Origin of the sequence: Hydrogenophaga flava NBRC 102514, from assembly GCF_001571145.1 — a bacterium.
In the GTDB taxonomy this organism is placed as follows: Bacteria; Pseudomonadota; Gammaproteobacteria; order Burkholderiales; family Burkholderiaceae_C; genus Hydrogenophaga; species Hydrogenophaga flava.
Genome location: NZ_BCTF01000018.1, coordinates 1 through 111,763 on the forward strand (window position 1 = coordinate 1; position 111,763 = coordinate 111,763).

Consider the following 111,763-nt stretch of genomic DNA (forward strand, 5'->3'; position numbering starts at 1 on the left):
TGTGGCCCGGCGAAGCCGGTTCCACCGCATCCTCGAACCGGACACGCGCTTCGGAGAAGCCGCCTGTGTGTTGAGGGGGAGCTGGTTCCAGGGCACCGCGGAACCAGCTTCGCCGGGCCGCCAGTGCCGCCCCCTGGGGGGGTGACGCCGCAGGCGGCGCGGGGGGGCTCTACCTCTTCGAGCTGACCAGAATCCCGCCCACGATCAGCACGAAGCCGGCCAGGTGGTAGAGGTGCGGCGGCTCGCCCAGCAGGGTCGCGGACATCAGCGCCGCGAACAGCGGGGTGAGGTTGCTGAAGAAACCGGCCACGGTCGGACCGACCCGGGACACACCCGCGCCCCAGGCCCGGTAGGCCAGCAGCGAGGGGCCGATGGCCACGTACAGCAGCGACAGCACCAGCGGCCAGCCCCAGCGCAGATGGTGTTCGCCCTCGGGCAGGGACGGCAGCATCAGCCATTCCCCGGTGGTCATGGCGGCTGACCAGGTGAGTCCGAAGGCCACCTGGGCGAGCAGGAAGGCGGCCCAGTCGCGCCGCACCTCGGGCGGCTCGCTGCCGGGCGCCGGGCGGGCGAGCATCCAGCTGTACCAGGCCCAGGTGATGGAGGCTGCGAGCATCCAGGCGTCGCCCGGCACCAGTTGCAGGGTACCCAGCTGGCGCCAGTCGCCGCGCACCAGCACCACGGCCACCCCGGCGAGCGACAGCGCAGCACCCAGGGCAGCGCGCCGCGTCACCGGCACGCCGTAGAACAGTCGGCCCAGCAGGATCATCCACACCGGCATGCTGGCGGCGACCAGCGTGACGTTGATCGGCGTCGAGGTCTTGAGCGCCATGTACTGCAGCGCGTTGTAGAGCGCCACGCTGGTGAGGCCCAGCACGGCGAAGCGCCGGCCGTGTGCCCACACCGGGCTGCGCGGCGCCAGCACCCAGGCGGCCAGCGGCAGCAGCATCACGAAGGCCAGCACCCAGCGCAGGAAGTTGAAGGTGATGGGCGGGATGCTGCCCTGCATCAGCCGGCCGACCACGGCGTTGCCGGCCCACAGCAGCGGCGGTATCAGGAGCAGGGCCGCGGTGGCCGGGGTCAGGCGCTGGGAGGGGTTGGACATGCTTGGACTGTAGCGACCGGGGGCATCCCCTGGCTGGCCTGGGGCTGACGGACTGACACCCTCGGGACGGTCGCGAATCGTGGCAGCATGTGCGGCATTGCCAACCTGAGGAGACCTGCATGACCCAGACCAGCCGCGCCGTGCGCATCCACGCCCATGGTGGCCCCGAACAGCTTGTTGTCGACACCGTCGAGGTCGGCGATCCCGGCCCTGGCGAGATCCGCATCCGCCACCACGCCATCGGCCTGAACTTCATCGACGTCTACCAGCGCACCGGCCTCTACCCCAACCCCATGCCTCTGGCACTGGGCATGGAAGGCGCGGGCGTGATCGAGGCGGTGGGTGAGGGCGTGACCCATCTCAAGGTCGGCGACCGCGCGGCCTACGCGGCGGGCAAGCCGGGCAGCTACTGCGATGTGCGCGTGATGCCGGCGATGAATGTCTGCCAGCTGCCCGACGCCATCTCGTTCGAGACCGGTGCGGCCATGATGCTCAAGGGCCTGACCGCGCAGTACCTGCTCAAGCGCTGCAAGCCGGTGGAAGGTCTGGAGAAGGGCGACTTCGTGCTGTTCCACGCGGCGGCCGGTGGCGTCGGACTGATCGCCTGCCAGTGGGCCAGGGCCCTGGGCCTGCGCCTGATCGGCACGGCCGGCAGCGATGAAAAGTGTGCGCTGGCGCGCGAGCACGGCGCCGAGTTCAGCATCAACTACCGCACCGAAGACTTCGCCGCGCGCGTGAAGGAGATCACCGGCGGCCAGGGCGTGAAGGTGGTCTACGACTCGGTGGGCAAGGACACCTTCGAGAAGTCGCTGGACTGTCTGCGACCCTTCGGCCTGATGGTCAGCTTCGGCAACGCCAGCGGCCCGGTGGCGCCGTTCGCGCCGGGCATTCTGGGTCCCAAGGGCTCGATCTACGTCACGCGCCAGACCCTGTTCACCCACATCAGCAGCCGCGAGCGCACACAGGCCATGGCCGATGACCTGTTCGACGTGGTGGGCAGCGGCGCGGTGAAGATCCGCATCGACCAGCGCTTCGCGCTGACCGATGTGAAGAAGGCGCACGAAAGCCTCGAAGCGCGCCAGACCACCGGTTGCACCGTGCTCCTGCCCTGAGCGGGGGACAACAAATAAGCCCCGGGGTCTTACGGTCCCGGGGCTTTTTCAATGCTCAACAGTCGGAGGTCAGAACTTGAAGCCGACGCCGAAGGTGACGCCGTCGACCTTGGTGCCGCGGCGGTCCAGGTAGTTCATGTAGTCGGCGTTCAGCGACAGCTGCGGCGTGAGGCTGAAGCTCGCGCCACCACCGTAGGCGAAGCTGGTGGTGCGGTTGGAGTCGCCGACGCCGAACGCCGAGGTGCTCACCTTGGTGCTGGCCACGCCGGCCCGGCCGTACAGCTCGACGGTGTCGCCCAGCATGACCTTGGGTTTGACGAAGGCCCCCAGCATGTTGTCGACCTCACCCGTGGCCGAGGCCGGCCCGATGCGCACCGAGTCGTCCTTCAGGCCGGTGGCCGCGTGTCCCTCGATGGCCAGGTGCGGCGCGAGTTCCACGCCCACGATGGCGCGCGCGGCGGTCGGCTTGACCTTGGCGTCGAAGCCCCGGCTGTCCTGCTTGAGGTTGAACTGGCTGTAGCCCACCTCGCCATACACCCCCTGCGCATGCGCGCCGAGGGCGAGCAGCGAAGCGGAGCCGATGAGCACTGTTTGCAGACGTCGTTTCATGAAACCTCCTGGTTGTGAAGATCGCTGGCCCGGACAGGCCAACGCCCAGTAGGAGGAACGCGCAGGACGGGCGGTTCCGGCGATTGGGACAACGCTGCGCAAACGAGGTAATGAAATGTAGGCCGTGGGCAGGGCGTCTGCATCCGCTGGAGATGCCCGTGCGTGCTGGTTGGAAGTCCGTCGGCACCAATGAAAAAGGGCACTTGCGTGCCCTTTTGCTGTGAGTGGGGAAATCCTCAGAACGAGAACTTCAGGCCCACCGCGACGCCGCCTTCGAGGTCGCCGAAGTCCATGTAGTCCACGTTGATGGACATCTTGGGCGTCAGGTAGTAGCTCGCGCCAACGCCGTACGACACGTCGCTGTCGGAGTCGGACACCTTGGCGGAGAAACCACCCATCGAACCGGTTGCGGAAACCTTGTAGTTCACATAGCCCAGACGGCCATACAGCTCGAAGGCGTCGTTGACCTTGAAGCTGGACTTGGCATAGATGCCTGCCAGACGGTCCAGCTTGACCTTGGCGGTGACGCCCATGGAGGAGTCCTTGCCATCGCGAACGCTCGTGCCGAACATGCCTTCGACCGCCAGGTTCGGGTTGAACTGGTATCCGACGATGCCGCGAACCGCCGCCGGGTCGGTGGCGAGATCGGTGTCGAACATCTGGTAGGCCACATCGCCGTACACGGATTGAGCCTGGGCCGACACAGCGGCGAGGCCGAGCATGGAGACGAGGATGAGTTTTTTCATGGGGTTCCCTTGATGAATGTGCGTTGTGAAGAGTGATTCTGGTTGGACACCAGAATCGAAACGGAGTGTAACGACCTTCAGAAAGACATGCCGGCACCCAGCGTGAAACCGGTAAGTTTCACGCCGCTGCCGCTGTAGTAGGTCATGTAGTCGGCGGCCACGCTGACCGGGCGGTTGCCGAAGGACTTCCAGGGCGTCACGGTCTTGAATCCCAGCCCGTAGGACAGGCCGGCGCCGCCGTCGGTGCCGGTGTAGCCGCCGACGCTGGTGCCGGCGTTGGCAATGCCCAGGCGGGCGAAGAACTCGGTCTCACCACCGATGCGCAGCCGTGGCTTGGCGTAGGCGCCCAGCAGGGTGCCGGCGCTCACGCTGTAGGCAGTGCCCCAGGGTCCCACGGCATCGGCTCCACGCAGGCCCAGGCCCAGCATGGCTTCTGCGGCCAGGTTGGGGTGGTAGTCGTAGCCGGCGACGGCGCGCAGCATGATGGGCTTGGCCGAGATGCCGGCGCGGGAGATCTTGTAGTTCAGGAAGCTCAGTCCGAGCTCCCCGTACACCTGTCCGTCCAGGCCTTGCGAGGCCAGACCCTTTTCCACATAGGCCTCGCCTTTGGCGGCGCCGGCACTGGCTTTCTTCTGAACGGTTTGCGCCGAGGTGGCGCAGGTCATCACAGCCATCGCGCCAAGCGCGACGAGCTTCGTCGTGGTTTGCATGGAAACTCCCTGAAAAACAATAATGCTGAATCGCTTTCCTCCGCTTGACGGGCGGCACACAAGAAAAAAGGAGCCCGTTGTCGGGCTCCTTTTCCGGTCGGAAAGCGGCGGGATTATATCTTTGGACTTACTGTCTTCAGCGCATCCTGCAGGTGGGAGAGGGTGCCCGCCACGTCGTGCCATTTGTCCAGGCCGAACAGGCCGATGCGGAAGGTCTTGAAGTCGGCGCCTTCGTCACACTGCAGCGGCACGCCGGCGGCCGTCTGCAGGCCGGCGGCGAGAAATTTCTTGCTGTTCTGGATGTCGGGGTCGCTGGTGTAGCTGACCACCACGCCAGGCGCCTGGAAGCCGGGCGCAGCCACGCTGGCAAAACCATTCGACTCCAGCAACTCACGCACGCCGCGGCCCAGCGCGATCTGCTCCTCGCGCACCTTGGCAAAGCCGTAGGCCTCGGTCTCTTTCATGGTGTCGCGCAGGCGTTGCAGTGCATCGGTCGGCAAGGTGGTGTGGTACGCGTGACCGCCGCCCTCGTAGGTTTCCATGATCTGCAGCCACTTCTTCAGATCCATAGCGAAGGTGGTGCTCTGTGTCGCGTCGATGGCCTGTCGTGCGCGTTCGCTGAGCATCACCATGGCGCAGCAGGGCGAACTGCTCCAGCCCTTCTGCGGTGCGGAGATCAGGATGTCGACACCGGTGGCCTTCATGTCGACCCACATGGCGCCGGAGGCGATGCAGTCCAGCACGAACAGGCCGCCGACGGCGTGTACGGCCTCGGCCATCGCCTGCAGGTAGTCGTCGGGCAGCATCATGCCGGCGGCCGTCTCGACGTGCGGTGCGAACACCAGTGCCGGCTTCTCTTGGGCGATCGCTGCGGTCACCTCGTCGATCGGGCAGGGCGTCCACGGCGACTGCGCGCCGTCAGCGGTCTTGCGCGCCTTGAGCACAGTATGGCTGGCGGGAATCGAGCCCATGTCGAAGATCTGCGTCCAGCGGTAGCTGAACCAGCCGTTGCGGATCACCATGACGTGTTTTCCGTGCGCGAACTGGCGCGCGACGGACTCCATGCCGAAGGTGCCACTGCCGGGCACCAGCACCGCCGAGTGCGCGCCATAGACCTGCTTGAGCATGGCCGAGATGTCGGTCATCACGCCCTGGAAGCGCCGGGACATGTGGTTGAGCGCGCGGTCGGTGTAGACCACCGAAAATTCCAGCAGTCCGTCGGGATCGATGTGGGGCAGCAGTCCGGGCATGAGGGTGTCTCCGTCAACAGGTGTGCTGGCCAGATTAGCACAGCGCCCAGCACTTTCATCGCAGGGCCGCCCCAAGATGAAAGCAGCCCCTTGGGGGCAGCGACCCGCGCAGCGGCGGAGCGTGGGGCGGATGTTCAGTGGCGGCCGGGCGGGGTCTCCAGGCTCTGCAGCCGGCTTTCGCGCAGGCGGCTGGGCGCCAGCGCGCCGGCCGAGTCGAGGATGGGGTAGGCGATCGAACAGATGTGCGAGTTGATGCGCTTGAGGTCGCTGATCAGGTCGATGTGCAGCGAGCTGCTTTCCATGCTGGGCGCGGTGCGATCGGCCAGGCGTTCGAGGTGGCTGCTCGCGTATTCGCGCTCCATCTCGCGGAAGCGCACCTTCTCTTCCAGCAGGCGCTGTGCATCGCGCACGTTGCCATCCAGGAACACGCTCATGCCCAGGCGCAGGTTGTCCAGCAGGCGCGCGTGCATAGCGCTGATCTCGGTCATGCCAGCCTCGGAGAATGCACGGCCCTTGCGGATCTTCTTGTCCTCGATGTCCAGCAGCACGCGTTCGACGGTGTCGCCGATCTGCTCCATGTTGATGGTGAAGCTGATGATGTCGGTCCAGCGCCGGCTCTCCTTCTCGTTGAGCTGTTCGCGCGAGATCTTGGTCAGGTAGTACTTGATGGCCGAGTACAGGTCGTCCACCGTGTCGTCCATCTTGCGCAGGTCCTGCGACAGCTGCAGGTCGTTGGTGCGGATGACCGTCATCACGCCGCGCAGCATGGTCTCCACCACGTCGGCCTGGTGCAGGGCCTCGCGCGCCGCACACGAGATGGCCAGCGATGGCGTGGCCAGGGCGGAGGGGTCGAGGTGGTTGGGTCGTTCGAGTGCGCTTCCGGCGTTCTGCAGCGGCAGCAGCTTCTCCACCCAGCGGGCCACGGTGCCGGTCAGGCCAATGAAGGCCAGGCCGACCATCAGGTTGAAACACAGGTGGAACAGCACGGTCTGTGCCGCCGGGTCCGGCACCCAGGGTGGCACCCAGCGCAGCCAGAACGGAATGAGGGCTGGCGCAATGGCCACCCCCATCAGCTTGAACAGCAGGTTGCCCAGAGGCACCTGGCGCGTGGCGCGGTTGGCCTTGGCCGTGGTCAGCACCGCCAGCAGGCCGCTGCCCAGGTTGGCGCCCAGCACCAGGCCCAGCGCCACATCGATGCCCACCACATTGATGGCCAGCGTCGCGGTGAGCAGCACCACGGCCAAACTTGAATACGACAGCACCGCCAGCGTGGCGCCCACCAGGATCTCCAGCATGCGGTCGCTGGTGAGCGACTCCAGCATCAGCTGCACCGCGGGGTTGCCGGTCAGCACGTGCGTGGCCTGGCTCACCAGCTGCAGGGCCAGCAGCATCAGGCCCAGGCCAATCAGCACACGACCCACATCACCGACCTGGGTGCCCTGGCGCAGGATGAACAGCGTCACGCCGACGAAGATGAACAGCGGCGAGAGCCAGGACAGGTCGAAGGAGAACACCACCGCCATCACGCTGGTGCCGATGTCGGCACCCAGCATCACGGCGAGGGCCGCAGGCAGGGTGATCAGGCCACGCCCGACGAAGGATGCGGTGATGAGGGCGGTGGCGGTGCTGGACTGAACCAGGGCGGTGACGCCCAGTCCGGACAGCGCCGCGGTGAGGCGGTTGCCCATGCTGGCCGCCAGCACCTGGCGCAGCTTGCTGCCCAGCACGCGCAGCACGCCGGTGCGCACCAGGTGGGTCCCCCAGACCAGCAGCGCGATGGCGGCCAGCAGATTCAGCAGGTGTTTCATGTCCGGGAAAACTATACCCGGAGTGCCATCGGTTTAACGGCTCTTCTTCACCCGCAGGATCTCGTCAAGGATCAGGGCGATGGCGCCGACGGTGATGCCCGCGTCGGCCAGGTTGAACGCCGGGAAATGACCGCCCGGGAACAGGCCCGACAGGAAGGACCAGTGGAAGTCCAGCATGTCGACCACGTAGCCGTGCAGCACGCGATCCACCACGTTGCCGATGGCGCCGCCCAGGATGCAGGACAGCGCAAAGGCGAACAGCTTCTGTCCGGGGTGCGAGCGCAGCATCCAGACGATGAATACCGCCGCCGCGATGCCGATGCCGGTGAACAGCCAGCGCTGCCAGCCGCCGGCGGACGCCAGGAACGAGAAGGCGGCGCCGGTGTTGTGCACCCGCACGATGTTGAAGAAGCTGGTGACGTAGGTGCTGTCACCCAGCTGGTAGTAGCCCAGGATCAGGGTCTTGGTGAACTGGTCCAGCAGGAAGACAACAGCGGCCAGACCGAGCCATGGCCAGAGGCTTGCCTTGGTCTTGGCCATCAGGCGATGCTCCTCGTTTCGCCAGCGCCTGTGCCGGCGGCTTCGGCCAGATTGCTCACACAGCGGCCGCACAGCGTCGGATGTTCGGCGTGCGCGCCCACGTCGTCGGCGTAGTGCCAGCAGCGTTCGCACTTGGTGGCGGTGCTCGGCGTCACGGTCACAGCCAGTTCCGCGCCGTCCACCACGGTCACGGCCGAGGTGATGGTCACGAACTTCAGGTCCGCGCCCAGCGCGCGCAGCAGGGCCGCGTCATCCGCGCCGGCGGTGATGGTCAGGTTGGCCTGCAGCGAGGCGCCAACCTTGCCTTCGGTGCGCAGGTCTTCGATGGCCTTGTTGGCGACGTCTCGGATCTCGCGGATGCGCGACCACTTGGCCAGCAGCGCCTCGTTGGCCGACGGCAGGGCACTGAAGGTCTCGAAGAAGATCGAGCCCTTCGTCTGGTCCTTGGCGAACACGGCCCAGGCCTCCTCGGCGGTGAAGCTGAGGATGGGCGCCATCCAGCGCAGCATGGCGTGGGTGATCTGGTGCAGCGCGGTCTGGGCCGAGCGGCGCGCCAGGCTCTTGGGCGCGGTGGTGTAGAGCCGGTCCTTGAGCACGTCCAGGTAGAACGCGCCCAGGTCTTCCGAGCAATACACCTGCAGCTTGGCCACCACGGGGTGGAACTCGTAGACGTCGAAGTGCTTCAGGATCTCGGCCTGCAACTCGCTGGCGCGGGCCAGGGCGTAGCGGTCTATCTCCAGCATCTGCTCCAGCGGCACCGCGTCCTTGGCCGGGTCGAAGTCGACCGTGTTGGCCATCAGGAAACGCAGCGTGTTGCGGATGCGGCGGTAGGCGTCGACCACGCGGGCCAGGATCTTGTCGTCGATGTTCAGATCGCCCGAGTAGTCGGTCGCACCCACCCACAGGCGCACGATCTCGGCGCCGAGCTTGGTGGTGACCGATTGCGGCTCGACCGTGTTGCCCAGCGACTTGCTCATCTTGCGGCCCTGGCCGTCGGTGGCAAAGCCGTGGGTCAGCAGGCCTTTGTACGGCGCGCGGTCGTAGATCGCGCAGCCCAGCAGCAGCGAGCTGTGGAACCAGCCGCGGTGCTGGTCATGGCCTTCGAGGTACAGATCGGCCTCGGGGCCTTGGGCGTGCGAAGCACCGTTGGGATAGGCCTTGGCGTGGCTCCCGCGCAGCACGTGCCAGAAAGTCGAACCCGAGTCGAACCAGACTTCGAGGATGTCGGTGCTCTTGGTGTACTGCGGCGCGTCGGCGCCCAGGATGTCTTCGGCCGTTACACGGCTCCAGGCCTCGATGCCGCCCTTTTCGACGATGTCAGCCGCCTGGTCGAGGATGGCCATGGTGTTGGGATGAAGCTCGCCCGAGTCTTTGTGCAGGAAGAAGGGCACCGGCACGCCCCAGGACCGCTGGCGCGAGATGCACCAGTCGGGCCGGTTGGCGATCATGTCGCGCAGACGGGCCTTGCCGTTTTCGGGGTAGAAGCTGGTGTGGTCGATGGCGTCCAGCGCCAGCTGGCGCAGGGTCTTGGGCGCCTTGTCCTGGGTGAAGACGCCTTCGCCCTCGTCCATGCGCACGAACCACTGCGCGGCGGCGCGGTAGATCACCGGCGTCTTGTGGCGCCAGCAGTGCGGGTAGCTGTGGGTGATGGCCTGCGTGGCCATCAGGCGGCCGTGTTCGCGCAGCGTGTCGATGATGACCGGGCAGGCCTTCCAGATGTGCTGGCCGCCGAACAGCGGCAGTTCTTCGGCGTAGACGCCGTTGCCCAGCACCGGGTTGAGGATCTGGTCGTAGCGCAGGCCGTGGGCCACGCAGCTGTTGAAGTCGTCCACACCGTAGGCGGGCGCGGAGTGCACGATGCCGGTGCCGTCGCCGTCGCTCACGTAGTCGGCCAGGTACAGCGGCGAGAGGCGTTTGTAGCTGTATTCCCCGGAGCCGCTGTCGAGGTCGTACAGCGGGTGGCGGAACACCTGGCCACGCAGGGCTTCACCCTTGGCGGTGGCCAGCACATTGCCGGTCAGGCCGAAGCGCTCCAGGCACTTCTCGACCAGGCTGGCGCCCAGCAGCAGCACGCCCTTGGGCGTGTCGACGAGGGCGTACTCCAGCTCGGGGTGGGCGTTGAGCGCCTGGTTGGCTGGGATGGTCCAGGCCGTGGTGGTCCAGATGACGGCGAAGGCTTGCTTGCCAGCCGGCAGGGCCGCCAGGCCGAAGGCTTGGGCCAGACCGGTGGCGTCGTTGGACTCGAAGGCCACGTCCAACGTGTCGCTCTTCTTGTCGGCGTATTCGATCTCGAATTCGGCCAGCGACGATCCGCAGTCGAAGCACCAGTAGACGGGCTTCAAGCCGCGGTACACGAAGCCGCGTTCGATCACGCGCTTGAAGGCGCGGATCTGGCCCGCTTCGTTGGCCGGGTCCATGGTGCGGTAGGGGCGCTCCCAGTCGCCCAGCACGCCCAGGCGCTTGAAGTCCTCACGCTGCTGGTCGATCTGTTCGGTGGCGTAGGCGCGGCTCTTGGCCTGCATGTCGTCGCGGCTGAGGTTGCGGCCGTGCAGCTTCTCGATCGCGTTCTCGATCGGCAGCCCGTGGCAGTCCCAGCCGGGGATGTATTGCGCGTCGAAGCCGGCCAGCTGGCGGCTCTTGACGATCATGTCCTTGAGCACCTTGTTCAGCGCATGGCCGATGTGCAGCTTGCCGTTGGCGTAGGGCGGGCCGTCGTGCAGCACGAACAGGGGCGCGCCCTGGCGGGCGTCGCGCAGGCGTTTGTACAGGCCGCCGCTGTTCCAGTCGGCCACCCAGCCCGGCTCGCGCTTGGGCAGGTCGCCGCGCATCGGGAAGGGCGTGTCGGGCATGTTCAGCGTGGCGCGGTAGGCGCCGCCGCTGGCGTTCTCGTTCTTTTCAGCCATGGTGTTCGGCTTTCGGTGGGTGGGGCTTGCAGGCTCGGTGGGCGGCGCGGTGGCCGCAGGGGGTGGGGCAGGGCGCCCCGAGCCTGTGCAGGGGCGGCGACCGGGGGCGGTCAGCCTTGAATTCGGTCGCGCGTGGTCTGGCGGCGCGTCTGGGCGTGCAGCGAAGCAAAAAACGCGCGAGCGTCGTCGCAGTCCTTGGCGATCCCTTGGGTCAGGGCGTCCAGGCCGTCGTATTTCAGCTCGTCGTGCAGTTTGTGCAGCAGTTCCACCCGGATGATTTTACCGTAGGCCTCTCCGCCGGGCAGGGTGGCCGAGAGCCCGGCGGGCCAGTCCAGGCAATGGGTTTCCAGCAGCACGCGGCCGCCATTGACGTCGTTGGGGTCCAGCGAGGGGCGCACGCCCAGGTTGGCCACGCCGGCGAGGGGCTCTCCAGGCCGGGTGAGGCCGTGCACATGGACTGCGAAGATGCCACTGGCAGCGGGTTTCCAATGCGAGAAGCGAAGGTTCAGCGTGCGAAAGCCGTCCCCGCGCCCCGGGCTCGACTCGGCCAGCTGGCGGCCCAACTTGCGTCCATGGACCACGTGGCCACTGATGGCATAGGGCCGGCCCAGCAGGGCGGCAGTGCGCTCCATGTCGCCGGCCGCCAGCGCCTCGCGCACCGCCGAACTGCTGACACGGGTGCCGTGCACCTCGTAGCTCTGCATGCGCGCCACATCGAAGCCCATGGCCGAACCTGCGGTGTCGAGGAGGCGATAGTCACCGGCCCGCTGGGCGCCGAAGCGGAAGTCGTCGCCCACCAGCACGTACTTGACGCCCAGTGCCCGCACCAGGATGTCCTCGATGAAGGCCTGGGGTGGCAGCGAAGCCAGCCGCTGGTTGAACGGCAGCACCACGCACTGGTCCACGCCACAGCGTTCCAGTTCTTCCAGCTTGTCGCGCAGCGTGGCGATGCGGGCGGGCGCCAGCTCGGGTTTGCGGTGCACCGCAGCGAAGAAGTCGCGCGGGTGGGGCTCGAAGGTCATCGCGCAGGTGGGCACGCCTCGGTGGCGGGCCTCGTTCTGCAGCAGCGCCAGCATGGCCTGGTGGCCACGGTGCACACCGTCGAAGTTGCCGATGGTGAGTGCGCAGCCCTGGGTCGCGGGCAGGGGGCGGTTCCAGAGGCCGCGGAGGATTTTCATGAGGGATTGCGCGGGGTTCGCGAGGGCGTCACAAAAGCACGCTATATTGACACAGCCCCGCGGGCACTGGCCTGTGGGCGCACCAGCCGCAGGTGACGATGCGGCTGGCCTCTTCAGTTTTAGTTGAAGGAGCCAGGTCTTGAAGGTCTTGAAGCTGTCTGCCCAGGGGCTGCCGCAATCGTGGATCAGCCTGGAAGAAGCCGTGCTGCACTACGCCGCGGACGAGGTGCGCTGGGAAATGGGCGCCGAGGTGGCGGTGTTCCATGGCGGGCACAACGCGGTCACCGGGCGCCAGTCGATCATCACCGTCAACTCGATCATCGGCACCAAGGGCGTTCCCAACATCAACCCCTTCGAGCTGCGGCCGACGCTGACCAACGCCAAGCTGTTCGCGCGTGACCGCTGCCTTTGCGGTTACTGCGGCCACCGCTTCCACGAGGACGAACTGACGCGCGAGCACATCCTGCCCATGGCCCAGAACGGCCGCGACATCTGGATGAACGTGGTCACGGCCTGCAAGTCCTGCAACCACCGCAAAGGCAACCGCACCCCCGAGCAGGCGAACATGCCGCTGCTGTACGCCCCCTACGTGCCCAGCCTCTGGGAGGACTTCATCCTGCGCAACCGCCGCATCCTGGCGGACCAGATGGAGTTCCTGATGTCGCACCTGCCCAAGACCTCCCGGTTGCACGCCTGAATGAAAAAGCCCCGCTTGGCGGGGCTTTCGGTGAGACGTCCTTGGCGATCAGGCGAACACGCCCGCCGAATCCTCCATCCGCGCCGACACCTCGCCCAGGTGGTGCAGGGTGTCGCCGTAGGTCATTTCCAGCTGCGTGAGTTTCTTGAAGTAGTGGCTGACGATGTATTCATCGGTCACGCCGATACCACCATGCAGCTGCACCGCCTGCTGGCCCACATAGCGCATCGATTGCCCCAGCTGCACCTTGGCGCGCGAGAGCGCTCGGCGGCGCTCGTCCGCCGGGGCATTGAGCTTGAGGCTGGCGTAGTAGCTCATCGACCGCGCCAACTCCAGCTGCATCTTCATATCGGCCATGCGGTGGCGCAGGGCCTGGAAGCTGCCGATGGCGACGCCGAACTGCTTGCGTGTGTTCAGGTACTCGGCCGTCACGGCCACCGTCTTGTCCATCACACCCACCGCCTCGGCGCAGACGCAGGCGATGCCGATGTCCACCGCGTGTTCCAGCGCGGTCAGGCCATTCGTTGTGACCAGCGTGGCCGCGGCGTTCTGCAAGCTCACCTCGGCCGCACGGCCGCCGTCCTGGGTACCGTACCCCTGGGTGGACACGCCGTCGGCGTTGCGCTCGACCAGGAAGAGGGCGATCTGGCCGTTGGCCATGGCCGGCACAAGGAAGGCGTCGGCCTGGTCGCCCGCGGGCACCACGCTCTTGGTGCCGCTGAGGGTCCAGCCGCTGCCCGCCTGCGTGGCGGTGGTCTTGCAGATGTCGAGCTGGTAGCGCGCGCCGCGCTCTTGCTGCGCCAGCACCACCAGCGCTTCGCCTGCCGCGATCTTCGGCAGCCAGGCCGCTTTCACCTCGGCGCCGCCATAGGCGCCGATCACGCCGCTGGTCACGAGGGTTTGAGCCATCGGCTCCAGCACGATGCCGCGGCCCAGCTCCTCCATCACCACCATGCCTTCGACCGGACCCATGCCCAGACCGCCGTCGGCTTCGCTGATGTACAGGCCGGCGAGGCCGAGTTCGGCCAGCTCGTTGTAGGCCGCGCGGTCAAAGCCACCAGCTTTCACGATGGCACGTCGGCGCTCGAAGTCATAGCCCTTGTCGACCCACTTGTGCACCGCATCGCGCAGCTGTTCCTGGTCGTCGCTGAAATCGAAATCCATGTCTGTCTCCTTAGCCGAGGACCGTCTGGGCGACGATGTTGCGCTGCACTTCGTTGGAGCCACCGTAGATGGTGGTCTTGCGCATGTTGAAGTAGGTCGAGGCCAGCGGTGCGTTGGCCACCACAGCGCCCGGGAAGTTGCCTTGCCAGCCGGCTTCCATAGCTTCCTCGATAAAAGGCGTGGCGAACGGGCCGGCGGCCAGCATCATCAGTTCGGCGTAGCGCTGCTGGATTTCGCTGCCCTTGATCTTGAGCAGGCCGGCAATGTCGAGCGACTGCTTGCCCGATTTCTCGGCCGACAGCACGCGCAGCACCAGCATCTCCAGCGCCACGATGTCGACTTCCAGCAGCGCGATCTGGTCACGGAAACGCACGTCGTCCCACACGCCTTCGGCCTTTGCGATGCGCTTGAGGCGTTCCAGTTCGCGCTTGGCGCGGTTGACGTCGGCGATGTTGGTGCGTTCGTGCGAGAGCAGGTGCTTGGCGTAGGTCCAGCCCTTGTTCTCTTCGCCGATCAGGTTCTCCACCGGCACCTTGACGTTGTCGAAGAAGACCTCGTTGACCTCGCACTCGCCGTCCAGCAGCTTGATGGGTCGTACCGTCACGCCGGGGGACTTCATGTCGACCAGCAGGAAGCTGATGCCTGTCTGCGGTTTGCCTTCGGTGCTGGTGCGCACGAGGCAGAAGATCCACTCGCCGTACTGGCCCAGCGTGGTCCAGGTCTTCTGGCCATTGACGACGTAGTGGTCGCCCTGGCGCTCGGCGCGGGTCTTGACCGAGGCCAGGTCCGAGCCCGAGCCCGGCTCGCTGTAGCCCTGGCTCCACCAGACCTCGCCGCTGGCGATGCCCGGCAGGAAGCGCTCCTGCTGCTCCTTGTTGCCAAATGCCATGATCACCGGCGCCACCATCACCGGCCCGAAGGGCACGATGCGCGGCGCGCCAGCCAGGGCGCATTCTTCTTCAAACAGGTGCTTCTGCACGGCCGTCCAGCCCGGACCGCCGAACTCCTTGGGCCAGCCGTAGCCCAGCCAGCCCTTCTTGCCGAGGATCCTGGCCCAGCGCTGCATGTCGTCCCGTGAGAGGCGCAGCGCGTTGTGGACCTTGTGGGCGATGTCGGCGGGCAGGTTGTCCTTGACCCAGCCGCGAATCTCGTCGCGGAACGCCAGCTCTTGCGGCGTGAATGCCAAATCCATGCTTGTCTCCGTGGTCGGGGGATCGGTGGTCGCCGAGGGTGGCGGCCCGATCCACGAAGTTTCGCACGACCGTTCGTTTTATGGCTGTCCGGGCTGTGACAAACCCAGCTGTTCCCGAAGGTCGGCCAGCTGGGCCTGGAGGGTCGCCACCGTGGCTTCGAGCGAGGCGACCCGTGCGGCCAGTGCGCCGTCCCCACCGGTCGGCTCGACCGAGAGTGGTGCCGACAGATCGACCGGCCCGCACAGCAGGTGCGCCCAGCGCTGCTCGCGGGCACCGGGCGCGCGCGGCAGCTTGACGACCAGCGAGCCACCCTTCTCGTCGCTGCGGTCCTGCATTTCTTCCAGGAAGCCCTCCACCGAGGCGATGTCCAGGAACTTGTACCAGCGGTCGGCGTTGATGCGCAGCTCTCCCGCCGTCTGCGGGCCGCGCAGCATCAGCAGGCCCAGCAAGGTGGCCGACTGGTCCGGCACGCCGGCCGCGCGCGGGAGGTTGTGTTCATAGCGCGGCACGCGCGAGCCGCTGGACTCGATGACCATGCTGTAGTCGCGCAGCACATCAATGGCGTCGCCGATCTGGGCCTCGCTGAGGCTCATCACCGGTTCCCGGGCGGTCTTCTGGTTGCAGCCGCCGTGCAGGCTGTTGAGCGAGAGCGGGTAGCTGTCGGGCACGGTGCGGGCCTTTTCCATCAGTGTGGCCAACACGCGGGCTTCGACAGGTGAAAGGGGGCGGGTGCGGAAATCGTGGTTCATTACACTTGGCGGCCCCAGCGGGCGCTGAATCGGTCGGTACATCGGGTCGTGAACAAGAACATCGTCATTCTCATCTCAGGCGGCGGCTCCAACATGGCCACCATCGTCCAGGCGGCAGAAAAAGGCCGCTGGCGCGAGCGCTTTGGTGCCCAGGTGGCGGCCGTCATCAGCAACAAGGCCGACGCCGGGGGGCTGGCCTGGGCGCGCGAACACCATATTCCGACCGCCGCCTTCGACCACAAGGCCTATGCCTCGCGCGAAGCTTTCGACGCCGCGCTGATGGCCGAAATCGACCGCCACCAGCCGGCGCTGGTGGTGCTGGCGGGCTTCATGCGCATCCTCACGCCGGGTTTTGTGCAGCACTACGAAGGACGCCTGGTCAACATCCATCCCAGCTTGTTGCCTGCTTTCCCGGGCCTGCACACCCACCAGCGCGCCATCGACGCCGGCTGCCGGTTCGGCGGCTGCACCGTGCACCGCGTGACCGCCGAACTGGACCACGGTGAGTACCTGGACCAGGCGGTGGTGCCCATCCTGCCGGGCGACACCGCCCAGAGCCTTGCCGCCCGCGTGCTCACGCAGGAGCATCTGATCTATCCGCGGGTCGTTGAACGGCTGTTGGCCGCCATGGCCTGACTGGCCCGGTTCAGCGGGTGCTCCAGGCCAGCTTGCCCGCCATCACGGCGAAGGCGAGTGCGAATCCTCGGCGCAGGGCATCCCGGACGCGCGCCGAGCCGGCCACCCGCTCTCGGAAGGCATGCGCCGCGCAGCCGTAGAGCACGAACACGCCGAAGGTCATGGCCATGAACACCCCGCTCAACAGGGTGAACTGCCGCATCGGTGACGGGTCCACAGGGTCCATGAACTGGGGCATGAAAGCCATGAAGAACAGGGTGAGCTTGGGGTTGAGCAGGTTCAGCAGCACGGCTTTGCCCACCAGCCGTGCCGGGTGACTGGGCCTTGTTGTGGCGTCGGTCTCGAACGCCGAGCAGTCCCGCCAGGTCATCACCGCCAGGTACAGCAGATACAGCACCCCGGCGACCCGCAGCAGCTGAAACGCGAGAGCGCCCGCATGCATCACCGCCGCCAGTCCCAGGGCCGTGGCCGCCATGTGGGGCACGATACCCAGGGTGCAACCAAGCGCCGCCCAGGCACTGGCCCGCCGGCCACGCGACAGGCCGGTGGAGACGGTGAACAGCACACCAGCTCCCGGGGTGATCACCACCACGGCGGAAGTAAGCAGGAATTCAAGCGAGATCATGGTCAGACTCCAGGGCAAGGCTATGCGGCCGATGTGCCCACTGTGTCTCGCCGGGGTGTGTGCGTCTTGAACGTTATTGCAGCGGGCCGGTCATGGCCAGTCGCCATTGTCCAGGCGTGAAGCCGAAGTGGCGCACGAACTGCCGGTTCAGATGGCTCTGGTCGGCAAAGCCGCAGGCAAATGCCGCTTCGGCCAGCGGCGTGCCGGCGGCGATCAGCCGCCGCGCCTGGCGCAATCGCTGCTGCTGCAGCCAGGCGAACGGGGGCAAGCCTTGCCAGTGCGCGAACTGGCGCACCAGCTGGAAGCGCGAGAGTCCCGCCAGTTGGGCCAGTTGATCCAGGTCGGGCGGCGCGACGACCTGATCGAGCAGGCAGTCGTGCACCCGCTGCAGGTTGGCCGGGGCCACAACCTCGGTCTGGCGGGTGCTGTGTCCATGTGCCAGCAGACCACAGACCTGGGTGAGTGCTTCTTCGCAGGCTGCGACAGTCAGTGGGGCGTCGTGGTCCATGTCATCCCAGCGGTGAAACAGCCGGGCGATGGCAGTGCGCACGACCGGGTCGTCGAACACGGGCTGGGTGAACTCGCGCGCCTGGCCGTCCACCAGCCGGGCCATGGCCGACGAGGTGACGTGGACCATGCGCCAGCGCCGGGCAGTGCGGCCCAGCGGGTGGCCGTCGTGCACCTCACCGGGGTTGGATGTGACGATGTGACCAGGCAGGGCCTCGACCGGGCCCCGTCCGCTGGCCGACCGGTGACCACCCGCTTCCATCACGCCAAAGCCGTGGCCGTCGTGCCAGTGGCGGCCGAAACTGCGATCACTGTGCAGCTCCTCGGTGTGCACCCCGTCGACGGGGCCGCGCCGGAGGCGGACGTGGTGGAGGGGGGAGGAGCTCACATCGACTTGTGGAACACCAGTCCCGCGTGCTCGCGCATCGCGTGGAACTTGATCTTCGGCCAGTTGGCCTCGACCGCGCGCAGCGTGGCCATGTGATCCAGCAGCACGGTGGGTGCGTCCACAGCGTCCAGCGCCACGCGGTGGGCGTTGGCGTCCATGAAGCGCTTGAGCTCCTGCTCGCCGCCGTCCTCGGGCGCGCAGGTCACCCAGCGCGCCACGTTGTAGTTGCTGCCCATGATGCGGGCGCGCACGCCGTACTCATGCTCCAGCCGGTGGGCCACCACCTCGAACTGCAGCTGGCCGACGGCGCCCAGCAGCAGCACCGTGCCGGCGATCGGGCGGAACACCTGGATCGCACCTTCTTCGCCCAGCTGGGTCAGGCCGGCGCGCAGCTGCTTGGTCTTGAGCGGGTCGGCCACTTCCACGCTGCGGATGATTTCCGGTGCGAAGAAGGGCAAGCCGGTGAACTGCAGGGCCTCGCCTTCGGTCAGTGTGTCGCCCAGCTGCAGCACGCCGTGGTTGGGGATGCCGATGATGTCGCCGGCAAAGGCCTCGTCCAGCAGCTCGCGGCGCTGGCTCAGGAAGCTCACTACGGTGTTGGGCCGCAGTTCCTTGCCGCTGCGCACCACCTTCAGGCGCATGCCACGCTCGAAATGGCCGCTCGCCACGCGCACGAAGGCAATGCGGTCGCGGTGCGCCGGGTCCATGTTGGCCTGGATTTTGAAAACCACGCCACTGAACTTGGGTTCGACGGGCTCGACCACGCGCTGGATCGCAGCCTTGGCGCCCGGCTGCGGCGCCAGGTCGACCAGGGCGTCCAGCACCTCGCGCACGCCGAAGTTGTTGACGGCCGAGCCGAACAGCATGGGCGTCTGGTGGCCTTCCAGAAAGGCCTGCTTGTCAAACGCGGGCGAAGCGCCCTCGACCAGTTCCAGCTCGTCCTTGGCCGCGGTCCATTCCATGCCAAAGCGTTGCGCGCTTTCGGCGTTGTCCAGGCCGGCCAACACCTCTTCGTCGCCGCCGCGGCGGTCTTCACCGGCGGCGAACACGCGCATCTGGTCTTCACGGCGGTCGTACACGCCGCGGAACATCTTGCCCATGCCCACGGGCCAGGTGAAGGGCACGACGGTCATGCCCAGTTCGCGCTCGATCTCGTCCATCAGGTCCAGCGGGGCTTTCACCTCGCGGTCCATCTTGTTGACGAAGGTGAGGATGGGCGTGTTGCGCGCGCGGCAGACCTGCAGCAGGCGCCGGGTCTGCGGCTCCACGCCGTTGCCGGCGTCGATCACCATCAGCGCAGCGTCCACAGCGGTCAGCACGCGGTAGGTGTCTTCCGAGAAGTCCTGGTGGCCTGGGGTGTCGAGCAGGTTGATGACGCAGTCGCGGTACTCCATCTGCATCACCGAGGAGGCAACGGAAATGCCGCGCTGCTTTTCGATTTCCATCCAGTCGGAGGTGGCGTGGCGCGCGGCCTTGCGCGCCTTGACCGAGCCAGCGATGTTGATGGCGCCCGAGAACAGCAGCAGTTTCTCGGTCAGGGTGGTCTTACCCGCGTCGGGGTGCGAAATGATGGCGAAGGTGCGGCGGCGCTGCACCTGTTGGGCGATGTCGGACATAACCCTTGATTATCCCCGGTGGGACAATACCAGCCATGCACCCCAAAGCCCTTCTGGACGAAAGCGCCAGCCTGATCGAAAAAGTCTTCAAGTTCGACCACCCGGCCGACGCCATCGTCGCGCGCCATTTTCGCGAGAACAAGTCGCTCGGCCCGCGCGAGAGGGCGACGCTGTCGGACACCGTGTTCGCCGTGCTGCGCGAACGTCTGAAGTTCGAGTGGCTGGCCCGTTCCGGCAGCGGGTCCAAATGGCGGCGACTGGCCATTCTGGGGTTTCCCGGAGAGCGCGACTATCTCAAGAGTGCGCTGACAGATGCGGAGAAGGACTGGTGGGACGCTTGCGGGAAGGTGGGCGACGCGCAGTTGCTGGCGCCGCACCGGCACAACCTGCCCGAGTGGCTGGCCCAAGCGCTGCGCGGGCAGGTGGGCGACGAGTTCGATGCACTGGCCGCCAGCCTGCTGCGCCCGGCACCGCTGGACCTGCGGGTCAACGCCCTCAAACAGAAGCGCGACGCCGCATTGGCCGCCGTGCGCAGCGCCGGATGGCCTGCCGAGCCGACACCGTACTCACCCTTGGGTATTCGGCTGGAGGGCAAGCCCAATCTGGCCCGGTTGCCCATGTTCACCACGGGTGAGGTCGAGGTGCAGGACGAAGGCTCGCAGCTTCTGGCCCTCTTGCTCGGGGCCAAGCGTGGAGAGATGGTGGCCGATTTCTGCGCTGGCGCGGGAGGCAAGACGCTGGCGATCGGTGCGTCCATGAAAAACACGGGCCGCCTCTATGCCTTCGATGCCTCGGCCCACCGTCTCGATGCCATCAAACCTCGGCTGGCGCGCAGCGGGCTGTCGAATGTGCACCCGGTGGCGATTGCCCACGAACGCGATGAGCGCATCAAGCGGCTGGCCGGGAAGATGGACCGTGTGCTGGTCGACGCGCCGTGTTCCGGACTGGGCACACTGCGCCGCAGCCCGGACCTGAAATGGCGCCAGACGCCCGAGACCGTCGCGGCGCAGGCTGAGCTGCAGCAGCGCATTCTGGCCAGCGCGGCCCGTCTGCTCAAACCCGGTGGGCGGCTGGTCTACGCGACCTGCAGCCTGCTGCCCCAGGAGAACGAGGCCGTGGCGAAAGCTTTCGGGGGAGGGCACCCCGAATTCGAGCCTCTTCAAATGACCGATCTGCTTGCCGCGGCGCAGGTCGGAGAGGCTGCCTCCCTGTGCGGTCCGGACGGGCAACACATGAGGCTGTGGCCTCACCGACACGGCACGGACGGCTTCTTTGCCGCGGCATGGCAGAAAAAAGGCTGACACGATTCGGATTGATTTCACATTGTGGTGCGCAACTTGGGGAATTTCACCCCCGCCGGTAAAATTGCAGGCTTTCCCGCCAGGCGCCCGCAGCGGGAACTTCATGTTGTTACGCCGGGCGCGCACATAGGAAATCAATGTTTTCTTCCGATTACGGCCTCCTGTCCTATCTCTGGGACGGGCTGATCCAGTTTCTGGCCGATGGCCTCACCCAGGCCACCTGGTGGCAAGCCATCATCGCGGCGCTGGTGATGACGCACATCACCATCGCCAGCGTCACGATCTACCTGCACCGCCACTCGGCGCACCGTTCGCTGGACCTGCACCCGATCGCCTCCCACTTCTTCCGCTTCTGGCTGTGGATGACGACCGGCATGGTCACCAAGGAGTGGACCGCCATCCACCGCAAGCACCACGCGAAGTGTGAGCACGAGGGCGATCCGCACAGCCCCGTCGTGTTCGGCATCAAGAAGGTGTTTTTCGAAGGCAGCGAGCTGTACCGCGCCGAGGCCAAGAACCAGGAGACCCTGGCCCGATACGGCCACAACACCCCTGACGACTGGATCGAGCGAAATGTCTACACAGGTCGTTCGCGGCTGGGCGTGAGCCTCATGCTGATCATCAACGTGGCACTGTTCGGTGCCCTGGGGCTGACGGTCTGGGCGATCCAGATGGCGTGGATCCCCATCACCGCCGCCGGCATCATCAACGGTATCGGTCACTGGTGGGGCTACCGCAACTTCGAGGCAGCGGATGCCAGCACCAACGTGTCGCCCTGGGGCATCATTATTGGCGGCGAAGAGCTGCACAACAACCACCACACCTACCCGACGTCTGCGAAGCTTTCGGTCAAGCCCTACGAGTTCGATATCGGCTGGATGTACATCACCATCCTGAAGACCTTCGGGTTGGCCTCGGTGAAGAAGCTGCCACCCAAGATGGCCTTCGGTGCTGTCAAGCCGGTGGCAGATGAAAAGACCCTGGAAGCGATCATCGCCAACCGCTACGAGGTCATGGCCGGCTATGCCCGTGAACTGCGTGTGGCCTGCCAGCGTGAGGTCGAGGCGCTCAAGGGCCGCAGCGGTGATGTTTCCGCGCTGGAGGCGGCCCGCCGCTGGCTGCACCGGGATGAAGACAAGGTGCCGGCGGCAGTGAAGCCCCAACTGGCGCAGGCCCGTGCTGAGCACCCGGTGCTGGACAAGATGGTCACCATGCGGGAGGAGCTGCGTTCGCTCTGGACCGGTACGAACGCCACGCGTGAACAACTCGCGGCCGACCTGCAGGCCTGGTGCCGCCGCGCCGAAGAGAGCGGTATTGCCGCCTTGCGCGATTTTTCGATCCAGCTGCGCTCCGCGCGCGCCTGACGGAATCGAGCACTCCCCGCGCCACGACGGTGGTGCGGGCAACAAAAAAAGCCGCTGTGAAAACAGCGGCTTTTTTGTTGGGTCGAACCCGGAATCAGGACTGAATCACTTCAGCTTGATTTCCTTGTAGTCGACGTGCTTGCGAGCCTTGGGATCAAATTTCTTGATCAGCATCTTCTCGGGCGTGGTTTTCTTGTTCTTGGTGGTGGTGTAGAAGTGGCCGGTTCCAGCGGTGGATTCCAGCTTGATCTTCTCGCGTGCGCCTTTGGTTGCCATGTCGTGACTCCTTAAGCCTGACCACGTGCGCGCAGGTCAGCGAGCACAGCGTCGATACCGTTCTTGTCGATCAGGCGCAGGGCAGCGCCCGACACGCGCAGACGAACCCAGCGGTTCTCGCTCTCGACCCAGAAACGGCGGTATTGCAGGTTCGGCAGGAACCGGCGCTTGGTTTTGTTGTTGGCGTGGGAAACGTTGTTCCCGACCATGGGCTTCTTGCCCGTGACGTCGCAGACGCGTGCCATGAGGACACTCCGATACTTATAAACAGCTGCCGCAGCGGGCCGACCGATCTGATGGTGTCAGAAACAGACGACTGGCGGTTGAGCCTCACCTCGCCAGGAAAGGGTGGCGGTAACCCGGGGAATTGCCTCAAACCAAGTCAAACAGGCTCGGTCCACTCAGCAAAGCCGCGCATTATAGCCCGGCCGCTGCATCGCAGTCGACCGCCAGTCGGGTTGCGGGTGGCTGCAGCCTGGTGCTTCAGGCCGGGTTCTGTTCCAGGAATCGCTGTGCGTCCAGGGCCGCCATGCACCCGGTGCCTGCACTGGTGATGGCCTGCCGGTAGACATGGTCCTGTACGTCACCCGCGGCGAACACCCCGGGGACGCTGGTCATTGTGGCCATGCCGTTGTTGCCCGACTGGGTGATGAGGTAGCCATCCTTCATGGCCAACTGGTCTTTGAAGATCCCGGTGTTCGGGCTGTGCCCGATGGCAATGAAGCACCCCTTGACGGTCACATCCTCGGTGGTTCCGTCCTGCACGTTTTTCAGACGCACCCCGGTCACTCCGCTGGCGTCGCCAAGCACCTCGTCGAGCACGCTGTGCAGCTTGAGCTCGATCTTGCCTTCCTTCACCTTGTCCATCAGCTTGTCGATCATGATGGCCTCGGCCCGGAAGCTGTCGCGCCGGTGCACCAGAGTGACCTTGCTGGCGATGTTGGACAGGTACAGCGCTTCTTCGACAGCGGTGTTGCCGCCGCCGACCACGGCCACCTCCTGGTCACGGTAGAAGAACCCGTCGCAGGTGGCGCAGGCACTCACCCCTTTGCCCATGAAGGTCTCTTCGGAGGGCAGGCCCAGGTAACGGGCCGATGCGCCGGTGGCGATGATCAGTGTGTCGCAGCTGTATTGGCCACTGTCACCCGTGAGGACGAACGGACGCTTGGACAGGTCCACGGCGTTGATGTGATCGAACACGATTTCGGTCTTGAAGCGCTCGGCATGCTCCAGAAAACGCTGCATCAGATCCGGTCCCTGCACCCCGTGCACGTCCGCGGGCCAGTTGTCGACCTCGGTGGTGGTCATGAGCTGACCACCTTGCGCGATGCCGGTGATCAGAACGGGGGCCAGGTTGGCGCGGGCAGCGTAGACCGCCGCGGTATATCCGGCGGGGCCAGATCCCAGAATAAGAACTTTCGTATGCTTCATTTTGGAGGCCCCATCGATCTTCGGGGCAAGTGGTTTAGAGTCGGCGGGTGTGCTCAAGGACGTGATGTCCGGTGGTCACAACGCAGCGCTGAGGATTGATCGGCATTGTATGAAACGCGCTTTGGGCGCATTCAACACAAAGGTTTTAGACATGGCCATCCTGTCCAATCTGGATCTGATCCGTCGGGTTCCTCTGTTCTCGACGCTCACGCAGGCCCAGGCCGAATCCGTCGCCGAAGCCGTGGTCAAGCGGCGCTACAAGCGCGGAGAGGTGATCGTCGAACAGGGCAAGAAGTCGAATTTCCTTGCCATCGTGCTCACGGGGCGCGCTCGGGTGGTCACCACCGATTCGAGGGGCCGGGAAGTGATCCTGGCGACCATGAACCCCGGGGACTATGTGGGCGAGATGAGCCTGATCGACAACCAGCCTCATTCGGCCACGGTGCGCGCCGAGGTGCAGACCGATGTGCTGATCCTGGGGCGGGTGGAGTTCGCACGCTGCCTGCCTGAGAACACGTCGATGGCCTATGCGGTCATGAAGGGCTTGGTGCTCAGGCTTCGGCACGCCGACCGCAAGATCGAATCCCTGGCTCTGATGGATGTGTACGGGCGCGTGGCCCGGGCGCTGCTCGAGTTTGCGGCACCGGACAAGGATGGTCGTCTGGTGATCCGCGAGCGGGTCTCGCGCCAGGATGTGGCCAAGATGATCGGTGCATCGCGTGAAATGGTCAGCCGGGTGATGAAGGATCTGGAGGACCGGGGCTTCATCGAGGTGGGTGAGGATGGCAGCACCATCATCAAGGACCGCCTGACTTCCCTGGGCTGATCCTTCACCCCCATTCGTTTCGTCGACTCACGACTGGTCACATTGCCGGTCTGCGGCTATGCAGACCAGGCAACCCTGTGCGGTAAGCTCGTTGCCGCAATCTGTCGAGGTTTATGACGTATTCCATCAACACGCTCAATGCCGACCGGGCGAATCCGCCTGCAAGTGGTGTCTCCCGGTTCGCCCATGAGCTGGCCCTGGTGCTGGGGGCCGCGCTGCTCGGGTTCTGGCTAATCGCCCTGATCAGCCACAGCCTGAGCGATCCTGCCTGGAGCACCACGGGCAAAGAGGGCGACGTCCACAACTGGGGCGGACAGCTGGGTGCCTGGCTGTCCGATGCCAGCTACTACCTGTTCGGCTTCTCTGTCTGGTGGCTGTTGCTCGCGGGATGGCGGGTCTGGCTGTCGGCTCTGGCCAGACGCTTGCGGGGGGTGGATGCGGAGCGGGCCGAATCGGTCGACACAGACGAGCCCACTTTCTGGCGCAACCCCGCCGTTCAGCGCACGCTCTATGGACTCGCGCTGGTGGCGCTGATGGTCGGCAGTGCATTGCTGGAATGGAGCCGTCTGTACCGGTTCGAAACCCTGCTCCCAGGGCACGGCGGTGGGGTGCTGGGCCACCTGCTGGGCCCCTGGGGCGTGCGCTGGCTGGGGTTCACCGGCTCGGCGCTGGCCGCGCTGGCCCTGATCGTCGTGAGTGCGCCCAGGGTGTTCCGGTTTTCGTGGGGCCACTGGGCCGAGCGCCTGGGTGCCCAGTTCGACGAGTGGTTCCAGTCCCGGCGGGAAAAGCGCGAAGCCGTGGAGGATCAGCGCATCGGCGAGCAGGCGGCGCGCGAACGCGAGGTGGTGGTCCAGGTGGAGCGCGACGTGATCGAGGAGCAGCATCCAACCCCGGTGGTGATCGAGCCGGCGCGGGTCGAAGTGCCAAAGAGCGAGCGCGTGGCCAAGGAGCGCCAGAAGCCTCTGTTCACCGAGATGCCCGACAGCAAGCTGCCGCAGGTGGACCTGCTGGACAGCGCGCCGTCCCATCAGCAGGGGGTGGATGCCCAGACGCTGGAGATGACCAGCCGCCTGATTGAAAAGAAGCTCAAGGACTTTGGCGTCGAAGTGCGGGTGGTGGCCGCGGCGCCGGGCCCAGTGATCACGCGCTACGAGATCGAGCCGGCCACGGGCGTCAAGGGCTCGCAGATCGTCAACCTCAGCCGCGACCTGGCTCGGTCCCTCTCGCTGGTCTCGATCCGTGTGATCGAGACGATCCCCGGCAAGAACCTGATGGCGCTGGAGCTGCCCAACGCCAAGCGCCAGACCATCAAGCTCAGCGAGATTCTGGGTTCGCAGGTCTACAACGACGCCAGGAGCCTGTTGACCATGGGCCTGGGCAAGGACATCGCGGGCCTGCCGGTGGTGGCCGATCTGGCCAAGATGCCGCACTGCCTGGTGGCCGGCACCACCGGTTCGGGCAAGTCGGTGGGCATCAACGCCATGATCCTGTCGCTGCTCTACAAGGCCGACGCCAAGGACGTGCGCCTGCTGCTGATCGACCCCAAGATGCTGGAGCTGAGCGTCTACGAGGGCATTCCTCACCTGTTGTGTCCGGTCGTGACCGACATGAAGCAGGCGGCCAATGGCCTGAACTGGTGCGTGGCCGAGATGGAGAAGCGCTACAAGCTCATGAGCAAGATGGGGGTGCGCAACCTGGCGGGCTTCAATGCCAAGATCGACGAGGCCAAGGCGCGTGGCGAACACATCGGCAACCCCTTCAGCCTCACGCCCGAGCAGCCCGAACCGCTGGAGCGTCTGCCGCACATCGTGGTGGTGATCGACGAACTGGCCGACCTGATGATGGTGGTGGGCAAGAAGATCGAGGAACTGATCGCCCGCCTGGCCCAGAAGGCGCGCGCCGCTGGCATCCACCTGATCCTGGCGACGCAGCGCCCCAGCGTGGACGTGATCACCGGTCTGATCAAGGCCAACATCCCGACCCGCATTTCCTTCCAGGTGAGCAGCAAGATCGACAGCCGCACCATCCTTGACCAGATGGGGGCCGAGAGCCTGCTGGGCATGGGTGACATGCTCTACATGCCCTCGGGCACCGGTTTCCCGATCCGGGTGCACGGCGCCTTCGTCAGCGACGACGAGGTGCACCGCGTGGCCTCGTACCTCAAGGAGCAGTACGGCGAACCCAACTACATCGACGGCGTGCTGGAGTCTGCGGCGGGTGATGGCGAGGGCGGCGACATGTTTGGGGAAGGTGGCGGCGACGGCGGCGAGAAGGACCCGCTGTACGACCAGGCGGTGGCCATCGTGCTGCAGGACCGAAAAGCCAGCATTTCCTACGTGCAGCGCAAGCTCAAGATCGGCTACAACCGCGCGGCCCGTCTGCTTGAAGACATGGAGAACGCCGGGCTGGTGAGTGCGCTCACTTCCAGCGGCCAGCGCGACATTTTGGTGGCGCCGCGCGGCGACTGATGCTCGCTCGGAAACCTTTGCGGGGCCTGCGGCTCCCATACGCTCATGAACCACAGAACCTTTTTTGCCATCGCACTGTCCCTGGCGGCTTCGTTGGCCCATGCCGACGGACTGCAGGATCTCGAAACCTTTCTGCGCGAGGTCAAGAGTGCGCAGGCCAACTTCACCCAGGTCGTGACCTCGCCCAAACGCGAGGGCGAAGCCACGGCACGCAGCAAGACGTCCAGCGGCCGGTTCGAATTCCAGCGCCCGGGGCGCTTCCGCTTCGAGTACACCAAACCGTTCGAGCAGACCATCGTGGCCGATGGCCAGACACTGTGGCTGTACGACGTTGACCTCAACCAGGTCACGGCGCGCAAGCAGCAGGATGTGCTGGGCAGCACGCCCGCCGCGCTGATCGCCTCGGGCACCGACCTCAAGGGCCTGTCCGAGGCGTTCGATCTCAAGGCCGGAGCGGCCCGAGATGGCATGGAATGGGTCGACGCCCAGCCCAAGGCGAAGGACGGGCAGCTGCAGAGTGTGAAGGTCGGATTCCGGCAGGGGCAGCTGGCGGTGCTGGAGATCGTCGACGGGCTCGGCCAGCGTTCTGTGCTGAGCTTTGCGCAATGGCAAGGCAATGTGGCGGTCAAACCCGAGCGCTTCCGCTTCCAGCCTCCGGCCGGCGCCGACGTCATCCGCCCCTGAGCTGAATCGCGTGGTCACTGCTGCCGCCCACCAACCGCTGGCCGAGCGCCTGCGCCCACGCACGTTGGGCGAGGTGATTGGCCAGCAGCACCTGCTGGGTGAGGGCATGGCGCTGCGCCTGGCCTTCGAGTCCGGTCAGCCGCACAGCTGCATCCTCTGGGGGCCGCCAGGGGTTGGCAAGACCACCATCGCGCGGCTCATGGCCGATGCCTTCGACGCCCAGTTCATCACCATCAGCGCGGTGCTGGGCGGCGTGAAGGACATCCGAGAGGCGGTGGAGCGTGCCGAGGCGGTCCGCGACGGCCTGCATGCCCAGCGCACTATCGTCTTCGTCGACGAGGTGCACCGTTTCAACAAGAGCCAGCAGGATGCCTTCCTGCCGCATGTCGAGAGTGGCCTGTTCACCTTCATCGGTGCCACCACCGAGAACCCTTCGTTCGAGGTCAATTCGGCCTTGCTCTCTCGTGCTGCGGTCTACGTGCTGCAACCGCTGGGTGAGGACGACCTGCGCCAACTGGTGGCACGTGCGCAGGGCATCGGTGTCATGCCGGCCATCGAGAAGGCGGCTGAAGACCGTCTCATCTCCTACGCCGACGGCGATGCGCGGCGCCTTCTCAACACGCTGGAAACCCTTGCGGTCGCCGCCCAGCGTGAAAAGCTGGAGCAGGTGACGGACGTGTGGCTGCTGCGCGTGCTGGGCGAGCGCATGCGCCGCTACGACAAGGGTGGTGAGCAGTTCTACGACACGATCAGCGCGCTGCACAAAAGCGTGCGCGGCTCTGATCCTGACGCGGCGCTGTACTGGTTCGTGCGCATGCTCGATGGTGGTGCAGACCCGCGCTACATGGCGCGACGATTGATCCGCATGGCGGCCGAGGACATCGGTCTGGCCGACCCGCGCGCCCTGCGCCTGGCGCTGGACGCGGCCGAGGTTTACGAGCGCCTGGGATCGCCAGAGGGCGAACTGGCGCTGGCCGAATGCGTGGTCTATCTGGCGGTGGCGCCCAAGTCCAACGCGGTCTACAAGGCCTTCAACGAGGCCAAGGCCTTTGTCAAGAAAGACGGCAGCCGCCCCGTGCCCATGCACCTGCGCAATGCGCCCACGAAGCTGATGAAGGAGCTCGACTACGGCAAGGGTTACCGCTATGCGCATGACGAGGTGGGTGGTTTTGCGGCCGGCGAGACCTATCTGCCCGACGGTATGGCGGGCATGCAGTTCTACCGGCCGGTCGACCGGGGGCTGGAAATCCGCATCGGCGATAAGTTGCGGGAGCTCAAGCGGCTCAACGATCAAAAAGACTAATGACGGGCCTGATGCGCTGATGCAGCGCATTCCAAACGCCAAAACCGAGGGAAAACCCGCGCGGAATCAGGGCTCGCCCGCATCGGGGCTGTGGTGACCCTTGGCTACAATCCGCCTCCAACCCGCCGTCTGCCCTGTTTCAAGGTCTGGCCTGGCGGGTTTTTTGCTAAGTTGAAGCGGGTCTGAACACGGGACCCCGCGCTGCACAACGGCGCGGGATCGGATTTCCCGGTCTGGTGTCCCGGCCTGTCAAAAACACGGAGAAAACTTCATGGACGTCTTGCTGCAGCAGATCATCAACGGTCTGGTCCTGGGCAGTATGTATGCGCTGGTGGCGCTGGGGTACACGATGGTGTACGGCATCATCGGCCTGATCAACTTCGCACACGGTGATGTGCTCATGGTCGGCGCCCTGACCAGCTGGACCATCATCGGCTGGATGAGCAATGCTTCGCCCGATCTGCCCGGCTGGCTGGTGCTGTTGCTGGCCACGCTGATCGCCATGGTGGTCTGCGGTGCGCTGAACTACACGATCGAAAAGCTGGCCTACCGGCCGCTGCGCAACTCGCCACGGCTGGCGCCGCTGATCACCGCGATCGGCATGTCGCTGCTGTTGCAGACCTTCGCGATGATCATCTGGGAACCCAACCCCAAGTCCTACCCGTCGATGCTCTCGCGCGAGCCGATCGAATTTGCGGGTGCCGTGATCTCGGTGACCCAGATCACCATCCTGGCGGTGACGGCCATCACCCTCGCTTTCCTGATGTGGCTGGTGAACAAGACCAACCTGGGCCGGGCCATGCGCGCCACCGCCGAAAACCCGCGGGTCGCCGCGCTGATGGGCATCAAGCCCGACGTGGTGATCTCCGCCACCTTCATCATCGGCGCCATGCTCGCTGCCATCGCCGGCATCATGTGGGCTTCCAACTACGGCACGGTGCAGCACGCGATGGGCTTCATGCCTGGCCTGAAGGCATTCGTGGCCGCGGTCATGGGCGGCATCGGGAACCTCGCTGGTGCTGTGGTCGGCGGTGTGGCGCTCGGCCTGATCGAGTCGCTGGGCGCCGGTTACCTGGGTCAGCTCACCGGCGGTGTGCTGGGCAGCCAGTACGTCGACATCTTCGCCTTCATCGTGCTGGCCCTTGTGCTCACGCTGCGCCCCTCGGGTCTGCTGGGTGAACGTGTGGCCGACCGCGCCTGACACCGGGAGAACCATCATGACGAAGACCAATCCTGGCAAACTCGCGGTCTGGGTCCTGGCCGCCATTGCGCTGATGGCGCTGCCGTTGCTGCTGCAGGCCACGGGCAGCAACTCCTGGGTCCGCATCGTGGACTTGGCCCTGCTGTACGTGCTGCTGGCTCTGGGCCTGAACATCGTGGTCGGTTACGCCGGCCTGCTGGATCTGGGCTACATCGCGTTCTTCGCGGTCGGAGCCTATCTGTACGGTCTGCTTGCCTCGCCGCACCTGATTGACACCTTTCCTGCTCTCAAGGCCATGTACCCCAACGGGTTGCACCTGAACGTCTGGCTGGTGATGCTGTTGGCGGCTGCGGTGGCGGGGGTGGTCGGCATGCTGCTGGGTGCGCCGACCCTCAAGCTGCGTGGCGACTACCTGGCGATCATCACGCTGGGCTTCGGCGAGATCATCCGGATCTTCATGCTCAACCTGGACCGCCCGGTGAACATCACCAATGGTCCCAAGGGCCTGGCGCAGATCGACGCGCTCACGGTATTTGGCATCAACATGGGGCAGCGGCAGACCATCACGCTGGGCGACTGGAGTTACACCTTCCAGCCGGTGACGATGTACTACTACCTGTTCCTGTTCTTCGTGATCCTGTCGGTCATCCTGTCCTACCGCCTGCAGGACTCCCGCGTCGGCCGCGCCTGGATGGCCATCCGCGAAGACGAGATCGCCGCCAAGGCCATGGGCCTGAACACCCGCAACCTCAAGCTGCTGGCCTTCGGCATGGGCGCCACCTTTGGCGGCATGTCGGGTGTGCTGTTCTCGTCCTTCCAGCGCTTCGTGTCGCCCGAATCCTTCTCGCTGATGGAGTCGGTGATGGTGGTGGCGATGGTGGTGGTGGGCGGTATCGGCCACATCCCGGGCGTGATCCTGGGGGCGCTGCTGCTGGCCGGTCTGCCCGAGGTGCTGCGCCACGTGGCCGGCCCGCTGACCGAACTGACCGGTGGCCGCCTCGGCCCTGAAATCCTGCGCCAGTTGCTGATCGCTCTGGCGATGGTGGTGGTGATGCTGTTGCGTCCGAAGGGACTCTGGCCCGCGCCCGAACACGGCAAGTCGTTGGCCAAGTGAGCGAGAGGACACGAACATGAGCGAAACCATTCTCAAAGTCGCCAACGTCTCCAAGCGCTTTGGCGGTCTGCAGGCCCTCAGCGATGTGGGCATCACCATCCAGCGTGGTCAGGTCTATGGCCTGATCGGCCCCAACGGCGCCGGCAAGACCACCTTCTTCAACGTGCTGACCGGCCTCTACACGCCCGACAGCGGCACCTTCGAGCTGGCCGGCAAGCCCTACACGCCGACGGCCGTTCACGAAGTGGCCAAGGCCGGCATTGCCCGCACCTTCCAGAACATCCGCCTGTTCGCCGAAATGACGGCGCTGGAGAACGTGATGGTCGGGCGCCACGTGCGCACCCACTCGGGCATCCTGGGTGCCGTGCTGCGCACCCCGGGCTTCAAGAAGGAAGAGGCGGAAATCACTGCCCGTGCGAAGGAACTGCTCGACTACGTGGGCATCGGCAAGCTGGCCGACTACAAGTCGCGCACCCTGAGCTACGGCGATCAGCGCCGGCTGGAGATTGCGCGCGCGCTGGCGACCGATCCGCAGCTGATCGCGCTGGACGAACCGGCCGCCGGCATGAACGCCACCGAAAAGGTGCAACTGCGTGAGCTGATCGACCGCATCCGCAACGACAACCGCACCATCCTGCTCATCGAGCACGACGTGAAGCTGGTGATGGGCCTGTGCGACCGCGTGACCGTGCTCGACTACGGCAAGCAGCTCTCGTCCGGCACGCCGGCCGAGGTGCAGAACGATCCCAAGGTGATCGAGGCCTATCTGGGCACTGGCGGCCACTGAAAGAGAGCGGGAACAACATGGCAAACACACTCCTCAAAGTCAGCGGCCTGAAGGTGGCGTACGGCGGCATCAAGGCCGTCAAGGGCGTCGACCTGGAAGTGCGCGAAGGCGAACTGATTTCCCTGATCGGCTCCAACGGCGCCGGCAAGACCACCACCATGAAGGCCATCACCGGCTCTCTGGGTTTCGAAGGTGGCAGCATCGAGTACCTGGGCCAGAGCATCAAGGGCCGTGGGGCCTGGGACCTGGTCAAGCAGGGCCTGGCGATGGTGCCGGAAGGCCGCGGCGTCTTCACCCGCATGACCATCACCGAAAACCTGCTGATGGGTGCCTACATCCGCACCGACAAGCCGGGTATCGCCAACGACATCGAGCGCATGTTCGGCATCTTCCCGCGCCTGAAAGAGCGCAAGGACCAGCTGGCCGGGACCATGTCGGGTGGCGAGCAGCAGATGCTGGCGATGGCGCGTGCGCTGATGAGTCAGCCCAAGGTGCTGCTGCTGGACGAGCCCTCGATGGGCCTGTCGCCGATCATGGTGGACAAGATCTTCGAGGTCGTGCGCGATGTCTCGGCCCAGGGCGTGACCATCGTGCTGGTGGAGCAGAACGCCCAGCGTGCGCTGCAGATCGCCGACCGCGGCTACGTGATGGACTCCGGCCTGATCACCATGACGGGGGCCGGCAAGGACCTGCTGGTGGACCCGAAAGTGCGCGAGGCCTACCTCGGTCACTGACCGTTTCGCGGAAAACTACAATGACGGGTTGCGCTTTTGTGGCGCAACCCGTTTTTATTTGTCCAACACCATGACCACCGAACACGCCCACGCCATCCCCGCCGCCGACGACAACCAGCTGATTGCGGAGCGGCGCGAGAAACTCAAAGGCCTGCGCGAGGCGCAGCAGCGCGGCGAGGGCGTGGCGTTTCCCAACGATTTCAAGCCACGCGACACGGCCGAGGCGCTGTTCGCCGTTCATGGCGAATCGAGCAAGGAAGCGCTGGAGGCGAACCCGGTGCGCGCCAGCGTGTCGGGCCGCATGATGCTCAAGCGCGTGATGGGCAAGGCCTGTTTCGCGACCATCCAGGATTCGTCCTTCGGCCCCAGCGGCGGCCGCATCCAGCTCTACCTGAACACCGACAGTGTGGGTGAAGAGAAGCTCGCCGCCTTCAAGCACTGGGACCTGGGCGACATCATCGCGGCCGAAGGTGTGCTGATGCGCACCCGCACCGGCGAGCTGTCCATCCACGCCGACCAGATCCGCCTGATCACCAAGAGCTTGCGCCCGCTGCCCGACAAGTTCCACGGCGTGGCCGACCAGGAAATCAAGTATCGCCAGCGCTATGTGGACCTGATGACCGACGAGGCCTCCCGCCGCCGTTTCGTCACCCGTAGCAAGGCCCTGTCCAGTATCCGTGACTACATGGTGAGCAACGGCTTCCTGGAGGTCGAAACGCCCATGCTGCACCCCATTCCCGGCGGTGCCAACGCCAAGCCGTTCAAGACCCACCACAACGCGCTGGACCAGGAGATGTTCCTGCGCATCGCGCCCGAGCTGTACTTGAAGCGCCTGCTGGTGGGTGGTTTCGAGCGCGTGTTCGAGATCAACCGCAACTTCCGCAACGAAGGCATCAGCGTCCGCCACAACCCCGAATTCACCATGATGGAGTTCTACGCGGCGTACTGGAACTACCAGGACCTGATGGACTTCAATGAACAGCTGATCCGCCACGTGGTCAAGCAGGTGCACGGCGACACGCCGCTGACCTACAACGGCCAGCCGGTGGACGTGTTCTCGCCCTTCGAGCGCCTGACCATCCGCGAGGCCATCCTCAAGTACACCGACGCCGGTGCCGGCGTGGACGATCCGGCCTGGCTGATCCCGGCGCTCAAGAAGCTGGGCATGAGCGAAGAGAAGCACCAGCTCTCGACCCGTTCGCTGGCCAGCCTGCAGGTGCTGTACTTCGAGGAGACGGTGGAAGAGAAGCTCTGGAACCCGACCTTCATCATGGAGCACCCGACCGAGATCTCGCCGCTGGCCCGCGCCAACGACGACCGGCCGGAAGTGACCGAGCGCTTCGAGCTCTACATCACCGGCCGCGAATTCGGCAATGCCTTCTCCGAGCTGAACGACGCCGAAGATCAGGCCGCGCGCTTCCACGCCCAGGTCGCGGCCAAGGACGGTGGCGATGAGGAGGCGATGTACTACGACGCCGACTTCATCCGCGCGCTGGAATACGGCATGCCCCCCGCCGGTGGCTGCGGCATCGGCATCGACCGCCTGATGATGCTGCTCACCGACTCGCCCAGCATCCGCGACGTGATCCTGTTCCCGGCACTGCGCCGCGAGCACTGACACCACCGTGAGCGACCTGCAGCGCCTGGACCGCCGCGTCTGGTGGCTGTTCGGCGGGGCGCTGCTGCTGTCGCTGGCCATCACGACCTGGGACCACTGGGGGCGCTGGCACACGCCGCGCCTGGAAGTGCGCAACTTCGTCATGCTCTGGCTCTACTGGGCGCCGCGCCTGGCGGGGCTGCCGTTGCTGGCGGGCCTGTGGCTGCGCTGGCGCATCGAGCGCGGCGCGCGGCGCTGGCGCCACCCGGTCTACGCGCTGCTGGTGCTGGTGGGTCTGTGGTCGTCGTGGGTGGAGCCGCACTGGCTCCGCGTGCGCCACACCACCCTCTCGGGCATTCCGGCCGAGGCGCAGCCACTCAAGCTGGCGCTGGTTGCCGACATCCACTGGGGCCTGTTCTTCCGCGACCGGCAGCTGGACGATCTGGTGAACCGCCTCAACGCCATGGACGTCGATGCGGTGATCGTCGCGGGCGACTGGACGCACGAACCGACGCAGGACCTGCGTGCGGGCTTTGCACCGCTTGCGCGCCTGCGCCACCCGGTCTGGGGCGTGCTGGGCAACCACGACGTGCAGGCGCCTGGGCCGGACCTCACCATTCCACTGCGTGAGGCGCTGACGCAGCACGGCGTGCGTCTGATCGAAGGTCAGGCCGTACCCTTGAAGGGATGGGAGCTGGTGGGGCTGGACGATCAGTGGGGTGGTCGGCCACAACCGCAGATTGAACGCCTCTGGCCTCGCGGCCTCAGCAACGACTCATCGCGGCGGCTGGTGGTGGTGCACCAGCCCGACACCGTGGCGCTGCTGCCGAAGGGCGCGGCGTTCCTCTCCATGGCCGGGCACACCCATGGCGGTCAGATCTGGATTCCCGGCTTCTCGCCCTGGTTCCTGCGCAAGACCAACTCGCAGCAGCCCTGGATCAATGGCCTCTACGACACGCCATTCGGGCGTTTGCTGGTGACACCCGGTGTGGGCACCATCGGCCTGCCGGCGCGGCTGGCGGTGCGGCCGACCATCGACCGCATCGATCTGGTGCGCTGAGCCCGCAGGCTCAGGCGAATTCGGCCAGTGCCTTGCGCATCTTTTTCATGGCCGCGACCTCGATCTGGCGGATACGCTCGGCGCTCACGCCGTACTCGGCCGCCAGCTCGTGCAGCGTCATGCCACCCGAACCGTCGTCGTTCACCTTGAGCCAGCGCTCGGTCACGATGCGGCGCGAGCGGTCGTCGAGCTCGCCCATGGCCTGCGCGATGCCTTCGGTGGCCAGCACGTCGCGCTGGGCCGATTCGATCATCGCGGTGGGCTCGTGGTTGGCGCCGGCCAGCCAGGCGATCGGGCCGTAGGTCTCTTCGCCGTCGTCGGCCGGCGAGGGGTCGAGCACCACGTCGCCGCCGGACAGGCGGGTTTCCATCTCGCGCACCTCCTCGGGCTTGACCTTGAGATCGCGCGCGACCACGTCGATCTCGCTGTCGGACAAGGCCTCGCGGTGGGTGTCGCCTTCGGCGGCCTCGGCGCGGAAGCCCTGCTTCATCGAGCGCAGGTTGAAGAACAGCTTGCGCTGGGCCTTGGTCGTGGCGACCTTGACCATGCGCCAGTTCTTCAGGATGTATTCGTGGATCTCGGCCTTGATCCAGTGGATCGCGTAGCTGACCAGACGCACGCCCTGGTCGGGGTCGAAGCGCTTGACAGCCTTCATCAGGCCCACGTTGCCTTCCTGGATCAGGTCGCCGTGCGGCAGGCCGTAGCCCAGGTACTGGCGGGCGATGGACACCACCAGGCGCAGGTGCGACATCACCAGCTGGCCGGCGGCTTCCAGATCGTTGTGGTCGCGCAGGCGGCGGGCGGCCGACTGCTCTTCTTCGAGCGTCAGCAGCGGCATGCGGTTGACGGCGGAGATGTACGCGTCCAGATTGCCCAGTGGCGGCAGCGTCAGCGAACGGTTCCACGGGCTGGCGACGGCCAGTGTGGTGGTCGGCAGGGCGGCGGGGGCGAGCAGGGTGGTGGACATGTGAAGAACCTCCTCAGGTGGTCTTACAGAAATGTTAGCACTCTCTATGAGTGAGTGCTAATTGAATGGTTCCATGACCGTGATATCCGGGGGTGGACAATCGGTTCGTTTTCTTTTACTGTACATAAAAACAGTATTTGAGCCCTTGCTGCCACCATGTCCGCCCCGTCCATCAGCCCGTCCGGCGATCTGCCGGCCATCCTGTCCGCCCTCGTCTGGCGCGGCGATGCGCTGGGCCGGCCGGTCACGGCCAGCTGCGCCAGCGGATTCGAGGCGCTGGACGCGGCCTTGCCGGGCGGTGGCTGGCCCGGCTTCGGGCTGACCGAACTGTTGTCGAGCCCGGCGGGTGCCCTGGAGTTCCGCCTGCTGGGGTCGGCGCTGGGCCGGGTCTGTGCCGCCGGGCGGGAGGTGGCGTTGGTCGGGCCGCCGCAGTCACCGCATTTGCCGGGCCTGATGCCGCACGGCATCACCGCCCGGCAGCTGGTCTGGGTGCAGGCCGGCACCCCGGCCGAACGTCTCTGGGCCATCGAACAGCTGGTCAAGGCCGGCAGCTGCGGGGCGGTGCTGGCCTGGCTGCCCCATGCACGGCCGGCACAGCTGCGGCGTCTGCAGGTGCTCGCCAGCGACCACGAAGGCCCGGTGTGGCTGTGCCGGCCGGCCGCCGCGGCGCGCGAATCGTCGGCGGCGCCCCTGCGCCTGCTGGTGCGTCCGGGTGCCGGCTGGGCCCTGTCGGTTGACGTGATCAAGCGCAAGGGGCCGCCGCTGGCGCACACGCTGCAGCTGCCGGCGCTGCCGGCCGGGCTGTCGGCGGTGCTGCCGCCCCGGCTGCTGGACCTGGACCTGGGCCATGGAGCCGCCGACCGTTTCCCCGATCCTCGCGAGGCTGACCATGCTGTGGTCCGCACTCCGACTGCCGAACACCGACGACCCGCCGTCTCCCACTGACGCGGCGCTGCAGGCGCTGGCGGTCTGGGCGCTGCAGTTCACGCCCCGTGTCGCCATCGCCGAAGAGGCCGTGTTGCTGGAGGTGGCGGCGAGCCTGCGCCTGTTCGGCGGGCGGGCGGCGCTGCGCGAACGGCTCTGGGGTGGGGCGCAGGAACTGGGGGCAGTGGCCCTGGCCTGGGCGCCCAACGCCCTGGCCGCGCTGGCGCTGGCGCGCGCGGGGGTGGAGGACGGGGTGTCGCCGCCGCTGGCGCATGCGCTGGACGCGCTGCCGATGGCGACCCTGAGCGCCGTGCGGCCGCACCTGCTGACCCTGGCGCGCATCGGCTGCCGCACGCTGGGCGATCTGCGGCGGCTGCCGCGCGCGGGCCTGGCGCGGCGGTTTGACGCGGCGCTGCTGGCGGCGCTGGACCAGGCCTACGGCCGCGCCCCCGAGACGCATGTCTGGGTCACGCTGCCGCCGGTGTTCGATGCGCGGCTGGAGCTGCCGCACCGGGTGGACGACGCGCAGGCCCTGGTCTTCGGCGCGCGCCGCCTGCTGCTGCAGCTCTCGGCCTGGCTGTCGGCTCGGCACAGCGGCGTGACGGCGTTCACCCTGCACTGGGCGCACGACGCGATGCGCTCGCGCGGGGTGGGCGAGGGCGGGCAGCTGACCGTGCGCACGGCCGAGCCCACGCGCGAGGCCGGGCACCTCGCGCGGCTGCTGGCCGAGCACCTCTCGCACGCGACACTGGCCGCGCCGGTGGGTGATCTGCGGTTGACGGCCGAGGGCGTGGTGCCGCTGGCGCCGCAGAGCGCATCGTGGCTGCCCGACGACGCCCGTGGCCGGGAGCCGCTGGCCCAGGTGCTTGAGCGGCTGGCAGCGCGGCTGGGCGAGGACCGGGTGGTCCGGCCGCTGCTGTGCGAAGACCACCGGCCCGAGGCGATGGGCCGTTGGCAGCCGGCCGCGCAGGCACTGCCGCGCGAGGCCTGGCCGGGGGCGCCCGCCGGGCCGCAGCCTTCCCTGCTGCTGGACCGGCCGCTGAAGCTGCTGGTGCGCCAGCACCGACCGCTCTACCAGGGCGAGCTGCAGCTGCTGCTTGGTCCCCAGCGCGTGGAGGGCGGCTGGTGGGACCGCGACGAGGCCGCAGGCCACACCCGCCACGCGGTGCGCGACTACTGGGTCGCCCGGTCGCCGCTGGCGGGGGTGCTGTGGGTGTTCCAGACGCGGCTGGCGCAAGAGCCGGCCTGGTTTCTTCACGGCTTTTTTGCTTGAAGACCAGCCATGTCCTTGCCCGACTACGCCGAGCTGCTGTGCTGCTCCAACTTCAGCTTCCTGCGCGGCGCCAGCCACGCCGAGGAACTGGTGCTGCGCGCCCAGGCCATGGGCTACACCGCACTGGCCGTCACCGACGAGTGCTCCATGGCCGGCATCGCGCGGGCGCACGTGGCCGCGAAAAAGCACGGCCTGCCGCTCATCGTGGGCAGCCAGTTCCGCGTGCAGGCCGACGGTGGCCCCAGCGGTGACTTCACCCTGCTGCTGCTGGCCACGAATCTCAACGGTTATGGCAACCTCTGCGAGCTCATCACGCGGCTGCGGCGCTCGGCCGACAAGGGCACGTACCGCCTGCGGCTCGGCGATGTGAACCCCGAGACCCTGGCCGACTGTCTGGCCATCACCGTGCCGCCGCGCGGCGCCACACAAGAGCAGTGCAACGCCACCGCGCAATGGTTGCTCGGCGCCTTCCTGGGGCGTTGCTGGCTGGGCGTGACGCAACTCGGCCGGCTGGATGACGCCATCCATCTGCACCGCCTGCGCGAGGCCGGCGCGCTCACGGCCGTGCCGCTGGTGGCGGTGGGCGACGTGCACATGCACGTGCGCTCGCGCAAGCCGCTGCAGGACGTGCTGACCGCCATCCGCATCGGCCGGCCACTCACGGCCTGCGGCTTTGCGCTCGCGTCCAACGCCGAACAGCACCTGCGCACCCGCGTGCGGCTGGCACAGAGCTTTCCGCCCGATCTGCTGGCCGAAACCCTGCACATTGCCGGCCGCTGCACGAAGTGGTCGCTGGACGAGCTGCGCTACCAGTACCCGGCCGAGGTGGTGCCCGAAGGCCGCACGCCGGCGCAGCACCTGCGCGACCTGACCGAAGCCGGCGCCGCCGCGCACTGGCCGGCGGGTGTGCCGGGCAAAGTGCGCGACCAGATCGAACACGAGCTCGCCCTCATCACCGAACTGGGCTACGAGCACTACTTCCTCACCGTGCACGACATCGTGGCCTTCGCGCGCTCGCAGGGCATCCTCTGCCAGGGCCGCGGCTCGGCCGCCAACAGCGCGGTCTGTTACTGCCTGGGCGTGACGGCAGTGGACCCGGCGCGGTCCTCACTGCTGTTCGAGCGCTTCCTCTCGAAGGAGCGCAACGAGCCGCCCGACATCGACGTGGACTTCGAACACGAGCGGCGCGAAGAGGTGATCCAGTACCTCTACCGCAAGTACGGGCGCGACCGCGCTGCGCTCACCGCCACCGTCATCAGCTACCGCCCGCGCAGCACCGTGCGCGACGTGGGCAAGGCCCTGGGCTTTGACGAGGCCCTGCTGGAGCGGCTGGCGCGCGACCACCGCTGGTGGGACGAAGACGGTCTGGCCGATGAGCGCCTGCGCGAGGCCGGGCTGGACCCGGACAGCCTGGCGGCGCGCCAGTTCGTCACCCTGGTCCAGCAGCTGCTGGGCTTCCCGCGCCACCTCTCGCAACACACCGGCGGCTTCGTGCTCACCAGCGGGCCGCTGACGCGGCTGGTGCCAATCGAGAACGCGTCCATGCCCGACCGCACGGTGATCCAGTGGGACAAGGACGACCTGGACGCCATGGGCCTGCTCAAGGTTGACGTGCTGGCCCTGGGCATGCTCACGGCCATCCGCAAGTCGCTGGACTTCATCGGCCAGCGGCGCGGCCGGCCCATGCCCATCCACACCATTCCCGACAAGGACGAAGCCACCTTCGACATGATCTGCGCCGCCGACACCGTGGGCGTGTTCCAGATCGAGAGCCGCGCGCAGATGGCCATGCTGCCGCGCCTGCGGCCGCGCACCTTTTACGACCTGGTGGTCGAGGTCGCGCTGGTGCGGCCCGGCCCCATCCAGGGCGGCGCGGTGCATCCGTACCTGCGGCGGCGCCAGGGCAAAGAGAAGGTCGATTACCCCAAGGGCCTGGAGGCCGCGCTGGAGCGCACGCTGGGCGTGCCGGTGTTCCAGGAACAGTGCATGCAGATCGCCATGATCGCGGCCGACTTTACGCCCGGCGAGGCCGACGGCCTGCGCCGCGCCATGGGCGCGTGGCGGCGCACCGGCGGCCTGGGCGCCTACGAACACCGGCTGATCGACGGCATGACGCGCAACGGCTACCCGCTCGAATTTGCGCAGCGCGTGGTCGAACAGGTCAAGGGCTTTTCCAGCTACGGCTTTCCCGAAAGCCACGCGGTCAGCTTCGCGCTGCTGGTCTACGACAGCTGCTGGATCAAGCGCCACCACCCGGCCGAGTTCCTGGCCGCCATGCTCAACAGCCAGCCGCTGGGCTTCTACACCCCCAGCCAGCTGGTGCAGGACGCGCAACGCCACGGCGTGGTGGTGCGGCCGGTGGACGTGACCCACAGCGACTGGGATTGCACGCTCGAAGACATGCCCGCGCCCGACACGCCGGGCCAACCGGTGGTGCGGCTGGGGCTGCGGCTGGTGAGTGGCCTGTCGCAGGCGGAGGCCGAGCGCATCAGCGTATCCCGTCAGGAGCGACCGTTCAACTCCACCGAGGACATGGCCCTGCGCGCGCAACTCGATCGCCAGACCCTGCAGCAGCTGGCCGCCGCCGACGCGCTGCAGAGCCTGGCCGGTCACCGCCGCCAGCAGGTCTGGGACGCGTCCGCACTGCAGGCCGCGCCCGCCATCCTGCGCCGCGCGCCGGTCAACGAAGCCACGCTGCAACTGACCGAAGCGCCCGAAGGCGAGGCCATCGTCTGGGACTACACGAGCACTGGCCTGACCCTGCGCCGCCACCCGCTGGCCCTGCTGCGGGAGCGACTCCAAAAGCGCCGCTTCATGACCGCCGAACAACTGAAAGCCGCGCCCGACGGCCGCCTGGTGCGCGCCTGCGGCATCGTCACCTGCCGCCAGCAGCCGGGCACTTCGCAAGGCGTGGTCTTCGTGACGCTGGAAGACGAAACTGGCACCGTGCAGGTCATCGTCTGGCGCGCGCTGCGCGAGCGCCAGCGCGCTGAACTGACCGGCTCACGCCTGCTGGCCGTGCACGGCGTCTGGCAGCGCGAAGGCGCCGTCTGCAACTTGATCGCCGGCCGGCTGGAAAACCTCAACCCGCTGCTGGGCCGGCTGGCGCCGGAGAGCCGGGATTTTCATTAGGGGCCAGCAGCTCGATCTCCCCATAGTGCAGTCGCAGCCGCCCGCCGGCTTCCAGTGCCTTGAGGGCCTTGTTGATGCTCTGGCGGCTCACGCCCAGCATCTGGGCCAGCAGCTCCTGGGCCAGCCGGATGCGGCGCCGCGGTGCGTCGCGGCTGCCGTAGCCATGGGCCACCAGCTGCAGCCGGCGCCACACGCGTTCTTCCAGCGGCAGCTGGGCCAGCTCTTCCACCGCGATGAACAGCACGCGCAGCTTGCGGCAGGCCAGCCGGGCCAGTTCGCGCCACATCGCCGGGTGGGCGTCGAGCCAGGCCAGCAGCGCATCGCGCGGCACCACCAGCACCTGGGTGGGGCCGTCGGCCACCGCGTCGTGGGTGCGGGGGCGGCCGTCGATGAGCGAGATCTCGCCGAACCACTGGTAGGGCTCCAGATAGGCGAGCAGGGCGCTGTGGCCCTCGGCGTCGAGGGCGCCGATGCGCAGCGCGCCCGCCACCACGGCACACAGGCCGTCGGCCTCGCCGCCGCGCGCGAACAGCGACTCACCGGGTACCAGGTGGCGCATGCGGGCCTGGCGCAGCAGTTCGGCCTGCAGCGCCGGGTCGCAGGCGCTGAACCATTCGTCGCTGGCCAGTGCGGTGTGCAGGCCTGGCGGGGCCGGGGTGGACGGGGGCATGGCGGCTAGGGGTTTGCCCGCGTTGCGGCGCAGTGCCGGCGGGGTTTGTCGAAATTTTGACAGACGCTTGGCCGCGCCGCCGCCATCCTTGCCGCTTTCCCGGCCGCCATCCCAAGGAGAGACGCATGGAAACTGCCACCCGCCAGCTGATCGAGTACGCGCGCTACCACCGCGACCCGCGCAACATCGCGACCCACTTTGTCGGCATCCCGCTGATCGCCTTCGGCATCGCGGTGATGCTGGCGCGCGTGCCGCTGGGCGGGGCCGATGCCCTGCTGCCGGGCGCGCACTGGCTGGTCTGGGCGCTCACGGGCGTCTGGTACCTGCGACAGGGGAGATGGTCGCTGACGGTGCCCACCCTCGCGGTGCTGGGGGTGATGGTGGCGTTGGCCGATCCCCTCGGTGAGGCGGACATGGCCACCTGGCTCGCCGGGGGACTGGGCAGCTTCGTGGTCGGCTGGGTGTTCCAGGCGGTCGGGCACGTGTGGGAGGGCCGCAAGCCGGCCTTCTTCGACGACCTGCGCGGCCTGCTCGTGGGGCCGATGTTCGTGCTGGCCGAGCTCCTGATGGCGCTGGGGCTGCTGCGCGGGTTGCGCGAGACCATCGAGCAGGCCGCGGGCCCGGTGCGTCGCCGCGCCGCCCCGGTCGCTGGTGGCCAATGACCCAGCCGCCGCCGGGCAACGAAACCGCACCGGGACCGGTGCTGGTGATGGGCGCCGGGCTGGTGGGCAGCTACCTCGGTGGCCGTCTGCAGGCGGCCGGTGTGTCGGTGGGTTTTGTCGGTCGACCCGCAGTGCTCGACGAGCTGGCGACCCACGGGCTGCAGCTGACCGACCTCTCGGGCGGGCGCCACGAGGTGCCTGCGTCGGCGCTGCAGCTGCACACGGACGTGCCGGCGGGTGTCCAGCCATCGCTGGTGCTGCTGTGTGTGAAGCGCCCCGCGCTGGTGTCGACCCTGGGCCGACTTGCACAGATGCTGCCCCGGGGCACCCTGGTGCTGTGCTGCCAGAACGGGCTGTTCCCGCTCGCCGAGGCGATGAAGCTTGCACCGCAGCTGCGCCTGCTGCCGGCGATGGTGCCGTTCAATGTCATGCGGCGCGGCCCAGGTCATTTCCACCAGGGCTCGTCGGGGCAGTTGTCGGCACTGGCGTCGGCCCGTCTGGCGGGCTGGCGGCCGGTGTTTGAGCGCGCCGGGCTGCCGCTGACCCTGCACACCGACATGGTGCCGGTGCAGTGGGGCAAGCTGCTGCTCAACCTGAACAACCCGGTCAACGCGCTGTCCGGTCTGCCGCTGAAGGCACAGCTGCTGGACGCGGGCCACCGCCGCCGCTACGCCGATCTGGTGCAGGAGGCGCTGGGCCTGCTGCACCGGGCCCGCATCGAACCGCACCGCGTCACGCCCCTGCCCTGGAAGCGCTTCCTGCAGGTGCTTCGGCTGCCGTCGCCGCTGTTCCGGCTGGTGGCCTTTCGCATGCTGCGCATCGACGCGCACGCCCGATCGAGCATGGCCGAAGACCTGGCCGCGGGGCGATTCACCGAAATCGATGACCTGTGTGGCGAAGTGGTGCGGCTGGCGCACACGCTGGGCGCCCAGGCGCCCCTGAATGCGCAGATGGTGCAGGCGATCTCTGCGCTTTCACAGCGCCCCGACAAGACGAAAGAGTGACATGACCCTGTGGAACGAGGCGCGCGCCGAGCGCCGGACCGATCTGATGACCACGGCACTGCTGGCCGCGCTGGCCCTGGCGCTGGTGTTCGGGGCGGCCGCCTGGACGCGGGACTGGCCGCTGTTTTCCCTGTCGCCGCCCGGCGGTGGCGCGGCCGACGTGTCGCTGGCGCAGCGGGAGGACCTGCACCGCACCTTCTTCACCATCTGGGCCTCGCTGCTGCTGGCCGCGCCCGCGCTGGCGGTGCTGCCGCTGGCCGGTTCTTCCGCCTTGGCCGCGCGGCTGTGGCGCATCACCTGGACCGCGTCGCTGCTGGTGTTTGCGGTGCACTTCTGGTGGGCGGTGGTCGAGCTGTTCGGCAACGACTGGTCGCGGGTGCTGAACACGCCGCGGGTGAGTGCGCCGCGGCTGGACACGGTGTTCGCCGTCTGGTGGTGCGTGGACGTGGCGCTGGCCTGGACGGTGCGGCCCGACCGCCTCTGGGTGCGGCTGCAGCGGGCCGGCGTGCACCTGCTGGCCTTCGTGCTGTTCTTCATGGGCGCCGCGCGCGAGGGCGAGCTGCCGGTGTCGCGCGCGCTGGGCTGGGGCTTTGTGGCGGTCGTGGCTGCGGGACTGATCGCCTGGGGCCTGGGCTTCAGGCGCCGAGCAGCCGTTCGGTGATGAAGCGCCAGTGCGCCTCGCTCACCGGCGTGATCGAAAGCCGGCTGCCGCGCTGCAGCACCACCATCTCGGCCAGTTCGGGCGTGGCGCGCAGCTCGGGCAGGCCGATCGTTCGGGTCTTCTTTAGCGCCTGAACGTCCCGCAGCAGCCAGCGCGGCTGCGCCGGCGGAGACTTGGGGTCGAAGTAGGGCGAGGCCGGGTCGAACTGCGTCGGGTCGGGCTTGATCTCCGAGGCCACGCGCGCCAGGCCCACGATGCCGGGCTCGGCGCAGCTGGAGTGGTAGAACAGCACGCCATCGCCGATCTGCATGGCATCGCGCATGAAGTTGCGCGCCTGGTAGTTGCGCACGCCGGTCCAGGGCACGGTGGCGCCGGGCGCGGCCAGGGCGTCGTCGATCGAGCACTCCTCGGGCTCGGATTTCATCAGCCAGTACTGGATGTTCATGGCGCGATGGTAGCCCGGGGTATCGCGCGGCGGACGCGGTCTGCAAGTGAATCGCGGTAGCCTCGGGGGCTTCATGACCGCACCCACCACCCCCACCGCTCCCCACGGCCTGCTGATCGCCAACCTGCTGGCGCAGCTCGCCTTCGGCCTGCTGGCCATGACCATCTGCCTGCCGTCGATGCAGGAATGGGGAGCGATCTTCGGCTCCAGCCAGGCGGCGGTGCAGCTGACCTTCAGCGGCTACGTCGTCACCTACGGTTCACTCCAGCTGGTCTATGGGCCGCTGTCGGACCGGCAGGGCCGCAAGCGCATCCTGATGATCGGCCTGGCCATCGCCTTCGCCGGCTCGGTGATGGCGGTTTTCGCACCCGACCTGCCGACCCTGGTGCTGGCGCGCGTGCTGCAGGGCGCGGGCAGCGCCGCCTGCATGGTGATCGGCCGCGCGCTGGTGCAGGACCTGTTCGCCGGGCCCGAGCGCACGCGCGTGATGGCCTATGTGGGCATGGCGATGGGTCTGTGCCCGCCGCTGGCCACCATCATCGGCGGCCAGCTGCATGTGCGCCTGGGCTGGCAGTCCAACTTTGTCGTCATGGCGGTGCTGGCGGTGCTGCTGTTCGTGGCGGCCTGGCGCGGTCTGCCCGAGCACCAGAGCGCCACCGGCGTGCAGCCACACTGGCTCAAGGCCATGCTCTCGTCCTACGCGCAGCTGGCGCGCGAGCCCTCGTTCGGCCTGCACGTGCTGCTGCTGGCCATGACCACCGCCACCTTCTACGCCTTCCTCGGCGGGGCGCCCATCGTGCTGGGCAGCTATGGCGTCAAGCCCGACGGCATCGGCTTCTACATCATGGCGATCCCGGGCTCCTACATCGTGGGCAACTACCTGACCACGCACCTCTCGCACCGCATCAGCGAACGCCGCATCATGCGGCTCGGGCAGGTGCTCACGGTCGGTGGCGTGGCGCTGATGCTGCTGCTCGCGCTGGCGGGCCTGAACACCCCGCTGGCGTTTGCGCTGCCGCTGGTGCTGCTGGGCATTGGCCACGGGCTGCTGGTGCCGCCCGCGCTGGCGGGCACGGTGGGGCTGCTGCCGGCGCTGGCCGGGTCGGCTGCCGCCGTGGCTGGCCTGGCGCAGCAGCTGATGGGCGCGGTCGGCGGTTTTGCCGTCGGCCTGTTCCACCACGAGGGCGCGGTCAACCTGGGTTGGCTGATGCTGGGCCTGGCGCTGTGCGGAGCCGCCGCGCAGTGGATGCTGCACCGGGGTGCGAAGCCGTGAACCCCGGCGCCCGCGCCGTCGCGCGCCGACTGGCCGCCGCGGCCTTGGCGCTCGCCCTGGCGGCTGGGCTCAGCGGCTGCAGCCTGCTGGTGCGCGAGCCGCGGGTGCCGATGGAGGCACTGTCCCTGCCGCGCGCCGCGGACGCACGCAGCCCGACGCTGATCGTGTTCATGCCGGGCGCGCAGGAGGTGCCGCAGGACATCGTGCGCGAAGGCTTCGTCGATCAGGTGCGTGCGCGCGGCATCGACGCCGACGTGGTCGTGGCCGACGCGCACCTGGGCTATTTCTACGGCGGCGTGTTCGAGCAGCGCTTGCGCGAGGACGTGATCCAGCCGGCGCGCGCGCAGGGCTACCGCTCGGTCTGGCTGGCCGGCATCTCGCTGGGCGGCTTCGGCGCGTTGCGCTATGCGCGCGCCCACCCGGACGAGGTGGACGGCGTCATCGCGCTCGCGCCCTACCTGGCGCCGCGGCTGGACCTGCAGGCGGTGTGGCAGGCCGGGGGGCTGGCGAGCTGGCGGCCGGAGCGGCCACCCGGGCCGCGGGAGCATGAGCGTGCGCTGCTGCTCTGGCTGCAGGGGTATGGCGATCCGGCGCAGCGGCGGCCACCCCTGTTCATTGGTCATGGCGAGGACGACCGGCTCAAGCCCTTCGGGCCGCTGATGGCCGGCCTCCTGCCCCCCGTGCACCTGCTGTCGGCGCCGGGCGGCCACGACTGGGCGCCCTGGAAGGCAATGTGGGCCGACGCGCTGGACCGCGCGCCGCTGCCGCGTGCCAGCGGCGCCGGTTTGCGCTAGCCTGCGGGCTTCGACCGCTGCGGGAGCCCGCCATGGACCTGACCGCTTTCGTTTTTCTCGCCCCCTTCGTGTTCGTGGCCTTGGTGCTGTGGGTGGCCACGCGCACTGCGCGCCGGTACCGCGAACAGGCACAGGGCCAGCTGGCCGCCGACGCCGCTGCGCGCGGCTGGACCTTCGAGAGCAGCACCGAAGGGCTGTTCGACCTGCACCGCTGGTCTGGCCAGACCGAGGGCCACCATTGGACGGCCGAATACCGCCGGGGCCGTCACCGCAAGAGTTCGGGCCACACACGCACCCACCGGCTGCGCTGGTGGACCGATGGTTTTGGCGGACCGTCCACGCCCATCCTGCTGATCGGTGTGCCGCGCGGCAAGGAGCTGCCCGCACTCCAGCTGGCCGAGGGCGACGGCCTGCTGGCGACCATGGCCCAGAAAGCCGCGGGCTTCGCCCTCGACAAGGCCCTGGACGTGCACTTCGGTGAGGAAGCGGGGCGGCAGATCGACGCGCGCGGGCTGCGCATGGTCGAGGGTGCCGGTTTGCCGGGCTTCCTGCCGATGGCGGTGGATGTCGCCCAGGCCCGTTTCTGGTGCGACCAGCCGGCCCACCGCCAGGCCTTGCAGACCCAGGTGGGCGACGCGGCCAGCGCCTTTTCCAGTGAGCAGGACCGGCCCTGGGTGCTGCTGCTGGGCCGGCGCCTCACCCTGGCGCAGTCGGTGCCGGTGCGCAGCACCGCCGATCTGGAGCGCCTGGTCCGCGCCGGGGTGGTGCTGGCCGAGGCGTTCCGGTGACAGCGCCGCGGCCGCCATCGCGGAAAATCGGGGCTGTCCGAACCTGAACCGCGATCGAGGCCGCCCTTGCCATTGCCACCACCCGTTGCCCGCACTCCCATGCACACCCGCCGCGTTGAGTACCGCGGCTTCCGCCGCGACGACGGCCTGTGGGACATCGAGGGCGAGATGCTCGACACCAAGCCGCACGCCTTCGAAATCGAAGGCGAGGGCGAATGGGCGCCGAACGAGCCGATCCACCACATGAGCATCCGGGTCACGGTCGACGAGGCCATGGTGATCCGCGATGTGCAGGTCAGCATGGACGCCCATCCGCACGACCCCTGCCCGCAGACCATGCCGCCGATGCAGGGCCTGGTCGGCGAAACCCTGGGCAAGGGCTGGCGCAAGACCATCGAGCGCCACCTCGGCGGCACGGTGGGCTGCACCCACCTGCGTGAGCTGCTGTTCAACCTGGCCACCGCGGCTTTCCAGACCCGCTCGTCCTCGTTCGCTCCTTCTGGCGACGGCCGCCCGCCCATGCACTTGGGTCAGTGCAAGGCCTGGGCCTTCGACGGGCCGGTGGTCGAGAAGGTCTACCCCATGTTCTTCCGCTGGCAGCCGCCGCCGAAAGCCGTCGGCTGATCCGCATGGCCATCGAGATCCATTTCGACGCGGTCGACAGCGCGCCCATCGACTCCGCCACCGTGATGGTGCTGCGCGATGGCACGCGCGGCCTGGAGGTGCTGATGGTGCGCCGCCATGGCGATTCGGGCGTGCTGGGCGGCGTGCATGTGTTCCCGGGTGGCAAGCTGGATGCGCAGGATAGTGAGGCGGCGCTGCCGGGTATGGACCACGAGGCCAGTTGGTTTGCACGGACACTGGGTGAACCCGGTCTGGCGCCTGCAATCGCACGCGGCCTGTTCGCTGCGGCGCTGCGCGAGACCCGCGAGGAATGCGCGCTGGCGCTGCCGGCAGGGTCCTTGGCGCCTTGGTCGCGCTGGATCACGCCGCGCCAGCCCTCGGTGACGCGCAAGCGCTTCGACACCCGCTTCTTCATCGCGGCGGCGCCGCCGGGCCAGGAAGCGGTGCACGACGACTTCGAGGCCACCGAGGCGGTGTGGGTGGTGCCGAGCGAAGGGCTGCAGCGCTACTGGGCCGGCGAGATCGACCTGGCGCCGCCGCAGATCATGAGCCTGGTGCAGTTGGCACGCATCGGCGACGTGGCGCAGGCGCTTGCCGCCGCACGGCAGCGCCCGCCGGCCCTGATCGAACCGCAACCGTTCGACGACCACGGCGAGCGTGTGATCTGCTACCCCGGCGATCCGGTGCATCCGGTGCGTGAGGCGGTCTGGCAAGGGCCGACGCGGCTGCGCTACCGCAACCGTCGCTTCGAGCCCGAGGGTGGCCTGGCGGCCCTGCTGGGGGACTGAACGACGATCAGAAACGACAACGCCCACTCGGAAGTGGGCGTTGTCGTGGAACGAATTCCTGGCGGAGAAGGAGGGATTCGAACCCTCGATACAGGAGATCCTGTATGCCGGATTTCGAATCCGGTGCATTCGACCACTCTGCCACCTCTCCGCGGTCAAGCCCTGCATTCTAGCAGCAGCTGGGGTGTCGCTTTTTCCGCGACTCACCGGCCCGGACGCGGTGCGACAATGCCACCCACCCTGAGCGCACCACATGCTTGTCGACACCCAGCCCGCCACCTACCAGCACGTACCGGCCACCGCCGAGGTGCGAGATCAGTGGGTGAACTCCCGGCTGATCGCCGTGCTCATGGACAACGTGATGCCCACCCTCGGGGCGGCCCTCATGGCCATCCCCCTGGTGGTCTTCATGCTGTGGAACGAGGTCAACCTGTTCGTGCTCCTGGGCTGGGTGGTCGCGCTGCTCTTCATGATCGGGTTCCGCTACCGCATGCTGGGCATCTACCGCCTTCAGTTCGACATTCAGGAAGGCACGCAGCGCAAGGCCTTCATCCGGCGCTACCAGTGGTCCTGGGTGGTCATCGCCTTCCTCTGGGCCAGTGTCGTGCCGATGAGCTACGGGCGCTCGGGTGTCGGGGTCCAGTTCATCTGCGGGATGCTGGTGATGGGCCAGGGACTGATTTCGCTGGTCTCGTTCAGCCCCTACCTGCCCGTGTTCCGCATTTACGCCAACACCGTGGTGCTGGTGGTCGCGGGCGCCCTGATCGCGGCGCCGTTCACGGTGTCCCAGCAGTCGCCCAATGCGATGCCCATCGACACCAGCGCGGGCCTGCTGGTCCTGCTGACGCTGTTCTGGTGGTTGCTGATGTCGGCCGGTAGACGCCTCAACGAGGTCTACCGTTCCAGCTTCGAGCTCCAGTTTTCAAACCAGGAGCTGATCGATTCCCTGACGCAGCAAACCCGGGCTTCCTTGCGCGCTGTGGCGACCAAGAACCGCTTTCTGGCCTCTGCCGCACACGACCTGCGCCAGCCGGTGCATGCGCTCAGCCTGTACGCCGACTGGCTGGCCACCGAGCCTGAGATGGCGCGCGACATCTCGCCGCGCATCCTGCAGTCCACCCGGGCGATCAACGAACTGTTCGACTCGCTGTTCGACCTCACGCGCATCGACGCAGGCAACTACAAGGTGCGGCTCCAGCATGTGGATGTCCAGCAGCTGTTCGCCGATCTGTCGCTGCAGTTCGCACCGGTGGCTGCGGGCAAGTCGATCCGTCTGCGCACCCACACCCGTCCTGCCGTGATCTGGGCCGACCCTGTGGTGCTGCGGCGCATCCTGGGCAACCTGCTGTCCAACGCCCTCAAGCACACGAGCAAAGGGGGCGTGCTGCTGGGCCTGCGCTATCGCGAGGACATGCTGCTGTTCGAGGTGTGGGATACCGGAGTGGGCATTGCACGCGAGCACCAGCAGGCCATCTTCCAGGAGTTCTTCCGGGTCTCGCAGCACCATGGCACCGAGGACAGCCCGGGCCTGGGTCTGACCATTGTCTCCAAGCTGGCCACGATGATGGGTTACCAGCTGGCCCTTTCTTCCGAGGCCAACCGGGGCAGCGTTTTCCGGGTGATGATCCCGCTCTACACCCAGCAGCAGGGCGTGCCGGACGTGCCCACCTGAATCACATGTCCAGCAGACCGGCCGTGCGGGCGAGGTGGCTGGCCTGCGAGCGGCTCTTGACGTTCAGGCGGCGGAACAGGCGCCAGAGGTGGACCTTGACCGTGTGCTCGCTGATCTGCAACTGTTCGGCGATGTCGCGGTTGGAGAGGCCGCGATCGAGCATGACCAGCAGCTGCTTCTGGCGCTTGGAGAGCTTCTCGGGAATCGTCGGTGCGTTCTCGTCTTCCGGCTCATCGGCCAGGAATTCACGCAGCACGCGGCCGATCTGGGCTGCGCCAGCCGACTTCTCCACATAGGCGTCGGCGCCGGCTTCGCGGGCCAGGTCCTCGTAGTCGGACGCCGGAGAAGCCGACAGCACGATGAGCGAGGTGTCGGGCAGCATCTGGCGGATTTCCCGCACACCAGACACACCATGGGTGTCGGGCAGCTTGAGGTCCAGGCAGACCAGTTCGGGCTCGCCGTGTTCGGCGATGGCACGGCTGACGGTCGCCAGACGCTCCAGTTCAATTACCTGGGTCGAGGTCCGCAGGCGGCGAAGCAGCATGACGACGGCCTCGCGCATCAGGGGATGGTCGTCAATGACAAAGATACTCATGGCAAATGCTGTAGGAATAGGTGCTTCGAGGGTCCAGCATATAGGTATCGACGGTACTTGGCGATACCAATTTGCGACCCATTGCAGTCCTTGTTTTTAGTTTTCCCCGGCCCAAGGCGCCGTGCGTGGAACTCCAGTCCTCATCTCATATTGTCTCACCGGGGGCCATCGAATGGGAAAAAGTGGTGGGCAGGATGGGCTGCCAAACCCGGACTCAGGTCACGGTCGGCGCGAAATGCTGCAGGGCGGTGCTGATTTCAGAGCGGTCGCCTGTCAACGAAAGCCGGTCCTGAAGCGCCACGAGCGCGGTCTCGCCTTGTGACTGCAACTGGCGGATGGCGTCCGCAGCGTCCCTAGGGGCGGGGAAGCCGCTGCTCTGGATCAACAGCTTGCCTTGGGCATCCACCAGCTTGAAGTAGAACTGCCCGTCTTTTTCTCGGTACTGCTTGAACGCCGGGGCAGCGGCTTTGGCCGCCTTGGTGGTCGTTCCGCTGGGCAGATCAGCCAGCGAGCGCAGGCCCACCGCGTGGCGCAGCCGGGCGGTGAACGGCGTCGCAATGGCACGGGCCTTCTCGGCGCCCCCCTTGAGTGTCTTTTCGATCTGCACCGGATTCTGGATGAGGGCGTCGTAGACCTCGCGCATCGGCGCGATCTCGCGCTCCAGCCGGTCGAACAGCACCTGCTTGGCCTCGCCCCAGGCGATGCCGTCGGCGTAGGCCTGGGCGAGGGCGGCGGTTTCTTCGGTGCTGGCAAAGGCCTGGTAGAGCTGGAACAGGGCCGAGCCTTCGGTGTCCTTGGGCTCGCCTGGCGCCCGTGAATCGGTCAGGATGCCCATGATGAGCTTGCGCAACTGCTCCTTCGGTGCGAACAGCGGGATGGTGTTGTCGTAGCTCTTGCTCATCTTGCGGCCGTCCAGGCCGGGCAGCAGGGCCACGTGGTCCTCGGTCACCGCCTCGGGCAGGGTGAAGTGCTCGCCATAGAGGTGGTTGAAGCTGGAGGCAATGTCGCGCGCCATCTCGATGTGCTGGATCTGGTCGCGGCCCACCGGCACCTGGTGGGCGTTGAACATCAGGATGTCGGCCGCCATCAGCACCGGGTACATGAACAGGCCGGCGGTCACGCCGGCGTCCGGGTCCTCGCCGGTGGCGTGGTTCTTGTCGACCGATGCCTTGTAGGCATGGGCGCGGTTGAGCAGGCCTTTGCCGGTGATACAGGTGAGCAGCCAGGTCAGCTCGGGGATCTCGGGGATGTCCGACTGGCGGTAGAAAGTGACCTTCTCGGGGTCCAGGCCGCAGGCCAACCATGTGGCCGCGATCTCCAGTGTCGAGCGCTGCACCCGCTCCGGTGCGCCACCGGTCTTGATGAGCGCGTGGTAGTCGGCCAGGAAGTAGAAGTTCTGGGTGTTCGGCAGGCGGCTGGCGCGCACGGTCGGGCGCACGGCGCCGACGTAGTTGCCCAGGTGGGGGGTGCCGGACGTGGTGATGCCGGTCAGGACGCGTTGGAGGCTCATGGACAGTCGGGGAAAAAATCAGAACAGCAGGGCGCGCACGGGGGTCAGCAGCAGCTCGATCAGCGAGTTGGTCAGACCCATCAGCGGGTACATCCAGAGAGAGTCGATCACACCCATGATGACCAGCGCCATCACGATGAAAAAGCCCCAGGGTTCGATACGCGAGACCATCACGGCCTGCTTCCAGGGCAGCAGGCCGACCAGGATGCGACCGCCGTCCAGCGGCGGCACGGGGAACAGGTTGAAGGCGAACATCACGAGATTTACCAGCACGCCTGCGCGGCCCATCTCCAGAAAGAACCGCTCGTCCACGCCGAAGAAGAGCATCAGATACAGGGCCAGGGTCCAGAGAATCGCCTGCACCAGGTTGGCACCCGGCCCCGCCAGCGCCACCCACACCATGTCCCGCTTGGGGTTCTTCAGACGTCCGAACTGTACCGGCACCGGTTTGGCATAGCCGAACAGGAAGGCGCCAGAGGTCGCGAAATACAGCACCAGTGGCATGAGGATCGTGCCGATCGGGTCGATGTGCTTGACCGGGTTGAGCGTGATGCGGCCCAGCTTCCAGGCGGTGTCGTCGCCGAAGTGCCGGGCGGCGTAGCCGTGGGCCGCCTCGTGCACTGTGATGGCGAACAGCACGGGCAGGGCGTAGATGGCGACGGTTTGAACGATCTGGGCGAAATCCATCGGGCTATTGTCCCAGACCCAGGGCCTGCAGCGGCCCGCGGCCCTCGCGCACCACCTCGGGCTCGCCACCGGTGCCCATGGGGGTGAGGTCGACCACGGTGGTGGGTTCCAGGGCGCAGGCGCCCGCATCGATCACGCCGTCGATCTCACGTTCGAAGCGCTCGCGGATCTCGCCGGCGTCGTTCATCGGGTCGCTCTCGCCGGGGGCGATCAGCGTGGTGGCCAGCAGCGGCGCGTTGTGCAGATCCAGCAGGGCCAGCAGGGCTGTGTGCTGTGGCACCCGCAGACCGATGGTCTTGCGCGAGGGGTGGCTCACCCGCCGGGGCACTTCCTTGCTGGCCTCGAGGATGAAGGTATAGGGGCCCGGCGTGGCCAGCTTCAGCAGCCGGTACTGCCGGTTGTCGACCTTGGCGTAGCTGGAGAGCTGGCTCAGGTCGCGGCAGAGCAGGGTCAGGTGGTGCTTGTCGTCGACCTGGCGGATGCGGCGCAGCCGGTCGGCCGCAGCCTTGTCGTCCAGGTGGCAGACCAGGGCGTAGCTGGAGTCGGTTGGCACTGCGAGCACGCCGCCCTTTTCGAGCAGCTGCACCGCCTGCTTGAGCAGGCGTGGCTGCGGGTTGTCGGGGTGGACCTCGAAAAACTGGGACATGACGCGATTGTGCGCTGGCCGGTCCGAGGATTCAGACCTGTGGGGGCCGCGGCGCCCCCTGGCCCCTGCGGGCGGTCAGCCAGCTTGCAGCAACGCCGCAGGCCACGATGAGGACGATGCCCAGCGACTCCAGCGGGCCGGGCACATGGTCGAACACCAGCCAGCCGCAGAACATCGCAAAGCCGATCTGGGTGTAGACGAAGGGGGTGAGCGTCGAGGCGCTGGTGCGGGCGAACGCAAGGATGAGCAGGAAGTGACCCACCGTGCCCATCAGCCCGACCAGGCAGAGCAAACCGAAGGTGCGGGCGTCTGGCATGGCCTGCCAGACGAAGGGCAGCACGGCCGATGCCACCAGCGCGCCGACCCAGCCGGTGTAGAAGTGCATGGTCATCGGGTCCTCGGTGCGCGCCATGCGGCTGGTCAGGATCTGGAATCCGGCGTAGGTCAGCACCATGACCACCGGAAGCAGCGTGGCCCAGCCGATCGTCGCACTCCCGGGCTGCACCACGAGGAGGGCGCCGACAAAACCGCCGGCGACCAGCGCCCAGCGCAAGGGCGACACACGCTCGCCCAGGAAAGTGGCCGCCAGCAGCGTGACAACCAGGGGTGTGGTCATCACGAAGGCAGTGAATTCTCCCAATGGCATGAACTGCACACTCACGAAAGACAGCGCGCTCACGGCCAGCAGCAGCAGGCCTCGCAGCAACTGAAAGCGTGGATGAGTGGTTCGCCAAAGACCGCTGCCACGCACCGGCAGCATCACAGCGGTGACCGCGACCGCCTGGAACATGTAGCGGAACCAGACCGCGACCAGGACCGAGATGTAGGCGCCGGCCACCTTGACCGCTGTGTCCAGCACCGCGAAGCAGGCCATGGCACTGACCAGGAAGGCCACTCCCACAACCGCTCGACGGCCGTGGGCCACCGGTAGCGTGCTCGTCACTGGATGCGGGATTCGAGCAGGGACCAGACCGGCGTGACGCCGCCGGGCAGGTCGGGCAGCTTGCCCAGGTCGGTGTGGCTTTCGTCGGGGCTATGGAAGTCGCTGCCGCGCGATGCCAGCAGACCAAACTCGCTGCAAAATTCGGCGTACTTCACATAGTCGGCCTGGCTGTGAGCCCCGGTGACCACCTCGACGCCACGGCCACCGTGCGCACGGAACTCGTTGAACAGCGCGAATTCTTCGTTGGCGGTGAATTTGTAGCGGGCCGGATGCGCGATCACCGCCACACCTCCGGCGCCCGTGATCCACTTCACCGCATCACCCAGGTTGGCCCAGCGGTGCGGCACGAAGCCGGGCTTGCCTTCCGCCAGGTACTTGCGGAACACGGCGTTGGTGTCGGGGCAGTGGCCCGATTCGACGATGTAGCGCGCGAAGTGGCTGCGCGAGATCAGGTCGGGGTTGCCGACGTACTTCATCGCACCTTCGAAGGCTCCGGGAATGCCCGCACGTGCCAGCTCCACGCCCATCTGGCGGGCGCGTTCCTCGCGGCCGCCGCGGGTCTGGCGCAGCCCGTTGACCAGCGCCCTGTCGGTGGGGTCGAAGCCCAGCCCGACGATGTGCACCGTGACATTGGCGAACGTGACCGAGATTTCGGCACCGGTGAGGTAGGGCAGGCCCACCTGCCGGGCCGCCGCTGCCGCGCGCTCCTGACCTCCGACCTCGTCGTGGTCGGTCAGCGCCCATAGTTCGACGCCATTGGTCTTGGCCCGAGGCGCGAGCTCCTCGGGCGTGAGCGTGCCATCCGAGACGACGGAGTGGCAGTGCAGGTCGGCGTTGGTCAAATGGGTCACCTGTTCATTTTAGTGGCTGCCCCCTGCCCCCGCTGTCGTCGCGGGGATGGCCTCAGCCGGTGTTGCGCAGACCGGCTGCGATGCCATTGATCGAGAGGTGGATGCCGCGGCGCACCTTTTCGTCCTCGTTGTCCAGATCGCCCGAGCGGTGGCGTTGCACCAGTTCGACCTGCAGGTGGTGCAGCGGATCGATGTACGGGAAGCGATGGCGCACCGAGCGCTGCAGGGCTTCGTTGTTGGCCAGGCGCTGCTTTTCGCCGGTGATCAGCGTCAGGGCTTCAGCCGTACGGTGCCATTCGGCCTCGATCGAGTCGAACACCTTCTTGCGCAGCTTCTTGTCCTCGACCAGCTCGGCGTAGCGCGTGGCCAGGGCCAGGTCGCTCTTGGCCATGACCATGTCCATGTTGGACAGCAGGGTGCTGAAGAAGGGCCACTGCCTGAACATCTTCTGCAGCAGTTCCTTGCGCTGGGCCTGCCCCTTGGCACCGCCGCCCTTGAGGAAGGCCTGGACGGCCGAGCCGAAGCCGTACCAGCCGGGCAGCGTCAGGCGGCACTGGCCCCAGCTGAAGCCCCAGGGGATGGCCCGCAGGTCCTCGATCTTCTGCGTTGCCTTGCGCGAAGCGGGGCGCGAGCCGATGTTGAGTTCGGCGATCTCGCGGATCGGCGTGGCGGCGAAGAAGTACTCGGGGAAGCGCGGCGTGTCGTAGACCAGGGCGCGGTAGGCCTTCATGCTGGCGGTGGACAGCTCGGCGGCCGCTTCCAGGAACGCCCTAGGCGCGTTGCGCGTGGGCTGCAGCAGCGTGGCCTCCAGCGTGGCGGCGACCAGGGTTTCGAGGTTTCGCCGGCCGATCTCGGGGTTGGCGTACTTCGAGCCGATCACCTCGCCCTGTTCGGTCAGACGGATCTGGCCGCGCACCGTGCCCGGTGGCTGGGCCAGGATGGCCTGGTAGCTCGGGCCGCCGCCACGGCCCACGGTGCCACCGCGGCCGTGGAACATGCGCAGACCGATGGTCTTCTCGGCACCCGCGTTGAGGTGGTCGAACAGCTCGACCAGCGCGATTTCGGCGCGGTAGAGCTCCCAGTTGCTGGTGAAGATGCCGCCGTCCTTGTTGCTGTCCGAGTAGCCGAGCATGATGTCCTGCTCGCCGTAGCCGTCGGCCGCGCCGCGCAACACCATCTCGCGCACGCCGGGCAGGGCGTAGTAGTCGCGCATGATGGGCGCGGCGTTGCGCAGGTCCTCGATGGTCTCGAACAGCGGCACGACGATCAGCTCGGCCACCGCGTTCTCCGACAGCAGGCCGTGGACCAATCCCACTTCCTTCTGCAGCAGCAGGACTTCGAGCAGGTCGCTGACCGTTTCGGTGTGGCTGATGATGGCGTGGCGGATCGCCGCGTTGCCGTAGCGCTGCCGCGCCGCGCGCGCCGTCTCGAAGATGGCCAGCTCGCTCTGCGCGTGGGCCGAGTAGCCGGCGCCCGGCACCCGCAGCGGCCGCGCGTCGTTGAGCTGTTTCAGCAGCAGCGCGCGTTTGGCGTTTTCGTCGAGGGCGCTGTAGTCCGGCTCGATGCGGGCCGTGGCCAGCAGCTCGGCCACCACCTCTTCGTGTTTGTCGGAACTTTGGCGAAGGTCCACCGTGGCGAGGTGAAAACCGAACACCTCCACCGCGCGGATCAGCGGACGCAAGCGGCCACGCACCAGATGGGCGCCATGGTGGGCCAGCAGCGAGGCTTCGATGGTGCGCAGATCGGCCAGCAGCTCCTCGGGGCCGCTGTAGGGGTCCTGCGGCGCGATGGCGTGCCGCGCCGCTTCGCCCCCAGTGAGCGCCTGCAGGGTGGCGGCCAGACGGGCGTACATGCCGGTGAGGGCGCGGCGGTAGGGTTCGTCCTGGCGGTGGGCGTTGCGGTCGGGCGAGCGCTCGGCCAGCGCCTGCATCGCCGGCGAGACCTGCGTGAGGATGGCCGAGACCGAGAGCTCGGCGCCGAGCAGGTGGATCTGGGTCAGGTGGTGGCGCAGCACCATCTCGCACTGGCTGCGCAGGGCCAGGTCCAGTGTGGGGGCGGTGACGTTGGGGTTGCCGTCGCGGTCGCCGCCGATCCATTGGCCCATGCGCAGGAAGGGTGCCAGACCTTCGGCCGCGGCGTCGCCCAGGCCCTCCTCGAGGTCGCGGTACAGCCGCGGGATCTCGCTCAGGAACGTGGCCTGGTAGTAGCTCAGCGCGTTCTCGATCTCGTCGGCCACGGTGAGCTTGGTGTAGCGCAGCAGGCGGGTCTGCCACAGCTGCGTGACGCGGGCGCGCAGCTGAAGCTCGTTGTCGGCCAGCTCGCGCGGCAGCAGGTGGTCGCGCTCGGCCAGCAGGCGGGCGATGTCGCGCTCGGCGTCCAGGATGCTCTTGCGCTGCACCTCGGTGGGGTGGGCGGTGAGCACTGGAGAGATGTGCGCTTCGGCCAGGCTCTGCACGATCTGCGCGGGAGCGATGCCCGCCTTGTGCAGGCGTTGCAGCGTCATGGCCAGGCTGCCGGGCTGCACATCACCTGCACGCTCGTGAATGGCGCGGCGGCGGATATGGTGGCGGTCTTCGGCCAGGTTGGCCAGGTGGCTGAAGTAGGTGAAGGCGCGGATCACGCTCACCGTCTGCTGGCCCGAGAGCCCCTTGAGCAGCTTCTTGAGTGTCTTGTCAGCCGACTCGTCGGCGTGCCGGCGAAACGCCACCGAGAGCTGGCGGACCAGCTCGATCAGCTCGAACATCGCCTTGCCCTCCTGCTCCCGGATCACGTCACCCAGGATGCGGCCCAGCAGGCGGATGTCTTCGACCAGGGGCAGGTCCTTGTCGGCGCCGGCACGGCTGCGGGATGACGGGGCGGCTTTGCGGGCAGGGGAGGGGCTCATGCGAGGTGGTGGCGAGGGGAGGCCGAGAGGTGTTGCTGAAATTTTGGGCAGGGGCATGCTAGCATCCAAAGCTACCTGCGGCGTTACCAACTGGGTACCAAAACGCCGGTCCCGGCCTGATCTTTTTTTGATATCGCACCGTGTCCATTTCAAACCCGTCTGCCCCGCTTGACATCACGATCGCCACGCGGGAGAGCCGACTGGCGCTGTGGCAGGCCGAGCATGTCAAGGCGCTCTTGCAATCTTTGGGCCACCGCGTGACCCTGCTGGGCATGACGACCCAGGGCGACCAGATCCTGGACCGCAGCCTGTCCAAGGTGGGTGGCAAGGGCCTGTTCGTGAAAGAGCTGGAGGTGGCGCTGGAAGAGCGGCGGGCCGACATCGCGGTGCATTCGCTCAAGGACGTGCCGATGGACCTGCCCGGCGGGTTCGCACTGGCCTGTGTGATGGAGCGCGAAGATCCGCGTGATGCGTGGGTGTCCGCCTCCTGTGCCTCGCTGGCCGACCTGCCCAAGGATGGGGTGGTCGGTACCTCCAGCCTGCGCCGCCTGGTGTTGCTGCGCGAGGCGCTGGATCGTCTGGGCCGGCAGGACGTGCGCATCGAACCGCTGCGTGGCAACCTCGACACCCGCCTGCGCAAACTCGACGAAGGACAGTACCACGCCATCGTGCTGGCGGCAGCCGGTCTCAAGCGCCTGGGGCTGTCTTCGCGCATCCGCAGCATCTTCGACCCCGAACAGTCGCTGCCCGCCGCCGGGCAGGGCGCCCTGGGCATCGAGGTCCGCAGCGACCGCACCGATCTGATGCAGGCCCTCGCCCCGCTGGTGCACATGCCCACCTGGTTGCGGGTGGCGGCCGAGCGCACCGTTTCCCGCGCCATGGGCGGAAGCTGCTCGATGCCGCTGGCCGCCTATGCCCGCTGGGACGCCGAGGCGTCGCAGACCCTGCGCCTGGACGCCGCCTGGGGCGATCCCGAGGGGCGCTTGGCGGTGGTGCGGGTGCAGGAGCAGGCGCACATCGAGACGCTCGAACAGGCAGAAGCCCTGGGACACCGGGTGGCGCAGGCCCTGCGCGCCGGCGGTGCCCGCGCTGCAGGAGGCTGAGCCTTGGCAGGGCACGCCGCTGTGCCTCCCCGCTGGTCCCGGGTGATCGTGACGCGGCCCGCTGCCGAAGCGGGTGCCTGGGTGGCGGCGCTGCAGGCCCAGGGGTGGGATGCACACAGCCTGCCGCTGATCGACATCGGCGCGCCGCGCGACCCGCAGGTGCTGGCAAGGCTGCGCGACGCGCAGGCGCACTGGAGCCGATGGGATGCCCTGATGTTCGTGAGCACCGCGGCGGTGCAGCACTTTTTCGATGGCGTGGCGCCTGCCGGCGGGACGCATCGGACAGGCACCCGCTTCTGGGCGCCAGGTCCTGGCACGGCGCGAACGCTTTCGCTGGCCCTGCAGCGCCTCGGCCTGGGGCCGGAGCGGATCGACCAGCCGCCGGCCGACGCGCCGCAGTTCGATTCCGAGCATCTGTGGCCCGTGGTTTCGTCCCAGGCGAAGCCTGGCACCCGCTTGCTGGTGGTGCGGGGCGTGTCCACCTCGGCCGACGGAGCGACCACGGGTGGGGCTGAGGGCAGTGGGCGCGAATGGCTGATGGAGCAGTGCCGCACACGCGGGGCCGAGGTCGAGGCCTGCGCCGCCTACGAACGGCATGCGCCCCGGTGGGCCCCGTCTGATCGGGCTTTGGCTGAGCAGGATGCCCTCTGGCTGTTCAGCGGTTCAGAAGCGGTGGCCCATCTGCGGACAGCGATGCCGGCGACCGACTGGTCCCGTGCCGGGGCCTTGTGCACCCACGAACGCATCGCGGCGGCGGCGCGGGCGGTGGGCTTTGTACACGTGTACACCAGCCGTCCGTCATTGCCCGATGTGTTGGTCGCCCTAGAATCGGTGCGGAGCCCTACATGAGCAACGACACCCCCGAACCTTCCCCTGCAGTGCCGACCCCGGGTCTGCCCGTGGTAACCACCGACCCAGGTTCCCCTGCACCTGCCCGGCGCGGCGGGGTCTGGCTGGGCGCACTGGCGCTGCTGCTGGCGGTGCTCACGCTGATGATGGCCGGCCTGTTGTGGCAGAAGGTGGATTTCACCCAGAAGGAGCTGGCGCGCCGCACCCAGGTCAGCGAAACCCAGTCGTCGGAAACACGAACGGTGGCGGCGCAGGCCGAGGCCCAGGTCAAGGAACTGCAGGCGCGCCTGACGGTGGCAGAGGTCCGGCTGTCCGAGGTCAGTCTGCAGCGCTCCCAGCTCGAAGAGCTGATGCTGGCGCTGTCCCGCTCCCGGGACGACAACCTGGTGCAGGATCTGGAGTCCTCCCTGCGCCTGGCCCAGCAGCAGTCCCAACTCACCGGGAGCGTGCAGCCGCTGCTCGCGGCCCTGCAGTCGGCCGATGAGCGCATCGCCCGGGCCGCGCAGCCTCGGTTGAACCCGGTCCAGCGTGCCATCGCCCGCGATGTGCAGCGCATTCGCAGCACCTCGGTGGCCGATGTGCCCTCTCTGGTCCAGCGGCTGGACGAGCTGGTGCAGCGAGTGGACGAGTGGCCAGTGCCCAACGACGTCGGTCCCCGGTCCCCGGCGGCACGCAAGGCGTCTGGCTCCGGCAACGCGTCGCCTGCGACTGCAAGCCCTGCCGAACCCGCAGCACCCACCGCCGGTGGCTGGGACCGCGCGGTGCAGACCTGGTCCGGCTTCTGGTCGCGTGTGTGGGAGGAAACCACCCGCAGCGGCCGCGAGCTGGTGCGGGTGAGCCGCATTGACCGTCCCGAAGCGGTGTTGCTGGCGCCGGAGCAGGCGTTCTTCCTCCGGGAGAACCTCAAGCTGCGGCTGCTCAACGCGCGGCTGGGCCTGCTGGCCCGCCAGATGGACGCTGTGCAGGACGACCTCAAGACCATTGATGCGGCGCTCGCCCGCCACTTCGACACCACCGCTCCCGACGTGGCTGCCGCACAGGCCGCTGTCACGCAGCTGCGCGCCGAGCTGGTGCTCACCGAATGGCCCCGGCCCGAAGAGAGCCTGGCGGCGCTCGCGGTGGCCGCGGGAGGACGCTGATGAACGGGCCGCGGCGCCAGCGGGGTGCAATGCGCAATGTCTTCTGGTTGCTGGGTATGGCCGCTCTGGCGGTGGCCCTGGCACTGCTGACCGGACACAACCAGGCCATGGTGAGCCTGTTCTGGCCGCCCTACCGGTTCGACGTCTCGTTCAACTTTGTCCTGTTCTGTCTCGTGGCGGGCTTCGTGCTGCTGTACCTGGCCTTGCGGGCATTGAGCATGTTCCGCGAGCTGCCCCGTCAGGCGCAGCGCTGGCGCAGCCAGCAGATGGAGCGGGCGGCGGTCGGCTCGTTGATGGACGCTTTGTCCAACCAGATCGCGGGCCGGTTTGTCCGGGCGCAGGCGGCCGGGCTGTCGGCGCTGGAGCAGCTCAACAGCCACCCGGCGGCCCAGTGGCCACGGCGTGGACAACTCCAGCTGCTGGCCCACCTGCTGGTGGCCGAAGCGGCGCAATCGCTGCAGAACCGCCGCACCCGCGACGAGCACCTGCAGGCGGCCCTGCATCCGAAGCTGGCCAAGGAGTCGGCCGAGGCCCGCGAAGGTGCCCTGATGCGGGCGGTCCGCTGGGCGGTCGAAGACCGTGACCTTCAGGCGGCCCGCAGCCACCTGGACGAACTTCCCCAGGGAGCGTCCCGCCGCATCCAGACGCTGCGCCTGAAGCTTCGGGTGGCGCGTCTGGGTGGCGCGACTGCCGAGGCACTGGAAACGGCGCGTCTGCTCGCCAAGCACCGCGCCTTTTCGCCCGAGGCCTCGCGCAGCATCGTGCGCGGTCTGGCGCTGGATGCGCTGCGCGAGGCGCACGATCTGGCCCAGCTGCAATCTGTGTGGTCGCGACTGGATGCATCCGAGCGCGCCATGCCCGAGCTGATCCTGGCGGCGGTGGAGCGTGCCCACCGGTTGGTGGCCATGGCGCCCGATGAAGACATGGCGGCGCAGGCCCACGAGCTGACCGGCGGCTGGCTGGAACCCGTCTGGCAAGGGTTTGCCGTGCTGGACGAGGGCTTGCAGCACAAGCTGGCGCTGGCAATGGAGCCCGGGCTGATGCGGCTGGATGCCACAGGGCTGGCACGCCTTGAACAGAGCCAGCGGCAGTGGCCCAACAACGCCTACCTGCAGTACCTCACCGGCCAGGCCTGCCGGCAGCGCCAGCTCTGGGGCAAGGCGGCCCAGTTGTTGGGCCAGGCCAGCCACAGCCTGCGCGAACCCGCCCTGCTGCGCCGCACGTGGTGTGCACTGGCGCTGCTGGCGGAGGAGCGACAAGACCAGGCGGGTGCCCAGGCCGCTTGGAAGCGGGCGGCGCTGCTGGGCGACTGAACTGCTGGCGGGCTGGTTTGCCTGCTGCCTTGCGGCCACTGACACAAAGAAAAAGCCGACCCAAGGGTCGGCTTTTTCTTTGTTGGGAACCTGGGTCCGGAATCAGCGGTTCTCGAACGGGAGGCTCACGTCGCGCAGGTCCTTGCGGGTCTCCACCAGCACCAGCGGGCCTTCATCCACCAGTTCCACCGGCTTGGGTTCGCGGGGCACATGGATCGGCTTGGGCTCGGCGGCGATGGCGGCCTGGATTTCGGCGACCTTCGCGGCATCCGAGTTGACCCATTCCAGTCCGCTGGCCTGTGCCACGCTGTGCAGGTCGTCCATCGACAACGTATACGGCATGACCTTGGGCATGCCAGCGGTCGCCGCAGCGATCGAAGGTGCGGATGCAGCCGGAGCCACCACATCGGGGACCACCGCCACCGGCTCGACAGCTACCACGGGCGCAGGCTCGACCTGCGACGGCGCTGTTGTGCTGGCTGGCTGGGTGAAGTAGCTGCGCACCGGGCGCTGCTCGTCCTGCACGTCGGCAATCACCGGGGCCACCGGCTCCGCACCTGCGGGGGCTTCTTCCCTGCTTTCACCGTCACGCGGCGCACGCTCGCGGCGGTCGCGGCCATAGCGGTCGCGGCTGCGGCGCTCGCGAGGCGCGCGGGGTGCGGCTGCATCGCCTTCCGCCATCTCTGCGGGCGCTGCCTCGGACGGCTCCGAGGTCATTGCGTCTGCAGGGGCGGCGTTGGTCAGTGCGGTGTCCGGCACGCCTTGCGATGCGTTGTCGCCGGGCTCTTGCCCCTGGCGCCGGCGGTTGTCACCACGGCCACCACGGCGTTCGCGGCGGGCGCCTTCCGCGGCGGACTCGGGCGCTTCACCTGCCGGTATGGCGGAAACCTGTCCTTCCAGAGCGGAGCCGTCGACGGCCTGATCCTGGCGATTGTCCCGGCGGTTGTCACGACGACCTCCGTTGCGACCCTGTCCCTCGACGCGCTCGCCCCGCGGTTCACCACTGCGACCCTCGGCACGGTTGTCTCCGCGGCGGCCTTCGCCGTTGCCACGGCTCTGGCCTTGGCTCTCGGTGCGCTCACCCCGGTTCTCGCCGCGCACCGGGCGGTTGCCCTGGCGCTCGCCCCGGTCACCGCGTTCGCCGCGACCTTCGCCATTGCGGCCGCCACGGCCACGGCCATCCCGGGCCGACTTGCCGTCGCCGCGATCAGTCTTCGGCGCTTCGGCAGCCACCGGCATCGGGGCCGGTGCAGCCGGTGCAGCAGCGGGCGCCACGCCGAACAGGCTCTTGAGCCAGCCAAAAAAGCCCTTTTCGGCAGGGGCGGCGGCACGTACCGGCGCAGGAGGCATGGCCACCACCGCAGGGGCAGCGGCGACGACCGGGGCCGGTGCAGCCACTTCGGGCTTGGGTGCGGCCACAGGGGCCGGACCATCGGGCAACACGCCCTTGATCACAGGTTCCTGCTTGTTGGTTCGCTCCTGGCTGCGGCGCGTGAAGCTGGCCACGTCGTCCACTTCCTCGGCCAGCTTGTAGCTGGAGTCGAGGTTGTCCAGGCGCGGGTCGTCGTGCTTGAGGCGCTCGAGCTTGTAGTTCGGCGTGTCCAGCGACTTGTTCGGCACCAACAGCACGTTGATGCGCTGTTTGAGTTCGATCTTGGTGATCTCGGTGCGCTTCTCGTTGAGCAGGAAGCTGGCCACCTCGACCGGCACCTGCACCAGCACGGCGGCCGTGCTGTCCTTGAGCGACTCTTCCTGGATGATGCGCAGGATCTGCAGTGCCGAGCTTTCCGTGTCGCGGATGTGGCCGGAGCCGCCGCAGCGAGGGCAGGGGATGGACGAACCTTCGCTGAGTGTGGGCTTCAGGCGCTGGCGGCTCATTTCAAGCAGGCCGAACTTGCTGATGGAGCCGAACTGCACGCGGGCGCGGTCCTGGCGCAGCGCGTCGCGCAGGCGGTTTTCCACTTCGCGGCGGTTCTTCGACTCTTCCATGTCGATGAAGTCGATAACGATCAGGCCGCCCAGGTCGCGCAGTCGTGCCTGACGGGCCACTTCGTCGGCGGCTTCCAGGTTGGTGCGGGTGGCGGTTTCCTCGATGTCGCCGCCCTTGATGGCGCGGGCCGAGTTCACGTCCACCGCCACCAGCGCTTCGGTCTGGTCGATCACGATGGCGCCGCCGCTGGGCAGCTGCACGGTGCGGCTGTAGGCGGTCTCGATCTGGTGCTCGATCTGGAAGCGCGAGAACAGCGGCGCGTCGTCCCGGTAACGCTTGACGCGGTGACCGTGCTCGGGCATCACATGGCTCATGAACTGGTGAGCCTGTTCGTAGATGTCGTCGGTGTCGATCAGGATCTCGCCGATGTCGCTGTTGAAGTAGTCGCGGATCGCGCGGATCACCAGGCTCGACTCCTGGTAGATCAGGAAGGCGCCCTTGCCACCCTTGGCGGCGCCGTCGATAGCGTTCCACAGCTTGAGCAGGTAGTTCAGGTCCCACTGCAGCTCGGCCGCCTCGCGGCCGATACCGGCGGTGCGGGCAATGATGCTCATGCCGTTGGGGTATTCGAGCTGGTCAAGGGCCTGCTTGAGTTCCTGGCGGTCCTCGCCCTCGATGCGGCGGCTGACGCCACCGCCGCGCGGGTTGTTGGGCATCAGCACCACGTAGCGGCCGGCCAGACTGACGAAGGTGGTGAGGGCTGCACCCTTGTTGCCGCGTTCTTCCTTCTCAACCTGGACCAGCAGTTCCTGGCCTTCCTTGATCACGTCATTGATGCGCGCCTGGGAAGGCGAAACGCTGCCCTGGAAGTACTGTTTGGAGATTTCCTTGAACGGCAGGAAGCCGTGGCGGTCTTCGCCGTAATCGACGAAGCAGGCTTCGAGCGAAGGCTCGACGCGAGTGACGACAGCCTTGTAGATGTTGCCCTTGCGCTGTTCGCGTCCTTCGATTTCGATTTCGTAGTCGAGCAGTTTCTGCCCGTCCACGATCGCCAGGCGGCGCTCTTCGGCCTGCGTGGCGTTGATCAGCATGCGCTTCATGTTGCGTTTCCTTTTCACTGTCGCTGACAAGGTGCGCGGACAGGCCGCACACCAGGATGCCGTGAGCCAGCGAAAGAACGCGAACGGGAGGAATTGCCGGAGAGCCGTTGACCCGGTGATGTCCCGACTGCATCGGGAGGTCTGTCGGCAGGGGCTGTGCGCACAGTGGCGCACCAAGGCCCTGCGGCCGGGTCAGGGCGTAGGCGCGTGGATGTGGGTGAGCAGGCGGGGCTTGATGGATGTCGTTGACATGGATCTTGCCGTTTCGGTCACTGTCTTCACTTTGTCCTCGGTCAGCCGCCCCTGCCCGCCTCTGGCGTTGCAAGAAGGGCTGACCGATTGGGGTATTCCGTAATCTGGTTCGCTATTCTTTTGTCGGCTCTCCTGCGGCTTCCGTCCGGATCGCTTCCCGCCATGGAGGCGTCAGGGACGCCGTTCGCAGGATGGTTCGAACCGGGTGCCACAGGTGGCACGGGTCGCCAATCGCATCCGGTTTCAGCCTTGCTGTTCCGGGTCGCTGGACGTGACTGCCTTAAACTCAGGAAAATCAATCACTTACAACGCGCGACTGGCGTGACACATTATAGGGGGCTGCCCCTTATAGTGGCGCAGGTCTGATGGTGTTTTTCCCTTGAATTCTCCAGTTTCTGACGGTCCCGGCGCCGTGCGACATCTTCTTGTGGACGAGGATTCGGCCGGCCAGCGGCTGGACAACTACCTGTTCCGTGAGCTCAAGGGGGTTCCCAAAACCCACATCTATCGGATCATCCGTTCGGGTGAGGTGCGGCGCAACAAAGGCAGGATTTCGGCAGACGACCGCGTACAGGCCGGGGATGTGCTGCGCATTCCTCCCATCCGTCTGTCCGAGCGTCCGGCCGAGAAAGCGGCGCTGCCGGTGCCCGTGCGAGATTTTCCGGTCATCCATGAGGACGACGTATTTCTGGCGCTGGACAAACCGGCGGGGGTGGCTGTGCATGGGGGCAGCGGGGTCAGTTTCGGGGTGATTGAACAGTTGCGCAGGTCACGTCCGGACGCCCGTTTCCTTGAGTTGGTCCACCGGCTGGATCGCGAAACCAGCGGTCTGCTGTTGATCGCCAAGAAAAAAAGCGCCCTGAAGTCTCTGCAGGATCAGTTTCGGGAGCGTGAAACCGGCAAAACCTATTTGGCCCTTGTCCGGGGGCGTTGGCCATCCAAACTGAAGGTTTTGGACCAGCCGCTGCACAAATACCTGTTGCCCGATGGGGAGCGGCGGGTGCGGGTGGTCGATTCCTCTCATCCCGATGCGATGCGCGCCGTCACGCTTGTGGCGGTGCGCAAGCATCTGCCCGCGCCCTCTGGGCTGGAGGCGATTTGTCCGGACGGATTGAGCTTGCTGGAAGTCACGATCAAGACTGGGCGAACCCATCAGATTCGTGTCCACCTGTCCCATGCCGGCTATCCAATCGTTGGAGACGACAAGTACGGGGATTTTGATTTCAATCGGTTGTTGTCCAAGGCTGGTTTGCGCCGCATGTTTCTCCATGCCTGGCGATTGCGTCTGACCCATCCTATTTCAGGTCAGTCGATAGAGTTACATTCTGAATTGCCTGCCGAGCTTGGGTCTTGGGCAGGCGCCTGAAAATCCCATTAGAATTTCTGCTGACATCGTTGGGATGTCCACAACGCTGAAATTTACCAATATCAAAGGAAACGCAATGGCAACCTATTCTGAGCTGATGGCGCAGGCGCAGGCATTGATGAGTCAGGCCGAGCAGGCACGCAAGAACGAACTGGCCGCCGCTATCGCCGACATCAAGGCGAAGATGAAGGAATACGGCATCACGGTGGCTGATTTGGGTGGTGCAATGACTGGCGCCAAAAAGGCCGCCAAGTCGAAATCCAAGGCAGCCGCCAAGTACCGTGGCCCCAACGGGGAGCTGTGGGCAGGTGGCCCGGGCCGCAAGCCAGAGTGGGTGCGTGCGGTGCTGGCTGCGGGCAAGAGTGTTGAGGACTACCGAATTTGAGGGTGAAAGAGTCCCAGCGCACACAGGGCACCTGCGGGTGCCTTTTTGTTGGGCTGCAGCAATAATCGACCGCTTTCGACCACCGTCTCATGCGCCCACGCCAATACGACCTCATCGCCTTCGACTGGGACGGGACCCTGTTCGACTCCACCTCCATCATCGTGCGCTGCATCCAGGCCGCAGTGCGGGATGTGGGAGGGACTGTTCCGAGCGATGCAGCGGCCAGCTACGTGATTGGCATGGGCCTGATGCGGGCCCTCGCCCACGCGGCGCCCGACGTGCCTCCGGAGTTATATCCCCGGTTAGGCGAACGTTACCGCCACCACTACCTGTCTCACCAGCATGACATCAGCCTGTTTGACGGTGTGTTGCCCATGCTGGCATCTCTCAAAGAACGTCACCACTGGCTGGTGGTGGCGACAGGAAAAAGCCGGCGGGGGCTGGATGAGGCGCTGGACGCCGTGGAGCTTCGGGGCGTGTTTGATGGCTCTCGCACGGCGGATGAAACCGCCGGCAAACCCAGTCCGCTGATGCTGGAGCAGCTGATGCGCGAGTTCGGTGTCGACCCAGTCCGCACCCTGATGGTCGGAGACACGACACACGATCTGCAGATGGCGGTCAATGCGGGATGTGACAGCGTCGGGGTCAGCTATGGCGCGCACGAACCCGCCGCATTTGCATCGCTGTCGCCCAGGTTTGTCGCCCACTCGGTCGGAGAGCTGAGCGAGTGGCTGAATGCGCATGCCTGAGGAATGGCGATGAGCGGTGCAAGCGACCTTCATGCCTTGTGCAACAGCCGCGACCTGCTGGATGGCGGGCTGGCCGTGTCTTTTGACGTGATGTATGCCGGACAGACCTGCAGGGCGTTCGCCATCCGGTTCCGGGGGGCGGTTCACGCTTACCTCAATCGTTGTTCCCACGTGGCCATGGAAATGGACTGGCAGCCCAACCGCTTCTTCGATGACAGCGGACGGTGGCTGCTGTGCTCCACGCACGGCGCCGCCTATGACCCCGCCACCGGTGCGTGCAAGGGAGGTCCTTGTCGCGGCGGGCTGGTGACAATCCCTCTTGAGGAGCGGGAGGGCGTTGTCTACTGGCAGGCACAATATCCATTTGCGCCGCTGGCGTTTTGACCAGGACCACCATGAACCTCGATCCACTGGACAACCCGGTGCCAGCCTCGGCACCTTCCCGTCAAGAGGGATCCTGGGAGCGGGAGACCCTTGAGAGACTGGTGTTTGAGACGCTGCGCGAACAGCGGGCCGCGCGCCGCTGGAAGCTGTTTTTCCGGCTGGTCTGGCTGGCGATCATCGGCTCTGTGCTCTGGCTCTGGTTTCAGCAGGCTCAAATGGCTGGAGCCGTGAGCACACCTCATACCGCGCTGATCGAAGTCAAGGGCGAGATCGCGTCGGGTGCAGAAGCCAGCGCCGACAACGTGTTGAGTTCGGTGCGGGCGGCGTTCGATGACGAAGGCGCCCAGGCGGTGGTGCTGCTGATCGACTCCCCTGGTGGCAGTCCGGTGCAGGCCGGCATCATCAACGACGAGATCACGCGACTGAAGTCCTTGCACCAGAAGAAGGTCTATGCAGTGGTGGAAGAGACCTGCGCCTCCGCGGCCTACTACATCGCCACAGCGGCCGACGAGATCTATGTCGACAAGGCCAGCCTCGTGGGCAGCATTGGTGTGTTGATGGAGGGGTTCGGGTTCACCGGTCTGATGGACAAGGTGGGGGTGGAGCGTCGCCTCATGGTGGCAGGGCAGAACAAGGCCATGCTTGACCCTTTCAGTCCCCAGGACGAGGCGCAACGGGCCTATATCCAGTCGATGCTCGGCGAGATCCATGCACAGTTCATCGAGGTGGTCAAGAAGGGGCGGGGCACACGGCTCAAGGAAACGCCGGACACATTCACAGGGTTGGTCTGGAGTGGCCAGCAGGCCGTGCAGCAGGGTTTGGCCGACGGCCTGGGTAGCCTGGACTATGTGGCGCGTGAAGTGGTGAAGGCCGAGGACATCGTGGACTACACCCAGCGAGAAAACGTGGGGCTGAGACTGGCCCGCGAGCTGGGGGTGCACATGGGCGAAGGCATTTTCAAGGCCGCGCGCGGTGTAGGCATTGAACTGAGGTAATTTTTATATTAAGAGAGGAAATGGCAATGCGCATTCAAAAAGCGGTTTTCCCTGTTGGTGGACTCGGTACCCGGTTCCTTCCGGCCACCAAGGCGATTCCCAAAGAGATGCTGCCGGTGGTGGACAAGCCGCTGATCCAGTATGCGGTTGAAGAGGCCTATGCGGCCGGGATCCGCGAAATGATCTTCATCACCGGGCGCCACAAGCGCGCCATCGGCGATCATTTCGATGCGGCGTTCGAGCTGGAATACGAACTGGAGCGGGGCAACAAGACCGAGTTGCTCAAGCTGGTGCACGACATCAAGCCTGAGGACATGGACTGCGTTTTCATTCGCCAGCCGCGTCCGCTGGGTCTCGGTCATGCGGTGCTTTGTGCTGAGCGGGTGGTCGGCAACGAGCCGTTTGCGGTGCTGCTGGCCGATGACCTGATGTTGGGGTCTCGTCAGAACGCGGGCGGACCGACGGTGCTTCAGCAGATGGTGGAGGCATACCAGTCGCATCCTGGGACTGTGTTGGCCGTACAGGATGTTCCCAAGGAAGAGACCGGGCGATACGGGGTGGTGGACGTGCATGGCGCCCACGCCGAGATTGCCGAAGTGTTCGCCATGGTCGAGAAGCCGAAACCAGCCGTGGCGCCTTCCACGCTCGCAGTGGCGGGACGCTACATCCTTACGCCGGGTGTGTTCGAGAGCATCCGTCGCCAGCCCCGTGGTGCTGGCGGAGAAATCCAGCTGACCGACGGTATCGCAGCGCTCATCGGATCGGAGAAAGTCTATGCCTTCCGCTACGATGGCAAGCGCTACGACTGTGGCAGCAAGGAGGGCTTCCTTCAGGCCACCATCGACCTGGCGTTGGCCAACCCTGACCTGAGTACTGCGGTGCGAGCGCACATGCAGGCTGCGCTGGCTGCCTGACCAATGGGCGCTTCAGCGCCCCAGCAGAAACACCGCGGGCAGATCCAGCGGCAGTTGCCTCGCCAATGTGCCCGATTTCCATTCGCTCAGCAGTGCGCTGCGGGTGCGCTGCTGCGGCAGACCAAGGCCGCTGGACACCGCCAGGCGGGTGTGCGGGTGCAGCGTTTGAAGCAGCGCTTGCAGGAGAGCAGCGTTGCGGTAGGGGGTCTCGATCAGGATCTGGGTCTGACCCGATTTGAGCGCGGTTGATTCCAGTTCGCGCAGTCGGCGGCTGCGTTCGGTAGGGTCCTGTGGGACGTAGCCCACGAAAGAAAACGACTGGCCGTTCAACCCGCTGGCCGCCAGCGCGAGCATCAGGGACACGGGACCCGTGAGGGGGCGGACGTCGATACCCAGAGCATGGGCCGCGCGAACCACCGAACTGCCCGGGTCGGCGATCGCGGGCATTCCTGCCTCGCTGACCAGGCCCATGTCGTGCCCTTGCAGTGCGGGACCGAGCAGTGCTCTGGCCTGCGCATCCGCGGTGCCCGCGGGTGCGTGGTCCCCTTTTTTGTGGGCCTGGCGAGGCAGTTCGACGATCTGAAGGTTTTGCACGGGGTTGGCAAGACCGCGTGCGACGTCCACCCGCTTCAGGAACGCCCTTGTGCTTTTTGCATTCTCGGCAATCCAGTGGACCAGGCGTGCTGCAACCTGGACGGTGTCATCGGGCAACAGCAGCCCCAATGGCGCCAGATCTTGCGGGCTGCATCCGAAGTCCAGCGGCGTTGGCACGAGAAACAGCGCGCCTTTGGGCGCAGCCGGGGCGCTCACAGGATGGACACGCCTGCGGCGCGCAGCATATGGCAGGTGCGGATCAGCGGCAAGCCGACCAAAGCGCTGGGGTCGTCGTTGTCAATCCGGGACAGCAGGGCAATGCCCAGTCCTTCGCTTTTTGCGCTTCCGGCGCAGTCGTACGGTTCTTCTGCCCGAAGATAACGTTCGATTTCCTGGTCTTCGAGACCGCGGAACACCACATTGACTACGGCCAGGTCAAGTTGTTCGAAGCCCGTGGCCGCGCAGACCACCGCTACTGCTGTCTGGAACACCACGGTCTGCCCGCGCATGCGCTGCAGTTGAGCGATCGCCCGATCATGGGTGCCAGGCTTGCCAAGCGGTTCACCACCGAGGTCGGCCACCTGATCGCTGCCGATAACCACCGCTTCCGGAAAGCGCAAAGACACCTCCCGGGCCTTGGCCAGAGCGAGCCGCCGCGCCAGAGTCGCTGGCGTCTCCCCCGGCAGTGGGGTTTCGTCCACATTCGGGCGCTCGGTGTCGAACGGCACGCGCAGGCGCTCAAGCAGTTCCCGTCTGTAGCGTGAAGTCGAACCGAGGATGACCTTGCGTTGGGGCTGTGGAGGAATGGGAGAGGAGGGGGCACTCATTGGCCTATTGTCTGCGGCTTTCTGGCGTCATCTTTTACACTGGCTCTATGAAAGCGTCCCCCCACAGGTCCTGGAACCCTCGTCGATTCGATGCCCGCGCCTTCGCTGAGGCGAGCGGAGTGCTGGAGAACGAAGATCCATTGGTTTCTTTTGACCGTCTGTCTGCCGAGGTTCATGCTGGCGGCGAGACCGGCGCTCTGGTTCGATGGTCGGCGCAGGGAGGGGTTCGTCCGGACGCTGCCGGCCAGTCGTCCGTCTGGATGCACCTGCGTGCAGCGCTTGATTTGCCTGTGGGGTGCCAGCGATGCCTCGGTCCGGTGCTTGTTCCTTTGGAGGTGGACCGCTGGTTCAGGTTCGTTGCCGACGAGTCCAGGGCCGAGGCCGAGGACGACCAGAGCGAGGAAGATGTCCTGGCTTTGGAGCCCAAACCGGACCTGCTGGCTCTGATCGAAGACGAGTTGTTGATGGCGATTCCTCTGGTGCCGATGCACGACGTCTGCCCTCAACCCTTGCCGCTTTCGGCGGGGAGGGTGAGTGGTGATGAGGCTGCGTCGGAAGCTCGCCCCAATCCGTTCGCGACCTTGAGTGGCCTTAAGAAGTGATCTCGACGGAAGTTTTGCACCGCAGGTCATTCAAGCTATAATCCTTGGCTTTGCGCTGCCGCCCGGATAAGAGGGCAGGACTGCTGATTGGCGCAACCCACCAACACCCAACCGATTCCAGGAGCCCATCATGGCCGTCCAGCAAAACAAAAAGTCCCCTTCCAAGCGCGGTACGCATCGTTCGCACAATGCGCTGACCGTGCCCGGTATCGCTGTGGAGCCCACCACCGGCGAGACCCATCTGCGTCACCACATCAGCCCCAATGGCTTCTACCGTGGTCGCCAGGTGCTGAAGAACAAGTCCGAAGCCTGAGTTCTGGGCGGCTCCATCCTGCCGCTTTTGTGCGCCGGATGCTGTGATTGCCGTCTGCAACCAGGTCCAGTACGGGCCCGCATGAGCACCATGCGGGCTTTTTTCTTGTTGGTGGTACTGCTTTGCAGTGCCCACATCGGGGCATTGACATGATTACCGTTGCCGTGGATTGCATGGGGGGAGACGTCGGTCCGGCGGCCACCCTGCCGGCCTGCGCGGCCTTTCTTGCCAGCCACCCGCAGGCCCAGTTGCTCCTGGTGGGGCAGCCGGAGGCATTCAAGTCCTGGCCTCAGTTGCTCAACAACGTCCGTTGCCGGGTTGTGCATGCATCCGAGGTGGTCACGATGGATGACCCGGTCGAGGTGGCCATGCGCCGGAAGAAGGACTCTTCCATGCGTGTGGCGATCCAGCAGGTCAAAGATGGTGCGGCTCAGGCGGCTGTTTCCGCCGGAAACACCGGCGCCCTGATGGCTATCTCCCGTTATCTGCTCAAGACGATGGAGGGCATTGACCGCCCCGCCATCGCCAGTCAGATGCCCAATGCCCGCGGTGGCGCGACCACCGTGCTGGACTTGGGGGCCAACGTGGACTGCACCGCCGAGCACCTGCTTCAGTTTGCCGTCATGGGATCTGCCTTGGTCGTGGCAATCTCGGGCAGGGAAGATCCGACGGTGGGGTTGCTCAATGTCGGCGAGGAAGTGATCAAGGGCAGCGAGGTGATCAAGCAGGCCGGTGTTCTGCTGCGAAACGCAGCTAACACCGGTGATCTCAACTTTTTCGGCAATGTCGAGGGCAACGACATCTTCAAGGGCACGACGGACATCGTGGTGTGTGATGGATTTGTCGGCAATGTGGCGCTCAAGGCCAGCGAAGGGCTGGCTACCATGATTGGCGGTTTCATCAAGGCCGAGTTTTCGCGCAGCATTTTTACGAAACTGGGGGCGTTGTTTGCCTATCCGGTGATATCTGCGTTTAAAAAACGCATGGACTATCGTCGCTACAACGGTGCTGCTCTGCTCGGCTTGCGTGGGCTGGTGTTCAAAAGCCATGGATCGGCCGACGCTTTCGCTTTTGAACAGGCCTTGGCCCGGGCTTATGATGCGGCCCACAATCAGTTGCTCGAGAAGGTCCGGGAGCGTATTGCACACGCGGCACCGCTCATCAATCCAGAAGCGATCCCCAGCGATCTCAAGAGCATTCCGACGATCTGAGACCTTCTCCCCTGCCTCGCATGACACGTTTTGCCCGCATCACTGGCACCGGCAGTTGCCTGCCGCCTCAGCGCCTGACCAATGCCGACATGGTGGGTCGTTTGAAAGAGCGGGGTGTTGAAACCAGTGACGACTGGATCGTTGAGCGCACAGGGATCCGGGCGCGGCACTTTGTGGGCGACGGGGTCTTCTCTAGCGATCTGGCTGCTGAAGCCTGCCGCAAGGCGTTGTCTGCCGCCCAGGTCGGTCCTGGCGATATCGATCTGATCATCGTGGCCACGTCGACACCCGACATGGTGTTTCCTTCTACGGCCGCCATCCTTCAGCACAAGTTGGGCATCGCTGGCTGCCCTGTGTTCGATGTGCAAGCCGTTTGCAGTGGCTTCATTTACGCACTCACGGTGGCTGATGCCATGATCCGAACAGGATCTGCCAGCAAGGCGCTGGTGGTGGGGTCCGAGGTGTTTTCGCGCCTGCTGGATTTCAACGACCGCACCACCTGCGTGCTGTTTGGCGATGGTGCTGGTGCGGTGGTGCTGGAGGCCAGCGATGCGCCCGGGATTCTGGCGACCGATATTCATGCGGATGGCAAGCATGTGGGCATTCTGTGCGTGCCAGGGCACGTCAGCGGCGGCCAAATTCTGGGTGATCCTCTGCTCAAGATGGATGGTCAGGCTGTCTTCAAGCTGGCCGTCGGCGTGCTGGAGGAGACTGCACGTGCGGCGCTGGCGAAGGCTGGTCGCACCGAGGCGGACATCGACTGGCTGATTCCCCATCAGGCGAACATCCGCATCATGGCTGGCACAGCGCGCAAGCTGAAGCTGCCCATGGACAAGGTGGTGGTCACTGTAGACCAGCATGGCAACACCTCGGCGGCCTCGATCCCGCTGGCAATGGACCATGCAGTTCGCAACGGCCAGGTCAAGAAAGGCGACACGTTGCTGCTGGAAGGTGTGGGCGGTGGGTTTACCTGGGGTTCGGTGCTGTTGGACTTCTGAGTCCTTCTTGGCGGTTGGCTCCTTTGCCTGTTTCTTGTTGATTCATTGCGGATACGTCCATGACCGAATTTGCATTCGTCTTTCCCGGCCAGGGCTCTCAGGCCGTCGGCATGCTCGACGCCTGGGGTGACCATCCGGAGGTGGCCCTGGCGGTCCAGGAGGCTTCTGATGCCCTGGGTGAAAACCTTGGTCTTCTGATCAAAGAGGGCCCCAAGGAAGCGCTGGCGCTGACCACCAACACCCAGCCCGTGATGCTGGTGGCGGGCGTTGCTGCCTGGCGCGTCTGGTGCGCAGAAGGCGGGGCAGCCCCGTCCGTCGTGGCTGGGCATTCACTGGGCGAATACAGTGCTCTGGTGGCTTCTGGCGTGCTGACTTTGGCGCAAGCGGCGCCGTTGGTGCGTTTTCGTGCAGCGGCCATGCAGGAGGCTGTGCCGGTCGGAACGGGGGCGATGGCCGCCATCCTGGGTATGGACTCTGACAAAGTGATCGAGGGATGTGCTGAGGCGCAGGCCTGCTTCCCCTTGGGCAGTGGCGAGGTCGTGGAAGCGGTCAACTTCAACGACCCCGCGCAGACCGTGATCGCTGGCAGCAAGGCTGCGGTCGAGAAGGCTTGCGAGGTGCTCAAAGCCAATGGCGCCAAGCGGGCCCTGCCGTTGCCGGTGTCAGCGCCGTTCCACTCCAGCCTGATGAAACCCGCTGCTGACAAACTGCGCGAAAAACTCGCGACCACGCCAATGGCGGCGCCCCGGATTCCGGTGCTCAACAACATTGATGTGTCGGTGGAGTCCGATGTGGACGGCATCCGCGATGCACTGTTCCGTCAGGCGTTCGGTCCGGTCCGATGGGTGGAGTGCGTGCGTGCAATCAAGGCACGTGGCGTCACCACGCTGGTCGAATGTGGTCCAGGCAAGGTGCTGGCCGGCATGACCAAGCGCATCGACGGCGAGCTGACCGGAGCGGCGTTCTACGATCCGGCCACACTGGCCGAAGTGAAAAAACTGCTGGTCTGATGGAGAAACTGGTATGTCCGAAGTGAAGTTTGCGGGTCAGGTGGCCCTGGTGACCGGTGCTTCCCGTGGCATCGGCGCGTTCATCGCGGCCGAGCTGGTGGCGAAGGGGCTGATCGTCGTCGGCACAGCCACTTCCGATGAAGGGGCTGCCAAGATATCGAGTGCACTGAAAGCGGTGCCCGGGGCGGTCGAGGGTTGCCGAGGGGCGAAGCTTGATGTGAACGATGGCACCGCTGCCGAGGCATTGATCGACGAAATGACCAAAGCCCATGGTGCGCTGCACGTGCTGGTCAACAACGCAGGCATCACGCGTGACATGCTGGCCATGCGCCTCAAGGATGAAGACTGGGACGCGGTGCTCGACACCAACCTCAAGGCGGTGTTCCGCATGAGCCGTGCGGTGATCCGCCCCATGATGAAGCAGCGCTATGGACGCATCATCAGCATCACCAGTGTGGTCGGTGCTTCTGGCAATCCTGGACAGGCGAACTACGCGGCAGCGAAGGCGGGCGTTGCGGGCATGACTCGCGCGCTGGCGCGTGAACTGGGCAGTCGCAACATCACGGTCAACTGTGTGGCGCCTGGTTTCATTGAAACCGACATGACGGCCTCGCTGCCAGAAGAACAGCAGAAGGCCCTGCTGGGTCAGATTCCCTTGGGTCATCTGGGCAAGCCTTCTGACATCGCGCATGCAGTGGCCTACTTGGCCAGCCCGCAGGCTGGCTACGTGACGGGGCAGGAACTGCACGTCAACGGCGGCATGTTCATGGCCTGATCCACTCTCACCGCCGCGGAGCCGTCCGGCGGGCCACCTAGGGGCACCTCCCTAGCCCGGCTAAAATGGCGGTTTGTCATCCAACCACCCTCAGAGGGACTTATGAGCGATATCGAAGCACGTGTGAAGAAAATCATTGCCGAGCAACTCGGCGTGGAAGAAGGGCAAGTGACCCCTGAGAAGGCTTTCGTGGCCGACCTGGGCGCAGACTCCCTGGACACGGTGGAACTGGTGATGGCCCTGGAAGACGAATTCGGTATCGAGATCCCTGACGAAGACGCCGAGAAGATCACCACGGTGAAGAACGCCATCGACTACGCGATGTCGCACCAGAAGGCCTGATGCACCCATGAGCCGTCGTCGCGTCGTCGTGACCGGCCTGGGTTGTGTCTCGCCCGTGGGTAACACGGTGCCTGAAGCCTGGGCCAACCTTGTCGCCGGACAGTCCGGCATTGACCTGATCACCAGGTTCGATGCCTCTGGCATGTCCTGCAAGATCGCTGGTGAGGTTAAGGGGTTTGATCTGGAGTCCTACATCAGCGCCAAAGAGGCGCGGTCGATGGACACCTTCATCCACTACGGGATCGCTGCAGCCCATCAGGCTGTGGTTGATTCGGGTCTGCCCACGGGCGAGGCGCTGGATGACGAGCTGGCCACGCGCATCGGCTGCATCGTGGGGTCCGGCATTGGCGGGCTTCCGTTGATCGAAGAAACCCACGCCGAGTATGTCAATCGTGGTGCACGGCGGATTTCACCGTTCTTTGTCCCGGCATCGATCATCAACATGATCTCTGGACATGTCTCGATGCGCTTCGGGTTCAAGGGGCCGAACCTGGCTGTGGTAACGGCCTGCACCACCGGCCTGCATTGCATCGGTGAAGGGGCTCGGAAGATCGAGTACGGGGACGCCGATGTGATCGTTGCAGGTGGTTCCGAAGCCACGGCCTCTCCTCTGGGTGTCGGTGGTTTCGCTGCCATGCGGGCGCTTTCCACCCGCAACGACGACCCCAAAACGGCCTCCCGCCCCTGGGACAAGAACCGCGACGGATTTGTGCTGGGAGAAGGCGCTGGTGTGATGGTGCTTGAAGAATACGAGCATGCCAAAGCCCGCGGCGCCAAGATCTACGCTGAGGTGATCGGGTACGGCATGAGCGCCGATGCTGGCCACATGACTGCGCCGAGTATGGATGGGCCCCGCCGCGCCATGGTCAATGGCCTGCGCAACGCGGGCATCAATGCCGATCAAGTGGACTACCTGAATGCCCACGGGACTTCTACGCCACTGGGTGATGTGAATGAGAGCAATGCCATCAAGGCGGCGCTCGGTGATCATGCCCGCAAGATCGTCGTGAACTCGACAAAGTCCATGACGGGGCATTTGCTGGGTGGGGCAGGCGGCATTGAAAGCGTGTTCACTGTGCTGGCGGTGCATCACCAGAAGAGTCCCCCGACCATCAACATCTTCAATCAGGATCCTGAGTGCGATCTGGACTACTGCGCCAATACCGCGCGAGATATGAAGATTGATGTCGCGGTGAAGAACAACTTCGGCTTTGGCGGTACCAACGGCACCCTGGTGTTCAAGCGCGTCTGACGAACCTTGTTCGGACGCAGTCCTTCCCGAACATGCGCAACGCCCCATCGGTCACGTACCCGGCGGGGCGTTCGTCTTTTTGTGCCCGCCTGATGTGCGGTGCTGGCCTGTTGGGCCTGCTGGCCGTGCTCATGGGCTTCATTTACGGTTCATGGCGGACGGCCGTGTTCTGTGGTGTGGTCTGGTGCGTGTGGTTGTTGCTGGCGATGTGGACTTGGCGGCGGATGCCGCGAGGAAAGTTGGCATGGCAGTCGGATCGGGTGCGGTCCGAGGTTCCTTTGGGTTCTTCAGGCGTCTGGTTTTGGGCCAGTGAGGCGTATCAGGAGGGCGTGGAGCTGAACAGGGTGGAGCGCGTGTATGACCTGCAGCGGGCCATGTTGCTGCGACTACACAATCCCGACGGTGCGTGCACCTGGATCTGGGTGGAGCGGTTGGCGGAGCCGACCCGATGGCTCGATCTCCGGCGGGCGCTCCTTGCCCATGCCTGACGGCCAGCGCTGGCTCGAACCTTTGGGGTATATTTCCGCGGCCCTCATACCCGCTGCATGACTCCTTCCGACGACCACTCAGCCCCACCCTCTCCTGACAGCGATGCCATGCTGGTCCAGCGCACACTGGGCGGGGAAATGCGGGCTTATGAGCTCTTGGTCATCAAATACCAGCGCCGTGTGGAGCGCCTGATCGGGCGCATGGTCCGCGACAGCGATCTGGTTCAGGACATCGCTCAGGAGACGTTCATCCGTGCCTACCGGGCGCTGGCCCAGTTCCGTGGGGATGCCCAGTTCTACACCTGGCTCTACCGGATTGCCGTCAATACCGCCAAGAAGCAGCTGCTGGAGCTCAAGCGGGACCCGCTGGTCTTCCAGTCCCAGCTCAATTCCGGAGACGATGACGAAACTTCTTCGGCGGAACGCGAACTAAACAGCAGCGCAGCCGATACCGAGACCCCTGAGGCGGTGTTGGCCAGCAAAGAGATTGCCCAGGCAGTGAACGCGGTGATGGATGCATTGCCCGAAGAGTTGCGCATGGCCATCACTTTGCGTGAAATCGAGGGGTTGAGCTATGAAGAGATTGCCTTGGCGCTCGATTGTCCGATCGGAACCGTGCGTTCCCGGATCTTCCGAGCGCGCGAAGCGATCTCTTCCCGAATCAAGCCCATGCTGGAGCGTCAATCCGGCAAGCGCTGGTGAGATTGATTTGTTGATGCCGGAACACCGAATCGGATGTCGAACATGAATGCCGTCCCAATCCATGAGACCCCAACGTCAGGCCAGATGCTTGTCCGTGAGCGCCACCGCGAGGCGCTCTCTGCACTGCTCGATGGAGAGGTGCGCGCGGATGACCTGGATGCTCTGCTCTCGCTTGGATCAGAAGAGATGGCGGCCCTGCAGCCCGACGGGCAAAGCTACGAGCTGATTGGCGACGTTCTGCGTGGGCGGTCCGTGCAGGGCTCGGTCGGCGCGGCTGCATTTGCCGGGGCGGTCATGGCTCGTTTGCACGATGAACCTCTGGCTCAGCCTCAGCCCGTGGTACAGCAGACTGGAGCAGGCCGGCCCGTGGCGGCCAATGACGCTGTGTTTCGCTGGAAGCTGGTGGCGGGTCTTGCTTCGCTCGCAGCCGTTGTCGCCGTGACCTGGACCATCGGTGTGGGGGGGCAGGGCGGCAATTTGACTGGGCCTCAGATGGCAAACGCCAGTCCGGTGGCGGAGCCGGTCTCGGCAAGCCAACCGGTGGTGGTGCAAACCGCTCAAGGGCAAGTGCTGCGCGATGCCCGGCTTGAACAGCTGCTGTCCGAGCATCGCCAGTTTGGCGGAATGTCTGCGCTGCAGGCCCCCGCCGGGTTCCTCCGCAACGCGACCTACGATGCCGCTCCGCAGCGCTGAGGCCGACATGGGTAGTGCTGCTTCGTTGTGTATGTCGTCAGCGCGCAAGGCCTGGACCCGCTGGCCTGTGGTGGGGTTACTGGCTCTGGGGTTGTGGCAGTCGTCCTTTGCACAAACTGCGCCCGCTGCATCGCAGTCCTCACGGTCCATCACCGAGTGGCTCACGCGCATGCACGAGGCCTCCCGGCAGCGGGCCTACACGGGGACCTTGGTCGTATCGGCTGGTTCGGCCATGTCTGCCTCGCGCATCTGGCATGTCTGCGATGGCACGCAACAGATGGAGCGCGTGGAGACGCTGACGGGTGCGCCACGCTCAACCATTCGCCACAACAACGACGTGATCACCTTTGCGCCTGATCACAAGGTGGCCTGGGTGGACAAGCGCGAGTCGCTGGGCGTGTTTCCCGAGCTGCTGCGCACACCCAGCAACGCCATCCCAGACTTCTACAGCGTGAGCGAATCGGGCGTCGAAAGGGTGGCGGGTCATCTGGCCGATGTGGTGCAGATCGCCCCGCGCGATGCGCTGCGTTTCGGCTATCGCATCTGGTCGGAAAAGAAGACGGGCCTGGTGGTGAAGCTGCAGACCTTGGGTGAGCAGGGCGCTGTGCTGGAGCAGGTGGCATTTTCTGAGTTGCAGCTGGATGCGCCGGTCCGGATGGACAAGCTCAAAAGGCTGATGGGCGACACCAAGGGCTATGAAGTGCATCGTCAGACCCTGCGAAAGACCACGCCTGAGGCGGAGGGCTGGCGATTGAAGGAGCCCGTTCCTGGCTTCCAGTCCATGAGCTGCCACACCAGGGAAGACGACACCGGCGCATCCGGGGCGGCTCCCATGCAGTGGGTGTTTTCGGACGGCCTTGCTTCGGTTTCGTTGTTTGTTGAGCCGTTTGATTCGCAGCGCCATGGGGCGGAGAAGTCGGCTGTGACCGGTGCGACCCACTCCCTCACCAAGCGCATTGGCGCCTACTGGCTGACCGCACTTGGAGAGGTGCCTCCGGCCACGCTCAAGCGGTTTGCTTCGGCTCTTGATCGCACCCGTTGAAACCTGAGAAACAGCCACCATCGTGTGGCTGCCGGGTAATCCTGTGTCTGCGAAAAACTCTTGTACCGCGAGGATGAACATGAATATGACCGCTCTGCGCTCCCGTCCAGCGATGTCGTTGCTGTTGAGTGCCTCACTGTTCGGTATGGCCGTGGTCGGGGGGGCTGCGTTGCCTGCTCCTGTCCATGCGCAGCAGATGCGTGGGCTGCCGGATTTCACGGATCTTGTGGACCAGGTTGGACCGTCCGTGGTCAACATCCGGACGCTGGAGCGCGCGAATGCAGATGGGGGAAGCAGCACCGACGAGCAGATGCTGGAGTTTTTCCGTCGTTTCGGCATACCGGTTCCGCCTGGGGCGGTGCCGCGCAGCGGTCCACGCCAGGACCGTGGCGGATCCGGTGAAGAGGCACAGCCTCGCGGAGTGGGCTCCGGGTTCATCCTCAGCTCCGATGGTCTCATCATGACCAACGCGCACGTAGTCGACGGCGCCGACGAGCTGGTGGTCACACTTCCGGACAAGCGCGAGTTCAAGGCCAAGCTGGTGGGCGCCGACAAGCGAACCGACGTGGCTGTGGTGAAGATCGAGGCCAGCGGACTTTCCGCTGTCCGCATTGGCGATGTGAACCGGCTCAAGGTCGGCGAATGGGTGATGGCCATCGGTTCTCCCTTCGGGCTCGAGAACACCGTGACCGCCGGCATCGTGAGCGCGAAAAAGCGCGACACAGGAGATTTCCTGCCGTTCATCCAGACCGATGTCGCCATCAATCCGGGCAACTCGGGCGGGCCTCTGATCAACATGCGCGGCGAAGTGGTGGGCATCAACAGCCAGATCTACTCCCGCTCAGGCGGGTTTCAGGGCATCTCCTTTGCCATCCCCATTGACGAAGCCGTCAGGGTCTCTGATCAGTTGCGATCCAGTGGCCGTGTGACCCGTGGGCGCATCGGTGTGCAGATCGGGCAGGTGAGCAAGGAGGTGGCCGAATCCATCGGTCTGGGTCAGGCTCGTGGCGCTCTGGTGAATGCCGTTGAAGCCAACTCGCCCGCTGCCAAGGCCGGACTCGAACCGGGTGATGTGATTCTGAAATTTGATGGCCGCGAGATCGAACGCTCGGTCGATCTGCCGCGCATCGTTGGCAATACGAAGCCGGGCAATCGCAGTTCGATGACAGTTTTCCGTCGCGGCACCCAACGCGATCTGAGCATCACGGTAGCCGAGCTGGAGCCGGAGCGCAGTGACCGCCGCGCTGCGGCCCCGGAGGTCAAGCCCCCCGCTGCCACCAGCCTTCCTTCCCTCGGACTCACCGTGGCAGACCTCAATGCCACGGAGAAGAAGGATCTGAACATCAAGGCGGGTGTGCGAATCGATTCTGCCGAGGGGGCCGCAGCGCGTGCTGGACTAAAGGAGGGCGACGTGATCGTTGCGGTTGCGAACACCGAGGTTGGCAGCGTGAAGGAGCTGGATGCGGTGCTGGCCAAGCTGGACAAGTCCAAGCCGGTGAATGTTCTTTTCCGGCGCGGTGAGTGGGCCCAGTACGCGGTGATTCGACCTCAGCGCTGAGCCGACACAAAGCTCGAAATTCTCTGAGCTGCCTCGAATAAACCCTTGATCCCGCTTGGTTTTAAGGGCTTGTTCCGGAAGTTGGTTGTTTTGCCACAGGGTGCCCACTATCGATCTGGGTTTTCCGTTTGAGTCAAAAGTTTGTGACCACTCACAACCCTGAGGTGCAAGTTGACTGATTTCGATAAAATCGGGGCTCCAAGACCTTGATTGCAGTGTCGAACAATGTTCAGCGTTCACTATGTGAGAGCGCTCCTGAGTTGTTCTTGCTTGCTCCACAGGTGGCTCACAACATGTTCATTTTTGCTGTGGGAAATCTGTGAATAAGTCTCCCGTTGCTGCGTTGCAACAGGCGGTGGAGGGTGGTTTCGGGCTGTGCAGCCGGGGCTTTTTGCCTACAATGAAATCCCAACTATCGCAGTTGCCATTGATTGTTGGTTACGGGCGCGTCACCAGTTGACGCGCCCTTTTTTATGGCCTCCCAGAGAGTGGCGAGGCTTGGTTTCCCGGCTGGTTTTCCGATGCACCACATCCGCAATTTTTCGATCATCGCGCACATCGACCATGGCAAGTCCACGCTGGCCGACCGCATCATCTCCCGCTGTGGCGGCCTGTCTGATCGCGAGATGAGCGAGCAGGTGCTCGACTCCATGGACATCGAGAAAGAGCGCGGCATCACCATCAAGGCACAGACCGCTGCGCTGCAATACAAGGCGCGCGACGGCAAGGTCTACAACCTCAACCTGATCGACACGCCCGGGCACGTGGACTTCTCCTATGAAGTCAGTCGCTCGCTGTCGGCCTGCGAAGGTGCGCTGCTGGTGGTGGACGCCAGCCAGGGCGTGGAAGCGCAGACGGTCGCCAACTGCTACACCGCACTCGACCTGGGTGTGGAGGTGGTGCCGGTGCTCAACAAGATGGATCTGCCCAATGCCGATCCGGACAACGCCAAGGCCGAGATCGAGGACGTGATCGGCATCGACGCGACGGATGCGATTCCCTGCTCGGCCAAGACCGGCATGGGCGTGGAAGACATCCTGGAAGCCGTGGTCGCGCGCATCCCTCACCCCAAGGGCAACCCTGACGCGCCGCTGCGCGCCATGATCGTGGACAGCTGGTTCGACACCTATGTGGGTGTGGTGATGCTGGCGCGCGTGGTCGATGGTCGTTTGCGCAAGGGCGAGCGCTTCAAGATGATGGCGACCAACACGGTCTACAACGCCGACAACCTGGGTGTGTTCACGCCGGCCAACCAGCCGCGCGAATCGCTGGAGGCGGGTGAGGTCGGCTACATCATCGCCGGCATCAAGGAACTGCAGGCGGCCAAGGTGGGTGACACCATCACGCTGGAAAAGAAACTGCCCAACAACATGGGGCCAGCCGAGCAGGCACTGCCCGGCTTCAAGGAAGTGCAGCCGCAGGTGTTTGCCGGCCTGTACCCGACCGAGGCCAGCGAGTACGACGCGCTGCGCGATGCGCTGGAAAAGCTCAAGCTCAACGATGCCGCGCTGCATTACGAACCCGAGGTGTCGCAGGCGCTGGGCTTTGGCTTCCGTTGCGGCTTCCTGGGCCTGCTGCACATGGAGATCGTGCAGGAACGCCTGGAGCGCGAGTTCGACCAGGACCTGATCACCACCGCGCCCAGCGTGGTGTACCAGGTGGTCAAGCCCGACGGCGAAGTCATCATGGTGGAGAACCCGTCCAAGATGCCGGACCAGGGGCGCATCGAAGAGATCCGCGAACCCATCGTGACCGTGCACCTGTACATGCCACAGGAATACGTGGGCGCGGTCATGACGCTGGCCAACCAGAAGCGCGGCATGCAGCTGAACATGGCCTACCATGGCAAGCAGGTCATGCTGACCTACGACATGCCGCTGGGCGAGATCGTGCTGGACTTCTTCGACAAGCTCAAATCGGTCAGCCGCGGCTACGCGTCGATGGACTACGAGTTCAAGGAGTACCGCGCCTCTGACGTGGTGAAAGTCGACATCCTGCTCAACGGCGAGAAGGTCGATGCGCTGTCCATCATCGTGCACCGCTCGCAGTCGCAATACCGCGGCCGCGCGGTGGCCGCCAAGATGCGCGAGATCATCAGCCGCCAGCAGTTCGACGTGGCCATCCAGGCAGCCATTGGTGGCAACGTGATCGCACGCGAGACCATCAAGGCGCTGCGCAAGAACGTGCTGGCAAAATGTTACGGCGGTGATATCACCCGCAAACGCAAGCTCCTCGAAAAACAGAAGGCAGGCAAGAAGCGCATGAAACAGATCGGCTCGGTCGAAGTGCCCCAGGAGGCCTTTCTCGCCATCCTGCAGGTGGAGGAGTGATGCAGCAGACCATGAGCGCGATCACCGGGGTGATCCTGGCGGCTTTCGGTGCCTATGCGGCGGCATTCTTCTTTGGCGCCATCGAGGGCAACTTTGCGCTGCTGCTTTTTCTGGCCACGGCGGTCACGGGCGTTTACTGGCTGGCCGAGAAGTTCTATTTCTTCCCGAAGCGCAGGCGGGACGCCGAGCGCCTGGTGTCGACGCGCAACGAGCGCGCGGCTGAACTGGCTCGGCAGGGTTTTGCACAGTCCTCGGACGAAGAGTTGTCGATGGCGCGTCACAAGCTGTTGGCGCAACCCTGGTGGCTGGACTGGACCGCAGGCCTGTTCCCGGTGATCCTGGCGGTGTTTGTTCTGCGGAGCTTTCTGTTCGAACCGTTCAAGATCCCGTCGGGCTCGATGATTCCGACACTTCAGGTCGGGGACTTGATTCTGGTGAACAAGTTTCACTACGGCGTGAGGCTGCCGGTGATCAACGCCAAGGTGATTGCCAACAACGAACCGCAACGTGGCGACGTCGTGGTGTTTCGCTATCCGCCGCAACCAAGCCTGGACTACATCAAACGGGTGATTGGCGTGCCAGGCGATGAGGTGGCGTATCTGAACAAGCGCCTGACGGTCAACGGCCAGCCCGTGCCCCGCATCAACCAGCCCGACTATTTTGATGGCGAGCAGATGCGCTACACCAAGCAGTTCGGCGAGGAGCTGGGTGGTCGGCGCTACAACACCCTCAACGACGACATGCGGCCGCCGTTCGTGTCGCCCATCACGGATTTTGCGTTCCGTGAAAATTGTCGCTATCCGGCCGAAGGCGTCGTGTGCAAAGTACCCCCTGGGCACTATTTCATGATGGGCGACAATCGGGACAACTCGCTCGATTCGCGTTTCTGGGGTTTTGTCCCAGAGTCCAACATCGTCGGCAAGGCCTTCTTTGTCTGGATGAATTTCGGCGATTTCGGGCGGATCGGTTCGTTCGAGTAAGACACGCAACTACTGGAGGTGGGGTGATGAAGCAGAGACAGCGGCAACGCGGCCTGACGTTTTTCGGGTTGTTGTTCGTGGGCATTTTGCTGGCCTTCGCTGGTGTGGTGGTCGCCCAGGTTGTGCCCACCTACATCGAATACATGGCGGTGCAGAAAGCAGTGAAGAAAGCAGCAGACGGCTCGACCGTTGCCGAGGTTCGCTCACTGTTCGACAAGGCGGCTCAGATTGATGACATCACCACCATCTCCGGCAAGGACCTGGAGATCGGCAAGCAGGGTGACAAGGTGGTGGTGTCGTTCGACTACGTGCGTGAAATTCCGCTGGCTGGCCCTGCCTACCTGGTGATGAAGTACAGCGGATCATCCCAATGAGCTCGAGTGGCCGCCAGGCGGGGGGCGCACGCGTTTGAGCCAGGAATTGACGGCGCTGCAAAAGCGCCTGGGACATGTTTTTTCCAGTCCGCGCCTGCTTGAACGCGCGTTGACGCACCGCAGTTTCTCGGCGGACCACAACGAGCGGCTGGAGTTTCTGGGCGACTCGGTGCTGAGTCTGGCGGTGTCCGGGCTGCTGTTCGAAAAACTCAGCCAGCTGCCCGAAGGTGACCTCTCGCGCGTGCGGGCCAACCTGGTCAAGCAGGACACGTTGCATCAGATCGCGACGCGCCTGGGTCTTTCGCCCTGTTTGCGGCTGGGCGATGGCGAGAAGCGGTCCGGAGGACACAAGCGCCCCTCCATCCTCGCGGACGCCCTGGAGGCCCTGATCGGGGCGGTGTATCTGGACGCCGGTTTCGAGACGGCGTCCGTGCTGGTGCGGCGCCTGTATGGTGATGTCGAGCTCAGCGCCCAGATGGGGGCCATGGGCAAGGACCCCAAAACCGATTTGCAGGAGTGGTTGCAGGCGCGCAAGATGCAACTGCCTCAGTACCGGGTGGTGGCCACCTTGGGCGAGGCGCATCGACAGACTTTCGATGTCGAGTGCACGGTGTCGGAGGCCGGTCGAAGCGAGCGCGGCATCGGTGCGTCGCGCCGGGCCGGAGAGCAAGCAGCAGCGGCCGCGATGCTGACGTTTTTGCGGGACGCCGAACCCGCACCCACCAAGGCGGGCGGCTGACGATCTCGGCGCTTGGCCGGTTTCTGTCCGGATGCATTCATGAGCAAATCCTCCCGTCCTTCCACTGGCGCCCCTGCGGCCCCTGTTCCCACCGACGCTTCGCTTGAGGCCATGCTGGCCAAGGCCCTGCACAAGACGCCTGCAGAGGCCGTCGCAGACCCCGCACAGGAGCCCGAACCTGTGGAGCCGGAGCAGCAGCACTGTGGCTATGTGGCCATCGTTGGCAAGCCCAACGTGGGTAAGTCCACGCTGCTCAATGCGCTGGTGGGGCAGAAGATCAGCATCACCTCGCGCAAGGCGCAGACCACGCGGCACCGCATCACGGGCTACCGCACCGTGGGTCCGAACCAGTTCGTGTTTGTCGACACGCCAGGGTTCCAGACGCGGCACGGTAATGCGCTGAACCGCGCGCTCAACAAGACGGTTCTCGGCGCGGTGGCCGATGTCGACCTGATCCTGTTTGTTGTCGAGGCGGGGCATTTCCATCCGGCGGACGCCAAGGTGATGGAACTGCTGCCCTCGAACGTGCCCGTGGTGTTGCTGGCCAACAAGTTCGATCTGGTGCACCGGCGGGGCGAGCTGGCCCCCTGGCTCAAGTCCATGCAGGAGAAGCACCCGTTTGCCGAGTTCGTGCCGATGTCTGCCAAGAACGCCCGGGACGTTGAGCGCCTGTTCGCGATTTGCGCCAAGTACCTTCCGCAGCAGGCCTGGATGCATGATCCCGAGGAGCTGACCGACCGCAGCGAGCGGTTCATGGCCGCCGAGATGGTGCGCGAGAAGCTGTTCCGACTGACTGGCGATGAACTGCCCTACACGTCGACCGTGGTGATCGACAAGTTCGAGGAAGAGGGTGGGCTCAAGCGCGTCGCGGCCACCATCGTGGTCGAGCGCGAGGGGCACAAAGGCATGGTGATCGGCGAGAAGGGCGAGAAGCTCAAGCGCATCGGTACCGAGGCCCGACAGGAACTCGAAAAGATTTGGGACTGCAAGGTGTTCCTGGAGCTGTGGGTCAAGGTCCGCTCTGGCTGGGCCGACGACGACGCGCGCGTCCGTTCGTTCGGTTACGAGTGACGGGTCATGGCCACGCGCCGGACTTCTGAAGAACCCGCATTCGTCCTGCACCGCTATGACTGGAGCGAGTCCAGTCTCATCCTGGAAGTCTTCACCCGCCACCACGGGCGCATCGCCCTGGTGGCCAAGGGTGTCAAGAAGCCGACCTCGCAATTCCGTCCCGTGCTGCTGCCACTGCAGCCCCTGGCGCTGAGCTGGGGAGGCGACGCCGAGGTGCGCACGCTCAAGGCGGCGCAGTGGCAGGGTGGGCACGTCATGCCCACCGGCGATGCGCTGCTCTCGGGCAGCTACCTCAACGAGCTGCTGATGCGCCTGCTGGCGCGCGATGATCCACACCCCAGTCTGTTCGACCACTACGCGCTGGCGGTGCAACTGCTGGCCGAGCGGTCCGATGCGCAGCAGCTGATTTTGCGGGCGTTCGAACTGCTTCTGTTGCGCGACACCGGACTGCTGCCCGACCTGTCCTGTGAAGGCAGCACGCTGGCGCCTCTGCAGGACGGCGCGTCCTATGTGCTCGGCGCCGAGTCGGGGCTGCGCGTGGCGCACGGCGACGATGTGCACTCGCTCGAAGCCAGCCAGTGGCGTTCGCTGCAGAGCGCTCTGGACGACCGCGACCCGCTGATCGCCAGTCTTCGCGCCTGTGCGGGCTGCCAGCAGAGTCTGCAGCCTCAGCTGCGCGCTCTGCTGCACTACCATAGCGGCGTCCGGGTGTTCCGGACCCGCCAGCTGATGCTGGACGTCCAATCCCTGGTCCGGCCCAAAGTGGCTCCCGAACCGGGTGCTTCTTCCGGTTCCACGCCGTCCTGACCATGGCCCACGCTGCTCTCCATCCGACCGCGCTGTCGGTCAATCTCAACAAGGTCGCACTGGTGCGCAACACGCGCCACCTGGGCATTCCGTCCGTCACCCGCGCGGCCACCCTGTGTCTCGAAGCAGGTGCGCGGGGCATCACGGTGCACCCTCGACCGGACGAGCGCCACATCCGCCGCCACGATGTGTTCGATCTCGCCGAGCTGATGCAGGAATGGCCCGACCGCGAATACAACATCGAAGGCAATCCGTTTCACAACCTCATGGATGTCGCGCGCGAGGTCCGGGCGCGCGGTTTGCCGCTGCACCAGCTGACCTTCGTGCCCGACAGCGAAGGTCAGTTCACCAGCGACCACGGCTGGAGCTTTCCGCAGGACGCCGATCGCCTGCGACCCGTGATCGCACAGGCGCAGGCCCTGGGCGCTCGCGTGAGCCTGTTCATGGACCCGGAGCCTGCGCAGATGGCAGCGGCCCGGGCCGTGGGGGTCGACCGCGTGGAGCTCTACACCGAGCCCTACGCCGCCGCCTGGCACACGCCCGATCGCACACACCAGTTGGAGCGCTACCGCTCTGCCGCGCAGGCGGCGCTGGACGCAGGGCTGGGTGTGAACGCCGGCCACGACCTCAACCGCGAGAACCTCACCGTGTTTCTCAGCACGGTGCCGGGCGTGGCCGAGGTGTCGATCGGTCACGCGCTCATCGCCGACGCGCTGGAGCTGGGTTACGCCGCCACCGTGACCGACTACAACCGCTGCATCGCCGACGCGTTCCGATGATCTTCGGCATCGGCACCGACGTCTGCGATATCCGGCGCATCGAAGCGACCTTCGAGCGCCAGGGTGAGCGCTTCGTGCAGAAGGTACTCGGCGATGAGGAGCTGGCGATCTGGCAGCGCCGCAGCGAACGCTGGCCCGGGCGCGGGCTGCGTTACCTGGCGACCCGGTTTTCCGCCAAGGAGGCGTTCTCAAAGGCCATCGGCCTGGGCATGCGCATGCCCATGACCTGGCGGGCCTGCGAAATCCTCAACATGCCCAGCGGCCAGCCGGTGATCGTGCTGCATGGCACGCTGAAAACCTGGTTCGAGGCCCAGGGCCTGCGCGCTCACGTGACCGTGACCGACGAGACCGACTACGCCGCGAGCTTCGTGGTGGTGGAGAGAGACTGACATGCACACACACGCCCCGTTGATCATCGACGTCGCCGGGTTCGAGCTGACCGACACCGACCGCCAGCGCCTGGCGCACCCCCTGGTCGGCGGGATCATCCTCTTCGGCCGCAACTGGCAAAGCCGGGAGCAGCTCACAGCGCTGTGCACCCAGGTCAAGGTGGTGCGAGAGGACCTGCTGATCGCGGTCGACCACGAGGGTGGCCGCGTGCAGCGTTTCCGCACCGACGGATTCACCCACCTGCCCCCTATGGCGGCGTTCGGACAGCTGTGGCTCTCGGCCCCGGCGCGGGGCGAAGGCGAGGGGGGGCCTGCGATGCGGGCGACCAACGCAGCCACCGCCGCCGGCTACGTGCTCGGAGCCGAACTGCGCGCCTGCGGTGTCGACCTGAGCTTCACGCCGGTGCTCGATCTGGACCACGGCGAAAGCTCCGTGATCGGCGACCGCTCGTTCGGCCGCGACCCGCGCATGGTGGCGGTGCTGGCACAGGCGCTGATGCACGGCCTGCGCACCAGTGGCATGGGCAACTGCGGCAAACACTTCCCGGGTCATGGCTTTGTGAAAGCCGATTCGCACCTGGCCATTCCCGTCGACCGGCGCAGCCTCAAGGCCATCCTGGCCGACGATGCGGCGCCCTACGGCTGGCTCTCGGCCAGCCTGGACGCGGTGATGCCGGCGCATGTGATCTACCCGAAGGTGGACAGCCGGCCTGCGGGCTTTTCGGCACGCTGGCTGCAGGAGGTGCTGCGGCACCGCCTGGGGTTCACCGGTGCGATCTTCAGCGACGATCTGAGCATGGAGGCCGCGCGCCACATCGACGGGCGGGGTGTGAGCTTCACCGAGGCGGCGCTGGCGGCGCTCGGCGCCGGGGGCGACATGGTGCTGCTGTGCAACCAGAGCGTGGTGGACGGCGGCGCACCCATCGATGAAGCGATCGAGGCTTTGTCCAAGGCACTGGTGCAAGGAGAATGGGTCCCCAGCCCCGCCAGCGAAGAGCGTCGGCAGGCCCTGCTGCCGCAGGGCCCTGCCATGGACTGGGACCGCCTGATGGTCAGCGCGCGCTACATGCAGGCGCTGTCGCTGATCCCCTGACTAACGCTCGACGCCGAGCTTGTCCAGCAGATCCGAAATCAGCTCCAGCCGCAGCATCGGGTTGTCCAGCGCCATCAACCGTTGTTTGAGTTCGGCCGGTGCGGGCAGCAGTTCGGCCCAGCGGTTGGCGACCCAGCCGCTGTCGTCCCACTGGTAGGGCGGCTGCAGCGGCAGCTCGTTCATCGATCCGGGTTCGCGCTCGCGCAGATTGGCCAGTACGCGTTGCAGGGCGTCCCGCGTGCTGCGCAGGTGTTCCGGGACCGCCACGACCCGCTCGGGCTCGTCCAGCCGCACGTCGGCCACCCACAATCCGTGGGGCAGGCGATGGCTGGCGGTGATGTGGAAGCGCTGCTGGCCACGGCAGTGGATGAGCATCAGGCCCGCTTGCGGGTGCTCGACCTGCTCAATGCGGGCGACGGTGCCGGCCTGATGAAACGCCTCGTGCGCAAAGCCGTCGGGGGAAGCTGGGTCGGCGCGCCGCACCTCGCTGCCTTCGCTGAGGCACACCACGCCGAAGGGGGCACCCGCCGTGTGGCAGCGCTTGATCATGTCCAGGTAGCGCACCTCGAAGATGCGCAGCGGCATCCAGCCGCCGGGAAACAGAACGGTCTGCAGCGGAAACAGCGGCAGCTGGTTCAGCGTCAGCGGCGCTTCGCTCAATCCGGCACCACCGCGTCGGCGCTCTGGCGCTGCAGCATGGCCAGGGTGCTGGCCACGGTGCGGCGCAGCTCGCGGCGGTCGCAGATGAAGTCCACCGCGCCCTTGGTCTGCAGGAACTCGGCGCGCTGGAAGCCTTCGGGCAGCTTCACACGCACGGTGTTTTCGATCACGCGCGGGCCGGCAAAACCGATCAGCGCCTTGGGCTCGGCGATCACCACATCGCCCACGAAGGCGAAGCCGGCGCTTACGCCACCCATGGTCGGGTCGGTCAGCACGCTGATGTAGGGCAGGTTCTTCTTGGCCAGGCGGGTGAGCGCCGCGTTGGTCTTGGCCATCTGCATCAGCGACAGCAGGCCTTCCTGCATGCGCGCGCCGCCGGTGGCGGTGAAGCAGACGAAGGGCACCTTCTGGGCAATGGCTTCCTCGACGCCGCGCACGAAACGCTCTCCGACCACCGAGCCCATGGAGCCGCCCATGAAGTCGAACTCGAAGCAGACGACGACCAGGCTGATGCCCTGCACCGCACCACCCATGACGATGAGTGCGTCGGTCTCGCCCGTGGTCTCCAGGGCTTCCTTCAGGCGCTCGGGGTACTTGCGGCTGTCCTTGAACTTCAGCGCGTCGACCGGCAGCACTTCCTGCGCCAGCTCGTAGCGGCCCTCGGCATCCAGGAAGGCGTTCAGCCGCGCGCGGGCGCCGATGCGGTGGTGGTGGCTGCAGTGCGGGCAGACGTTCTGGTTCTTCTCGAGATCTGTCTTGTAGAGCACGGCCTCGCAGCTGGGGCACTTGATCCACAGACCTTCGGGCACGCTGCGGCGCTCGGCCGGGTCGGTGTGCGTGATCTTGGGCGGCAGCAGTTTTTCAAGCCAGGACATCGGAAACTCCTAACGATGGGCCGGACTCTGGGGCCGGCTTAAAGATGGCGGATTATGCGTCCAGCGCTTTCCGGATGGTGCGCAGGAAATGCGCTGCCACGGGAACGACTTTTTCGAACGGTTCATCTTCGATCAGCTGGATGATCTTGCTGCCGATCACCACCGCGTCGGCCGTCTTGCCGATGGCCTTGGCGGTCTCGGCGTCGCGGATGCCGAAGCCCACGCCGACGGGGATGCTCACGTGCGCGCGGATGCGCGGCAACATGGCCTCGACCTGGCCCACGTCCAGTGTGCCGGCGCCGGTCACGCCCTTGAGCGAGACGTAGTAGACATAGCCACTGGCCACGCGCGCCACCTGCGCCATGCGCTCGTCGGTGCTGGTGGGCGCCAGCAGGAAGATCAGGTCCATGTTCGCGGCGCGCAGCGCGGCAGCGAAGTCTTCGCATTCTTCGGGCGGGTAGTCCACGACCAGCACACCGTCCACACCGGCGGCCGAGGCGTCGCGCACGAAGCTGCATGCGCCGTGCTTCTGGTCGTAGCGCTCGATGGGGTTGGCATAGCCCATCAGCACCACCGGCGTGCGGTCGTTCTCCTTGCGGAACTCGCGCACCATGGCGATGACCTGTGCAAGGCCGATGCCCAGGGCCAGCGCACGGTCGCCCGCTTTCTGGATCACGGGGCCGTCGGCCGACGGGTCGGAGAACGGGACGCCCAGTTCGATGATGTCGGCGCCACCCTCGACCATGCCGTGCATCAGCTTGGGCGTAATGTCGGCGTAGGGGAAGCCCGCGGTGACGAAGGGGATCAGGGCCTTGCGGTTCTGTGCTTTCAGATCGGCCAGGGTTTTTTCGATGCGGCTCATTTGGACACCTTCACAACGGATTCGGCGCCGCCCTTGACGGACTGGCCGCGGCAGCTGGGGCGGCAGTAGAAGTCGGCGTTGGACAGGTCGGCCACGGTGCCGATGTCCTTGTCGCCGCGGCCGGAGAGGTTGACCAGCACCGATTGCGTGGGCTTCATGGTCTTGGCCAGCTTCATGGCGTAGGCCACGGCGTGGCTGGATTCCAGCGCGGGGATGATGCCCTCGGTGCGGCACAGGTAGTGGAAGGCTTCCAGGGCTTCCTTGTCGGTGATGCCAACGTACTCGGCGCGGCCTATGTCCTTGAGGAAGGCGTGCTCGGGGCCGACACCGGGATAGTCCAGACCGGCGCTCACGCTGTGCGTCTCGGTGACCTGGCCGTTGTCGTCCTGCAGCACATAGGTGCGGTTGCCGTGCAGCACGCCGGGGCTGCCCTTCTGCAGCGAGGCCGAGTGTTTGCCGCTGTCCAGGCCTTCGCCCGCGGCTTCGACGCCGACCAGGCGTGTGCCGGCGTGGTTGATGTAGGGGTGGAAGATGCCCATGGCGTTGCTACCGCCGCCCACGCAGGCGACCACGGCGTCGGGCTGCTCGCCTTCGCAACCCGCCTCTTTCAACATCTGCGGCATCTGCACCAGGCATTCGTTGCCGATCACGCTCTGGAAGTCGCGCACCATCATCGGGTAAGGGTGCGGGCCGGCCACCGTGCCGATGATGTAGAAGGTGTTGTCCACGTTGGCGACCCAGTCGCGCATGGCTTCGTTGAGCGCGTCCTTGAGCGTCTTGCTGCCCGATTCGACCGGCACCACGGTGGCACCCAGCAGCTTCATGCGGTAGACGTTGGGGCTCTGGCGCTTGACGTCTTCACTGCCCATGTAGACCACGCATTCCAGGCCGTAGCGGGCGCAGATGGTGGCGGTGGCCACACCGTGCTGCCCGGCGCCGGTCTCGGCGATCACGCGCGGCTTGCCCATGCGCTTGGCGAGCATGGCCTGGCCGATCACGTTGTTGATCTTGTGCGCGCCGGTGTGGTTGAGGTCTTCGCGCTTGAGGAAGATCTGCGCGCCGCCGACCTCGCGGCTCATGCGCTCGGCGTGGTAGACCGGGCTGGGCCGGCCGACGAAGTGGGCCAGTTCCTTGCGGAACTCGGCCAGGAAATCGGGGTCGTGTTGGTACTGGGCGTACGCGGCCTTGAGCTCGTTGATGGCGTGGGTGAGCGTCTCGCTCACGAAGCTGCCGCCGTAGATGCCGAAATGGCCGCGGGCGTCGGGTTGCTGGTAGGTGCTGGTGTCCATGTGGGGTGTCTCGTTGCTGGGCCCGAGCCACCCGAGGATGGGTCAGCTGGGGCAGGGGTGTTGCGCATCGGCCGCGCGCACGGCGGCCACGAAGGCGAGCATCTTGTCGGGGTCCTTGATGCCTTTGGCGGCTTCGACCCCGGAGCTCACGTCAACGGCCCAGGGCCGCACGCGGTTGATGCCATCGGTCACGTTTGCAGGCGTGAGTCCACCAGACAAAACGAGGCGAGAGCTGGCGTTTAGTAGCGGATGTGACCAAGGGAAAGCGTTCCAGTCGAAGGATTGACCGCCGCCGCCATAACCCTCTACGTGGGCGTCAAGCAGGATGGCCTGCGCGGCAGCGAAATCGGTCGCGTATTTTAGGAGATCAAAGCCCGCGCCGGCCGGGCCGGGGGGAATGCGCGCAGCGCGGATGAAGGGGCGTCCAGCGGCGGCGCAATCGGCCGGCGTCTCGTCGCCGTGGAACTGGAGCAGGGCGTTGGGCACGGCGGTCACGCCCTGTGCGATGAACTCGGGGCTGGCATTGACGAACAGCAGCACCGGGGTGATGAAGGGCGGCAGCCGGCGGGCCAGTTCACCCGCCCGTTCCGGACTGACAAAGCGTGGGCTCTGCGGGTAAAGCACAAAGCCGATGGCGTCGGCGCCTGCTTGGACGGCGGCGTCCACGTCGGTCTCGCGCGTGAGGCCACAGATCTTGATGCGGGTGCGTTGGGGCATGGGGCTCAGGGCAACCAGTCGAAGGCGGGTGTGCGGTCCGGGATGTTCCAGGACGGATCGTAGACCGGACCCAGGAAATACAAGCCGTCGGGTGCAAAGGTGGGCGCGGCGGCATCGCGGCTTTTCGCTGTCAGTACCTCGGCCATCCACGACGGCGGACGGTTCCCGGTCCCGACAGCTATCAGGCAGCCCATGATGTTGCGGATCATGTGGTGCAGGAAGGCCGAAGCCTCGAACTCGAAGCGCCAGTAGGCCCCGCGGCGTGCAATCTGGATGCGGCGCATGTCCTTGACCGGGCTGTGCGCCTGACATGCCGAGGCGCGGAACGAGGTGAAGTCGTGTTCGCCGATCAGGTGCTGTGCGGCGATCTGCATGGCTTGCTGATCCAGAGGGCGGAACACCCAGCCCACCTGCCCGTTGTCCACGCTTGGGCGCACCGCAGACTCCAGCAGCACATAGGCGTAGCGCCGGCCGGTGGCACTGGCGCGGGCGTGGAAGCCCGGAGGAACCGTCCGGGCCCACTGCACGGCGATGTCGGGTGGCAGGAAACTGTTGGTGCCGCGCACCCAGGCGTTTTCCGGGCGCGCCAGTGGGCTGTCGAAATGCACCACCTGGTTCAGGCCATGCACACCAGCGTCGGTACGGCCGGCGCACAAGGTATTCACCGCGGGCACATCCAGAAAGCGGGCCAGGGCCCTTTCGAGCTTGTCCTGAATGGTGTGACCACTGGGCTGGCTTTGCCAGCCGTCATAGTTCCGGCCGTTGTAGGACACGCCCAATGCGATGCGCCCACCAGCCGGCAGCAGGGCCGGTGTGGGCGCGTCGGGAGGCGGGGCAGAGGGGTCGGGGATCAGGAGAGGTCTGCCAGGAAGGCACTGGCCTTGGTCTTGAGAGAGCCCGATGCTTCTGCCAGCACCTCTTCGGCCAGGGAGCGCGCGCCTTCCAGATCACCAATGGCTCTGAACTCCTCCGCCAGCGAGAGCTTGGTTTCCAGCGGGCTTTCTGCGCCCAGCTCGTTGCCGGCCAGCGGGTCGCCCGCCTCCGGTTTGCCATTGAGGTCGAGGCTCAGGTCGCCCAGATCAAAGGACATCAGTTCCGGAGAGGCAGGTGCCGCTGGGGGCGCACTCGCCGGCGCCGCGATGTCGAAGTCGGGCAGGACTTCCGCATCGTCGAAGGTCGGCTGTTCAGCCGCAGGCGTCGAGGTCAGCGGCATGGGGTCCGACGGGAAGTCGAGATCGAAATCCATGGGGCGCGATGCCGGGTCGGCCAGTTTGGCGGGCTCTGACGTTAGGGCATCGGTCTGGGACAGATCGTCCATCGCCGACACCGGAGCGTCGGCCTTGCCGTTGGCTGCAGCCAGCGGCGAGCGCGAGGACACTTCCATGAAGTCCAGATCGAGATCCAGGTCGCCCGCGTCTCCCGATTTGGCGTTGTCTCCCAGTGTGCTGCTGCCAAACGGGATGGTGGCGCCGGTAGCCATCGGCACGGCCGCGCCGGGTTTGACCGCAGGGCTTCCTCCGGGTTGGTACAGCGGGTTGGAAGGATCCAGCTCCTTGCCCAGTTCGCAAGCGTGCTCCCACTCCGGCCCCTGGCCTTGCGTGAGTGCATAGGCTTCCGTGGCGACCACTTCGAAAGCCTTCGAGTCGCGGCGCTTGGCGTATATCTCGAGCAGCTTGTTGTGAATGGCCACCCTGGTGGGAGCGCTGCGCATGGCTTCTTTGAGGATCTCCTCGGCTTGCAGGTCTCTGCCGTAGGCAAGGTAGACGTCGGCCTCCGCCACGGGGTCCACATCACCGGCGGCGTCCAGCTGACTGGGCGAATACACCATGGACGACCCGGACGCGGTGGCTTCGTTGGTGTCGATGCGCTGACCCCCGCTGGAGCCAAAGAACGAGTCGGGCTGCAGGCGGCTCTCCAGGAAAGAGCTGTCAACGCCGTTGCCTTTCTTTTTCTGGCGTGTGCGGTAAAACGCGAAGCCCCCGAGCAATGCCAGCAGGGCGGCAGCGCCAGGCAGCACCATGGGGTTTTCCATCAGCTGGTCGACGAACGAAGCCTCTTCGACGGGTGCAGGGGCAGGCGCCGGACGTGGCTTTGGTGCAGGAGCTGGGGCGGGTGCCGGAGGGGGGGCTGGTGGCTCCGCGGCAGCGGGTGCCGGGGTCGCTGGTGCAGGCTCTGCTGCCGGGGCCGGCTCTGCAGGTGCAGGTGCAGGTGCAGCAGGCGCGGCGGCGGCAGGCGCAGGAGCACCCACCGGAAGAGACGGGGCCGGGGTGCTGGCCACGGGCTTGGCGGCCGGGGCCGCGGGCGCACCTGAGGTGGCGGCCGGTCCCAGCTTGGACAGCTCGTCGATGTTGCGGGAAAGCTCTGCCACCCGGGTCGACGCTTCCTTGGCTTGGCGTTCCTGGGCGATCTTGTCTTCCTTGGCGCCCTGGCCCGCAACCGCGCCCTTGGACAGCGTCAGCTTGTCCTGGGCCGACTGGGCCGGCTTCTTGTCTTCGACTTCGGTTTGCACCTTGCCGGAAGCCTGGCGGTCGGCCGCCGCCACCGGCGCTTCGGGGACAGCCCCCGCCAGCCGACGACGGAACTCGTTGAAGTCGCGGCTCTGGGCTGCCACGATGCGCTTCGCTTCTCCGGCAGACACGTCGATGGATGCTGCTTCGGTCGGCAGGCTCAGGATCGCGCCGGCTTTCATCCGGTTGACGTTGTTGCCGATGAACGCCTGCGGGTTGGCACGGAGCATGGCCACCAGCATCTGGTCCAGCGATGCGTTGGCGGGCAGGTTGGCCGCCGCGATACGGCCAGCGGTGTCACCAGCCTTGGTGGTGACCTGTTTGGAGGGACCGTCTGCGGAGGGCGATGCTGCCGGCTTGGCCGCAGCGGGGGCCGCTGCTGCGGGCTTGTCTGCCTTGGGTGCTGCGGCTGCCGATGGGGTGGCTGCGCGGTTCAGTGGGGCGGGTGCTTTGGCGGCATTGCTGCGAGCCGTTGGTGCCGGCGCTGCAGCGGCAGCGTTGAGTGGTGCTGGCGCTGCAGCCGTGTTCTTGGGCGGGTCCAGCAGCAGTGTGTATTCACGCACCAGCCGGCCGGACGCCCAGTTGGCCTCCAGCACCATGTCCAGGAATGGCTCGTTGACAGGGCGTGAGCCCACCACGCTCAGGTATGCACGGCCGTCCGCCCGGCGCTGCAGGGTGATCTGGAGTCCGGCGATGGCCGAACTCAGGTCCATGCCTGAGGACCTGAAGGCTTCTGGCGCTGCCAGACCGACGCGCAGGCTGGCGGCCTCTTCGGGCGTGATTTCGAGCACATCCACCTCGGCCCGCAAAGGCTCGCCCAACGAGGACTGGACCGCCGCGCGACCGAGCGCGAGAGCAAGCGCGTCATCGTGCTGCATGAGGCCGGCAGACAGCAGCGCAGCTGCTGCAACGGCATGTAACCGCGAAGTACCTCTGCGACCGATGCCCCCGAGGGTGGTCATGGTCCCGAACAAGGGGGTATGGCGGGTGGATTTGGGCACTTGAACCTCGACGTAAAAAACCGAGAATTGACCTTAACATCAACGCATTACGGTGACAAGCTGAGAATCCGCTTGAGTTTCCAGGGTGGCCTTTGGTCGGCCCGCGGGCGTTGTTCGCGTTGCGGCCTCACAACGACAAAGCCGGCGCAAAGGCCGGCTTTTTGTGATTGTAAGTAAGAAGTAGTGACGAATCAGGCGTCGAGCAGGATGCGCAGCATGCGGCGCAGCGGCTCGGCTGCGCCCCACAGGAGCTGGTCGCCGATGGTGAAGGCACCCACGTACTCGGGGCCCATAGCCAGTTTGCGGATGCGGCCGACCGGGATGGTCATCGTGCCGGTCACGGCCACGGGCGTCAGGTCCTTGATAGTCGCTTCCCGGGTGTTTGGCACGACCTTGGCCCAGGGGTTGTCGGCGGCGATCATGGCCTCGATGTCGGCCACCGGCACATCCTTCTTCAGCTTGAAGGTCAGGGCCTGGCTGTGGCAGCGCATGGCACCCACGCGCACGCAGAAGCCGTCGACCGGGATCGGCGCCGACCCGAAGCCTTCACCCATGCCCAGGATCTTGTTGGTCTCGGCCATGCCCTTCCATTCTTCCTTGGACATGCCGTTGCCCAGATCCTTGTCGATCCAGGGGATCAGGCTGCCGCCCAGCGGCACGCCGAAGTTGGCGGTCTCGGCGCCGCTCAGGCTGCGCTGCTTGGCGATGACCTTGCGGTCGATCTCCAGGATCGCGCTCTTGGGGTCGTCGAGCAGGGCTTTCACTTCGGCGTTGAGCGTGCCGTACTGCGTCAGCAGCTCGCGCATGTGCTGGGCGCCGCCGCCGGAGGCGGCCTGGTAGGTCTGGGTGGACATCCACTCGACCAGACCGGCCTTGTACAGCGCGCCCACGCCCATCAGCATGCAGGACACCGTGCAGTTACCGCCAATCCATTCCTTGCCGCCCTTGGCCAGGGCGTTCTTGATCACCGGCATGTTGACCGGGTCGAGAATGATGACAGCGTCCTTTTCCATGCGCAGGGCGGAGGCGGCGTCGATCCAGTGGCCGTTCCAGCCGGCGGCGCGCAGCTTGGGATAGACCTCGTTGGTGTAGTCGCCGCCCTGGGCGGTGATGATGATCTCGCAGCGCTTGAGGGCGTCGATGTTGTTCGCGTCCTGCAGCGTGGTTTCGTTCTTGGCCATCGCGGGGGCCTTGCCGCCAGCGTTGGAGGTGGAAAAGAACAGCGGCTCGATCAGGTCGAAGTCTTTTTCCTCGACCATGCGATCCATCAACACGGAGCCGACCATGCCACGCCAGCCGACCAGACCAACCAACTTGCTCATTGAGAATGCCCTTTCAAGTGAATAAACAGGTCCAGACCAGACCAACTTGCCCGGCTCGTCTGGCCGGGGAGGGCGCACGACGAACCAGGCTGGATCAGCCCTTAATGGTCGTGGTTTTGATGGAGATTGCGCGCGCAGCAACACCGGCCGTGGCGGCAGGTGCGGTGTTCAGGGAGAACGGGCTGGCGTCAAACATAGCCCGCGATTGTAGTTCAAGCCCCTTGACGCGAATCTGACCGCCGGTCAGGCGTTGTGCGGCCGCACCAGATAGATGGCGGCTCCCTGCGACCAGGCCAGCAGCCGGTCGATGTTGGGGTGCTTGCCAGGGTTCGCGATGGCGTCTGCGGTGTGCTCGCCATACCACTGCAGACCCAGCGCCGCGGCCGCAGGTGTGATGGTGCCGCCGTGTTCTTTGGCCAGCGCGTGGTAGATCGCCAGTGAGCCTGCCTGACCAGGCTGGTTGTGGATGCTCGCCACCAGGGCACCACCGGCGTCGAGCAGATCGAGCGACGCAAGGTGGGCGGCTGAAGGAAGGGATTTGAGACGTTCGGCAAAATTCATGGGCGCATTGTCACTGCACCACCGCAACACAGAAAGCCCGCCCATGACGTCCTCAGTGGTCACCACATCCTTCTATCCCATCGGAACGCCGGGCAGGCCCTGGGGCCCGGAAGAACGGGCCCTCTGGCGCTCGCGCCAGCGGCGCCAGCGCTCCCACCGCGACGACGTGGTGGCGGCGGTGGACCGGCTGCGCGATCATTTCGACGTGCAGAGCTATGGCGAGGTGGTTGCCGGCGATGAGCGCTTTCCGTTGCTGGCCGTTCGCAGCCCCGGGTGGCGCAATGACCTGCCGGTGGTCCTGGTCACTGGTGGTGTGCATGGCTACGAAACCAGCGGCGTTCATGGCGCCCTGCAGTTTCTGGCGCAGGATGCCGCGGCGTTCGACAACAGGGTCAACCTGCTGGTGTTGCCTTGCGTCAGCCCCTGGGCCTATGAGCGCGTCCAGCGCTGGAACCACGATGCCATTGACCCCAACCGCTCGTTCCGCGAACCGAGCCCGGCACCCGAGTCGGCGGCGCTGATGCGTCTGTTCGCGCCGTTCAAAGGGCAGTTCATCGCCCACATCGACCTGCACGAAACCACCGACAGCGACGAATCAGAGTTCCGGCCGGCGAAAGCGGCCCGCGACGGCGAAGCCTTCGAGCCTTGCACGATTCCGGACGGCTTCTATCTGGTGGACGACACCGACAACCCTCAACCCGGGTTCCAGCAGGCCATCATCGACGAGGTCTCCAGGGTCACGCACATCGCGTCCGCCGACGCGGCTGGCGGCATCATCGGCTCGCCCATGGTGGCGCCCGGCGTGATCCGCTATCCGTTGCGCGAGCTCGCGCTGTGCGCCAGCATCACGGGAGCGCGCTACACCACCACCACCGAGGTGTACCCGGACAGTCCGCGGGCAACACCGGCCCAATGCAATCTGGCGCAGACCGCGGCGGTGCGTGCGGCGATCAGCTTCGCACTTGCAAGCCGGGGTGTTTAGCCGTCGATCTCTACCGCTTCCACCTCGATCACCCCTTCGAACAAGTCGATGGCCGTGGCCGCCACCTGCGTGGTGTCGTAGTAGGCATACGCGCCCATGCCGACGGCGCCGATCACCGGAATCCAGCGCGCCACGCCCTTGCCCGCCGCTTTCTGGGCCAGCTTGGCGCCGACCCGGCGCGTGATCGTTCGGATCAGCACGGGCGAGGCGCGCCGCACCAGCGTGCGCTGGCCCACGCGGACCACCAGGTCGCGCACCCCCTGTGCCGCCGTGTGCTGGAACAGGCAGTACACCACCTGCTCGGGTGTGAGCGTGGCGTGTTTGCCGTAGATCGCCGCGATGTCGGCCACCAGCTGCCGCTGGATCTTCCAGACGCCCATCATCTCCGGCAGGATGGTCAGCCAGCCCACCACACCTGGCGGCAGCGCCAGCGCGCCTGCGGCCAGCGCGGCCTTGGCCGCCGCCGCGTTGGCCGCCTTGCGGGCATCGTCCATGGGGACGGGGCTTGTTGGCTCCCGGGAGGAGGGTACTTTTCCGACCAGCGAAAGAATGGCCTGACCGATCGGCGAGGCGTCTGGCGCGTCGGTGGTGCTCGCATCGATGGCTTTTCGTGTGTGTCGGGTCATGGCGTGTGGCGTTGTCAGGAATGGGCGATTGGCCGCAGGATGGCGGCTTCAGGGGGAGCCTGGGTCATTGTGTGCTGGCAGCGCCCTGGTGGGAAATCCGATCCGGGCTCGGCGTTTCTGGGTCATCGGGTGTGCTGCGCCGGGAACTGGCCGGTGTTCACCGCGCTGATCCGGACTTTGGTGCGGGCCGTTGCTTCGTATCCTGCAGGTGATCTTCCCATCGGAGTCCGCCATGAGCCTGAGCACCACGCTGCACGACGTCAATGAACGCGCGCAACTCACCAGCAACAACCAGTTCGAGCTGATGCTGTTCCGTCTGGGCGAGGCGCCTGACAGCGACCGCCGGGAACTGTTCGGCATCAACGTTTTCAAGGTGCGCGAGATCCTGGTCATGCCCAAGATCACGGGCATTGCCAACGCGCCACCGCAGGTGCTGGGCGTGGCCAACATCCGGGGCCAGATCATTCCGGTGATCGACCTGCCGGCCATGGTCGGCTGCACGCCCAAGCGGGGGCACAGCATCCTGATGGTCACCGAGTACGCCCGCACCACCCAAGCCTTTGCCGTGGAGGAGGTGGACGAGATCGTGCGGCTGGAGTGGAGCGATGTGCTGGCTGCGGAAGGCAATGGTGGCGATTTGGTGACCAGCATCGCCAAGCTGGCGGGCGAGAACGGCAGCACCCGCCTGGTGCAGGTGCTCGACGTGGAACAGATTCTGCGCAGCGTGATGCCCACCACTGGCGAGGACACCGCCCTCGACCCGGTGGGCGACCAGGTGGTCCTGCCTCCGGACTCCATCGTGCTGGCGGCCGACGATTCGCCGGTCGCACGCATGCTGATCGAACAGGGTCTGGGCTCCATGGGGGTGAACTTCGTCATGACCAAGACCGGGCAGGAGGCCTGGGACCGGCTGCAGTTGATCGACGAGGAGGCGCGCGCCGAGGGACGGTCGGCCACCGACCGGGTGGCCCTGGTGCTGACCGACCTGGAGATGCCGGTCATGGACGGCTTCACGCTCACGCGCAACATCAAGCAGGACCCACGCTTCAAGTCGATCCCGGTGGTCATCCACTCGTCGCTCACCGGTTCGACCAACGAGGCCCATGTGCAGTCCGTGGGCGCCGACGCCTATGTGGCCAAGTTCGTTGCTTCGGAGCTGGCTTCCGCCCTGCGGAAGGTGCTCGTGCACTGAGCCTGGGATCCGGGCGGTTCAGAGCCCCTGGGGCGCCTGGGCCTGCACGCAAGGCAGGCAGAAGCGGAAGAGTGCGCCCTGGCCGATTTCGGCCTGACCGCTGATTGAGCCACCGTGGCGCTGCAGGATGCGCTGCACGATCGCCAGTCCGATGCCCGTGCCATCGAACTCGTGCGGACGGTGCAGCCGCTGGAAGGGCTGGAACAACTGGTTGGCGTATTGCATGTCGAAGCCGGCACCGTTGTCCCGCAGCTCGAACCAGCACATGCCGCCGGTCTCGCCGCCGCCGCAGAGTTCGATCACCGCCACGCCGCGCTGAGCGGTGTACTTCCAGGCATTGCCCAGCAGGTTCTGCAGCACCAGCCGCACCAGTCCCGGATCGGCCTGCACCCACAACCCGGGCACGATGCGCCAGTCGGCCTGGCGGGTGACGTCGGCCCGTTGCAGTTCGTTCGCCACACCTTGCGCCATCGCACTCAGGTCCACCCGCTGCAGGTCCAGCTCGCCCCGGCTGTGCTGGGCCATGGACAGCAGGTCGGTGATCAGCGAGCCCATGCGGCCCGCATTGGACTGGATGCGCTGCAGCGACGTGCGCCCCTGCTCGCTGAGCTTCTCCGCCTCGGTCTCCAGCAGCAGTGTGGAAAAGCCCTGGATGCTGCGCAGCGGCGTGCGCAGGTCGTGCGACACCGAGTAGGTGAACGACTCCAGCTCCTTGTTGAGGTCCTGCAGTGCCCGCGTGCGCTCGGTCACCCGCTGGTCCAGCTCGGCGTTCAGGCGCTCCAGGGCCTGCTGGGCTTCGCGCAGCTCGGTGACGTCGGTGTAGGTGGTGACGAAGCCGCGGATCTGGCCGTCGATGCTCAGGGCACTGCCCACGATCTCCAGCGTGCGACCGTTGGGGCGCTGGCGGATCAGCCGGTGCGGCAGGAACTGGCGTGCCAGCGCGGCCGCCTCGGCCACCTTGGTTTCCACGTCCGCCTCGCCGTACTCGCCGCGCTGCGCGTTGCTGCGGGCCACATCCTCGAAGGTCACGCCCGGCTTCATCAGGCCCTGGGGCAGGTCCAGCAGCTGCTCGAAGCTGCGGTTCCACAGCCGGATCACGAGGTGCTCGTCGATCACCGTCACACCCTGCGGCAGCGCGTTGATCACCGCGTCCAGATACACCGCCAGCCGGCGGGCTTCCTGTTCGGTGCGCTTGCGCGCGGTGACGTCGGTGTAGATCGAGACGAAACCGCCGGTGGGCAGGGGCGTGCCGCGAATCTCGATCACGGTGCCGTCGGGCCGCTGGCGCTCGAACACATGCGGTTGCAGTGACCGGGCGCGATCACTCACCGCCCGTGCCTGCTGCTCGGGATCGCCAGGTCCGTACTCGCCCCGCCGCGCGTTGAACAGGGCAAAGTCGTACAGCGTGGGCATGCCGTGCGCGAACAGTTCGTCCGGGAAATCCAGCAGCGTGCGAACCTGCTGGTTGTAGGCCACCAGACGCTGGTCGGCATCGAACATCGTGACCCCGCTAGGCAGGTGGTCGATGATGCTTTGCAGAAGGGCGTGGTGCGGGGTGGACAGCATGGACCCGGATGTCTGGTCAGGCCGGTGGCGGTGTGGGCCGGAGCAGGCTATCACAGCGCTTGGGCACCTGCCACACCTCTTTGGGGTGTTGTCTGGGCAGGGTTTCTGCCGCTGCACTAGCATGGCCCCATGAGCACCCACACCCCCTACACCCCCCCCGCCGTCTGGACCTGGGACCAGGCCAACGGCGGCCAGTTCGCCAACATCAACCGCCCCATCGCCGGCCCCACGCACGACAAGGCCCTGCCGGTGGGCAAGCACCCGCTGCAGCTGTATTCGTTGGCCACGCCCAACGGCGTGAAGGTGACCGTGATGCTCGAAGAGCTGCTGGCCCTGGGCCACAGCGGCGCCGAATACGACGCCTGGCTGATCAAGATCAGCGAAGGCGACCAGTTCTCCAGCGGCTTCGTCGAGGTCAACCCCAATTCCAAGATTCCGGCCCTGCTGGACCGCAGCACCGAACCGCCGACGCGCGTGTTCGAGTCCGGTTCCATCCTGCTGTACCTGGCCGAAAAGTTCGGTGCCTTTCTGCCCAAGGCGCACGGGCCACGCACCGAGGCGCTGAACTGGCTGTTCTGGCAGATGGGCTCCGCGCCCTACCTGGGCGGCGGCTTCGGGCACTTCTACGCCTACGCACCCGAGAAGTTCGAGTACCCCATCAACCGCTTCGCCATGGAAACCAAGCGCCAGCTCGACGTGCTCAACCGCCACCTGGCCGCGCACACCTTCATGGCGGGTGACGAATACAGCATCGCCGACATCGCCATCTACCCCTGGTACGGCGCCCTGGTCGAGGGCAAGATCTACAACGCGGGCGAATTCCTCTCGGTGCACGAGTACACGCACGTGTTGCGCTGGGCACAGACCATCGGCGAACGTCCGGCCGTGCAGCGCGGCCGCCGCATCAACCGCGTGTGGGGCGACGAGGCGGGGCAGGTGCCCGAGCGGCACTGAGCCTGCCCTGTCGCCGGGTCTCCCGGGGTCATCGCGCTGTGTCGGGCTGCGTCGGCGCGGGCACGATCACCGTGAGCTCGCGCAACACCCCACCGCTGGCCACATCACCCTGCACACGGCCTTCGCCCCGGACCATGCGTTCGCACATGTCGCGTTCGGTGCCCACCGGGTGCACCTGGCAGCGCACCAGGGCGTTGCGGGTCAGGGTGGCGGCATCGGGTGTGGGCGCGCGCTGACCCTGTAGTGCCTCCTGGCGCACCGCCCCGGCTTCGCGCAGGCAGTCCTGACGTGCCACAGGATCGGTGCGCAACAGGCAGGCCTGGCGGTCGGCCTGGTATTGCGCCTGCACGGACGGCCGGTCGTCCGCGGCCACCGCGGGCATGAGAGAGCCACAGAGGGCGACAGAGAAAACGCTGCAGGCCAGTGCATTCATGGTGGGTCTCCTGTGATGATGAACCGATCCTGCCCAGCCCTGTGAAGGCTGTGCGTCCGACGACACCGGCAGCGCGTGTAGGACAGCGCCGCATCGCGTGACGGGGGCTGCGGCCTTTGCCGCACCCAGGAACGCGCCGCTCACGCCTGCCACACCCCGAATCCCGCCGAGCGCAGGTCGATGCCGATTTCGATCTCCCGCTCCACCGCGTCCTCGTAGCGCATGGGGTTGAAGCCCTCGTACAGATCGGGCAGCAGGCGCAGTCCGTACTTCATCACGTAGGCGTTGGCCTGGATGCCGGCCTTGTGCTTGTCGAAGCGCACGTCCGGGTCCAGCCCCGTCATGCCCACGTACACACAGGGCCTGCCTTCGACGTAGCCCGGGTTGCACTGGCGGAACCGGCGTTCCAGCAGCACGTCCGGGTGCAGTTCGATCACGTAGACATGGTGGTGGGGGCGGGGCATGCTTCGTCCGGTGGGCGCGCAAAGGTGTGACGCAGTGTAGGGGCCACGAGCTCGAACGTCCCTCCTGCGGAGGAGGTGCCCGCCGGCCCGCTGACACACACTGATGCCCCCACGGCTTGTGAAGGAGCAGACCCATGAACGCTTCAACGCCACGCCAGATCGTGCTCTGCTGCGACGGGACCAACAACAACCTCACTGGCGGCGAGAACGACACCAACGTCGTGCGGCTGTGCCAATTGCTCCGCACCCACGGCGATGAGCAGCAGCTGGTGTTCTACGACCCCGGCGTCGGCAACCCGGGCGAGCTGCCCGGCGCCACCGTGTGGGACAGCATCAACCGCTACGGCGAGCGGTTGGCCGGCCTGGCCTTCGGCCGCGGGGTCTACGAGAACATGGCCGAGTGCTACCAGTTCCTCATGTCGAGCTACCAGCCCGGCGACGAGCTCTACGTCTTCGGCTTTTCCCGCGGGGCCTTCACGGCGCGCAGCGTGGCGGGGCTGGTCAACATGTTCGGCATCCTGCAGCCGCACATGGTCTCGATGGTGCCGTCGCTGCTGCACGTCTACTTCTCGGACCGCGACAGCCGCGGCGAGAGCGCGCGCCGCATCGCCCGGCAGGCCACGCAGCTGTTCGCCGACCCCTTCGAACAGCACGTCAACATCCATTTCGTGGGCGTCTGGGACACGGTGGCGTCTGTCGGCATGCCGCCGTTTTCCAAGCAGTTCACCGCGCGCGCGGACGTGGGCGGCAAGCGCTTCCTGAATGTCCGGCAGGCGCTGGCGCTGGACGAGTACCGCGCCCAGTTCGCGCCCCGGCAGTATGTCGACCCCAACGGCCAGTACCGCTCCGACCGCGGCCTGCCCGTGTCGCTTAAACAGCTCTGGTTCTCCGGCGCCCACTGCGATGTGGGCGGCGGCTACACGCCCGACCGGCTGGCACTGGCCGACCGGGCCATGGGCTGGCTGGTGGGCGAAGCCGTGCAATGCGGCCTTCGCCTGAGTGCGGCAGACGGCCAGCCCATGACCGACCAGCAGGTGCTGCAAGCGCTGTACGCCGACCCGTCCAGCCCCAAACCGCTGGTGCCCGTGGCCCACAGTGAACTGCACCGCACCCCGCTGTGGGCCGTCACCGGCATGGCGGTGCGCACCCCGGGGCTGGTGGACGACGGCGCCGGTGGCCGGCAGACCATCCCCGCCGAAGAACACCCCAGCGTGCAGTCCCTTACCGTGGCCTTCCCGAAAGACACCGACTGGGCGCAGCCCCAGCCCTGGCTGCCCATCCTGGGCTGGTGCCTGGCCTTCCTGGTGCTGTACGGCGGCATCGGGCAGATGCTGCTCAAGGGCGAGTACTACGCGCAGCAGAACTTCTGGGCCGACCTGTGGCAGGCGCTCTCCAGCTACCCGGCGTTCCTGGCCACCAACCTGGACTTCGTGCGCTGGCAGATGCTGTGGTTTTACGAAGGCCTCACCGCCGTTGAGCGGGGCCAGATCTGGGAAGGTCTGATCACCGGTCTCCAGCAGGTGAACCTGTTCGGCTCACCGCGCTGGTCGCTGCTGTGGGACCTGGGGCTCATCGCGGCCTACGCCCAGGTGTTGTCGCGCTTCTGCGTGGCCGGGTTTGCGCGCGGTGCCGGGTTGCGGCGCGTCGGGCAGCCCGTTTCGCGCTGGCTCAACCGTCTGGGCTGGGCGCTGCCGCTGATGGTGTTTGCCGATGTGGGTGAAAACCTGTTCACCTGGCTCACCATCACGCTGACCCACAGCGAGTACTTCTTTGTCGCGGCGATCACCGGCGCGCTGATGTCGCTGCTGGCGTTGCTGAAGTGGCTGGGGCTGGTGGGGGTGGTGTGGCTGGTGTTGTGGCCGGGCAGGGCGTGAGGGCGGGGCGCAGGGTGGACCTGACCCCTCCAGACGCGTAGGATGTGCCGCCTTTCCACCCGCTCCGGCGTAGATGAGGCCCATGGAACCTGAACTGGATCGCGACGAGTACCGTCCCCCCGAACCTTCCCGAACTCCCTCCCTGCTCGTGGTGGCCATCGTGCTCGCCCTGGTGGCCGCAGGCGGCTACTACGCCTGGAAGCGCAACCAGGCGGTGCCCGCACCCGAAGCCGCACCGGTGGCCGCCGCACCGGCCGCACCTGCCGAACCAACACTACCGGCCGCACCCACGGCAGCGCCTGCCACACCCACGGTCGAGCACCCCATCGACGCCGCCGAACCCGGCGCCGAGGGCCAGGGGGACAAAGAGCCTTTGCCTGCGCTGGCCGACGCCGGGCCGCAGGTGAACCAGATGCTGGAGCGACTGATCGGCCGCAAGAACGTGCTCAACTTCCTGCAGATCGACGGCTTCCTCTCCCACGCGGTGGCCACCGTGGACAACCTCGCACGGCCGCACGCGCCGGTCACCGTCTGGCCCGTCAGCCCCACGCCGCAGCGCTTCACCACCCGGCGCAACAGCGCCGACGGCACCGAGACCATCCACCCCGACAACAGCCGGCGCTACCAGCCACTGGTGAGCCTGATCGAGTCGATCGACACGGCCCAGGCGGTGGGCATGTACCGCCGCCTCTACCCACTCGTCCAACAGGCCTACGTGGAGCAGGGCTTCCCGGGGCGCTACTTCAACGACCGGTTGGTGCAGGTGATCGACCACCTGATCGACACACCCATGCCCGAGCAGGCGCCGGCCGTGCATCTGGTGGAAGTGAAAGGCTCCGTGCCCTCGCAACGGCCCTGGGTGCGCTACGAGTTCGCCGACCCGCAGCTGCAGAACCTGTCGGCCGGGCGCAAGATCCTGCTGCGCGTCGGCGCGGACAACCAGCGCCGCCTGCAG

Annotated in this window: 108 protein-coding genes and 1 tRNA gene (1 of these 109 cut by a window edge); 64 read left to right on the plus strand and 45 right to left on the minus strand. The window is 66.2% G+C overall.

Features of this window, described 5'->3' with window-relative positions:
• Positions 1–169 precede the first annotated feature (169 nt).
• Complete coding sequence (locus tag HFL01S_RS15845) at positions 170–1,105, minus strand: DMT family transporter (protein ID WP_066260447.1); 936 nt, start codon at positions 1,103–1,105, stop codon at positions 170–172.
• A gap of 119 nt (positions 1,106–1,224) precedes the next feature.
• Between HFL01S_RS15845 and HFL01S_RS15850 the strand changes: the two genes are divergently transcribed.
• On the plus strand, positions 1,225–2,217 hold the full coding sequence (locus HFL01S_RS15850) for a quinone oxidoreductase family protein (RefSeq protein WP_066260448.1): 993 nt from the start codon (positions 1,225–1,227) through the stop codon (positions 2,215–2,217).
• Positions 2,218–2,286: 69 nt separating this feature from the next.
• Here HFL01S_RS15850 and HFL01S_RS15855 read toward each other — a convergent pair whose 3' ends face one another.
• From HFL01S_RS15855 to HFL01S_RS15890, 8 genes are all read right to left on the minus strand, one after another.
• Positions 2,287–2,826 carry a porin family protein gene (locus HFL01S_RS15855; protein WP_084383382.1) on the minus strand — a complete coding sequence of 180 codons (540 nt, stop codon included), beginning with the start codon at positions 2,824–2,826 and terminating at the stop codon, positions 2,287–2,289.
• Positions 2,827–3,062: 236 nt separating this feature from the next.
• Entirely contained in the window at positions 3,063–3,572 is a 510-nt protein-coding gene (locus tag HFL01S_RS15860) for a porin family protein (RefSeq protein WP_084383383.1), read from the minus strand.
• A gap of 77 nt (positions 3,573–3,649) precedes the next feature.
• A complete protein-coding gene (locus HFL01S_RS15865) occupies positions 3,650–4,282 on the minus strand; it encodes a putative outer membrane beta-barrel protein (protein WP_066260452.1) in 633 nt (210 codons plus the stop codon).
• 113 nt (positions 4,283–4,395) lie between these two features.
• Positions 4,396–5,532, minus strand: a complete 1,137-nt coding sequence (locus HFL01S_RS15870; RefSeq protein WP_066260453.1) for an aminotransferase class V-fold PLP-dependent enzyme — start codon at positions 5,530–5,532, stop codon at positions 4,396–4,398.
• Between the two features lie 134 nt (positions 5,533–5,666).
• Positions 5,667–7,340 (minus strand): Na/Pi cotransporter family protein, encoded by a 1,674-nt coding sequence (locus HFL01S_RS15875; protein WP_066260454.1) that lies wholly within the window; start codon positions 7,338–7,340, stop codon positions 5,667–5,669.
• 33 nt (positions 7,341–7,373) lie between these two features.
• Positions 7,374–7,880, minus strand: a complete 507-nt coding sequence (gene lspA, locus HFL01S_RS15880; protein WP_066260455.1) for a signal peptidase II — start codon at positions 7,878–7,880, stop codon at positions 7,374–7,376.
• The gene (ileS, locus tag HFL01S_RS15885) at positions 7,880–10,783 is read right to left on the minus strand and encodes an isoleucine--tRNA ligase (protein ID WP_066260459.1); all 2,904 of its coding nucleotides are present in this window, start codon (positions 10,781–10,783) and stop codon (positions 7,880–7,882) included. The genes lspA and ileS overlap by 1 nt, the downstream gene beginning before the upstream one ends.
• 110 nt (positions 10,784–10,893) lie before the next feature.
• The gene (locus HFL01S_RS15890) at positions 10,894–11,961 is read right to left on the minus strand and encodes a bifunctional riboflavin kinase/FAD synthetase (protein ID WP_066260460.1); all 1,068 of its coding nucleotides are present in this window, start codon (positions 11,959–11,961) and stop codon (positions 10,894–10,896) included.
• Positions 11,962–12,100: 139 nt separating this feature from the next.
• On the opposite strand from HFL01S_RS15890, the gene HFL01S_RS15895 reads away from it, so the two are divergent.
• A complete protein-coding gene (locus tag HFL01S_RS15895; protein ID WP_066260461.1) occupies positions 12,101–12,658 on the plus strand; it encodes an HNH endonuclease in 558 nt (185 codons plus the stop codon).
• Between the two features lie 48 nt (positions 12,659–12,706).
• Here HFL01S_RS15895 and HFL01S_RS15900 read toward each other — a convergent pair whose 3' ends face one another.
• The 3 genes from HFL01S_RS15900 to HFL01S_RS15910 form a co-directional block, all read right to left on the minus strand.
• A complete protein-coding gene (locus HFL01S_RS15900; RefSeq protein WP_066260463.1) occupies positions 12,707–13,822 on the minus strand; it encodes an acyl-CoA dehydrogenase family protein in 1,116 nt (371 codons plus the stop codon).
• A gap of 10 nt (positions 13,823–13,832) precedes the next feature.
• Complete coding sequence (locus HFL01S_RS15905; RefSeq protein ID WP_066260464.1) at positions 13,833–15,014, minus strand: acyl-CoA dehydrogenase family protein; 1,182 nt, start codon at positions 15,012–15,014, stop codon at positions 13,833–13,835.
• 78 nt (positions 15,015–15,092) lie between these two features.
• Positions 15,093–15,764, minus strand: a complete 672-nt coding sequence (locus tag HFL01S_RS15910; RefSeq protein ID WP_066260466.1) for a YceH family protein — start codon at positions 15,762–15,764, stop codon at positions 15,093–15,095.
• A gap of 48 nt (positions 15,765–15,812) precedes the next feature.
• On the opposite strand from HFL01S_RS15910, the gene purN reads away from it, so the two are divergent.
• The gene (gene purN, locus HFL01S_RS15915) at positions 15,813–16,400 is read left to right on the plus strand and encodes a phosphoribosylglycinamide formyltransferase (RefSeq protein WP_084383385.1); all 588 of its coding nucleotides are present in this window, start codon (positions 15,813–15,815) and stop codon (positions 16,398–16,400) included.
• A 10-nt stretch (positions 16,401–16,410) separates the two neighbouring features.
• Here purN and HFL01S_RS15920 read toward each other — a convergent pair whose 3' ends face one another.
• The 3 genes from HFL01S_RS15920 to HFL01S_RS15930 form a co-directional block, all read right to left on the minus strand.
• On the minus strand, positions 16,411–17,025 hold the full coding sequence (locus HFL01S_RS15920; RefSeq protein ID WP_066260470.1) for a LysE family translocator: 615 nt from the start codon (positions 17,023–17,025) through the stop codon (positions 16,411–16,413).
• A 73-nt stretch (positions 17,026–17,098) separates the two neighbouring features.
• A complete protein-coding gene (locus HFL01S_RS15925; RefSeq protein ID WP_084383387.1) occupies positions 17,099–17,920 on the minus strand; it encodes a helix-turn-helix transcriptional regulator in 822 nt (273 codons plus the stop codon).
• Positions 17,917–19,536, minus strand: coding sequence for a peptide chain release factor 3 (locus tag HFL01S_RS15930; RefSeq protein ID WP_066260474.1), 1,620 nt, complete (start codon positions 19,534–19,536; stop codon positions 17,917–17,919). Before HFL01S_RS15930 ends, HFL01S_RS15925 begins: the two co-directional genes overlap by 4 nt.
• Positions 19,537–19,571: 35 nt before the next feature.
• Between HFL01S_RS15930 and HFL01S_RS15935 the strand changes: the two genes are divergently transcribed.
• Both HFL01S_RS15935 and HFL01S_RS15940 read left to right on the plus strand, forming a co-directional pair.
• Entirely contained in the window at positions 19,572–20,837 is a 1,266-nt protein-coding gene (locus HFL01S_RS15935; RefSeq protein ID WP_066260475.1) for an RsmB/NOP family class I SAM-dependent RNA methyltransferase, read from the plus strand.
• A 137-nt stretch (positions 20,838–20,974) separates the two neighbouring features.
• Positions 20,975–22,201 carry a DesA family fatty acid desaturase gene (locus tag HFL01S_RS15940; RefSeq protein ID WP_066260476.1) on the plus strand — a complete coding sequence of 409 codons (1,227 nt, stop codon included), beginning with the start codon at positions 20,975–20,977 and terminating at the stop codon, positions 22,199–22,201.
• 105 nt (positions 22,202–22,306) lie between these two features.
• Here the strand turns inward: HFL01S_RS15940 and rpmG are convergent, their stop codons facing one another.
• From rpmG to trxB, 3 genes are all read right to left on the minus strand, one after another.
• Positions 22,307–22,477: a 50S ribosomal protein L33 gene (rpmG, locus tag HFL01S_RS15945; protein ID WP_056269543.1), complete on the minus strand. Its 171-nt coding sequence runs from the start codon at positions 22,475–22,477 to the stop codon at positions 22,307–22,309.
• Between the two features lie 11 nt (positions 22,478–22,488).
• Positions 22,489–22,722 (minus strand): 50S ribosomal protein L28, encoded by a 234-nt coding sequence (gene rpmB, locus HFL01S_RS15950; RefSeq protein ID WP_056269541.1) that lies wholly within the window; start codon positions 22,720–22,722, stop codon positions 22,489–22,491.
• Between the two features lie 238 nt (positions 22,723–22,960).
• Positions 22,961–23,908 (minus strand): thioredoxin-disulfide reductase, encoded by a 948-nt coding sequence (trxB, locus tag HFL01S_RS15955; protein ID WP_066260478.1) that lies wholly within the window; start codon positions 23,906–23,908, stop codon positions 22,961–22,963.
• 151 nt (positions 23,909–24,059) lie between these two features.
• On the opposite strand from trxB, the gene HFL01S_RS15960 reads away from it, so the two are divergent.
• The 10 genes from HFL01S_RS15960 to HFL01S_RS16005 all read left to right on the plus strand — a co-directional run bounded on the left by HFL01S_RS15960 (position 24,060) and on the right by HFL01S_RS16005 (position 35,682).
• Complete coding sequence (locus HFL01S_RS15960) at positions 24,060–24,734, plus strand: Crp/Fnr family transcriptional regulator (protein ID WP_066260605.1); 675 nt, start codon at positions 24,060–24,062, stop codon at positions 24,732–24,734.
• 113 nt (positions 24,735–24,847) lie between these two features.
• Positions 24,848–27,202 (plus strand): DNA translocase FtsK, encoded by a 2,355-nt coding sequence (locus tag HFL01S_RS15965; protein WP_066260479.1) that lies wholly within the window; start codon positions 24,848–24,850, stop codon positions 27,200–27,202.
• A gap of 45 nt (positions 27,203–27,247) precedes the next feature.
• Complete coding sequence (gene lolA / locus HFL01S_RS15970) at positions 27,248–27,886, plus strand: outer membrane lipoprotein periplasmic chaperone LolA (protein WP_066260480.1); 639 nt, start codon at positions 27,248–27,250, stop codon at positions 27,884–27,886.
• Positions 27,819–29,189, plus strand: a complete 1,371-nt coding sequence (locus HFL01S_RS15975) for a replication-associated recombination protein A (RefSeq protein ID WP_084383388.1) — start codon at positions 27,819–27,821, stop codon at positions 29,187–29,189. The genes lolA and HFL01S_RS15975 overlap by 68 nt, the downstream gene beginning before the upstream one ends.
• Positions 29,190–29,460: 271 nt before the next feature.
• The gene (locus HFL01S_RS15980; RefSeq protein WP_066260481.1) at positions 29,461–30,390 is read left to right on the plus strand and encodes a branched-chain amino acid ABC transporter permease; all 930 of its coding nucleotides are present in this window, start codon (positions 29,461–29,463) and stop codon (positions 30,388–30,390) included.
• Positions 30,391–30,406: 16 nt separating this feature from the next.
• A complete protein-coding gene (locus HFL01S_RS15985; protein WP_066260483.1) occupies positions 30,407–31,504 on the plus strand; it encodes a branched-chain amino acid ABC transporter permease in 1,098 nt (365 codons plus the stop codon).
• 16 nt (positions 31,505–31,520) lie between these two features.
• Entirely contained in the window at positions 31,521–32,291 is a 771-nt protein-coding gene (locus HFL01S_RS15990; protein WP_066260484.1) for an ABC transporter ATP-binding protein, read from the plus strand.
• Between the two features lie 17 nt (positions 32,292–32,308).
• A complete protein-coding gene (locus HFL01S_RS15995; protein ID WP_066260486.1) occupies positions 32,309–33,025 on the plus strand; it encodes an ABC transporter ATP-binding protein in 717 nt (238 codons plus the stop codon).
• A 70-nt stretch (positions 33,026–33,095) separates the two neighbouring features.
• Positions 33,096–34,643: a lysine--tRNA ligase gene (lysS, locus tag HFL01S_RS16000; protein ID WP_066260608.1), complete on the plus strand. Its 1,548-nt coding sequence runs from the start codon at positions 33,096–33,098 to the stop codon at positions 34,641–34,643.
• A gap of 7 nt (positions 34,644–34,650) precedes the next feature.
• Positions 34,651–35,682, plus strand: a complete 1,032-nt coding sequence (locus HFL01S_RS16005; protein WP_066260487.1) for a metallophosphoesterase — start codon at positions 34,651–34,653, stop codon at positions 35,680–35,682.
• A gap of 10 nt (positions 35,683–35,692) precedes the next feature.
• Here HFL01S_RS16005 and rpoH read toward each other — a convergent pair whose 3' ends face one another.
• Entirely contained in the window at positions 35,693–36,649 is a 957-nt protein-coding gene (gene rpoH, locus HFL01S_RS16010; RefSeq protein ID WP_066260489.1) for an RNA polymerase sigma factor RpoH, read from the minus strand.
• A gap of 156 nt (positions 36,650–36,805) precedes the next feature.
• On the opposite strand from rpoH, the gene imuA reads away from it, so the two are divergent.
• From imuA to HFL01S_RS16025, 3 genes are read left to right on the plus strand one after another with little or no spacing between them, the layout of a single operon-like run.
• Complete coding sequence (gene imuA, locus HFL01S_RS16015; RefSeq protein WP_066260490.1) at positions 36,806–37,594, plus strand: translesion DNA synthesis-associated protein ImuA; 789 nt, start codon at positions 36,806–36,808, stop codon at positions 37,592–37,594.
• Positions 37,539–38,846, plus strand: coding sequence for a Y-family DNA polymerase (locus HFL01S_RS16020; RefSeq protein WP_066260492.1), 1,308 nt, complete (start codon positions 37,539–37,541; stop codon positions 38,844–38,846). The genes imuA and HFL01S_RS16020 overlap by 56 nt, the downstream gene beginning before the upstream one ends.
• Positions 38,847–38,855: 9 nt before the next feature.
• Complete coding sequence (locus tag HFL01S_RS16025; protein WP_066260493.1) at positions 38,856–41,978, plus strand: error-prone DNA polymerase; 3,123 nt, start codon at positions 38,856–38,858, stop codon at positions 41,976–41,978.
• On the opposite strand, the gene HFL01S_RS16030 is transcribed toward HFL01S_RS16025, so the two are convergent.
• Complete coding sequence (locus tag HFL01S_RS16030) at positions 41,929–42,648, minus strand: Crp/Fnr family transcriptional regulator (RefSeq protein ID WP_066260494.1); 720 nt, start codon at positions 42,646–42,648, stop codon at positions 41,929–41,931. The two genes, HFL01S_RS16025 and HFL01S_RS16030, sit on opposite strands and share 50 nt — an antisense overlap.
• A 125-nt stretch (positions 42,649–42,773) precedes the next feature.
• On the opposite strand from HFL01S_RS16030, the gene HFL01S_RS16035 reads away from it, so the two are divergent.
• Genes HFL01S_RS16035 through HFL01S_RS16045 form a run of 3 tightly spaced genes read left to right on the plus strand, consistent with a single transcriptional unit; the run spans position 42,774 to position 44,975 of the window.
• Positions 42,774–43,310, plus strand: a complete 537-nt coding sequence (locus HFL01S_RS16035) for an Mpo1 family 2-hydroxy fatty acid dioxygenase (protein WP_066260495.1) — start codon at positions 42,774–42,776, stop codon at positions 43,308–43,310.
• Complete coding sequence (locus tag HFL01S_RS16040) at positions 43,307–44,314, plus strand: 2-dehydropantoate 2-reductase (protein WP_066260497.1); 1,008 nt, start codon at positions 43,307–43,309, stop codon at positions 44,312–44,314. The genes HFL01S_RS16035 and HFL01S_RS16040 overlap by 4 nt, the downstream gene beginning before the upstream one ends.
• A 1-nt stretch (position 44,315) precedes the next feature.
• Positions 44,316–44,975, plus strand: a complete 660-nt coding sequence (locus HFL01S_RS16045) for a hypothetical protein (protein ID WP_066260499.1) — start codon at positions 44,316–44,318, stop codon at positions 44,973–44,975.
• Here HFL01S_RS16045 and HFL01S_RS16050 read toward each other — a convergent pair.
• Positions 44,950–45,420 (minus strand): EVE domain-containing protein, encoded by a 471-nt coding sequence (locus HFL01S_RS16050; RefSeq protein WP_066260501.1) that lies wholly within the window; start codon positions 45,418–45,420, stop codon positions 44,950–44,952. The two genes, HFL01S_RS16045 and HFL01S_RS16050, sit on opposite strands and share 26 nt — an antisense overlap.
• Before the next feature lie 73 nt (positions 45,421–45,493).
• Here HFL01S_RS16050 and HFL01S_RS16055 point away from each other — a divergent pair, with 73 nt between their 5' ends.
• The 5 genes from HFL01S_RS16055 (at position 45,494) to HFL01S_RS16075 (ending at position 49,687) form a co-directional block, all read left to right on the plus strand.
• Positions 45,494–46,693: a multidrug effflux MFS transporter gene (locus tag HFL01S_RS16055; RefSeq protein WP_066260502.1), complete on the plus strand. Its 1,200-nt coding sequence runs from the start codon at positions 45,494–45,496 to the stop codon at positions 46,691–46,693.
• Entirely contained in the window at positions 46,690–47,487 is a 798-nt protein-coding gene (locus tag HFL01S_RS16060; RefSeq protein WP_157538906.1) for an alpha/beta hydrolase-fold protein, read from the plus strand. Before HFL01S_RS16055 ends, HFL01S_RS16060 begins: the two co-directional genes overlap by 4 nt.
• Before the next feature lie 32 nt (positions 47,488–47,519).
• Positions 47,520–48,275 (plus strand): hypothetical protein, encoded by a 756-nt coding sequence (locus HFL01S_RS16065; RefSeq protein WP_066260504.1) that lies wholly within the window; start codon positions 47,520–47,522, stop codon positions 48,273–48,275.
• A gap of 99 nt (positions 48,276–48,374) precedes the next feature.
• Positions 48,375–48,899 carry a DUF2889 domain-containing protein gene (locus HFL01S_RS16070; RefSeq protein ID WP_245644829.1) on the plus strand — a complete coding sequence of 175 codons (525 nt, stop codon included), beginning with the start codon at positions 48,375–48,377 and terminating at the stop codon, positions 48,897–48,899.
• 5 nt (positions 48,900–48,904) lie between these two features.
• Entirely contained in the window at positions 48,905–49,687 is a 783-nt protein-coding gene (locus tag HFL01S_RS16075) for an NUDIX hydrolase (RefSeq protein WP_066260508.1), read from the plus strand.
• A 59-nt stretch (positions 49,688–49,746) separates the two neighbouring features.
• Here HFL01S_RS16075 and HFL01S_RS16080 read toward each other — a convergent pair.
• A tRNA-Ser gene (locus tag HFL01S_RS16080) sits at positions 49,747–49,838 on the minus strand.
• 102 nt (positions 49,839–49,940) lie between these two features.
• Here HFL01S_RS16080 and HFL01S_RS16085 point away from each other — a divergent pair.
• Entirely contained in the window at positions 49,941–51,359 is a 1,419-nt protein-coding gene (locus tag HFL01S_RS16085; RefSeq protein WP_066260509.1) for a sensor histidine kinase, read from the plus strand.
• Position 51,360: 1 nt separating this feature from the next.
• Here the strand turns inward: HFL01S_RS16085 and HFL01S_RS16090 are convergent, their stop codons facing one another.
• The 7 genes from HFL01S_RS16090 to ppc form a co-directional block, all read right to left on the minus strand.
• The gene (locus HFL01S_RS16090) at positions 51,361–51,954 is read right to left on the minus strand and encodes a response regulator transcription factor (RefSeq protein ID WP_079365478.1); all 594 of its coding nucleotides are present in this window, start codon (positions 51,952–51,954) and stop codon (positions 51,361–51,363) included.
• Positions 51,955–52,168: 214 nt separating this feature from the next.
• Positions 52,169–53,464, minus strand: coding sequence for a tryptophan--tRNA ligase (locus HFL01S_RS16095; protein ID WP_066260511.1), 1,296 nt, complete (start codon positions 53,462–53,464; stop codon positions 52,169–52,171).
• Between the two features lie 18 nt (positions 53,465–53,482).
• Complete coding sequence (locus HFL01S_RS16100; protein WP_066260512.1) at positions 53,483–54,151, minus strand: site-2 protease family protein; 669 nt, start codon at positions 54,149–54,151, stop codon at positions 53,483–53,485.
• A 4-nt stretch (positions 54,152–54,155) separates the two neighbouring features.
• Positions 54,156–54,797, minus strand: coding sequence for an L-threonylcarbamoyladenylate synthase (locus HFL01S_RS16105; RefSeq protein WP_066260514.1), 642 nt, complete (start codon positions 54,795–54,797; stop codon positions 54,156–54,158).
• Between the two features lie 31 nt (positions 54,798–54,828).
• Positions 54,829–55,692: a DMT family transporter gene (locus tag HFL01S_RS16110; RefSeq protein WP_245644830.1), complete on the minus strand. Its 864-nt coding sequence runs from the start codon at positions 55,690–55,692 to the stop codon at positions 54,829–54,831.
• Positions 55,693–55,736: 44 nt separating this feature from the next.
• The gene (locus HFL01S_RS16115; RefSeq protein WP_066260517.1) at positions 55,737–56,591 is read right to left on the minus strand and encodes a 3',5'-nucleoside bisphosphate phosphatase; all 855 of its coding nucleotides are present in this window, start codon (positions 56,589–56,591) and stop codon (positions 55,737–55,739) included.
• Positions 56,592–56,643: 52 nt separating this feature from the next.
• The gene (gene ppc, locus HFL01S_RS16120; protein WP_066260519.1) at positions 56,644–59,475 is read right to left on the minus strand and encodes a phosphoenolpyruvate carboxylase; all 2,832 of its coding nucleotides are present in this window, start codon (positions 59,473–59,475) and stop codon (positions 56,644–56,646) included.
• Positions 59,476–59,621: 146 nt separating this feature from the next.
• On the opposite strand from ppc, the gene hemC reads away from it, so the two are divergent.
• From hemC to HFL01S_RS16140, 4 genes are read left to right on the plus strand one after another with little or no spacing between them, the layout of a single operon-like run.
• Positions 59,622–60,578 carry a hydroxymethylbilane synthase gene (hemC, locus tag HFL01S_RS16125; RefSeq protein ID WP_066260612.1) on the plus strand — a complete coding sequence of 319 codons (957 nt, stop codon included), beginning with the start codon at positions 59,622–59,624 and terminating at the stop codon, positions 60,576–60,578.
• 3 nt (positions 60,579–60,581) lie between these two features.
• Complete coding sequence (locus HFL01S_RS16130; RefSeq protein WP_066260520.1) at positions 60,582–61,427, plus strand: uroporphyrinogen-III synthase; 846 nt, start codon at positions 60,582–60,584, stop codon at positions 61,425–61,427.
• Positions 61,424–62,566, plus strand: a complete 1,143-nt coding sequence (locus HFL01S_RS16135; RefSeq protein WP_066260521.1) for a uroporphyrinogen-III C-methyltransferase — start codon at positions 61,424–61,426, stop codon at positions 62,564–62,566. The genes HFL01S_RS16130 and HFL01S_RS16135 overlap by 4 nt, the downstream gene beginning before the upstream one ends.
• A gap of 29 nt (positions 62,567–62,595) precedes the next feature.
• Positions 62,596–63,879 carry a heme biosynthesis protein HemY gene (locus tag HFL01S_RS16140; RefSeq protein ID WP_066260523.1) on the plus strand — a complete coding sequence of 428 codons (1,284 nt, stop codon included), beginning with the start codon at positions 62,596–62,598 and terminating at the stop codon, positions 63,877–63,879.
• 102 nt (positions 63,880–63,981) lie between these two features.
• Here the strand turns inward: HFL01S_RS16140 and HFL01S_RS16145 are convergent, their stop codons facing one another.
• Positions 63,982–66,909: an Rne/Rng family ribonuclease gene (locus HFL01S_RS16145; protein ID WP_066260525.1), complete on the minus strand. Its 2,928-nt coding sequence runs from the start codon at positions 66,907–66,909 to the stop codon at positions 63,982–63,984.
• Between the two features lie 631 nt (positions 66,910–67,540).
• Between HFL01S_RS16145 and HFL01S_RS16155 the strand changes: the two genes are divergently transcribed.
• The 6 genes from HFL01S_RS16155 (at position 67,541) to galU (ending at position 71,954) form a co-directional block, all read left to right on the plus strand.
• Positions 67,541–68,527 carry an RluA family pseudouridine synthase gene (locus tag HFL01S_RS16155; RefSeq protein WP_066260528.1) on the plus strand — a complete coding sequence of 329 codons (987 nt, stop codon included), beginning with the start codon at positions 67,541–67,543 and terminating at the stop codon, positions 68,525–68,527.
• Positions 68,528–68,561: 34 nt separating this feature from the next.
• Entirely contained in the window at positions 68,562–68,912 is a 351-nt protein-coding gene (locus HFL01S_RS16160; RefSeq protein ID WP_245644831.1) for an H-NS histone family protein, read from the plus strand.
• 89 nt (positions 68,913–69,001) lie between these two features.
• Positions 69,002–69,661 (plus strand): HAD family hydrolase, encoded by a 660-nt coding sequence (locus tag HFL01S_RS16165; protein WP_066260531.1) that lies wholly within the window; start codon positions 69,002–69,004, stop codon positions 69,659–69,661.
• Positions 69,662–69,670: 9 nt separating this feature from the next.
• Positions 69,671–70,045, plus strand: coding sequence for a Rieske (2Fe-2S) protein (locus tag HFL01S_RS16170; RefSeq protein ID WP_157538907.1), 375 nt, complete (start codon positions 69,671–69,673; stop codon positions 70,043–70,045).
• 11 nt (positions 70,046–70,056) lie between these two features.
• Entirely contained in the window at positions 70,057–71,040 is a 984-nt protein-coding gene (locus tag HFL01S_RS16175) for a S49 family peptidase (protein ID WP_066260535.1), read from the plus strand.
• Between the two features lie 26 nt (positions 71,041–71,066).
• Positions 71,067–71,954 carry a UTP--glucose-1-phosphate uridylyltransferase GalU gene (galU, locus tag HFL01S_RS16180; protein WP_066260537.1) on the plus strand — a complete coding sequence of 296 codons (888 nt, stop codon included), beginning with the start codon at positions 71,067–71,069 and terminating at the stop codon, positions 71,952–71,954.
• Between the two features lie 12 nt (positions 71,955–71,966).
• Here the strand turns inward: galU and HFL01S_RS16185 are convergent, their stop codons facing one another.
• Positions 71,967–72,725, minus strand: a complete 759-nt coding sequence (locus HFL01S_RS16185; RefSeq protein WP_245644832.1) for an SAM-dependent methyltransferase — start codon at positions 72,723–72,725, stop codon at positions 71,967–71,969.
• Positions 72,726–72,760: 35 nt separating this feature from the next.
• Entirely contained in the window at positions 72,761–73,375 is a 615-nt protein-coding gene (locus tag HFL01S_RS16190) for a Maf family nucleotide pyrophosphatase (RefSeq protein ID WP_084383392.1), read from the minus strand.
• 119 nt (positions 73,376–73,494) lie between these two features.
• Here HFL01S_RS16190 and HFL01S_RS16195 point away from each other — a divergent pair, with 119 nt between their 5' ends.
• The 22 genes from HFL01S_RS16195 (at position 73,495) to nagZ (ending at position 92,923) form a co-directional block, all read left to right on the plus strand.
• Entirely contained in the window at positions 73,495–73,977 is a 483-nt protein-coding gene (locus tag HFL01S_RS16195; RefSeq protein ID WP_369407739.1) for a YceD family protein, read from the plus strand.
• A 130-nt stretch (positions 73,978–74,107) separates the two neighbouring features.
• Positions 74,108–74,290, plus strand: coding sequence for a 50S ribosomal protein L32 (gene rpmF / locus HFL01S_RS16200; RefSeq protein ID WP_066260540.1), 183 nt, complete (start codon positions 74,108–74,110; stop codon positions 74,288–74,290).
• Positions 74,291–74,439: 149 nt separating this feature from the next.
• Complete coding sequence (gene plsX / locus HFL01S_RS16205) at positions 74,440–75,501, plus strand: phosphate acyltransferase PlsX (RefSeq protein ID WP_066260542.1); 1,062 nt, start codon at positions 74,440–74,442, stop codon at positions 75,499–75,501.
• 20 nt (positions 75,502–75,521) lie between these two features.
• Positions 75,522–76,499 carry a beta-ketoacyl-ACP synthase III gene (locus tag HFL01S_RS16210; RefSeq protein WP_066260543.1) on the plus strand — a complete coding sequence of 326 codons (978 nt, stop codon included), beginning with the start codon at positions 75,522–75,524 and terminating at the stop codon, positions 76,497–76,499.
• 59 nt (positions 76,500–76,558) lie between these two features.
• The gene (gene fabD, locus HFL01S_RS16215) at positions 76,559–77,509 is read left to right on the plus strand and encodes an ACP S-malonyltransferase (RefSeq protein WP_066260545.1); all 951 of its coding nucleotides are present in this window, start codon (positions 76,559–76,561) and stop codon (positions 77,507–77,509) included.
• A 13-nt stretch (positions 77,510–77,522) separates the two neighbouring features.
• Positions 77,523–78,284 carry a 3-oxoacyl-ACP reductase FabG gene (gene fabG, locus HFL01S_RS16220; RefSeq protein WP_066260546.1) on the plus strand — a complete coding sequence of 254 codons (762 nt, stop codon included), beginning with the start codon at positions 77,523–77,525 and terminating at the stop codon, positions 78,282–78,284.
• Positions 78,285–78,386: 102 nt separating this feature from the next.
• The gene (acpP, locus tag HFL01S_RS16225) at positions 78,387–78,626 is read left to right on the plus strand and encodes an acyl carrier protein (protein ID WP_066153362.1); all 240 of its coding nucleotides are present in this window, start codon (positions 78,387–78,389) and stop codon (positions 78,624–78,626) included.
• Between the two features lie 7 nt (positions 78,627–78,633).
• Complete coding sequence (gene fabF / locus HFL01S_RS16230) at positions 78,634–79,878, plus strand: beta-ketoacyl-ACP synthase II (protein ID WP_066260547.1); 1,245 nt, start codon at positions 78,634–78,636, stop codon at positions 79,876–79,878.
• Between the two features lie 32 nt (positions 79,879–79,910).
• On the plus strand, positions 79,911–80,366 hold the full coding sequence (locus tag HFL01S_RS16235) for a hypothetical protein (RefSeq protein WP_157538908.1): 456 nt from the start codon (positions 79,911–79,913) through the stop codon (positions 80,364–80,366).
• 57 nt (positions 80,367–80,423) lie between these two features.
• Positions 80,424–81,068, plus strand: a complete 645-nt coding sequence (gene rpoE, locus HFL01S_RS16240; RefSeq protein WP_066260550.1) for an RNA polymerase sigma factor RpoE — start codon at positions 80,424–80,426, stop codon at positions 81,066–81,068.
• Positions 81,069–81,110: 42 nt separating this feature from the next.
• Complete coding sequence (locus HFL01S_RS16245) at positions 81,111–81,761, plus strand: sigma-E factor negative regulatory protein (protein WP_245644833.1); 651 nt, start codon at positions 81,111–81,113, stop codon at positions 81,759–81,761.
• Positions 81,742–82,803 (plus strand): MucB/RseB C-terminal domain-containing protein, encoded by a 1,062-nt coding sequence (locus HFL01S_RS16250; RefSeq protein ID WP_084383394.1) that lies wholly within the window; start codon positions 81,742–81,744, stop codon positions 82,801–82,803. Before HFL01S_RS16245 ends, HFL01S_RS16250 begins: the two co-directional genes overlap by 20 nt.
• A gap of 85 nt (positions 82,804–82,888) precedes the next feature.
• Positions 82,889–84,361 carry a DegQ family serine endoprotease gene (locus HFL01S_RS16255; protein ID WP_066260553.1) on the plus strand — a complete coding sequence of 491 codons (1,473 nt, stop codon included), beginning with the start codon at positions 82,889–82,891 and terminating at the stop codon, positions 84,359–84,361.
• A gap of 521 nt (positions 84,362–84,882) precedes the next feature.
• Positions 84,883–86,691: a translation elongation factor 4 gene (gene lepA, locus HFL01S_RS16260; protein ID WP_066260554.1), complete on the plus strand. Its 1,809-nt coding sequence runs from the start codon at positions 84,883–84,885 to the stop codon at positions 86,689–86,691.
• An 11-nt stretch (positions 86,692–86,702) separates the two neighbouring features.
• Complete coding sequence (gene lepB / locus HFL01S_RS16265; RefSeq protein ID WP_066260616.1) at positions 86,703–87,671, plus strand: signal peptidase I; 969 nt, start codon at positions 86,703–86,705, stop codon at positions 87,669–87,671.
• A 26-nt stretch (positions 87,672–87,697) separates the two neighbouring features.
• Positions 87,698–88,045 carry a DUF4845 domain-containing protein gene (locus HFL01S_RS16270; protein WP_066260555.1) on the plus strand — a complete coding sequence of 116 codons (348 nt, stop codon included), beginning with the start codon at positions 87,698–87,700 and terminating at the stop codon, positions 88,043–88,045.
• A gap of 46 nt (positions 88,046–88,091) precedes the next feature.
• Complete coding sequence (gene rnc / locus HFL01S_RS16275) at positions 88,092–88,784, plus strand: ribonuclease III (RefSeq protein WP_439648605.1); 693 nt, start codon at positions 88,092–88,094, stop codon at positions 88,782–88,784.
• 39 nt (positions 88,785–88,823) lie between these two features.
• Complete coding sequence (gene era / locus HFL01S_RS16280; RefSeq protein ID WP_084383396.1) at positions 88,824–89,855, plus strand: GTPase Era; 1,032 nt, start codon at positions 88,824–88,826, stop codon at positions 89,853–89,855.
• 6 nt (positions 89,856–89,861) lie between these two features.
• Positions 89,862–90,662, plus strand: a complete 801-nt coding sequence (recO, locus tag HFL01S_RS16285; RefSeq protein ID WP_066260559.1) for a DNA repair protein RecO — start codon at positions 89,862–89,864, stop codon at positions 90,660–90,662.
• A gap of 2 nt (positions 90,663–90,664) precedes the next feature.
• A complete protein-coding gene (locus HFL01S_RS16290; protein WP_174525250.1) occupies positions 90,665–91,441 on the plus strand; it encodes a pyridoxine 5'-phosphate synthase in 777 nt (258 codons plus the stop codon).
• Entirely contained in the window at positions 91,438–91,830 is a 393-nt protein-coding gene (acpS, locus tag HFL01S_RS16295; RefSeq protein ID WP_066260562.1) for a holo-ACP synthase, read from the plus strand. Before HFL01S_RS16290 ends, acpS begins: the two co-directional genes overlap by 4 nt.
• Before the next feature lies 1 nt (position 91,831).
• Positions 91,832–92,923 (plus strand): beta-N-acetylhexosaminidase, encoded by a 1,092-nt coding sequence (gene nagZ / locus HFL01S_RS16300; RefSeq protein WP_066260563.1) that lies wholly within the window; start codon positions 91,832–91,834, stop codon positions 92,921–92,923.
• Here the strand turns inward: nagZ and HFL01S_RS16305 are convergent, their stop codons facing one another.
• The 9 genes from HFL01S_RS16305 to HFL01S_RS16345 all read right to left on the minus strand — a co-directional run bounded on the left by HFL01S_RS16305 (position 92,924) and on the right by HFL01S_RS16345 (position 102,717).
• The gene (locus HFL01S_RS16305) at positions 92,924–93,583 is read right to left on the minus strand and encodes an LON peptidase substrate-binding domain-containing protein (protein WP_066260564.1); all 660 of its coding nucleotides are present in this window, start codon (positions 93,581–93,583) and stop codon (positions 92,924–92,926) included.
• A complete protein-coding gene (gene accD / locus HFL01S_RS16310; protein WP_066260565.1) occupies positions 93,580–94,458 on the minus strand; it encodes an acetyl-CoA carboxylase, carboxyltransferase subunit beta in 879 nt (292 codons plus the stop codon). Before accD ends, HFL01S_RS16305 begins: the two co-directional genes overlap by 4 nt.
• Before the next feature lie 52 nt (positions 94,459–94,510).
• Positions 94,511–95,320, minus strand: a complete 810-nt coding sequence (gene trpA, locus HFL01S_RS16315; RefSeq protein ID WP_066260567.1) for a tryptophan synthase subunit alpha — start codon at positions 95,318–95,320, stop codon at positions 94,511–94,513.
• Positions 95,317–96,609, minus strand: a complete 1,293-nt coding sequence (gene trpB, locus HFL01S_RS16320) for a tryptophan synthase subunit beta (RefSeq protein WP_066260568.1) — start codon at positions 96,607–96,609, stop codon at positions 95,317–95,319. Before trpB ends, trpA begins: the two co-directional genes overlap by 4 nt.
• Positions 96,610–96,651: 42 nt before the next feature.
• Positions 96,652–97,326 (minus strand): phosphoribosylanthranilate isomerase, encoded by a 675-nt coding sequence (locus HFL01S_RS16325; RefSeq protein ID WP_066260569.1) that lies wholly within the window; start codon positions 97,324–97,326, stop codon positions 96,652–96,654.
• Positions 97,327–97,331: 5 nt separating this feature from the next.
• Positions 97,332–98,129: a tRNA pseudouridine(38-40) synthase TruA gene (gene truA, locus HFL01S_RS16330; RefSeq protein ID WP_066260571.1), complete on the minus strand. Its 798-nt coding sequence runs from the start codon at positions 98,127–98,129 to the stop codon at positions 97,332–97,334.
• A 47-nt stretch (positions 98,130–98,176) separates the two neighbouring features.
• Entirely contained in the window at positions 98,177–100,711 is a 2,535-nt protein-coding gene (locus tag HFL01S_RS16335; protein ID WP_157538909.1) for a FimV/HubP family polar landmark protein, read from the minus strand.
• A gap of 314 nt (positions 100,712–101,025) precedes the next feature.
• Positions 101,026–102,156, minus strand: coding sequence for an aspartate-semialdehyde dehydrogenase (asd, locus tag HFL01S_RS16340; RefSeq protein ID WP_066260575.1), 1,131 nt, complete (start codon positions 102,154–102,156; stop codon positions 101,026–101,028).
• A gap of 243 nt (positions 102,157–102,399) precedes the next feature.
• The gene (locus tag HFL01S_RS16345; RefSeq protein ID WP_066260576.1) at positions 102,400–102,717 is read right to left on the minus strand and encodes a DUF2322 family protein; all 318 of its coding nucleotides are present in this window, start codon (positions 102,715–102,717) and stop codon (positions 102,400–102,402) included.
• Positions 102,718–102,760: 43 nt separating this feature from the next.
• On the opposite strand from HFL01S_RS16345, the gene HFL01S_RS16350 reads away from it, so the two are divergent.
• Complete coding sequence (locus HFL01S_RS16350) at positions 102,761–103,699, plus strand: M14 family metallopeptidase (RefSeq protein WP_066260617.1); 939 nt, start codon at positions 102,761–102,763, stop codon at positions 103,697–103,699.
• On the opposite strand, the gene HFL01S_RS16355 is transcribed toward HFL01S_RS16350, so the two are convergent.
• Positions 103,696–104,193, minus strand: coding sequence for a hypothetical protein (locus tag HFL01S_RS16355; protein ID WP_084383397.1), 498 nt, complete (start codon positions 104,191–104,193; stop codon positions 103,696–103,698). The two genes, HFL01S_RS16350 and HFL01S_RS16355, sit on opposite strands and share 4 nt — an antisense overlap.
• Positions 104,194–104,557: 364 nt before the next feature.
• Here HFL01S_RS16355 and HFL01S_RS16360 point away from each other — a divergent pair, with 364 nt between their 5' ends.
• Positions 104,558–105,517, plus strand: a complete 960-nt coding sequence (locus HFL01S_RS16360) for a chemotaxis protein (RefSeq protein ID WP_066260582.1) — start codon at positions 104,558–104,560, stop codon at positions 105,515–105,517.
• An 18-nt stretch (positions 105,518–105,535) separates the two neighbouring features.
• On the opposite strand, the gene HFL01S_RS16365 is transcribed toward HFL01S_RS16360, so the two are convergent.
• Entirely contained in the window at positions 105,536–107,083 is a 1,548-nt protein-coding gene (locus HFL01S_RS16365) for a sensor histidine kinase (RefSeq protein WP_066260583.1), read from the minus strand.
• A gap of 129 nt (positions 107,084–107,212) precedes the next feature.
• Between HFL01S_RS16365 and yghU the strand changes: the two genes are divergently transcribed.
• Complete coding sequence (yghU, locus tag HFL01S_RS16370) at positions 107,213–108,037, plus strand: glutathione-dependent disulfide-bond oxidoreductase (RefSeq protein ID WP_066260586.1); 825 nt, start codon at positions 107,213–107,215, stop codon at positions 108,035–108,037.
• Positions 108,038–108,065: 28 nt separating this feature from the next.
• Here yghU and HFL01S_RS16375 read toward each other — a convergent pair whose 3' ends face one another.
• Together HFL01S_RS16375 and HFL01S_RS16380 are read right to left on the minus strand one after the other, a co-directional pair.
• Positions 108,066–108,470, minus strand: coding sequence for a hypothetical protein (locus tag HFL01S_RS16375; RefSeq protein ID WP_066260587.1), 405 nt, complete (start codon positions 108,468–108,470; stop codon positions 108,066–108,068).
• 140 nt (positions 108,471–108,610) lie between these two features.
• Entirely contained in the window at positions 108,611–108,934 is a 324-nt protein-coding gene (locus HFL01S_RS16380) for a hypothetical protein (RefSeq protein WP_066260588.1), read from the minus strand.
• Positions 108,935–109,068: 134 nt separating this feature from the next.
• Between HFL01S_RS16380 and HFL01S_RS16385 the strand changes: the two genes are divergently transcribed.
• Positions 109,069–110,808, plus strand: coding sequence for a T6SS phospholipase effector Tle1-like catalytic domain-containing protein (locus HFL01S_RS16385; RefSeq protein ID WP_066260590.1), 1,740 nt, complete (start codon positions 109,069–109,071; stop codon positions 110,806–110,808).
• 82 nt (positions 110,809–110,890) lie between these two features.
• Positions 110,891–111,763: the 5' portion of a DUF3014 domain-containing protein gene (locus tag HFL01S_RS16390; protein ID WP_157538910.1), read on the plus strand. 42 nt of this gene lie beyond the right edge of the window; the window shows 873 of its 915 coding nt (coding positions 1–873); its start codon is at positions 110,891–110,893; the stop codon falls past the right edge of the window.

Excerpts from the sequence above, each read along its gene's own strand:
- HFL01S_RS16175 (WP_066260535.1), top strand. The coding sequence starts at position 70,057 with ATGAACCTCGATCCACTGGACAACCCGGTGCCAGCCTCGGCACCTTCC.
- plsX (WP_066260542.1), top strand. The coding sequence starts at position 74,440 with ATGATTACCGTTGCCGTGGATTGCATGGGGGGAGACGTCGGTCCGGCG.
- rpoH (WP_066260489.1), bottom strand. The coding sequence starts at position 36,649 with ATGTCCACCACCCTGCTCGCCCCCGCCGCCCTGCCGACCACCACACTG.
- HFL01S_RS16375 (WP_066260587.1), bottom strand. The coding sequence starts at position 108,470 with ATGAATGCACTGGCCTGCAGCGTTTTCTCTGTCGCCCTCTGTGGCTCT.
- lysS (WP_066260608.1), top strand. The coding sequence starts at position 33,096 with ATGACCACCGAACACGCCCACGCCATCCCCGCCGCCGACGACAACCAG.
- HFL01S_RS15965 (WP_066260479.1), top strand. The coding sequence starts at position 24,848 with ATGACGTATTCCATCAACACGCTCAATGCCGACCGGGCGAATCCGCCT.
- HFL01S_RS16065 (WP_066260504.1), top strand. The coding sequence starts at position 47,520 with ATGGACCTGACCGCTTTCGTTTTTCTCGCCCCCTTCGTGTTCGTGGCC.
- lolA (WP_066260480.1), top strand. The coding sequence starts at position 27,248 with ATGAACCACAGAACCTTTTTTGCCATCGCACTGTCCCTGGCGGCTTCG.
- fabF (WP_066260547.1), top strand. The coding sequence starts at position 78,634 with ATGAGCCGTCGTCGCGTCGTCGTGACCGGCCTGGGTTGTGTCTCGCCC.
- HFL01S_RS15935 (WP_066260475.1), top strand. The coding sequence starts at position 19,572 with ATGCACCCCAAAGCCCTTCTGGACGAAAGCGCCAGCCTGATCGAAAAA.
- HFL01S_RS16090 (WP_079365478.1), bottom strand. The coding sequence starts at position 51,954 with ATGAGTATCTTTGTCATTGACGACCATCCCCTGATGCGCGAGGCCGTC.
- HFL01S_RS15910 (WP_066260466.1), bottom strand. The coding sequence starts at position 15,764 with ATGAACCACGATTTCCGCACCCGCCCCCTTTCACCTGTCGAAGCCCGC.
- HFL01S_RS15870 (WP_066260453.1), bottom strand. The coding sequence starts at position 5,532 with ATGCCCGGACTGCTGCCCCACATCGATCCCGACGGACTGCTGGAATTT.
- HFL01S_RS15990 (WP_066260484.1), top strand. The coding sequence starts at position 31,521 with ATGAGCGAAACCATTCTCAAAGTCGCCAACGTCTCCAAGCGCTTTGGC.
- rpmG (WP_056269543.1), bottom strand. The coding sequence starts at position 22,477 with ATGGCAACCAAAGGCGCACGCGAGAAGATCAAGCTGGAATCCACCGCT.
- acpP (WP_066153362.1), top strand. The coding sequence starts at position 78,387 with ATGAGCGATATCGAAGCACGTGTGAAGAAAATCATTGCCGAGCAACTC.
- recO (WP_066260559.1), top strand. The coding sequence starts at position 89,862 with ATGGCCACGCGCCGGACTTCTGAAGAACCCGCATTCGTCCTGCACCGC.
- HFL01S_RS16095 (WP_066260511.1), bottom strand. The coding sequence starts at position 53,464 with ATGAGCCTCCAACGCGTCCTGACCGGCATCACCACGTCCGGCACCCCC.
- HFL01S_RS15980 (WP_066260481.1), top strand. The coding sequence starts at position 29,461 with ATGGACGTCTTGCTGCAGCAGATCATCAACGGTCTGGTCCTGGGCAGT.
- HFL01S_RS15930 (WP_066260474.1), bottom strand. The coding sequence starts at position 19,536 with ATGTCCGACATCGCCCAACAGGTGCAGCGCCGCCGCACCTTCGCCATC.
- HFL01S_RS15860 (WP_084383383.1), bottom strand. The coding sequence starts at position 3,572 with ATGAAAAAACTCATCCTCGTCTCCATGCTCGGCCTCGCCGCTGTGTCG.
- HFL01S_RS16040 (WP_066260497.1), top strand. The coding sequence starts at position 43,307 with ATGACCCAGCCGCCGCCGGGCAACGAAACCGCACCGGGACCGGTGCTG.
- acpS (WP_066260562.1), top strand. The coding sequence starts at position 91,438 with ATGATCTTCGGCATCGGCACCGACGTCTGCGATATCCGGCGCATCGAA.
- fabG (WP_066260546.1), top strand. The coding sequence starts at position 77,523 with ATGTCCGAAGTGAAGTTTGCGGGTCAGGTGGCCCTGGTGACCGGTGCT.
- HFL01S_RS15855 (WP_084383382.1), bottom strand. The coding sequence starts at position 2,826 with ATGAAACGACGTCTGCAAACAGTGCTCATCGGCTCCGCTTCGCTGCTC.
- HFL01S_RS16070 (WP_245644829.1), top strand. The coding sequence starts at position 48,375 with ATGCACACCCGCCGCGTTGAGTACCGCGGCTTCCGCCGCGACGACGGC.
- HFL01S_RS16345 (WP_066260576.1), bottom strand. The coding sequence starts at position 102,717 with ATGAATTTTGCCGAACGTCTCAAATCCCTTCCTTCAGCCGCCCACCTT.
- HFL01S_RS16190 (WP_084383392.1), bottom strand. The coding sequence starts at position 73,375 with ATGAGTGCCCCCTCCTCTCCCATTCCTCCACAGCCCCAACGCAAGGTC.
- HFL01S_RS15940 (WP_066260476.1), top strand. The coding sequence starts at position 20,975 with ATGTTTTCTTCCGATTACGGCCTCCTGTCCTATCTCTGGGACGGGCTG.
- HFL01S_RS15850 (WP_066260448.1), top strand. The coding sequence starts at position 1,225 with ATGACCCAGACCAGCCGCGCCGTGCGCATCCACGCCCATGGTGGCCCC.
- HFL01S_RS16235 (WP_157538908.1), top strand. The coding sequence starts at position 79,911 with ATGCGCAACGCCCCATCGGTCACGTACCCGGCGGGGCGTTCGTCTTTT.
- accD (WP_066260565.1), bottom strand. The coding sequence starts at position 94,458 with ATGTCCTGGCTTGAAAAACTGCTGCCGCCCAAGATCACGCACACCGAC.
- HFL01S_RS16025 (WP_066260493.1), top strand. The coding sequence starts at position 38,856 with ATGTCCTTGCCCGACTACGCCGAGCTGCTGTGCTGCTCCAACTTCAGC.
- HFL01S_RS16045 (WP_066260499.1), top strand. The coding sequence starts at position 44,316 with ATGACCCTGTGGAACGAGGCGCGCGCCGAGCGCCGGACCGATCTGATG.
- HFL01S_RS16245 (WP_245644833.1), top strand. The coding sequence starts at position 81,111 with ATGAATGCCGTCCCAATCCATGAGACCCCAACGTCAGGCCAGATGCTT.
- HFL01S_RS16270 (WP_066260555.1), top strand. The coding sequence starts at position 87,698 with ATGAAGCAGAGACAGCGGCAACGCGGCCTGACGTTTTTCGGGTTGTTG.
- HFL01S_RS15900 (WP_066260463.1), bottom strand. The coding sequence starts at position 13,822 with ATGGATTTCGATTTCAGCGACGACCAGGAACAGCTGCGCGATGCGGTG.
- HFL01S_RS16250 (WP_084383394.1), top strand. The coding sequence starts at position 81,742 with ATGCCGCTCCGCAGCGCTGAGGCCGACATGGGTAGTGCTGCTTCGTTG.
- imuA (WP_066260490.1), top strand. The coding sequence starts at position 36,806 with ATGTCCGCCCCGTCCATCAGCCCGTCCGGCGATCTGCCGGCCATCCTG.
- HFL01S_RS16360 (WP_066260582.1), top strand. The coding sequence starts at position 104,558 with ATGAGCCTGAGCACCACGCTGCACGACGTCAATGAACGCGCGCAACTC.
- rpmF (WP_066260540.1), top strand. The coding sequence starts at position 74,108 with ATGGCCGTCCAGCAAAACAAAAAGTCCCCTTCCAAGCGCGGTACGCAT.
- HFL01S_RS16170 (WP_157538907.1), top strand. The coding sequence starts at position 69,671 with ATGAGCGGTGCAAGCGACCTTCATGCCTTGTGCAACAGCCGCGACCTG.
- lspA (WP_066260455.1), bottom strand. The coding sequence starts at position 7,880 with ATGGCCAAGACCAAGGCAAGCCTCTGGCCATGGCTCGGTCTGGCCGCT.
- HFL01S_RS15845 (WP_066260447.1), bottom strand. The coding sequence starts at position 1,105 with ATGTCCAACCCCTCCCAGCGCCTGACCCCGGCCACCGCGGCCCTGCTC.
- HFL01S_RS16335 (WP_157538909.1), bottom strand. The coding sequence starts at position 100,711 with ATGCAGCACGATGACGCGCTTGCTCTCGCGCTCGGTCGCGCGGCGGTC.
- HFL01S_RS15905 (WP_066260464.1), bottom strand. The coding sequence starts at position 15,014 with ATGGATTTGGCATTCACGCCGCAAGAGCTGGCGTTCCGCGACGAGATT.
- fabD (WP_066260545.1), top strand. The coding sequence starts at position 76,559 with ATGACCGAATTTGCATTCGTCTTTCCCGGCCAGGGCTCTCAGGCCGTC.
- lepA (WP_066260554.1), top strand. The coding sequence starts at position 84,883 with ATGCACCACATCCGCAATTTTTCGATCATCGCGCACATCGACCATGGC.
- HFL01S_RS16135 (WP_066260521.1), top strand. The coding sequence starts at position 61,424 with ATGAGCAACGACACCCCCGAACCTTCCCCTGCAGTGCCGACCCCGGGT.
- HFL01S_RS16055 (WP_066260502.1), top strand. The coding sequence starts at position 45,494 with ATGACCGCACCCACCACCCCCACCGCTCCCCACGGCCTGCTGATCGCC.
- HFL01S_RS16160 (WP_245644831.1), top strand. The coding sequence starts at position 68,562 with ATGTCCACAACGCTGAAATTTACCAATATCAAAGGAAACGCAATGGCA.
- HFL01S_RS16290 (WP_174525250.1), top strand. The coding sequence starts at position 90,665 with ATGGCCCACGCTGCTCTCCATCCGACCGCGCTGTCGGTCAATCTCAAC.
- HFL01S_RS16325 (WP_066260569.1), bottom strand. The coding sequence starts at position 97,326 with ATGCCCCAACGCACCCGCATCAAGATCTGTGGCCTCACGCGCGAGACC.
- HFL01S_RS16165 (WP_066260531.1), top strand. The coding sequence starts at position 69,002 with ATGCGCCCACGCCAATACGACCTCATCGCCTTCGACTGGGACGGGACC.
- ppc (WP_066260519.1), bottom strand. The coding sequence starts at position 59,475 with ATGAGCCCCTCCCCTGCCCGCAAAGCCGCCCCGTCATCCCGCAGCCGT.
- HFL01S_RS16365 (WP_066260583.1), bottom strand. The coding sequence starts at position 107,083 with ATGCTGTCCACCCCGCACCACGCCCTTCTGCAAAGCATCATCGACCAC.
- HFL01S_RS16100 (WP_066260512.1), bottom strand. The coding sequence starts at position 54,151 with ATGGATTTCGCCCAGATCGTTCAAACCGTCGCCATCTACGCCCTGCCC.
- rpoE (WP_066260550.1), top strand. The coding sequence starts at position 80,424 with ATGACTCCTTCCGACGACCACTCAGCCCCACCCTCTCCTGACAGCGAT.
- HFL01S_RS15865 (WP_066260452.1), bottom strand. The coding sequence starts at position 4,282 with ATGCAAACCACGACGAAGCTCGTCGCGCTTGGCGCGATGGCTGTGATG.
- HFL01S_RS16255 (WP_066260553.1), top strand. The coding sequence starts at position 82,889 with ATGACCGCTCTGCGCTCCCGTCCAGCGATGTCGTTGCTGTTGAGTGCC.
- HFL01S_RS16385 (WP_066260590.1), top strand. The coding sequence starts at position 109,069 with ATGAACGCTTCAACGCCACGCCAGATCGTGCTCTGCTGCGACGGGACC.
- HFL01S_RS15995 (WP_066260486.1), top strand. The coding sequence starts at position 32,309 with ATGGCAAACACACTCCTCAAAGTCAGCGGCCTGAAGGTGGCGTACGGC.
- trpB (WP_066260568.1), bottom strand. The coding sequence starts at position 96,609 with ATGGACACCAGCACCTACCAGCAACCCGACGCCCGCGGCCATTTCGGC.
- HFL01S_RS15875 (WP_066260454.1), bottom strand. The coding sequence starts at position 7,340 with ATGAAACACCTGCTGAATCTGCTGGCCGCCATCGCGCTGCTGGTCTGG.
- yghU (WP_066260586.1), top strand. The coding sequence starts at position 107,213 with ATGAGCACCCACACCCCCTACACCCCCCCCGCCGTCTGGACCTGGGAC.
- lepB (WP_066260616.1), top strand. The coding sequence starts at position 86,703 with ATGAGCGCGATCACCGGGGTGATCCTGGCGGCTTTCGGTGCCTATGCG.
- HFL01S_RS16030 (WP_066260494.1), bottom strand. The coding sequence starts at position 42,648 with ATGCCCCCGTCCACCCCGGCCCCGCCAGGCCTGCACACCGCACTGGCC.
- HFL01S_RS16105 (WP_066260514.1), bottom strand. The coding sequence starts at position 54,797 with ATGTCCCAGTTTTTCGAGGTCCACCCCGACAACCCGCAGCCACGCCTG.
- HFL01S_RS16355 (WP_084383397.1), bottom strand. The coding sequence starts at position 104,193 with ATGGACGATGCCCGCAAGGCGGCCAACGCGGCGGCGGCCAAGGCCGCG.
- HFL01S_RS16140 (WP_066260523.1), top strand. The coding sequence starts at position 62,596 with ATGCGCAATGTCTTCTGGTTGCTGGGTATGGCCGCTCTGGCGGTGGCC.
- galU (WP_066260537.1), top strand. The coding sequence starts at position 71,067 with ATGCGCATTCAAAAAGCGGTTTTCCCTGTTGGTGGACTCGGTACCCGG.
- HFL01S_RS16050 (WP_066260501.1), bottom strand. The coding sequence starts at position 45,420 with ATGAACATCCAGTACTGGCTGATGAAATCCGAGCCCGAGGAGTGCTCG.
- rpmB (WP_056269541.1), bottom strand. The coding sequence starts at position 22,722 with ATGGCACGCGTCTGCGACGTCACGGGCAAGAAGCCCATGGTCGGGAAC.
- HFL01S_RS16380 (WP_066260588.1), bottom strand. The coding sequence starts at position 108,934 with ATGCCCCGCCCCCACCACCATGTCTACGTGATCGAACTGCACCCGGAC.
- HFL01S_RS15920 (WP_066260470.1), bottom strand. The coding sequence starts at position 17,025 with ATGATCTCGCTTGAATTCCTGCTTACTTCCGCCGTGGTGGTGATCACC.
- nagZ (WP_066260563.1), top strand. The coding sequence starts at position 91,832 with ATGCACACACACGCCCCGTTGATCATCGACGTCGCCGGGTTCGAGCTG.
- HFL01S_RS16020 (WP_066260492.1), top strand. The coding sequence starts at position 37,539 with ATGCTGTGGTCCGCACTCCGACTGCCGAACACCGACGACCCGCCGTCT.
- HFL01S_RS15960 (WP_066260605.1), top strand. The coding sequence starts at position 24,060 with ATGGCCATCCTGTCCAATCTGGATCTGATCCGTCGGGTTCCTCTGTTC.
- HFL01S_RS16035 (WP_066260495.1), top strand. The coding sequence starts at position 42,774 with ATGGAAACTGCCACCCGCCAGCTGATCGAGTACGCGCGCTACCACCGC.
- trxB (WP_066260478.1), bottom strand. The coding sequence starts at position 23,908 with ATGAAGCATACGAAAGTTCTTATTCTGGGATCTGGCCCCGCCGGATAT.
- HFL01S_RS15975 (WP_084383388.1), top strand. The coding sequence starts at position 27,819 with ATGTGGCGGTCAAACCCGAGCGCTTCCGCTTCCAGCCTCCGGCCGGCG.
- HFL01S_RS15985 (WP_066260483.1), top strand. The coding sequence starts at position 30,407 with ATGACGAAGACCAATCCTGGCAAACTCGCGGTCTGGGTCCTGGCCGCC.
- asd (WP_066260575.1), bottom strand. The coding sequence starts at position 102,156 with ATGAGCAAGTTGGTTGGTCTGGTCGGCTGGCGTGGCATGGTCGGCTCC.
- era (WP_084383396.1), top strand. The coding sequence starts at position 88,824 with ATGAGCAAATCCTCCCGTCCTTCCACTGGCGCCCCTGCGGCCCCTGTT.
- HFL01S_RS15890 (WP_066260460.1), bottom strand. The coding sequence starts at position 11,961 with ATGAAAATCCTCCGCGGCCTCTGGAACCGCCCCCTGCCCGCGACCCAG.
- HFL01S_RS16075 (WP_066260508.1), top strand. The coding sequence starts at position 48,905 with ATGGCCATCGAGATCCATTTCGACGCGGTCGACAGCGCGCCCATCGAC.
- ileS (WP_066260459.1), bottom strand. The coding sequence starts at position 10,783 with ATGGCTGAAAAGAACGAGAACGCCAGCGGCGGCGCCTACCGCGCCACG.
- HFL01S_RS16350 (WP_066260617.1), top strand. The coding sequence starts at position 102,761 with ATGACGTCCTCAGTGGTCACCACATCCTTCTATCCCATCGGAACGCCG.
- HFL01S_RS16085 (WP_066260509.1), top strand. The coding sequence starts at position 49,941 with ATGCTTGTCGACACCCAGCCCGCCACCTACCAGCACGTACCGGCCACC.
- HFL01S_RS16210 (WP_066260543.1), top strand. The coding sequence starts at position 75,522 with ATGACACGTTTTGCCCGCATCACTGGCACCGGCAGTTGCCTGCCGCCT.
- HFL01S_RS16145 (WP_066260525.1), bottom strand. The coding sequence starts at position 66,909 with ATGAAGCGCATGCTGATCAACGCCACGCAGGCCGAAGAGCGCCGCCTG.
- trpA (WP_066260567.1), bottom strand. The coding sequence starts at position 95,320 with ATGAGCCGCATCGAAAAAACCCTGGCCGATCTGAAAGCACAGAACCGC.